Consider the following 113733-nt stretch of genomic DNA (forward strand, 5'->3'; position numbering starts at 1 on the left):
GCGCTAAGCGTCGCCTGATTGAAAAAATGGTTAGGTCGTCGTCGCCCTCGTTGGGCCTTTATCCCGGCCGGCCTCTTTCGCTGGCGCGAGTGTCGACAAGCGCTATTCATCTCGCCCGCCGCGCATGTGTCACGGCGACTGGCGAACGATCGCGCAACTGCAATGATTGAGAGCATTGGCAAAAAATGTGTACGATTTTCTGTCCGAAAGAGCGAAAATAATTGAAGCGAGACAAACTCTCCGATGGTAGTCCTTTCGAGCGAAGCGAGGGCGAAGCGGTTCCGATATGCGCTTCGGGCAATTGAAGGGGCGAGAGGATGAAGCGTCCGTTTGCACTTGTCCTGTTGTTCTTCATTCTGTTCACGCGCTCGGCTCTGGCGCAGGAAAACCTGCCTTCCTGGAATGATGGTCCCGTCAAGCGATCGATCATCGCTTTTGTCGACAAGGTGACGAATCCCGGCGGCCCCGATTTTGTGAAGAGCGAAGATCGTGTCGCGGTCTTCGACAGTGACGGGACGCTGTGGACGGAATGGCCGCTTTACTCGCCTGTGCTCTTTGCTGTCGATCGCGCGCGGGCGCTCGCGCCGAAACATCCCGAATGGCGCAGAAGCCGACTCTTCAACGCCGCCTTGAAGCGTGATCTGCCAGCGCTGGCGAAGGGCGGGGAGCCGGGCATGTTGACGCTTGTCGGCGAGAGCTATTCGGGGGACACGCCGGAGGCTTTCAAGGCGCTGGCCGGCGAATGGGTTGCGCATGCGCAGCATCCCTATTTCAAGCAGACCTATGACCGCCTCGTCTATCAGCCGATGCTGGAGCTTCTGGATTATCTGCGCGCAAACGGCTTCAGGACCTATATCGTGTCGGGCGCCGAGACAGAATTCATGCGCGCCTTTTCCGAGCGGGTTTACGGAATACCCCCGGAGCAGGTCATTGGCTCGCACATCAGGACGAGTTTCCTGATGTCGAACGGAAAGCCGATACTGCTGCGAAGGGCGAAGCTCGATTATCACGACGTGAAGTCGAAAAAGCCGGAGACCATCAGTCAGGTTATCGGCCGGCGGCCAATCCTGGCTTTCGGCAATTCGGACGGCGACGTGGAGATGCTGGAATGGACCACCGCCGGGGAGGGGCCGCGCCTGGGTCTTCTCGTTCATCACGACGACGCGGAGCGCGAGGCCTCCTATGATCGTAAATCACTGATCGGGAAGCTTGATCGCGGTCTCGACGAGGCCCCGAAGCAGGGGTGGTCGATCGTCAGCATGAAGAACGACTGGCGCCGGATTTTCAAGACGGATAAGTCACAGTCCGCGACGACCGATATGCAGGGCGCCGGCAACCGCTGAGCCCTCAACGCCATGGAGCCTGTCTCGATGAATGAACCCGCCGCCATCCGCTTTTTCCACGTGTGGGACACCTATGCGAAGGTTGTCGCCTCCAATTACATGTTCCACCAGGAACTCGGGGTGGCGGTAACGGCGGCGCTGCGCGAGCGCTTTGGCGATCGCCCCTTCTCAGTTCTCGATCTCGGCTGCGGGGACGCCGCGACCTTCGCGCCGCTGCTCCAAGGCTTCACGCTGAAAAGCTACAAGGGCGCGGACCTTTGCCAGGAGGCGCTGGACCTAGCGGCGCGCAATCTCGGTTACCTGTCCTGCCCCGTGGAACTGAAGCAGGCGGATATGCTCGGCGAGCTGGCGGCTTCCCGGCCTCAGGACGTCATCTACACCAGCTTCGCGCTGCATCACCTCCCGACGCCGCTCAAAGCGGAATTTTTCAAAGCCGCCGCGCAAAAGCTCAATCCGGGCGGCCTGCTGCTGCTTGTGGACGTGGTGCGGGAGGAGGACGAAAGTCTCGCGGAATATCATTCCGCTTATTGCGACTGGCTGCGCGGTCATATGGTCGAGCTTGATTCCGGCGAGCAGGACGCGATTTGCGAACATCTCGTCAACAACGATCTGCCCGAGCCCTGTTCCTTGCTGCAGGCGCAGGCGCAAGCCGCCGGACTTCAGCGGATTTCGCTCGCCATCCCGCACAGGCGCCATTCTCTTTCGGTCTTCACACTGGCATGAATTTCGCGCCGGGAAAACAGTTCACGCTGGTCGACGCCGACGCCACAATGCGGAAAGTGGCCTGGCGGTTGATACCGTTTCTCGTCGCCTGTTACTGCGCTTCTTACCTCGACAGGGTGAATCTCAGTTTCGCGGCCACGGAGATGAACCGGGATCTCGGTTTCTCTCCGACCGTCTACGGCTGGGGCGCCGGCATTTTCTTTATCGGATATGCGCTCTTCGAGACGCCGAGCAATTACATCCTGCATCGCGTCGGCGCGCGACTCTGGATCGCGCGCATCATGGTGAGCTGGGGCGTCGCTTCGGCGCTCATGGCGGTGGTCTGGAACGAGCACAGCTTTTTCGCGCTGCGCTTCCTGCTCGGCGCGACGGAAGCGGGCTTCATGCCGGGCGTCGTTCTCTATCTCACTTACTGGATCCCGCGCGAAAGACGCGCGCAAATCCTCGCTGCCTTTCTTTTCTCTATACCACTGTCGACAGTGGTCGGCGCCCCGGTGTCGGGCGTCCTGCTTTCTCTCACGGACGGTCTTGCGGGGCTGAGGGGCCGGCAGTGGCTCTTTCTCCTCGAGGCCATTCCGCCGCTCATTCTGGGCGTCGCGACCTATTTCTTTCTCACGGACAAGCCGAAAGGCGCGGATTGGCTTGCGCCGGCTGAGCGCGATTGGCTGACCGGGGCCATCGCAGCGGAGGAAAGCGCGCCTCCCGGCGCGGATGAGCACGAGGTTTGGCCGGCGCTGCGCGACCAGCGGACGCTCCTGCTCGGCGTCGCCTATTTCGGCGTCGTGCTGGCGTTGTACGGGCTGAGCATGTGGCTGCCGCAGATCGCCGCCGCCTTCGGTTTCGGTCCGGTTGGCGCGGGGCTGGTGACCGCCATTCCTTTCCTCTGCGGTTCGATCGCCATGTTCGTATGGAGCCGGCGCTCGGATCGTCTCCGCGAGCGCGCTCGCCATACGGTCGGGGCCGCGATCGTCGCCGCGCTGGGCCTCGCGGCGGCGGCGTGGACCAAGTCCCCGGCGACCTCGATTGCGATTCTATCGATTGCCGCCAGCGGCACGCTGGCTTCGCTCCCGACCTTCTGGGCCTTTTCCACAGCCTCGTTTTCGGGAACGCGAGCGGCGATCGCCATTGCGCTCGTCAATTCGATCGGCAATCTCGCGGGCTTCGCCGGCCCTTATCTCGTCGGCTGGATCAAGGAGGCGAGCGGAGGGTTTTCACTTGCGCTCCTTGCGCTCAGCGCCGGGCCGCTGGTCTGCGCCGCGCTGGTCGCGGTGCTGGAGCGCAAGGCGGCGCGACGCGCCTGACGCCCGACCGTATCCAACGGGGCGAACAGGCTGCGCAAAATCCGCGGGATATCCGCCACCTCGGCCGTTTTTGAGGTTGACAGCGGAGGCGCGAGGAACGCATATGCCGCTACCAACGGCGGCCGACGGCGCGCCAGGTCTTCGCAGCGGTCCTCGGGCCGGCAGGCGAGACCAATGGGGGAATGTCCCGAGCGGCAAAGGGGGCGGACTGTAAATCCGCTGGCTAAGCCTTCGTAGGTTCGAGTCCTACTTCCCCCACCATCATGAAATTATTGAACTTTTTGGAGCTAAGCAGGTCTGAAATGGCCCGTTTTGATGTTGCGTGCACTTGCATCAAATAACATTGATTTACAACGATTTCCAAAAAGACCCGGCGACTCCACGCAACATGGATGCAACATAGAAAAGAACAAAAGAGCATCTTTAGCGATCGGACCACGATTTGAGGCAGCCCCTCTTCGAGTAGGTGCGAGTCGCTCTTAAGCGGCCATGCGCATCTCGGCGGCGCGGGGCTGCTCCATGGCAAGCACGGCCTTGGCGATCGCATCAATGGAGGCCATTGATCGACGATTGAGCATTTCGCGCGGGAATTCGACCTTGAAGGCGCGCTCGACGGCGACGAGCAGACGGACGGCGTCGAAAGAGGTCAGCCCGAGATCGTAGAGGTTGGCGCGGGGCATCAGGTTGGCGGCCGGAATGGCGAGCTTGGCTTCCTGATCGATGAGGCGCTGGATGGTGGCGAACATTGCAATTTCCCCTGCCGCTTCTGAATTTCGATGTTCAGACGGTAGCGATAGGGCTCAGCAAAGTTCGTGCGCGGGCGCACATGGGAGTCAGGCGGCGCGGCTGCGCCTTGCTCTGCTTAGGCGACGCGGCGAGGAACTGGGAGCGGTGTCTAGGCCGATCCACTCCACTCCACGCCGAGACGTTGCTGCCGGAGGCGGCCGCCGATTAGGCCGTAGGAATGATCTTGAATCGCGGCTCTTCGAAAAGCCGTCAAACCGCCCGACTATGATCTCCGAATCGCGCTTAAAAAGGGACGGGGTTCCCGGGGGTAATGGTAGCGAGCCAAATGACGAAGCAGCTCAAATCCCGGCGGCGTCACCATCCGGATCTCGACGCCCCGCCGCCGCCGCCGATTGAAGAAATCCTCGCAACTTACGAAGCTTGGATCGGACAAAAACTGTCGCCGGACCGCGTCGAGAAGCTACGCGCGCGAAGGCGTCGCATGTTTCCACCGACGCCGGAAAAATGACCGGCCCGCGCCGCGGTGACGGGCATGGGGTTTGCTTTTTTAGATTAGATGGCGGCCATGCCTCTCGCCGTTCAACTGCGGCCCGCGTCCTCGCATGTAAAGGCTTCGACCTGTATCGCCCAGAACCATTGCCCATCGCGCGGGCCGCCCTTGACCTTGTCGATGCGCGCCAATGGCTGGCCCAGCCTCAGCAGAATGCTTTACACATTACGGCTCAGTTTTGCTTTATTTTGGGGGCTTTAACGATAGTGGGAAGCTGGGCGTGGATCGCGTCGACGATCCGGTCGATCGAGGCATTGGCCTCATCGGCCCGGCGCTCGGCCTCATCGGCCCGTCGCTCGGCTTCGTCCGCCCGCCACTCCGCGTCCTCTGCGCGATTTTGCGCCGCTGCAATCTGCGTGCGCAGCGTGTCAAGCTCGCCGCGCACCGCCGCAACCGTTGCATTGAATTCAGCGACCTCGGCCTCAGCCTTTCGCTGCGACCTATCGGCACGTTCGGCGCGCGCGTTAGCGGCTTCGGCAATGCTGTGAGCACGCGCCACCGCGTCAACAGCCTGCTCCTCAAGTTGCCTAATGGCTGCCGCCGCTTCTGAAATCAATACCAAGGCGGCTTCGACCTTGCTTTCTTCAGAGGACGGAACGATCTCGCTCTCCTCGTCGAGTCCGCTTTCGTCTAATCTCGGCCGGTTCATTAGGCCCCTCGTTGCTTAAGTCGGCGACGTTACGATTTGGAGCACATGGCCTCAGGGTCGTCTTGTTCGGAGAAGGAAAGGTTAACAAGCTCCTAACCGGAAACAAGGCTCATAGGGGATTTATCGTTAACCAGAGACCCAGAAGAATGCTGCGTCGCCACCGTGTAATGCCGGCCGCGCGATCATGCGCCGCAGCAACATGACATGGTGGGCGGCGCAGATCGCGCAGGTCCAGGGGAATGGCGGCGGGGAATGGCGGCGCAAGCCCCCAGTGACCTGGGCGGAACGAAAAAACCGCGATCCGGGTTATTTTATTTTGCAGGGTCGTGAGCTTCAGAGCATCAGATCTTAACGGGATGGCGGCATATCCGGCATACGCACCTCGCAGGCTTCGTACATGTCCTTCGTACACGTCCGCATCACGTAGACTATCACCACCTCACCAAACGGGGACGGAGCTAGAGGGTGTTATGCACCTTGGATCATGAAATCTGCTGCGCGCTTGAGCATGAGACATGCGAAGGCGACGACGTGGAGTCCTGCGAGGGTCTGAGCATAGCGCTCGTAGTCTTTGACGAGCCGCCTGCATCGCGTCGCCCAGGCGAATGAACGCTCGACCACCCATCGCTTGGGCAACAGCACGAAGCCCTTCTTCGCTTCGGCAAGTTTGACGACGCACAGTTCGGCGCCTTGCGCCTTCGCCGCCTCGGACGCCTTTTCGCCGGTGTAGCCCTGATCGACATAAACGAGTTCGACGCTTTCGCCTGTCACATCCTGCACGGCTGCGATGAGCTTGCCGACCTCGGCGCGGTCATCGACATTCGCCGGCGTGACATGCAACGCCAGCAAATGGCCCAATGTGTCGACTGCCATGTGCAGCTGTCAATGGCGGGGACAAAATGTGCATGAAGGCGGGGTAAAAGTGTACCGGTCTGGTTTCGAGAAAAGGGCCGCACGGCCCTTGTAGTTTAGTTGACGCGGGCGTTGAGGCGCGCGGAGCGTAGCGCAGCGCGGTTCAACGCGCGCGACGGCGATCAGTTCGTCGTGTCGGCGCCTCCTTTGTCGATTGCGGGCGCGTCGGGGAGATCGCGGTTTCGCCGTTGCGCTTTCTTTGCGGTCGCCAGCCGATAGCTCTCGCCGTTCATTTCCAGAATGTGGACATGATGGGTGAGCCGGTCGAGCAATGCGCCGGTGAGACGCTCGGAGCCAAACACCGACGTCCATTCATCAAAGGGCAGATTGCTGGTCACCAGCGTCGCACCGCGTTCATAGCGCTGGCTGAAGACCTCGAAGAGCAGCTCTGAGCCGACCGCCGTGAACGGCACATAGCCCAGTTCGTCGACGATCAGCAGTTTGACGGTGTTGAGATGCTTTTGCAGCGCGCGCAGGCGGCGCTCGTCGCGAGCCTCCATCAGTTCATGCACAAGAGCCGCGGCGGTCGTGAACGCGACGCTGAACCCCTTCTGGCAGGCGGCGAGCCCCAGGGCGAGCGCGACGTGGGTCTTCCCCGTTCCGCTTGGCCCAAGGGCGATGCAGTTCTGTCGCTTCTCGATCCATTCGCACCGCGCCAGCTCCAGCACGAGCGGCTTGTTGAGTGAAGGCTGGGCGGTAAAGTCAAATGTGTCGAGGCTTTTGACCTGCGTAAAGCGCGCCAGCCGGATGCGGCGCTCGACATTGCGCCGCTCGCGATCAATGCGCTCCAGTTCGCACAGGCGTAGCAGATAGCGCGGGTAATCGGCGCGGTCCTGCGCCGACTCCAGCGCCACCTTCTCATATTCGCGCGCGAAGGTGGGAAGCTTCAGCGCCTTGAGATGATTACCCAGCAGCACCTGCGGCGCGACGATCGTCTGCGAACCTGGCTCATGCGAGATGGTCATGCCGGCCCCCCCGCGTTCGAGTCCATGACGCCCGCGATGACGCTCGCGCCGGCGACGAGCCCGAGATAGGCGCGCGGATCCGTCGCGCCGACCGTAGCCGCCGGCAGGTAGGGGTAGAATGTCAGATCGAGCCGCGCGGGCCGGTTCTCCAGCCTGGCCAGCAGCAGCATCTTCACTGCGTCAAAGCTGATCGCGCCAAGACGCAGCGCCTCCGCGACCGCCTGTTCGACCTGATGCTGATGAAAGTCCTCCATCAGCCGCAGCACCTGGATGAACTCGCGGCGCCCGCTATTCCCCATGCGCGCCTCCATCAGCCGCCGCAGACGATGCACGCAGTCGGCAAGCCGCCAGTCGTCGAGCGGCGCGGCCTGATCGAGCGCGCGGCTCTTGTGTTCGAGCAGGGCGAGATAATGCAGCGGGTTGTAGATGAACTCGGCCTTGCCGTAGCTGCGCGCATGCACGGCGATGGTCTCCCCGCCGCAGACAATCTCGACCCGATCGACATAGCCCTTGGCCAGCGCCTCCCGATGGCCGAAGCGCGTCGGGACCGAGTAATCGTTGTTGCGGTAGCGCACCAGCGCCATCGACGACACGCGCGTCGCGACCTTGTGACAGGCGTCATAGGGAGCCGGCGGCGCCGGCAGGAATGCCGCCATATCCGCCTGCATGCGTTCGCCGATCGGCGTCGACTGGCCGCGCAGGATCGCCCGCCGTCGTTTCGTGCAGGCGTCCAGGAACCTCGCGTTCAGCGCCTCGAAACTCTCCGCCACGGGCAGTGGCGTCATGAAGTTGCGCCGGACATAGCCGACAAGCCCCTCGACCTTGCCCTTGTCATTCCCCTTGCCGGGCCGGCCAAAGCGATCAGCAAAAAGGTAATGGCTCTGGAGTTCCGCAAACATTTGCGAACGCAGACGCTCTCCACCCTTCACGATCCTGGCGACCGCGAGACGCGTATTGTCGTAAAGAATGGACTGGGGGACGCCGCCAAAGAAGGCGAAGGCCGCGACATGGCCGTCGCAGAAGGCTTCCGCCGTCTCCGCCGGATAGGCCTTGACGAAGCAGCCGTCCGAATGCGGCAGGTCCATGCAAAAATAATGAAAGCGGACCTTCCTGCCGGCGATATAGGCGTCCGCCTCGCCAAAATCCGCCTGCGCATTCCCCGGTCGATGGCTGAGTGGAATAAACATCTCGCGCGACCGCAACTGCGCCTGCGCGACATATTCCCGGACGATCGTGTAACCGCCGGAAAACCCTTCTTCGTCCCGCAGCCGTTCGAATATCCGCTGTGCCGTATGACGCTGCTTGGCGTGAACAAGCCGATCATCCGCCAGGACCTTGTCGATCCAGGCCATATACGGCCCCAGCTTCTTCGAGATCGGCCGCTCCCGACGCCGATACCCCGGCGGAACCGAATATTGAAGCATCTTCGTGATCGTATTGCGGTGCACGCCGAAGCGCCTGGCCGCTTCCCGCCGGCTCAGCCCTTCCGCCATCACCGCGCGTCTCACCCGGGCATAGAGTTCCACTGTGAACATCCTTTCGGCCTCTCCATGCCAGTCGATGACATCGAGTTCGGCCTATCAGGACCGGTACACTTTTGCGCCGCCGTCACAGCAGCCCCCAAAGCCGGTTCAGTGGTACACTTTGCCGCCGCTGTTCATAATCGGCTTCGCCGCTTCACAATGACCCGGGTCAGCCCTTGTCGGCTTCAACTTCCTCGCAGCGGAAGGGTCCGCGCCAGTGGGCATAGCGCCAGGGCGTGAGCGCGCTCGCGTCCGCGCGCAACTCCTCCGGCACCGGATCGAAACCCTCGCCCGCGCCCGGCCTGCAACGGCAGATGCGGGCGAAGCCCATCCAGCCGCCCGCCCACAAGCCATGTCTTGCGATGGCTTCATCCGTGTATTCCGAGCAGGTCGGCGCATAGCGGCAGGTTCGCCCCGCGAAGGCCGAGAAGGTGACGCGGTAGACGAGGATCAGCGCGCGCGCGGCGCGAGCGGGGAGGTCTTTCATCTCAGGCTTCATACCGTGAAAAAAGGCCGCCCCGATAAGGGCGGCCCTTTCGATTCTCGCGATGCGCGGCGGATTATTCCGCCGGGGGCAGGGCAGGAGCCGGCTCGGCGGCCTCGGCGCGCTGCTCGATGATGAGATCGTCGCGACCCGTGGCGATGCCGCGAAACTTGGCCATCGCCGCGCCCGTGCCAGCCGGGATGAGGCGGCCGACGATGACGTTCTCCTTGAGGCCGACCAGCGGATCGATCTTGCCGTTGACCGCAGCCTCGGTGAGGACGCGGGTGGTCTCCTGGAAGGAGGCGGCGGAGAAGAACGAACGCGTCTGCAGCGACGCCTTGGTGATGCCGAGCAGCACCGGCGTGCCGGAGGCGGGCTTGCCGCCGTTCTCGATCGCCTTGGCGTTCGCTTCGTCGAGTTCGACGTGATCCACCTGCTCGCCCTCGAGGAAGCCGGTGTCGCCCGGATCGACGATATCGACCTTCTGCAACATCTGACGCACGATCACTTCGATGTGCTTGTCGTTGATGTTGACGCCCTGCAGTCGGTAGACCTCCTGGATCTCGTTGACGAGGTAGGCCGCAAGCTCCTCCACGCCCTTGATCGCCAGAATGTCGTGCGGCGCCGGGTTGCCGTCGACGATATAGTCGCCCTTTTCGACGACGTCGCCGTCCTGAAGGTGAATGTGCTTGCCCTTCGGGATCAGATATTCGACGGGCTCGGCGCCTTCCTCGGCAGGAACGATGGTGATGCGCTGCTTGTTCTTGTAGTCGCGCCCGAACTGCACCGTGCCGGAGATCTCCGCGATGATCGCGTGATCCTTCGGACGGCGCGCCTCGAACAGTTCCGCGACGCGCGGCAGACCGCCGGTGATGTCGCGGGTCTTGGCGCTCTCCACCGAAATACGCGCGACGATGTCGCCCGCCTTCACGGTTCCGCCGGGCTCGACCGCGATGATCGAGTCGACGGGCAGCAGGTAACGCGCGTCGCCGCCGCGGGCGAGTTTCCCGACCTTGCCGTCCGGCCCCTTGATGACGATCGAGGGCTTTAGGCTCGCCGAGCGCAGGTTGAGGCGGTAGTCCATGACCATGCGCTTGGCGATGCCGGTCGACTCGTCAACCGTCTCCGACATCGACTGGCCCTCGACCAGATCCTCGAAGCCGATGACGCCGTCGATCTCGCTGATGATGGGACGCGTATAGGGGTCCCACTCGGCGATGCGCTGGCCGCGCTTGACCTTGTCGCCTTCATCGACCTTCAGGCGGGCGCCGTACTGGATACGGTTGACCGCGCGCTCGGCTCCGTCAGGGCCGAGGATCACGATGGCGACGTTGCGCGCCATGACGATCAGGTCGCCATCCGAGTTGCGGGCGACATGGCGGTTGCGCACATGCACCGTGCCCTCGAAGTTGGACTCGATGAACGACTGGTCCGCAAGCTGCGCGGCGCCGCCAATGTGGAACGTGCGCATGGTGAGCTGAGTGCCGGGCTCCCCGATCGACTGCGCCGCGATGACGCCGACGGCCTCGCCCATGTTGACGGGCGTGCCGCGCGCGAGGTCGCGGCCATAGCACTTGGCGCAGACGCCGTTCTTGGCCTCGCAGGTGAGGACCGAGCGGATCTTCACCTCCTGGATGCCGGCGGCGTTGATCGGCTCGATGTGCCACTCCTGGATCATCTCGCCCGCCGGAACGATCACGCCGCCATCCTGCGCCTTGAGATCCTCGGCCGCGGTGCGGCCGAGAATGCGCGAGGCGAGGGAGGCGACGATCTGGCCGGCGTCGATGATCGCGCGCATGCGGATGCCGTTCTGGGAACCGCAATCCGTCGACGAGATGATCGAATCCTGCGCGACGTCGACGAGACGGCGGGTAAGGTAGCCGGAGTTCGCGGTCTTCAACGCCGTGTCCGCGAGGCCCTTGCGGGCGCCGTGGGTGGAGTTGAAGTATTCGAGAACCGTCAGGCCTTCCTTGAAGTTCGAGATGATCGGGCTCTCGATGATCTCGCCTGAGGGCTTGGCCATCAGACCGCGCATTGCGGCGAGCTGCTTCATCTGCTGCGGCGAACCGCGAGCGCCGGAATGCGACATCATGTAGATCGAGTTGATCGGCATGTCGCGGCCGTGCTCGTCCTTCTTCACCGACGAGATGCGGATCATCATCTCCTCGGCGAGCTTGTCCGTGCACTTCATCCAGGCGTCGACGACCTTGTTGTATTTTTCACCCTGGGTGATGAGGCCGTCGTTGTACTGCTGCTCATATTCCTTCGCGGCGGCGCGCGTCTCGGAGACGATCCGCTCCTTCGTTTCCGGCACGACCATGTCGTCCTTGCCGAAGGAGATGCCGGCCTTGAAGGCCTCGCGGAAGCCGAGCGCCATGATGCGGTCGCAGAAGATGACCGTCTCCTTCTGACCGCAGTTGCGGTAGACGGTGTCGATCATGTTGGAGATTTCCTTCTTGGTCATCAGCTTGTTGACGACGTCGAAGGGAATCTTCACGTGTTTGGGCAGCAATTGTCCGAGCACCATGCGGCCCGGCGTGGTGTCGAAGATCTTCGACACGCGATTGCCGTTCTCGTCCCAGGTCCAGCCGCGGCCCTTGATCTTGGTGTGTAGCGTGATCGCCTTGGCGGCGAGCGCATGCTCGATCTCGCCCTGATTGGCGAAGCACATGCCCTGGCCGGGCTCGCCGTCGCGCTCGAGGGTGAGATAATAAAGGCCGAGAACGATGTCCTGCGACGGCACGATGATCGGCTGACCATTGGCCGGATGCAGGATGTTGTTTGTCGACATCATCAGCACGCGCGCCTCTAACTGCGCTTCGAGCGACAACGGGACGTGCACGGCCATCTGGTCGCCGTCGAAGTCGGCGTTGAAGGCCGCGCAGACGAGCGGATGCAACTGGATCGCCTTGCCCTCGATCAGCACCGGCTCGAAGGCCTGAATGCCGAGACGGTGGAGCGTCGGCGCGCGGTTCAGCAGCACCGGATGCTCGCGAATGACCTCGTCGAGGATGTCCCAGACCTCGGGCTTTTCCTTTTCGACGAGCTTCTTCGCCTGCTTCACGGTCGCGGAATAGCCCTTCGCGTCGAGGCGCGAATAGATGAAGGGCTTGAACAGCTCCAGCGCCATCTTCTTCGGCAGGCCGCACTGATGCAGCTTGAGTTCCGGGCCGACGACGATGACCGAACGACCGGAGTAGTCGACGCGCTTGCCGAGCAGGTTCTGGCGGAAGCGCCCCTGCTTGCCCTTCAGCATGTCGGCGAGCGACTTCAGCGGACGCTTGTTGGCGCCGGTGATGACGCGGCCGCGGCGGCCATTGTCGAACAGCGCGTCGACGGCCTCCTGAAGCATGCGCTTCTCGTTGCGGATGATGATGTCCGGCGCGCGCAGTTCGATGAGCCGCTTGAGACGATTGTTGCGGTTGATGACGCGGCGGTAGAGGTCGTTGAGGTCGGACGTCGCGAAACGGCCGCCGTCGAGCGGCACGAGCGGACGCAGGTCCGGCGGAATGACCGGAACCTCCTTCAGGATCATCCATTCCGGCTTGTTGCCGGACTGGATGAAGGCCTCGATGATCTTCAGGCGCTTGGCGAGCTTCTTGGGCTTGAGCTCCGTCTTGGCCTCGGCGATCTCCTGGCGAAGCGAGGCGGCGATGCCCTCGAGGTCCATGGACTCGAGCAGGCGGCGGATCGCCTCGGCGCCGATCATGGCCGTGAAGGTGTCCTGGCCATATTCGTCCTGCGCGTGGAGATATTCCTCCTCCGACAGGAGCTGGCGCTCCTTGAGCGGCGTCAGACCCGGATCGATGACGATATAGGACTCGAAGTAGAGGATGCGCTCTAGGTCCTTCAGCGTCATGTCGAGCAGAAGGCCGATGCGCGAGGGCAGCGACTTCAGAAACCAGATATGCGCGACGGGCGCCGCGAGCGAGATATGGCCCATGCGGTCGCGGCGGACGCGCGCCAGCGTGACTTCGACGCCGCACTTCTCGCAGATGACGCCCTTGTATTTCATGCGCTTGTATTTGCCGCACAAGCATTCGTAGTCCTTGATCGGACCGAAGATGCGCGCGCAGAACAGGCCGTCGCGCTCCGGCTTGAACGTGCGGTAGTTGATCGTTTCGGGCTTCTTGATTTCGCCGTAGGACCAGGAGAGGATTTTCTCCGGGCTCGCGATCGAAATCTGGATCTGGTCGAAGGCCTGCGTCGCCACGACCGGATTGAAGAGATTCATGACCTCTTGCTGATTCATGGTCTTCTCCTGGACACGGAGGGGCGCGCTCGTTGCGTCGCCCGCCGGTCGAAAATTCTTTCCCGCTTGGCCCCCTCCCGCTTGCGGGAGGGGAAGGCTCGACGATCGCGTCGAGCGGAGTGGGGCGCTACTCCGCCGCCTCGGCGGTCGGCGCCGACGGCTCTATCTCCTCGTGGCCTTCCGGCGGTTCGGCGTTGGTCAGCTCCACATTGAGCGCCAGGGACCGCATTTCCTTGATGAGAACGTTGAAGCTCTCCGGAATGCCGGACTCGAAGGTGTCGTCGCCGCGCACGATCGACTCGTAGACCTTGGTGCGGCCCGCGACGTCGTCCGACTTCACGGTCAGCATTTCCTGCAGCGTGTAGGCGGCGCCATAGGCTTCCAGCGCCCAGACCTCCATTTCGCCGAAACGCTGGCCGCCGAACTGCGCCTTGCCGCCCAGCGGCTGCTGGGTGACGAGCGAGTAGGGGCCGATCGAGCGGGCGTGGATCTTGTCGTCGACGAGGTGGTGGAGCTTCAGCATGTAGATGTAGCCCACCGTGACCTTGCGGTCGAAGGCCTCGCCCGTGCGGCCGTCGAACAGCGTCACCTGACCCGACGAGGAGAGCCCCGCCTTGGTCAGCATGTCGACAATGTCCTTCTCGCGCGCGCCGTCGAAGACCGGCGTGGCGATCGGAACGCCGCGCTTGAGATCCTTGCCGATCTCCACGAGCGTCGTTTCGTCGAGATTGTCGATCTCTTCGTCGGGCCCGTAGACGTCCTTCAACGCGGCGCGGATCGGCGTCGTGTCCCTTGACTTCATATAGGCGTCGACAGCCTTTCCGACCTGCTTGCCGAGGCCCGCGCAGGCCCAGCCAAGATGCGTCTCGAGAATCTGGCCGACGTTCATGCGGCTCGGCACGCCGAGCGGGTTCAGCACGATGTCGACCGGCGTGCCGTCCTCGAGGAAGGGCATGTCCTCCTGCGGAACGATGCGTGAGACGACGCCCTTGTTGCCGTGACGGCCGGCCATCTTGTCGCCGGGCTGAATCTTGCGCTTCACCGCGACGAAGACCTTGACCATCTTCATCACGCCGGGCGGCAGCTCGTCGCCGCGCTGCAGCTTCTCGACCTTGTCGAGGAAGCGGTTTTCCAGCCCCTTCTTCGACTCGTCGTACTGCTTGCGCACGGCCTCGATCGAGGACATCAGCGCGTCGTCCTCGATGACGAAGGTCCACCACTGCGAGCGGGGATATTCGTCGAGGATCGCCTGCGTCAGCACCTGCTCCTTCTTGAAGCTCTTGGGGCCGGCGATGGCCTTCTTGCCGATGAGGGTCTCGGAGAGACGCGCATAGACGTTGCGGTCGAGGATCGCGAGTTCGTCGTCGCGGTCCTTGGCGAGACGCTCGATCTCCTCGCGCTCGATCGCCTGCGCGCGCTCGTCCTTCTCCACGCCGTGGCGGTTGAAGACGCGCACTTCGACGATCGTGCCCTGAACGCCCGGCGGCACGCGCAGCGACGTGTCGCGCACGTCGGAGGCCTTCTCGCCGAAGATGGCGCGCAGAAGCTTTTCTTCCGGCGTCATCGGGCTTTCGCCCTTCGGCGTGATCTTGCCGACGAGAATGTCGCCCGCCTGCACCTCGGCGCCGATGTAGACGATGCCCGCCTCGTCGAGATTCTTCAGCGTCTCTTCCGAGACGTTCGGAATATCGCGCGTGATTTCTTCAGGGCCGAGCTTCGTGTCGCGCGCCATCACCTCGAATTCGTCGATATGGATCGACGTGAACACGTCCTCCTTCACGATGCGCTCGTTGAGAAGGATCGAGTCCTCGAAGTTGTAGCCGTTCCAGGGCATGAAGGCGACGAGCACGTTGCGGCCGAGCGCCAGATCGCCGAGGTCCGTCGACGGGCCGTCGGCGATGATGTCGCCCTTCTTGACGATGTCGCCGACGCGAACGAGCGGCTTCTGGTTGATGCAGGTCGACTGGTTCGAGCGCTGGAACTTCATCAGTCGGTAGATGTCGACGCCGGGCTTGGCCGGATCGAGCTCTTCCGTCGCGCGGATGACGATACGGGTCGCGTCGATCTGGTCGACGACGCCGGTGCGGCGCGCCGAGATGGCGGCGCCGGAGTCGGCGGCGACGACAGCCTCCATGCCCGTGCCGACGAGCGGCGCGTCCGCCTTCACCAGCGGCACGGCCTGACGCTGCATGTTCGAGCCCATGAGCGCGCGGTTGGCGTCGTCGTTCTCGAGGAACGGGATGAGCGCCGCGGCGACCGAGACGAGCTGCTTGGGCGACACGTCCATCGCGTCGACTTTTTCGCGCGGGACAAGCATGACGTCGCCGGCGTGACGGCAGAGCACGAGGTCTTCCGTCAGATTGCCGTCGGCGTCGATGGGCGCATTGGCCTGGGCGACGTGGTACTTCGCCTCTTCCATCGCGGAGAGATAGGCGACTTCATTCGTCACCTTGCCGTCGCGGACGCGGCGGTAGGGCGCTTCGATGAAGCCGTATTTATTGACGCGCGCGAAGGTCGCGAGCGAGTTGATCAGGCCGATGTTCGGACCTTCCGGCGTCTCGATCGGGCAGATGCGGCCATAATGCGTCGGGTGCACGTCGCGCACCTCGAAGCCGGCGCGCTCGCGCGTCAGACCGCCCGGACCCAGCGCCGAGAGACGACGCTTGTGCGTGATCTCGGACAGCGGATTGGTCTGGTCCATGAACTGCGAGAGCTGCGACGAGCCGAAGAACTCCCGCACCGCCGCGGCGGCGGGTTTCGCGTTGATGAGGTCCTGCGGCATGACCGTGTCGATGTCGACCGAGGACATGCGCTCCTTGATGGCGCGCTCCATGCGCAACAGGCCGAGGCGATACTGATTTTCCATCAGCTCGCCGACCGAGCGGACGCGGCGGTTGCCGAGATGGTCGATGTCGTCGATTTCGCCGCGGCCATCGCGCAGATCGACGAGCGCCTTCACGACCGCGAGAATATCCTCGCGGCGCAGCGTGCGCGTGGTGTCGGGCGCGTCGAGATCGAGGCGCATGTTCATCTTCACGCGGCCGACGGCCGAGAGGTCATAGCGTTCGGCGTCGAAGAACAGCGAATGGAACATGGCTTCCGCCGTGTCCATCGTCGGCGGCTCGCCCGGACGCATCACGCGATAGATGTCGAACAGCGCTTCCTCGCGGTTCGAGTTCTTGTCCACCGCGAGCGTGTTGCGGATATAGGGGCCGACGTTGATGTGGTCGATGTCGAGGATCGGCAGCTCGTCGAAGCCCTTTTCCAGCAGCAGCGGCAGCGTCTTCGCGGTGATCTCGTCGCCCGCCTCGGCGAAGATTTCGCCGGTTTTGGGGTCATAGAGGTCCTGCGCGAGATACTGACCGTAGAGGTCTTCCGCAGAGACGCGGATCGCCTTCACGCCCTTATCGGCGAGTTGGCGCGCGGCGCGCACGGCGAGCTTCTTGCCCGCTTCGAGGATGACGTCGCCCGTATCGGCGTCGATCATGTCGGCGACCGCCTTCAAGCCCTTAAGGCGCTCGGCGTCGAAGGGCATGCGCCAGTTCTCGCCGTCGGCCGTGTAGGTGATGGTCTTGTAAAAGGTCGTGAGGATTTCTTCGCCGTCGAGGCCGAGCGCGAAGAGCAGCGACGTCACCGGAATCTTGCGGCGGCGGTCGATGCGCGCATAGACGATGTCCTTGGCGTCGAACTCGATGTCGAGCCAGGAGCCGCGATAGGGAATGATGCGGGCGGCGAAGAGCAGCTTGCCGGAGGAATGGCTCTTGCCCTTGTCGTGATCGAAGAACACGCCCGGCGAGCGATGCATCTGCGAGACGATGACGCGCTCGGTGCCGTTGACGATAAAGGTGCCGTTCGACGTCATGAAGGGCATGTCGCCCATGTAGACGTCCTGCTCCTTGATGTCCTTTACCGACTTCGCCTGCGTGTCGGGATCGACGTCGAACACGATGAGGCGCAGCGTCACCTTCAGCGGCGCGGCGAAGGTCATGCCGCGCTGGCGGCATTCGTCAACGTCATATTTCGGTTGCTCGAATTCGTAGCGGACGAATTCCAGCAGCGCGACCTGCGAGAAGTCGGAGATCGGGAAAACGGACTTGAAAACGGACTGGAGCCCTTCGTCGGGGCGTCCGCCCTTGGGCTCGTCGACAAGAAGAAATTGATCGTAAGAGGCCTTCTGCACCTCGATCAGATTGGGCATCGCCGCAGCTTCGCGAATATGTCCGAAGAACTTGCGGGTGCGTTTGCGACCGGTGAACTTGCGGGCCGACGTCTGAGCCATGTCGCTTTTCGAGCCTCTTCTCGTAAGGGCCGGTCGGCTCGCTGCGAGCCGTCTCTCGCCCTGTCAGGCGCCGATCCGGCGGCATCGCCGTCGCGCCTCCCTTCAACCGCGCGCGGCCCCGGCGTGAGCCGGGACCGCGATTCTCGTCACGCGGCCGCCAGAAAGGCGGCCGGCGGAATTACTTGAGCTCGATCTTGGCGCCGACCTTCTCGAGGGTCGCCTTGATCTTCTCGGCCTCTTCCTTCGAAGCGCCTTCCTTCAGCGGCTTCGGGGCGCCTTCGACCAGGTCCTTGGCTTCCTTCAGGCCGAGGCCGGTGATCGCGCGGACCTCCTTGATGACCTCGATCTTCTTGTCGCCGGCCGAAGCCAGGATCACGTTGAACTCGGTCTTCTCTTCGGCGGCCGGAGCAGCGGCGCCGCCAGCGCCCGGAGCGGCGGCGACAGCCACCGCGGCGGCGGCGGAGACGCCCCACTTCTCTTCGAGCATCTTGGCGAGTTCAGCCGCCTCGAGCACGGTGAGAGCCGAGAGGTCTTCGACGATCTTTTCGAGATTAGCCATTTGTTACGTCCTTTGAATTTGGTTCTGTCTGTGTAGGCGCGCCTGGTCAGGCCGCATCTTGTTTGGCGTAAGCCCCGAACACGCGCGCGAGCTTGGCGGCCGGCGCGGTGGAGAGCTGCGCGATCTTCGTCGCGGGCGCCTGTACGAGGCCCACGAGCTTTGCGCGCAGTTCGTCGAGGGACGGCATGGTCGCGAGCGACTTCACGCTGTCCGGGTTCAGGGCAGTCTTGCCCATGGCGCCGCCGAGGATGACGAATTTGTCATGGTCCTTGGCGAAAGCCACGGCGACTTTCGGCGCCGCCACCGGATCGTCCGAATAGGCGATCAGGGTCGGCCCCTTCAGAAGGGGCGCGATGGAGGCGACGTCGGCGCCATCAAGAGCGATCTTGGCAAGGCGGTTCTTGGCGACCTGGACCGTCGCGCCCGCGTCGCGCGCCTGCTTGCGCAGGTTCTGCAACTGGGCCACGGTCAGGCCGGAGTAGTGGGCGACGACGACAACGCCTGTCTTCGTAAAGACTTCGCGCAACGCCGCGACCGCTTCCTTTTTCTCCGCTCTGTCCACGGTTGCTCTCTCTAACGGGCGGGAAATCCCGCCGGTTGCGACATGCCGCCTGCTTTCCGCGGGAGCGGGGCAAGCGGCGCCGTAGATCCTGTCCCCAAGACGATCGCCGCCTTGGTTGAAGGGGCGCGAACCAAATTCGAAGGACGCTTGCGGGAAACCCGCGCGCGGCCCTAAAAATTACGGTTTCCCCGTCTGTGCAGGCCGCCCTTCGAACGACGGATTTCTCCGCCGCCTTCGGGCCGATTGAGCCGCTACAGGGCTGTGAAACCCCTCGCGTGCGCCGGCAGTCTCGGACAGGACATGGCCGGACGGGACACGAGGGGAATCCCCGGGTCCGCCGGCCTATCCACCGCCTTCCCGCTAAGCCCTTGACAGCGCATTAGGTTCGGGCGGAAGCTCAAATCTGAAAACGGGGCTGCGGATCAGTTTGGCCAGCCCCGAAGTGGCTTATTTAATTGGCTCGGAACAGTTTGCCAAGAGGTAAATTCCGGGTTTATGCCGAACTCACCGCCGGCCCGGCGTAAACTCCATGCGCACGCGGCCGCCGCGGCCGTATGAGACGGCGGACCGATAGCCGAAACCTCCGCCGCGATGGGCCGAGGCGGCTTTGCGTTTGCCCGTCTGGCCCTCGCTGGCGACGCCCGGATAGGTTTTGCCGCGCTGGCCGCGCGTCGGGCCGAAAGAGGCGAGACACAGGTTGTAGGCGTCCGCCTCCTTGATCGCCTCGCAATCGTCTATCGTCCGCGGCGCCGCGCCCGCGGGCGCTGTTAGGAGAAAGGCGGCGAGGAGCGGAAGAAGCCTGCGCATGTCCTCACCTCAGCGTCGCGCCGGTCTTCCTGCCAGCCTCGGCGACGATCTTCTGCGCCACGGCCTCGATCTCCGCGTCGGTCAGCGTCTTCTCGCGGGGCTGAAGCGTCACGGCGACGCCGACCGATTTCTTGCCCTCCGGCACGCCGACGCCTTCGTAAATGTCGAAGACGCTGACGCTGGTGATGAGCGCCTTGTCGGCGCCCGCGACGGCCTTGACGAGATCGCCGGCCGGAGCCGCGCGATCGACGATGAAGGCGAAGTCGCGCGAGAGCGGCTGAAGGTCGGAGAGCTCGAGCTTCGGCTTGATCTTCGTGGGCTTCGTCTTGGGGGCGGGCAGCATGTCGAGAATGATCTCGAAGGCCGCGATCGGCCCCTCGACATCGAGCGCCTTCAACGCGCGCGGGTGCAATTCGCCGAAGTAGCCGATGACGGCCTTGGGCCCGAATTGCAGCGTCGCCGAGCGGCCGGGATGAAACCAGGCCGGACCTCCGGGAACGACCTGCAAGCCGCCGGTTACCACGCCGAGCGTTTGCAGCAGCGCGATGACGTCAGCCTTGGCGTCGAAAGCGCCAGCGCGCTGGGCCGCGCCCGACCAGTGACGGCCGGCGCCGGAAAGCCCGCGGCGAATGCCGGCGGCGGCGAGTCGCTGGCCTTTCTCGCTCGCATCGACGAAAATCTGACCGACTTCGAAGAGGTTCTGGTCGCCGAGCCCGCGCGCGGCGTTGCGATTGGCGGCGGCGACGAGGCCCGGCAGCAGGCTCGGGCGCATGTCGGAGAGGTCGCTCGCGATGGGGTTCGCGAGCTTCAGTCCCGCCGAACCGCCGCCGAAGGCCTCGGCCTGCTCACTCGAGATGAACGACCAGGTGACGGCCTCGACAAGGCCCTGCGCGGCGAGCGCGCGACGGGCGCTCCGGGCGCGCTTTTGCATCAGCGTCAGAACCGCGGGCGCGACGCCTTCCGCGCGCGGGAGCGGCGTCGATGGCACATTGTCGACGCCGAGAATGCGGACGATCTCCTCGACGATGTCGGCCTTGCCCTCGATGTCGGGCCGCCACGTGGGCGCGGTGACTTTCGCGCCCTCGGTTCCGGTCTTTTCGACCGTGAAGCCCAGGCGTTCGAGGATCGCGGTCGCGTCGGCCTGCGTCACGTCGACGCCAGCAAGCCGTTGCGTCTCGCTCCACGGAAACTGCACGACGCGCGCTTCGCGCGGCACGGCGCCGGCGATGACGAGTTCCGACGGCTCGCCGCCGCACATGTCGAGCACGAGCTGCGTCGCGAATTCGACGCCCGGAAGCGCGAAGGCCGGATCGACGCCGCGTTCGAAGCGATAGCGCGCGTCGGTGACGATCCCGAGCTTGCGGCCCGTATGCGCGATGTTCTGCGGGTCCCAAAGCGCCGTTTCGATCAGCACGTCGGTCGTGTCGTCGTTACAGCCCGAGACCTCGCCGCCCATCACGCCCGCGATGGATTCGACGCCATTGTCGTCGCAGATGACGACCATTGTTTCGTCGAGTTCATGCGTCTTGCCGTCGAGCGCGAGCAGCGTTTCGCCCTTCTTCGCGCGGCGAACGACGAGATTGCCCTTCACTTTCTTGGCGTCGAACACATGCAGCGGACGCGCGCGGTCGAAAGTGAGGAAATTGGTGATGTCGACGAGCGCGTTGATGGGGCGTAGGCCGATCTCGCGCAGGCGGCGTTGCAGCCAGGCGGGGCTCGGGCCGTTCTTGACGCCGCGCACGAGACGCAGGCCGAAGAAGGGCGCGAGATGTTTATCGTCCGCCGCGAAATCGAGCGTCACGCCGACAGGGCAGGGGAATTTGCCCTCGACGGGAAGAATGTCCCTCTGCTTCAGCACGCCGAGACCCGCCGCGGCGAGATCGCGCGCGACGCCATAGACGCCAGCGGCGTCGGGACGGTTCGGCGTGAGATTGATCTCGATCACCGGATCGTCGAGGCCCGCCCATTGCGCGTAAGTCTCGCCGACGGGCGCGTCCTCGGGAAGCTCGATGATGCCGTCGCTCTCCGTCGCAAGCTCCAGCTCCTCGAAGGAGCACATCATGCCCAGCGACTCGACGCCGCGGATGACGCCCTTGCCGAGAGTGATCTTCTTGCCGGGGATATAGGTTCCCGGCGCGGAAAACACGCTTTTCAGACCCGTGCGCGCATTGGGCGCCCCACAGACGACCTGCACGAGGTCGCCCGCGCCCGTATCGACCTTGCAGACGCGAAGGCGATCGGCGTTCGGGTGCTGCGTCGCTTCGACGATCTGCGCGATCTTGAAGTCTTTGAGCTGCGCGGCGGGATCGTGCACATGCTCGACTTCGAGGCCGATGCGCGTGAGCGTCTCGACGATCTCGGCGAGCGTGGCGGATGTATCGAGATGCTCTTTGAGCCAGGAGAGGGTGAGTTTCATTTGTATTCCGACTACGCCGACGCTGCTGCAATCTTGCTCGGGTCGACTTGGATTCCTGCTGCACCGAGTCTTTGGACAAGCTTGGGAACGATCTCTTGCACGCGGTCATTGAACTCTAAGCGAATTATCCCGTCGGCGTCCGACGGCATTTCAAGTGCACCTTTTTTTAATATCGCCATTTTGTCGCGTCCGAGAGCGGCCATAACCATCCCCATTTCCAAAATGACATTCTGACGGGCGCGTGGTTGTTTATCTGCGTCTTTGCCTTTTGGATAACCGAAATCGTCCGGAGTCATCAAAACGATTCCGAATGCCGATTCCTTGTAAATGTTCTGCTCAAGGGCCTCGATGATAGTCTTTGACCCGCCATCCGAGTTTTGGAGAATATAGGGCTGCAAGCCCAACCGCATCAGAACCAGCTCAAGTTGGTCTCGTGCTTCCCGATCATGGCCATGGACAATAAAGATCTGCGCGGCCCCCGTGCGTGCCGGTGTTTTTTTCAAAACTACCTCTTTGCCCAGTGACGCTTCTATCAGAGACTCAAAATCTGGGTTTCTTTGCCCCTGAAATTGGAGTGTGCCAGTTGAGGGGTACCAGTTCAGAATCTCGCCCGTCCTTGCTCTAAAACAATGCTTTTGCTCGTCGGATTTCCAAGTGCCTTGAGTGCCGTTGGTTTCGATAGCAGCCTGCAACTCTTCCAAAGACCCGTGATACTTCATCTTCGGCCTCTTAAGACTCTGCCATGCAATAGTATCGCCTAGCTGCTCAACCCGCCCGCAAGCGTCGGGAAGTCCAACGGCCGGAATCCGTAATGCTCCAGCCAGCGCGTGTCGGCGTCGAAGAAGGCGCGCAGGTCCGACATGCCGTATTTCAGCATGGCGAGGCGGTCGATGCCGACGCCGAAGGCGAAGCCCTGATAGACGTCCGGATCATGCCCGCAATTGCGCAGCACATTGGGATGCACCATGCCGCAGCCGAGAATCTCCATCCAGTCCTCGCCCTCGCCGAAGCGGATTTCGCCGCCCTGACGCCGGCACTGGACGTCGACTTCCATCGACGGTTCGGTGAAGGGAAAGAAGGATGGGCGCATGCGCAGCTTGACGCCCTTCACCTCGAAGAAGCTCTTGAGAAACTCCTCCAGCACCCATTTCAAATGGCCCATATGCGTCGACTGGTCGATGACCAGTCCCTCAATCTGATGGAACATCGGCGTATGGGTCTGGTCGAAGTCGCAACGATAGACGCGACCGGGGCAGATCACGCGAATGGGCGGCTTCTGACCGAGCATCGTGCGCACCTGCACGGGGCTCGTGTGGGTGCGCAACAGCTTCTTTTCGCCCGCTTCGGGGGAGAGGAAGAAAGTGTCCTGCATCTCGCGGGCCGGATGGCCCTCGGGGAAGTTCAGCCTGGTGAAATTATAGTCGTCGCTCTCGATGTCGGGCCCCTCGGCGACGGCGAAGCCCATGTCGGCGAAGATGACGGAGAGTTCGTCCATCACCTGTGAAATCGGATGAATGCGGCCGCGCTCCTGCGGGCTGGCCGCCGCGGGGAGCGTCACGTCGAGCGTCTCGGCCTTCAGCCGCGCCTCCAGCGCCGCTTCCGCCAGCGCCTCGCGCCTTGCGGCGAGCGCCTCGGTCGCCTTGTCCTTCAGCGCGTTGATCTTTGCGCCTTCGGTCTTGCGCTCCTCGGGCGACATTTTGCCCAGCGTGGCGAGAAGCGCGGAGATTGCGCCCTTCTTGCCGAGCGCGGCGAGGCGCACGGATTCGAGGGCGGCCTCGTCGGCGGCCTCGTTGATCTGGCGCAGCGTATCCTGTTCGAGTTGTGCGATGTCTGTCATTTCCGGCCGCTTTTTCGGGGTGTCGGCCGGGGTTCTGCCACGCGCGGGGCTTTCTGTCGAGAAGCGCCGCCGCGGGGCGCTATTCCGCGGCGGCCTCCCAGCCGTTGCGGGTCCGAATGAGGCTCGCGGCCATGATCCTCGGCGGTTTGCCGTCGCCAGCCCAGGCCTCGGTCATGCAATTGTTCGGGCCGGTCGCCGTCCGGCCCTTGCCGGCGAGAACGGCCTCGCGCCATGTCTTGTCCCGTGCTGGGGCCGTCAGGTCGTTGGCGCGTAAAAAATCCGCCTCGCCGAATTTCAGGAGCGTCAGAAAAAGCGCCTCCTGCCGCTGGCCGCGTCTTCGCTTCTTGCCGTCCAGCGGGTATCGCGCCTTCATCTCGGAGACGAGGTCTGCGTCGGCCGAGCCGATCCGGCAGAGGGCGAGAACGGGGAGGCCGTCATATGGTTCTTCGACCCGCCGCTCCAGAAATTCGGCCTTGTAAAAGGCCAGCGTCTGCGGCCCGGCGTCCGCGGCGCGAAGATAGAGCGCCGCGTGATCGGCCCAGAAGCGCGGGCGCTGCGCAAGCGCGAACATGCGCTCGGCGACGGCGGCGAAGCTTTCGGGGGAAAGCGCCGCGAGCGCCGCCGCGAGCGGCCGCGCCTCAGGGCTGCGGCGGAGGCGCCGGTCCCTGCTTCCCGGCGGCGGCTCGACGGCGGCGGACTCCAGTTCGACGAAACGCTGCGCCATCCGCTCGGCGTAGGGTTCGAGCCGCTTCGGGTTCTGCGCCAGCGCCCAGCCGAGATTGCCGGGCCGTTCGACCCTGCCGCCGGAAAGGATTGTCTCCAGCTCGGCGAAGTCCTGATTCTCGACGCTGGCGCGCTCGCGCTCGACCGCCTGCAATATATCGGCGTTTTGCAGGTAACCCCGAAAACCCTTCAGCGCGCCCGGCGGATATTTCCGGATCCCGAGCATGACGGCGACGGGCGTGTCGTAAACGGCTCGGTCGACGCCCTCGGGCGTTCGGTCGATCTCGAGACGCGCGCTCATGAACGCCGCATCGCATTGCCACTTAGGGACGGCCGAGTTGAGCGCGCAACCTGCGTATATCCACGGGAAGGCAGGAAGGCGCATGATTGATCCGGTGCGGAACGATCCGAGCGTCTTCCCATCCGCCATGATGGTCGTCGTGCGGATGTTGACTCCCGGCTTCATGCGCCCGTCGTTCGGTTCGGGCGAAACCGTGACGGAAATCACGCGACCCGGCGGCGCCTCGGGTAGAACGAGCTGGCAGGCGTCTTTCACGAAAACCCTGTAGGGTTGAACGCCCAATGTCTGAATTCGCCGTCGCGTGTCTTTTCGCACCGCGTCGCATTGGTCGCGCGGGATCAGGCGGGACGCCGCATAGCCCTGCGGCTCGAGATATTTGCTCTCCTCATAGGCTACTGGAATCTCATGCGTGCTGACGAAGGCGCCGGCGCCCGTCATGACGAGCGAGTCGACGTCGGGATCGAAGGAGAGGACGCGTCCGGGGTTGGTCGACGCAAGCTCCGTCGCCGCGTGGGCGATTTCGCGCTGTTGCATGAAACAGGCAAGGTAATAGCCGCCATAAAAGAGGGCGGGGACGAGCAGCAGCATGGGCGTCGCGCGCCGCAGAGCCACGTCCAGCGCCATGAAGACCAGGACAACGTGGACGACGACGCCGGTAATCAGCCCCCCGCCGGCTATCATAAGGAAAACGCCCGTGTAAGGGAAAAGCTGCAGCGCGATGAGCGCGAGCAGGACATAGAGTGGTTTGAGAAAGAGCACGCCGCGCACGTCCTGTCTGTAGACGGCGGCATTGCGACAGATTGCCGTTAAGGTCAGGTTTAGCGGGCGGAGCGGACGGCGATCGTCGTTAAAGCGGCTCACGCTTGCGATGCGTGAAAAGCTGCGCCAGCGCCGACGAGGCCACGCGCGAATCTACGTCGTCAGCGCGGCTCGTCAGAACGATCGGCACGCGGGCGCCGAGCACGAGACCGGCTGTGTCGGCGCCGGCGAGAAACACGAGCTGCTTCGCAAGAATGTTCCCGGCCTCGAGGTCAGGGGCGACGAGAATGTCGGGGTCGCCGGCCACCTCGGACTCGATGTGCTTCTGTTCGGCGGCGGCGCGCGAGATCGCATTGTCGAAGGCGAGTGGCCCGTCGAGAATGGCGCCGGCGATCTGGCCGCGGTCGGCCATCTTGCACAAAGCGGCGGCTTCGATCGTCGAAGGGATTTTGCCCTCCACCGTCTCCACCGCCGAGAGCAGCGCCACCTTGGGCCGGGCGATGCCGATGGCGCGGGCCAGGTCGATGGCGTTGCGCACGATGTCGCGTTTGATGTCGAGCGTCGGCGCAATGTTGATCGCGGCGTCGGTGACGAGCAGCAGCTTGTGATAGGTCGGCGCGTCGATGACGAAGACATGGCTGATGCGCCGGTCAGTGCGCAGGCCCGTGCCGTCGCGCACTACGGCGCTCATAAGCTCGTCCGTATGCAGCGCGCCCTTCATCAGCGCATGCAGCTTGCCGCGGCGCACGAGCTCTACGGCCTGATCGGCGGCGGCGTGGCTGTGCGGCGCCTCGACGATGTCGACTCCTTCGAGCGAGAGGCGGGCGGCCTGCGCCGTCGCCTCGATCCTGGCGCGCGGACCCACGAGGGTCGGAACCATCAGCCCCTTGTCCCGGGCGGCGAGCGCGCCTTCGAGCGAGGGCTGGTCGCACGGGTGAACGACGCCCATGCGGATCGGGGGCATGGATTGCGCACGCTGGATCAGCTGCTCCAGCAGCGCGCCGCGCTCCCGCGCCGGCGCCGCGCCGCTCCACGGCGGGTGTGGCGTTCCCAATGGATCGCAGCCGACTTTCTCGCTCATGGACGCCACCGGTTCAGATCGCGGGATCGCGCGCAATGCGCTCCACGAAAAATTTCGAAGCGCGGGCCCACGACTGATCCGTGTCGCCGCGGAAATCGAAGCCCTGATGGTAGATCAGCTCGCCCGTCGAAACGCGCGCGATCGAAACGCCCATGCTGAGAATGAGCGTGCTGACCTTGTTGAAGACGCCCGTCAGCACGAGGTCAGCGCCGGCCTTTTTCGCAAGCGTCAGCTCGCAGCCGTTGCAGGTGCGGATGTAGGTCTGATCGAGTATTTCGGCGAGATCCTTCTCGATGCTCGCGCGATCGACGACGACATAGGTCTGGTGCGCGGCGAGGCCGGCGGCGATTTCATCGCGCACGCTCGCCAGCCGCCGCGCATGGTCGGCGCGCTGGTCGACCGGTTCGTTCGATGTGTCGATGATCTCGAAGTCGAGCACGAGAAGGCGCTTGCCGGCCTTCGGTCCTGTCTGCGCATGCGCCGCGAGGGGAAACAGCGTTGCGCCCACGATGAATCGGCGACGATCGAGCGTCATTCCTTGGCTCCGTATTTGTGGAGATGCGCGCCATGCGCGGAGAGCCATGCTTCGGCGCGATCAGTCTCCGGGCAGAGTTTGCGGGCCAGCGCCCAGAAGCGCGACGAGTGATCGAGATGGACGAGATGCGCCACCTCATGCGCCGCCAGATAATCCAGCACGAAGGACGGCGCCATGATCAGGCGCCATGAAAAATTCAGCGACCCCGCAGCCGAGCAGGAACCCCAGCGGCTTACGGGATCGCGCAGACCAACGCCTCGCGGCGCGAGCCCCAACGATTGCGTGTGGCGGGCGACGGCGTCTTCGAGGTCGCGGCGCGCCTCACGCTTGAAATGATCCTGCACGCGGCGATGCATGTGTTCGGCGCGGCCGGCGACGCAGAGCGCGAAACGCGTCTCGACGTCGTCGCGTTCTTCGATCCAGACCGTGCCGCGCCGTTCGGGTAGATGAATAAGCGCGTGGTCGACGCCGCGCAGCGGAATGATGGAGCCATGCGCGAAGGGAATCCGCGCCGGCAGGCGATTTAGTCGCGCCGCGATCCATGCCGCGTGACGTTCGGCGAAGGCGCGCGCGTCGCGCAGCGAGGCGCGTTGCGGCATGGTGAGAACGGCGTCTCGAGCAGCGAATCGCACGCGCAGGGTAAAGCGCCGCGCCGTCGGCGCCCGGCGCAGGGCCACGACGATCGTCTCGCCGTCGTGTGTCAGTGTGATGAGGGACGAAGCGTCGCGCGCAGGTCCGTCACGCAGTAGTCGAAGCATGTTCCTATGCTAGCGAAAGCCGTCGCGAGTCGCGAGTTGTAAAAACCACACGGCGCCGAAAAACATGTTTCGCGGAACGGCGTCGGCCGCGATCGATCTCCCTTGATATATCATCGTGCGTTCCGGCACAAAACCGCATAGAATCTTCTGACCGCGGCCTATAGATATTTCGACAGATCGCGCGCGGCGTCCGCCGGCTTGCGCCCGACGTTGAAGGCGCTCACGAAGCGTCCTTCCTTGTCCATCAGATAGACAACTGTGGTATGGTCGACGGAGTAATCCTCGTCCTTGCCGGGCGCGCGCTTGGAATAGATCCGATATTCGCGCAGCATCGGATCGAGCTGGGCGTGCGGGCCGGTGAGGCCGATGATGCGAGGATCGAAATTCGACAGATAATCCTTGAGGACCTCCGGCGTGTCGCGTTCCGGATCGACGGTCACGAACAATGCGCCAACCTTGGCGTCCGGCCCCATCGCGCGCAGGATCTCGGACATCTCGAAGAGCGTGGTGTGGCAGATGTCCGGACAATGCGTGTAGCCGAAAAACACGAGGAAAGGCCGGCCGAGCAGGTCACGCTCGCTCACCTGCTGCCCATTGTGCGCGGTGAGCTGGAAGGGTCCGCCGATGGACGAAGGCGGCGGCGCGGCGGGCTTGTTGCTCGTGAAGGCCACGAAGGCGGCGAAGATCAACGCGAAGACCGCGCCGGCGCCGATCAGCAGATTTTTCGAGACGCTGGGACCGTTTGGCGCTCCCTTGCCGTTGCGCTTGCCAGCTTTCCCGTTGCTCTTCGACCCGACCTTGGACATTCGTGCGTTTCCTGCGTTTCCGGGCGGCGGCGTCTTGGGGCCGCTTCGCTGGTTTTCGTGTAGTTAGGAGATCAGTCGACGAGGACGATATGCGCGTCGTTGCATAGGTCAATGTCGCCGGAATCTTTCAGATCCTCGAACGCCCATCTTGCCTCGAACATGCAGCCTTTCGCTCCGTTGAGCGGAAAGGTGGCGCTGGCGCCGGCGGCAAGCGGCTTGTCGATCTTGCCGACAATCGTTTCGGGCGTCTTGTCCGCCGCGCGCATCACGATCTCGAAATTCAGCAGCGACACGGGACGCTTGTTCTCCAGATTGACCGATGTGGCGGGCCTGGGGGCGGCCGGCTTCGGTTTCGGCGTCGCGCTGGCGGGCGCGCCGCCGAGGGCCAAAGCGCCGGCCGCTCCGACGACCGCCCAACGTAAACTCATGACTGCATTCCCTCTCCTGGCGAACTTAGCCTGCCCCGGCGCGTTCGCCAAGCCGCGGCGCGACGCGCCGGCGGGCGGCATGGATGCGACGCGCGCACGAATAGTGTAGCTTTTCGCGTTCCCGTGATTCCTTTCAGGAAAGCGCCGACGCCATGAGCGACATTCCCAACGCCGTTCCCGGAAAGATCCTCGTCGGCGCCACGGCAGACGGGCCGAAGGACCGCGCCTACCGCTATCTCACCCTCGCGCTCGGCAACCGGCACGGACTGATTTCCGGCGCCACCGGCGGCGGCAAGACGGTTTCGCTGCAACTGCTCGCCGAAGGCTTTTCCAACGCGGGGACCTCGGTGTTCCTCGCGGACGTCAAGGGCGACCTCGCGGGCCTTTCTCAGCCCGGCGACGGCAAGCCGGCCTTCGTGAAGCGCGCGGAGGAGATCGGCCTTCCCTATGCGCCGGACCGCTTCCCCGTCGTCTTCTGGGACATTTTCGGCGAGCAGGGTCATACCGTGCGCGCCACGATTTCGGAGATGGGGCCGCTGCTGCTCGCGCGCCTGCTCAATCTCAACGATACGCAAGAGGGCGTGCTCAATATCGTCTTCAAGGTTGCGGACGAGCAGGGGCTGCTGCTGCTCGATCTGAAGGATTTGCGCGCGGCCCTGACTCATGTCGGCGACAACGCCGCCGAGATAAAGACGAAATACGGCAATGTCGCGCCGGCGACGATCGGCGCCATCCAGCGCCAGCTTCTCGTGCTGGAGACGCAGGGCGGCGACAAGTTTTTCGGCGAGCCGGCGCTGGAGATCGAAGATTTCATGCGCACCGATCGCGACGGGCGCGGGGCGGTCAACATTCTCGCCGCCGACAAGCTCATGCAGTCGCCGAGGTTATACGCGACCTTCCTGCTGTGGCTGTTGTCGGAGCTGTACGAGAAGCTCCCCGAGGTCGGCGATCTCGACAAGCCGAAGCTCGCCTTTTTCTTCGACGAGGCGCATCTCCTGTTCAATGACGCGCCGAAAGCCTTGCTGACGGCGATCGAGCAGGTCGTGCGGCTCATCCGTTCCAAGGGCGTCGGCGTCTATTTCGTCACGCAGAATCCGCTCGACGTGCCGGATACGGTGCTCGGCCAGCTCGGCAATCGAATCCAGCACGCGCTGCGCGCCTTCACGCCCCGGGACCAGAAGGCGGTGCGCGCAGCGGCGGAGACCTTCCGTCAAAATCCCGCTTTCGACACCGCGGACGCCATCATGCATCTGGGCGTCGGCGAGGCGCTGGTTTCCATGCTCGGCGCCAAGGGCGCGCCCGAGGTGGTGGACCGCGTGCTGATCGCGGCTCCGGCCGCCCGCGTCGGGCCGATCACGCCGCAGGAGCGCGCCGCAGTAATGTCGACGAGCTGGATCGCCGGCAAATATGACACGATGATCGACCGCGAGTCGGCCTTCGAGATGCTGCGGGCGCGCGCTGAAAAGGCCGCCGGCGGCGGTGGGGCGGCGGAAGGCGGCGGAGGACTGATCGGCGCGATCGGCGGCGTCCTTGGGACCATCTTCGGCAAGGCGGACAAGAAGCGCATGTCCCCGGCGGAACTCGCCGCCCGCGCCGCGATCCAGTCGGCGGCGCGCTCGGCCGGAACGCAGATCGCCAGGCAGATCCTGCGCGGCGTTCTCGGAGGGATCAGCAAATAGGGGGCGTTCAAAGGGCGCCCGGCGGTTCAGTTTACGTTTCCAGCGCCTCGTCGAGGCTATTCTTTATTACGGAATCTTAATCCAGACTTTAGCCTCCCGTCACGCAATGGTCATTTTCCCGCCAGTCCCAGTCGGCCTATAATACACTTGTTGCGGTCGGCGATCGTGCGACCGCCCATCGCGGGCTTGCCGGCCTCCGGGAGCCCGTCAGGAGGGACGAGATATGGCGAATTTGCCCGTTATCGCGGAAGGCGGCCTGGCCCGTTACCTCGCCGAGATTCGTCGTTTCCCAATGCTGGAGCCCCAGCAGGAATATATGCTCGCCAAGCGCTGGCGCGAGCACGAAGACCCCAAGGCCGCGCAGGAGTTGGTGACGTCGCATCTTCGCCTCGTCGCCAAGATAGCCATGGGCTATCGCGGCTACGGCCTGCCGATCGGCGAGATCATCTCCGAGGGCAACGTCGGCCTCATGCAGGCCGTCAAGCGCTTCGAGCCGGACCGCGGCTTTCGCCTCGCCACCTATGCGATGTGGTGGATCCGCGCGTCGATTCAAGAATATATCCTGCGCTCCTGGTCGCTCGTGAAAATGGGCACCACCGCGAGCCAGAAGAAGCTGTTCTTCAACCTGCGCAAGGCCAAGAGCCGCATCTCCGCCTTCGAGGAAGGCGACATGCGACCGGAGAATGTCGAAAAGATCGCGACCCGCCTCGGCGTTTCGCAGCAGGACGTGATCGAGATGAACCGCCGCATGGGCGGCGACGCCTCGCTCAACGCGCCGCTACGCGAGGAAGGCGAGGGCGAGTGGCAGGACTGGCTCGTCGACGACAGCGAGGATCAGGAGCGGATTCTCGTCGCGCAGGAGGAAAACAACAATCGTCTGAAGGCTCTTCGCGGCGCCCTCGACGTCCTCAACCCGCGCGAGCGCCGCATCTTCGAGGCGCGCCGCCTCGCTGACGATCCCGTGACGCTGGAGCAGCTCTCGGAGGAGTTTGGCGTTTCGCGCGAGCGCGTCCGGCAGATCGAGGTCCGCGCCTTCGAGAAGGTGCAGGCGGCGGTGCGCAGCGGCGTCGCCCGCATCGAGGCGGCGCATCACGCACCGGCGGCGTGAGCCTGCGTCAATCGCAGATGGACTGAAGCGCCTTCCACTCCTCGTCGCTCAAGAGCGGCGGGGACTTTGCACCTTTATCCGCCGCGACCAGCTTGGCGAGCCGGTCCTCGCTCATCGGGTGGTCATTGAGGACCGAGAGCAGATCGTCTTTCTCCTTGCCGGTGATGCGTAGCAGCAACTCGCCCATGGGCCTTGTCGGCCGCCCGAGCCGCGCCAGCGTCTGTGCGGCGAAGTCATCGGCCTGCGCCTCGGTTTCGCGCGAATGGGCGGCGTAGAGCAGCGTCCTGCTGATGACGATCATTGCTCCGCCGCCGGTGACGTCGCCGAAGATCATGCCAACGAGCAGCGCCGTCCCGCCCGTCGCGATGATTCGGCGCAGATGGTCGCGGTGCTCCAGATGGCCCAGCTCATGCGCGAGCACGCCGAGAACCTCGTCCTGTGACCGCGCTTTCGAGAGCAGGCCCGACAGCAGATAGACCTTGCCGCCCGGCAGCGCGAAGGCGTTGGGGATCTTCGAGGAGATCACCTCGATCGTCGCCGGCAGCCGCAGATGCGCGCCTTCCTGCAAACGCTGCGAGAATTTCTTCAGCGCCGCAGCGCGTTTCGGCCCGGCGCAGGTCTCGCCGGAAAATGTCGCCCGGACCTGTGCGTCCGCGCCTTCGCCGATCTTCTTTTCCCATTCGAGCGGGATGAGCGGGGCGATGACGCCCGCCATGCGCGGCACGCCGCCCCAAAGGAAGGCGCCGAACAGCGCCGTCGCGGCAAGCGCAATAACGAGACGTTTGCTGGCGTCGCGGGAAACACGCGGCTGTTCGCCAGCGAGCAGCAGGCAACGCCTCGCGATCTCGCTTTGCGTCCTGGCGTCGTCGGTTTCGAGCCAGGCGCCCTTCGGCGCGCCCACCGCGCGCAGCCGCATGAGCCCGCCCGGCGAGGGAATGCGCCTTATGTCTGCATAGGGCCAGGCGACGATGAAGACGCCGTTTTCGACGATCTCGAGCGCCGGGCCGAAGATGAGCGCGACCGCGCGCCGCTTATCGACATAGCCGTCGAAATAACAGGCTTTCGCCGGTTGAGCATCCTGCGGCGACATTCGGCTCCCCCCATTGCGGCTGCGGCGCCGCTTGCGCTTCTCACGCTATCATCGGACAAGGCAAACACAAGTCGCCGCGCTATATGGCGAAGGATGGCACCGGAGAAATTGCAATGTCCCATTGGCTTATCGCCGGCGCAAGCCGCGGCATCGGATTGGAGCTTGCGCGCCAGCTCGCGCAGCGCGGCGAACATGTGACCGCGAGTCTGCGCAGCGAGGCCGCGCGCGAGACGCTCGCCGCCGCGCTCGCTCCGGCCGGCAAAGCGCAAATCGTCAGTTTCGACACGCGCGATGAAGCCGCGTTGCGCGCCGCCGCAGCGTCGATCATCGAGCCAGTCGACGTGCTGATCGCCAACGCAGGCGCCTATGGGCCGCAACGCCAGTCGACGCTCGACACGGATTTCGACGGCGTGCTCGAACTTCTGTCCACCAATACGCTCGGGCCGCTGCGCGTCGCGCAGGCGTTTCTTCCGCTCCTGCGGCGAAGCAAGCATCCGCGCATCGTCATCATGTCGAGCGTGCTCGGCTCGATGGCCCTGCAGGGCACATTCAACATCGGCTATCGCGCGTCGAAGGCCGGGCTGAACAAGATAACGCAATGTCTCGCGGAGGATCTGAAGCCGGAGGGGATCGCCGTCATCTCGATGCATCCAGGCTGGGTGCGCACGGACATGGGCGGTCCAGACGCGCCGCTCGACGTGACCGAAAGCGCGGAGGGGATCATTGGCGTCGCGGCGGCGCTGACGCTCGTGGAAACGGGCCGTTTCGTCGATTATCGCGGCGAGGAAATCGAGTGGTGAGCGAAATTTTCCTGCCCGCAGGTCGCCGTCGCGGAAAAGCTGCGGCTGTCCGGGCAGGATAAACGGCCGCGATAATTTTCACTGGCTTTCGTGACGTTTACGAGACGCGATCAGCGCCGCATGGGCTTGCGCCTCCAGAGAATCCGCAATCTCTTTCGTGAGGCGCTTTCGCGGCGCGGCGACGTCGAGCGTCGCGACGACATGCGCGGGGCGCGGCGACAGCAGGAAAATCCGGTCAGCGAGAGCGATCGCTTCGCGCAGGTCGTGCGTGACGATCAATGTCGTGATGTGTTTCTCGTCTACGAGCGCGGCGATCTTGTCGCGCAGCTCGCGGGCGAGCGCGACGTCGAGCGAGACGAGCGGCTCGTCGAGCAACAGAAGGTCCGGCTTCACGGCAAGCGCGCGCGCCAGCGCCACGCGGCGCGCGAGACCGAGCGAGAGTTCGCCCGGAAAATGCGCCGCATGTTCCGACAGGGATAGTTCTTCGAGCAGCGTTGCAATCTCTTCCTCGCTCGCCTGCGGGGCGGCGATGCGAAGATTGTCGGCGACGCTGCGCCAGGGCAGGAGGCGCGGCTCCTGAAACGCCATGCCGAGGCGTCCATGCGCGGGGAGTTCGATATGTCCGGTGAAATCGCGATCCAATCCCGCGATCAGGCGCAGCAGGGTCGTCTTGCCGCAGCCCGAGGGGCCAACGACCGCGCCCGCCTGACCGATCGGCAGATTGAGCCGCAGGTCTTCGAGCGCTCGCACAGGCCGGCCATTCGCGGCGTGATGATCCTTATGCGCGATAGCGACGTCGAGCGACGCCGCGCCGCCATCGGGTGACGCGTCTTTCAAGGGGCTGCACCAGTAATGTTTCGACGCCGAGCATCAGCGCCACGAAAGGTAGGGCGTAAGCGAGCAGCAGCTTCATGTCGAAAAGCTGGAACGCCATGTTGATCTCGAAACCGACGCCATTGGAGCGGCCGAGAAGCTCGACGACCAGCACGACCTTCCAAACCAGCGAAAGGCCGGAGCGCGTCGCCGCCGCGAGATAGGGCGCGAGCTGCGGCAACACGAGATGGCGAAATCGCGTCGCGCGCGAGAAATGAAAGGCCTGCGCCATTTCCTCCAGTTGCGGATCGAGCGCGCGGGCGCCTTCCCGCACCACGACGACGGCGTTCGGCAGCTTGTTGAGCGCGACGGCGCCGATGGCCGCGACCTCCGTCAGCCCCGCCCACACATAGGCAAGCACGATGACGACGAGCGCGGGAAGATTGAGCAGCGCGACGAGCCAGGGATCGAGAAGCCGGTCGGCGAGCCTGTTACGGCCCATGAGATAGCCAATCGCCGCGCCCAGACTCATGGCGAGCGCAAATGATGCGATGACGCGCGCGAGCGTAATGGCGAGATTGGAGAAGAGCGCGCCGGAACGCGCCTCTTCGTAAATCGCCTCGAAAACGAGCGACGGCCCGGGCAGGCGGCGGGGATCGGACATCCAGGCGCCGATCTGCCAGACTCCGAGAAGCAGCGCCAGCGAAACGATGCGGATCAATGCGCGCTCTCGCCGCCCTTGTAGAAGACGCCGGCGTCGAGCGTCCTGGCGGGTCCGACGAGCTTCTCGCCGCCGATTTCAGCGAGCGCCTTGTAAAGCGCGGCCGCGTCTGCCTCTTCGTCTTTCACGGCGCGTTTCGGAACGCCGGCGACATAACGCTTGCGATACGCCTCGAGCGTCGCGGCGCCCCTGGGGCCGATGCGTTGCGCGGCGACGGCCCAGGCCTTGTCGTTCGTTGAAATCAGCTCCTTGGCTTTCTTCGTCATCGCAAAGAAGCGCGACAGCGCGTCCCTGTTTTTCGCGGCGAAGGCCTCGTCGAACACATAGCCGGTGATGACCACGTCGCCTTTGGCCCCTAACGCTTTCTCGACGTCGGCAAGTTCGATGGCGCGAGTAAAGCCCTTCGCTTCGAGATCGGCGGCGAAATTCCAGAACTCCAGCGCCGCGTCGATTTCGCCTTGCTGCGCCTTCTCCGCGATGAGCGGCGGCGCCCCGTAGAGAATGGTCGCGCTCCTGTCGAGATCGACGCCGCTCTTGAGCGCGAAGGCCTTCAGCATGAGCCAGCTTTTGTCGAGCGGTCCGCCCGCGACGCCCAGCTTCTTTCCGACGAGATCCTTCACGTTCCTGATCGTGGCGTCTTTCGTCATCACCGCGCCGATGGCGGAAGAATAGGGGTAGAAGGTGAGCTTCGCGCCCTGCGCGCGCTCGCGCGACACCCACAGCCAGTCGGAGACGATGACGTCGGCGCTTCCGCCCTGAATCGCGATCTTGCCGGCTTCGGGCGCCGCGAGTTCGGTCACGTCGAGTTCGAGCCCCGCCTCCTTGTCGAGATCGAAGGCCTTGACGACGGCGAGCTCCCAGCCGGTGGTGCCGGTCTTCTGCAGCGCGAGCCGAAGCTTCTCGGCGGCTTGCGTCGGGACCGCGAGGAACATCGTGACGGCGAGGCCGACGGCGGCGAGGGCGAAGGGGCGTCTCATGATCTTTTCCTGCGAAGCGAGAATTGAAGCTCATAGCGCAGGACGATTGCGGCGTCGATCAGGCCGCCGCGGCGCGGCGACTCAGCATCTCCTCATATATCGCGACGATGCGCTCGACATGCCGCGAGAGGGTCGGCGGATCGCGCCAGAAATCGTCGTAGGCGGCGCGGCTCATGCGGGCGACCGTCGCGTCGTCCTTGAGCCGACCGATGGCGCGGGCAAGCGCGAAGGCGTCGCCGTTGTTGAACCAGAGGCCCGTCTCCTCGTCTGCGACCTCCTCGCGGCCGGCGCAGCCATTGGAGACGATCACAGGCGTTCCCATCGCCTTCGCTTCCAGCACGGTCAGCGGCTGACCTTCATACCAGAGCGACGGGAAGACGAGCGCGCGGGCGTTGCGCAGCGCCTCCGCCGCTTCGTCGGGCGACTTCCAGCCCAGCAGGCGCGCGTCGGGAAAGCGCTGCGCGATCTCCGCCGCCATTGGCCCATCGCCCACGAAAGTCGCGACCTGGCCGATCCGCGCGGCGGCCTCCGCGAAGAGCAGCGGGCCTTTCTCGGGCGAGAGGCGCCCGAGAAAGATGAAGTCGCCCGAAGCCGGATTTTCCTTGGGCCCGCGATCTACGGCGTCGATCGGGTTCGAGACATGATGCAGCCGCGCGCTCTTCGGAATGAAGGGCGCGATGACGTCCCGCTGGAAATTCGAGATGCAGACATAGTCCGAAAAGACCTGCGGCAGCCGCGCGAAGTGCTTGGCGAGCAGCAGCCGCCCGCCGCGCCAGAGCTTCCTGACGTAATTGCGCTGGTCGCAATGCGTCGCGAAACAGGCGGGCGACAGCGGCTCGAGCGAACAGGCGACATTGGTCTGGTAATTGTAGAAACCGCCGTTGGGGCAGAACAGGAAATATTCGTGCACCGTATAGAGCGCCGGCAGCTTCGATTGCGCGATTGCGGGCGCGATGGACGGCGACAGCGCGCGCGCCCATCCATGCACATGAACGACCGTGCGATCCGCCGGCAGCTTCGCGAGAAGTTCGCGAAGCGCTTTGGCGGCGTCCGTGTTCCACGTTCCCTGAATCATCGCCGCCGCGCGCGAGGGATTGCCGAGGAGATCGGTCTGTCCGAGACAGGCGACCTCGACGCCTTCTTCCTGCAAACGCGGGTCAACCGGCGCCGCCGCGGCGAAGAAGATCACGCGCAGCCCTGCGCGCTTCATGCCGATTGCGCTTTCGATCGCGACCTTGGCCTGTCCGCCGGTGATGGAGCCATGGTCGACGCAGACGACGACCGTCAGAGGTTCAGACATCGTCATCCCTTTCGCGACAGCATCCGGTCATAGACCTTCAGCGTTTCCTCGATATGCCGGTCGAGCGTCGCCGGCGCGCGCCAATAGGCGTCATAGGCCTGCGCCGAAAGACGCGCGACGAGCGCGTCGTCCTTCAGACGCGTCATTGCGTCGGCGAGGCTCGCGGCGTCGCCGCTCTCGAACCAGAGGCCGGTGACGCCGTCCTCCACCGCCTCGCGGCCGGCGCAGGCGTCGGAGACGATGACGGGCGTTCCCATGGCCTTCGCCTCCAGCACGGTGAGCGGCTGGCCTTCATACCAGAGAGAAGGAAAAACCAGCGCGCGCACATTGCGCATTGCGGTTCGCACCTCCTGCGGCGCCTTCCAGCCGAGCATCCGCAATTGCGGGAAGCGCGCGCGAAGTTCCCCGGCGATATGGCCGTCGCCGACGATCACCGGCGTCACGCCCGCGCGCTCCGCGGCCTCCGCGAACAGAAAGGCGCCTTTCTCCGCCGACAGACGGCCGACGAAGAGAAAATCCCCGCTCGCCGGATTTTCCTTCCGGCCCAGCGGCTCCGCCTCGACAGGATTCGCCACGCGATGGATCGCCGCGGCGCGCGGGAGGTAGGGCGCCAGCGCCTCCTCCTGCAATTGCGAGATCAGCAATATGTCGGAGAAGGCGTCGGCCAGATGCGCGACATGCTGCGCGACCAACATGCGCGCGTTGCGCCACAGCTTGAAAGGATAGTTGCGCGAGTCGCAATTCGTGGCCCAGCAGGCGGCGGACATGGGCGAGAGGCGGCAGACGGCGTTTTCCTGATAGTTGTAGAAACCGCCATTGGGGCAATGCAGGAAATATTCGTGCATCGTATAGGCCGCAGGAAGTCCCGAGGCGCGGATCGGCTGTGCGATGGAAGGCGAGAGCGCCTTCGCCCAGCCATGCACATGGACGATCGTCTCGCGCGGAAGCGGCGCGAGGACTTCAGCGAGGGCGCGGGCGGCCTCGGCGTTCCAGACGCCCTGCCGCGCGGCGGCGAGGCGCGAGGGGTTGCCCAGAATGTCGTACTGGTCGAGACAGCGGGTCTCGATCCCCGCCGCCTGAAGGCGGGGATCGGCTGGCCCGCAGGCCGCGAAGAAGATCACGCGCGCCCCCGCCGCCCTGAGACCGAGGGCGCTTTCGATGGCGACCTTGGACTGCCCCCCGCTGACGAACGCGTGATCGACGCAAATGACGACGGTGGGGAGGGGCATGGCGGCTCCGGCGGGCGGGGAGGGCGCAGCCTATACCGGTCAAGCTTGCGGTGGAGTAAACAGGGGACCCGTTCGCGCCGCGCGCATCCCGTCTCGAATCGCGTTAATATCCCGCCATGGCCACTAAACCCGATCTTTTCGGCGGCGCGCCGCGCAAGGCGCCCGCGTCCAAACCCGCCGCGAAAAGCGGCCCGGTCGAATATTCCGCCGCCTCCATCGAGGTTCTCGAGGGGCTGGAGCCCGTGCGCCGGCGCCCCGGCATGTATATCGGCGGCACCGACGAGACGGCGATGCACCATCTCTTCGCCGAGGTGCTCGACAACGCCATGGACGAGGCCGTCGCCGGCCACGCCACCTTCATCGAGGTGACGCTGGAGCCCGGCGGCTGGCTGACCGTCACCGACAACGGCCGCGGCATCCCCGTCGGCCCGCACCCAAAAATGAAGGACAAGTCGGCGCTGGAGGTCGTGATGACCGTGCTGCACGCCGGCGGCAAGTTCGACTCGGGCGCCTATCAGACCTCGGGCGGTCTGCACGGCGTCGGCGTCTCGGTGGTGAACGCCCTGTCGGAGAAGGTCGAGGTCGAGGTCGCGATCGAGCAGCAGCTCTACCGCATGGAGTTCTCGCGCGGCCTGCCTCTCGGCAAGCTGGAGCGGCTTGGTAAGGTGCACAACCGCCGCGGCACGAAAGTGCGCTTCAAGCCCGACGCGCAGATTTTCGGCGAGAGCGCGCATTGGAAGCCCGCGCGCCTCTTCCGCATGTCGCGCTCCAAGGCCTATCTCTTCGGCGGCGTCGAAATCCGCTGGCGCTGCGATCCCTCGCTGATCGAGCCCGGCTCGGACACGCCCGCCGACGCGGTGCTGCGCTTCCCGGGCGGCCTGAAGGATTATCTGGCGCGCGAAGTCCACGGCAAGGAGGTCGTCACCGACCAGCCCTTCACCGGCAAGGTGACGCGCGAGGGCGGCCATGGCTCGCTCGAATGGGCGGTCTCATGGCTCCCGGAGGACGACGGCTTCGTTCACTCCTACTGCAACACCGTGCCGACGCCCGATGGCGGCACGCATGAGGCGGGCTTCCGCCTCGCGCTGCTGAAGGCGCTGAAGGACCATGCCGATCGCGTGGGCCAGACCAAGCGCGCCAAGGACGTCACCGGCGACGATCTGATGGGCCAGTCGGCGGCGATGATTTCGGTCTTCATCCGCGAGCCGGAGTTTCAGGGCCAGAACAAGAGCCGGCTGATGAGCGTCGAGGCGTCTCGCATCGTCGAGAGCACGGTGCGCGACGCCTTCGACCACTGGCTCGCCGCTGCGCCGACGCAGGCCAACAAGCTCCTGGATTTCGCGGTGGAGCGCGCCGAGGAGCGCCTGCGCCGCCGAGCCGAGAAGGACATCGCCCGCAAGACCGCGACCCGAAAGTTGCGATTGCCGGGCAAGCTCGTGGACTGCACCAATAACTCGGCTCAAGGCTCCGAGCTGTTCATCGTCGAAGGCGATTCCGCCGGCGGCTCGGCCAAGGAGGCCCGCAACCGCGCGACGCAGGCCGTGCTGCCCTTGCGCGGCAAGATCCTGAACGTCGCGTCGGCGACCAAGGACAAGCTGCTCGCCAATCAGCAGCTCGCCGATCTCACGCAGGCGCTCGGCTGCGGGCTCGGCGCGCATTATCGCGAGGAGGAGCTGCGCTACGACAAGGTGATCGTGATGACCGACGCCGACGTCGACGGCGCCCATATCGCGTCGCTGCTCATCACCTTCTTTTACCGCCAGATGCCCAAGCTCATCGAGAAGGGCCACCTCTATCTGGCGCAGCCGCCGCTCTACAAGCTCACGCAAGGGCCCAAGACGGTCTACGCCCGCGACAACGACCATCGCGACGAGCTCATCAGGACTGTGCTGACGGGCAAGGGCAAGATCGAGACGAGCCGCTTCAAGGGCCTCGGCGAAATGAGCGCCGCGCAATTGAAGGAAACGACGATGGACCCGACGAAGCGAACGCTGCTCAAGGTCGTCATCGAGGGCGAGGATCGCGAGGAGACCGCCGATTGCGTCGAGCGGCTGATGGGAAACAAGCCCGAGGCGCGCTTCGCCTTCATCCAGGAGAAGGCCGCCTTCGCTGTCGAGCTTCTGGACGTGTGACGCACCCGAGACGTCGTTCCGGCTCGAAGCGAGTCGGAACGGCGCCAGCGGCGAATGGCGACTTAGTGGAGCTGCCCCCGCACCGCGCCGTTCGGAAAGGCGCCGTTGTGAACATTGACGTAGAAGCTCGTCGGGTCCGCGCGAATGGCGTTGGCGGTCGCCGCCGGCACATTCGTGCAGCCCGACGAGGCGCCAGGATTGCCGCCGCCGGGCGCGTTGGGCGGGAGGAGATTCACGACAACGCCGCCGTTGACGCCGGACGGCCCGCGGTGGATGTGGGCCGCGGTCGCGCCGGCGAGATTGTCCACGGTGAGACCAAAGCAGATGGTGGTGGTCGTCGCGTTCAACGGGACCAGCAGCACCGTCGCCGAGCCAATGGCGTCGAGATCGCCCTTCCGGCAGACCGGCCCTGCGGGCGGCGCGGCGGAGTTGCACTCATTGCCGCCGTTGAGGACCGCGAACAGCGGCGCCCCCATTGCGGATTGCGCTCTTGCGCTGGTCGAACAGGCCAGAACCCCGACAGCGGCCAGCGCCGCGCATGCAAATGCACGAAACATAATCATTGGAGCATCCCCCTCTCCGACGCTCTTCCCGTCGGAACGGGCAAGCGTCGACAAACAAGATAGCGCAAGGGATCGGGAAGCACAGCTTCAACTTTGCAAAGACAGCCCGCAGTCGCGCAAAAGGCGGATTGCGGTTTTTCTCGCCTCGCGACGCATCCCGTACTATGCTTGTTTTCGATCAGTTACGTCATGACCCGACTATCTGAGGATCACTACTTGACCGACGCCGATTTAAGCCTCGACCCCCCGGCCGCATCGACAAAGCCGCACTCGGGATGCGACGTCATCAGCGATCAGGCCGACGCGCTGGAGCGCATGCAGCTCGCCCTCGACGCCGGGCGCACCGGCATATGGGACTGGAACCTCGTCACCGGCGAGGTGCATCTCGACGCCCGCGTGCGCCAGCTGTGGGGACTTCCCGAGGACACGCAGGCGAACTTCGAAATCTTTCGCAACGCGCTGCACCCGCAGGATCGACGCCGCACCAAGGAGGCGGTCGAAGTCGCGCTCGACCCAAATCATGACGGCGATTACGAGATCGAATATCGCGTCATCGGTCTGAAGGATCAGGTGGAGCGCTGGGTGTCGATCCGCGGCCGCACCTATTTCGAGGACGGCCGCGCCGTGCGCATTCTCGGCACGGCGCGCGACATCACAGGGCGCAAGCAGCGCGAGCAGCATGTCCGCGTGCTGCTGCGGGAGCTGGTGCATCGCTCGAAAAACCTGCTCGCCGTCGTGCAGGCGATGTCGCGTCAGACCGCCGCCGGATCGCCCTCGGTCGAGGACTTCCAGCGCAAGTTCAGCGCGCGGCTGCAGGCGCTCTCCATGGCGCACGACCTGCTCGTCTCGCAGGACTGGCGCGGCGCCTCGATGCGCGAGCTGGTCCGCGCGCAGCTCTCCTATTGCATGGACGTGCCCAAGGACGACATCGGCGAGCATGCGCGCATCGACGGCCCGAAGATCATGCTGAAGCCGGAGGCCGCGCAAAACATCGGCCTCGCGCTTCACGAGCTCGCGACGAATGCGCTGAGCTATGGCGCGCTGTCGCGCCCCGACGGCGCGGTTTCGCTGAGCTGGCGGTTCGAGGACGGGCGGCTGAACATCGAATGGCGCGAGAGCGGCGGCCCTTCGGTCACGGCGCCGCCGCGCGAAGGTTTTGGCCACAAGGTCGTCAAGCGGCTTGTCGCCCAGGCCCTCGACGGAACAGCGACGCTGAACTTTCCGCCCGACGGGCTGGTGTGGACGCTGTCGATCCCTGCGAGCTTTGCGATGTTGAAGGTCGAACAGACGTCGGCGTGATCAGCCCAGCAGGTCGATCAACGGCGCGATCAGAGGCGCGTCCGCGGGCGGCATGTCGTAATTGCGCAGATCGCGCGGGCGCACCCATTTGATCGCCTGGCCTTCGGCAGGCGCGACGAAGCCTTCCCATTTCCGGCACACGTAGAGCGGCATCAGCAGATGGAAGTCGTCATAGGCGTGGCTCGCGAAAGTCAGCGGCGCGAGGCAGGGCGCCTTGACGACGACGCCGAGCTCCTCCGCCAGCTCACGGATCAGCGCGTCCTCCGGCCGCTCGCCGGGGTCGAGCTTGCCGCCGGGAAACTCCCACAGGCCGGCAAGCTGCTTTCCCTCGGGGCGCTGCGCGATGAGAACGCGATTATCCGCGTCGACGAGCGCCGCCGCGACGACGAGAAGAAGTTTCATCGCGCTCAACTACGGTAGTCGCCGTTGATGGCGACATATTCCTTCGTGAGATCGCAGGTCCAGACCGTCGCGGTCCCGGCGCCGAGGCCGATGTCCACATTGATCACGATCTCCTGGCGCTTCATGATCTCGGAGACCTCCTCTTCATTGTAATTGGGATCGCGCAGGCCCTTCCAGGCGACGCGCACGCCGCCGAACCAGATGGCGAGCCTGTCGCGGTCCGCCTTTTCGCCGGCCTTGCCGACGGCCATGACGACGCGGCCCCAATTGGCGTCCTCGCCGGCAATCGCCGTTTTCACCAGCGGCGAATTTGCGATGGAGAGCGCGATGCGCTTGGCGGCTTTGGCGCTCTCGGCCCCCGTCACCGTCACTTCGACAAATTTGCGCGCGCCTTCGCCGTCCTTCACCACCTGATGCGCGAGATCGAGCAGCACGGCGTCGAGCGCGCGCCTGAAATCGGCGAGGCGCCGGTCGTTCGCCTTCTCGATCTTCGGCGCCCCGCGTTTCTTCGCCGCGCCGGTCGCGAAGAGCAGCAGCGTGTCGGAGGTCGAGGTGTCGCTGTCGACGGTGATCGAGTTGAAGGAGCCCTGCACCGATTTAGACAACATCGTCTGCAGCGCGTCGGCGGCGATCGGCGCGTCGGTGAAGACGAAGGCGAGCATGGTCGCCATGTCCGGCGCGATCATGCCGGCGCCCTTGGCGAAGCCGCTGATCGTCACTTCCACGCCGCCGATCGTGGCCGTGCGCGTCGCGAGCTTGGGGAAGGTGTCGGTCGTCATGATCGCGCGCGCGGCCTCCAGCCACGCGTCGGGCCGCGCCTGCTGCGCGAGCTTGTCGAGCACGCCGTCGAATTTCGAGGCGTCGAGCGGCTCACCAATAACGCCCGTAGAGGCAAGGAAAATCTGCCGCTCGCTCGCGCCGGTCGCGGCGGCGGCGAGTTTGGCGGAAAATTTCACCGCCTCTGCGCCGGTTTTGCCTGTGAAGGCGTTGGCGTTGCCCGAATTGACGAGCAATGCCCGCGCCTTGCCGCCCTTCAGCTTCGCGCGACACCAGTCGACGGGCGCTGAGGAGCATTTGGATTTCGTGAATACGCCGGCGACGGTCGCGCCTTCGTCCATGATCGCCAGCATGACGTCCGTGCGGCCCTTGTAGCGCACGCCGGCGGCGCCGGCTGCAAAGCGCACGCCGTCGAGCGGCGCGATTTCCGGCGTCGTTTTCGGCGCGAGGGGCGAAAGGGGAGCGTCATGGGCCATCGGAATCACCCTTGGTGGTGCAGTGCATCACAGGGGTTTGGCGGCGCGACGCGATGGCGTCAAGCCTTTCGATGGGCCAAAAAAATCAGCCGGCGCGCGCGAGGCGCGCCGGCGCTTTCAAACTACTTTTTCTTCTCTTCCGGCTTTGCCGCCGGGGCGGCGGCCGGCTTGGCGTCCTTCGCGGCGTCGGCCGGAGGCTGATCGGTGCGCTCGATCTTGGCGGCCTCGCGCAGCTTCACGACGAGATCGCTCTGGGCCTTCTGCACGACATAGCGGGCGACCTGATCCTTAACCTGGTCGAGCGGCGGGAACGCCTTCGGGCGCTTTTCGTCGAGCTTGATGATGTGCCAGCCGAACTGGGTCTTCACCGGATCGGAGATCTGGCCGGGCTCGAGCTTGGCGGCGGCGTCCGCGAATTCGGGCACCATGCGGTCCTTGGTGAACCAGCCGAGGTCGCCGTTCTTCGGGCCGCTGTCCTTCGACACCTCGGCGACGACCTTGGCGAAATCCTCGCCGCCCTTCACGCGCGCCAGCGCCTTCTTCGCATCCTCCTCGGATCCGACGAGGATATGGTGAGCGTGATATTCCGTCTCCGGCTTCTGGTTCTTCGCAGCCTCGTCATAGGTCTGCTTGATCGCGGCCTCGGTCGCCGCCTGCTTCGCGACATTGCCCAGCAGCGTCTCCATAAGCGCCTTGTCGCGCAGATAGGCGAGCTTCTTGGCGAACTCCGGCGTTTCAGCGAGCTTGTCCGCCTGCGCTTTCTGAACGACGAGCTGCTCGTCGACGAGGAAGTCGAGCACATAGGCGTCACGCGCCTTGCCTTCGAGCTGGCGTGGAATGCCCGGGCCGAGATCTTCCATCGCGAGCTTCAGGTCGTCGTCGGTAATTTCGACGCCATTGACCTTGGCGAGCACCTTGGCGTTCGCCGGCGCGCCGGCCGCCAGAAGGGCGGCGAGGCCGAACGCCCCGAGGGCGGCGCGGGTCGTGAAACGCGCATTCTTGCGGGCATGTGACATGATTTGCTCCAGAAAACAGGGCGAAAAGCCCCAAAAAGGCGGGCGCCGCAGTTGGCGTGAAAGGTTCCTGCGTGACGAATTTGGCGTATCTATGCCCGAGGCGGCGTCTCTGACAACTCCCTTCCGCCCGAAAGCTGCGCGCCCCGAACCGGCCCGACGATGTTGACAAATATCTCGCGCGTCTTTTTTTCCGTTTCGCCCAGCAGCGCCTCGAGATGCGAGAGGTTGGGCGAGTCCCCGACGCGAAGCAGGAGTTCGGCGAGGCCGCGCGGCGCGTCCGCGGGGCGGAAGGCGTCGTCGACGGCGAGGCGCAGCAGCTGCATGAGGCCCTGATAGAGGCGGTAGGCGGCGATCAGCGCCTCGGCCGCTCCTGCGTCGAGCAAGGCGGCGTCGCGGAGTTTCTGCAGGGCGTCGGGCGTCGTGGTCGAAAAGACTTCGGGGTGTTGGCGCCCGTGCAGCAGCATCAGATATTGCGCCAGAAATTCGATGTCGATAAGCCCGCCCGCAACCTGTTTCACCTCCCAGGGGCTCGTTGAACCCTTTTCCTTTTCGATCAACCGGCGCATCGCGAGCACGTCGGACTTGAGTTTTTCCGGGCTGCGCGGAAGCGTCAGCGCCGTGCGGATCGCCTCTTCGACACGGACGGAGAAATCCGCTGGTCCCGAGAGAGCGCGGGCGCGGGTGAGCGCCATGTGCTCCCATGTCCAGGCCTCGTTCTCCTGATAATCGGCGAAAGCCCTGAGGCTGACCGCGATCGGCCCCTTGTTGCCCGAGGGGCGCAGGCGGAAGTCGGTTTCGTAGAGCAGGCCCTCCGCGGTCGGCGCCGACAGCGCGGTGATGAGGCGCTGGGTGAGGCGGGCGTAATATTGCGGCGTGGAGACCGAGCGCTCGCCGCCGACGGACTCCGCGAGCGGATCGGCGTCGTAAAGCAGCATGAGGTCGAGGTCGGATGCGGCGGTCATCTCGCGGCCGCCGAGTTTCCCCATGGCGACGACCGCCGCCGCGCCGCCCTCGATGCGGCCATGCGCCTTTTCGAACTCCTCGCAGACGCGCTGGAAAAGACCCGAGATCAGCGTTTCCGCGAGCCGCGTGTAGGCCTGGCCGGCCTCCGCGACGGACACGGAGCCGGTGAGCACGCGGACGCCGATGAGGAATTTTTGCTCCTGTCCGAAAATGCGCGCGCGATCGAGCGCGTCTTCGTAAGAGCTGGCTTCGCCGAATTGCGCCGCGAGACGCTGCTCCAGTTCGGCCTGCGTCGGCACGGTCTCGAAGAAGGCGGGCTCCATCAGCGCGTCGAGCACGCGCGGACGGCGCGAAATGGTCTGCGAAAGCTTCGGCGCCGAACCGGTTATCGCGGCGAGGAGATTTAGCAGCCGCGGCTGAGAGACGAGCAGCGAAAAAAGCTGCACGCCCGCCGGCAATTTCGAGATCAGCTTGTCGAAAGCGAGAAAGGCCTGATCGGCGTTCTCCGTCGCCGCCAGCGCTTCGAGCAGTTTGGGCGTGAGTTCGGTGAGGCGCTCGCGCGCAACCGTCGAACGCGTTGCGGCATAGCGGCCGAAGTGCCAGCCGCGGATCGTCGCGGTGACGGTCTTCGGATTCGCGAAGCCCATATTGGCGAGCGTCTCGATCGTGCCCGGATCGTCGTCGTCTCCCGTGAAGACGAGATTGCCGGTCTCGGAAGTAAGCTCCGGCGCGCTTTCGAAGAGGCGCGCATAGTGTCCCTGCACGATGTCCAGCCGCTTCAGCAACGCCTCGGCGAAATCGGCGTAGCCGGCGAATCCCATCATGCGTCCGATGTTGGCGACGCCTTCTTCCGTGTCGGGAAGCGTATGCTTCTGCTCGTCCGCGACCATCTGGATGCGATGTTCGACGTCGCGCAGGAAGAGATAGGCCTCGCGCAATTCGTCACGCGCCCGCGCCTCCACCCAGCCGCTGTCGACAAGCTGATCGAGCATGGGAAGCGTCGCGCGCCCGCGCAGGCTCTTGTCGCGCCCGCCGGTGATGAGCTGCTGCGTCTGCGTGAAGAATTCGATCTCTCGAATGCCGCCGCGGCCGAGTTTTATGTTGTGGCCGACGACGGCGATCTTCCCATGGCCCTTGTGGGTGTGGATCTGCCGCTTGATCGAATGAACGTCGGCGATGGCCGCGAAGTCGAAATATTTGCGCCATACGAAAGGCGCGAGCTCCTTGAGAAACTCTTCGCCCGCGAAAATATCGCCCGCGACGGGCCGCGCCTTGATGAAAGCCGCGCGCTCCCAGTTCTGGCCCATGCTTTCGTAGTAACTGAGCGCCGCCTCCAACGGGATTGCGATTGGCGTCGCGCCGGGATCGGGGCGCAGGCGCAGATCGGTGCGGAACACGTAGCCGTCGCTCGTGCGCTCGCTCATGATCTTGACGATGCGCTTCGTCATTTTCACGAAGAAATCGACGTCCTCTGAGGGGTCGGCGAGCCGCGCGCGCGAGCGGTCGAAGAAGACGACGAGGTCGATGTCGGAGGAATAATTGAGTTCGTAGGCGCCGCCTTTGCCCATGCCCAGAAAGATCCAGCCGGAGCCGCGCTCCGGATCGCGTATGTCGGCGAGTTCGATCTTGCCGGCGAGAGAGGCTGCGCGCAGCGTGAAGCGGACGGCGGCGGAAAGCGTGGCGTCGGCGATGCGGGTGAGCGCCTCGGTCGCCTGCAGCGTCTCCCAGACCTTGGAGAGATCGGCGATGGCGATGACGAGCGCCGCCTCCTGCTTGACGAGCCGTAATTCGCGCATCAACGCCGCTTCATCGTCGGTCTCTATCGCCCGCGTCGCCTCGATGAGTTGCGCAACGCGCTGCGCCGGATCGCAGGTCAACGCGGCGGCGAGGCGAGCCGGATCGCGCGTTGCGAGATCGGTAAGATAGGGCGAGGAGCCAAACACGCCGAAAAGCAGGTCGCGCGCTTTCGGGCGCTCCGCCATGACCGCCGCCAGCGCGCCCCCAGCGACGGCGTCCTTCTCCAGCGCCCGTTCGAGCCCCTTCTGCGCCCTTTCGGGGTCGGCAGGGTCGATGATGACTTTCGCGCGGTCGATGAGGGAGGCGGCGTCGGGCGTCAAAAGGCGTTTCCTTGCTTGGCCGTCTAGGCGGCTGCTGCGCTACGGTATAATCCGGCTGGCCCGGTAAATCAGCCCCAGACGTCAGGGACCGTTCATGTCGAAGAAGGATGTCGCCGCTTGTCTCGCCCGTATCGCCGACGCCCTCGAGCGCCTCGCGCCGCCCGCGCCGCCGCCCCCGGATTTCTCCGCCGCGGAGGCTTTCGTCTGGCGCGCGGCGGGCGGGGCGTTTCATCCGGTGCCCCGCGTCAATCGCGTCGACATTGACCTTTTGGAGGGGATCGACCTCCAGCGCGACATTCTTTTCGTCAACACCAGCCGCTTCGCGAAAGGGTTGCCCGCCAACAATGCGTTGCTGTGGGGCGCGCGGGGCATGGGCAAGTCGTCGCTGGTGAAATCCGTGCATGGCGCTCTGGCCGGGGAGGGGCGCCTCAAGCTCGTCGAAATCCATCGCGAGGACATCGAGGCGCTGCCGGACCTCCTCGGCGCCTTGGCTGGCGCGCCGTTCCAGTTCATCGTCTTTTGCGACGATCTTTCCTTCGACGGGCCGGAGACGAGCTACAAGGCGCTGAAAACCGCGCTCGAGGGCGGCGTGGAGGGGCGGCCGAAAAACGTGCTCTTCTACGCCACCTCCAACCGCCGCCACCTCATGCCGCGCGACATGATGGAGAATGAGGCGGCGACGGCGATCAACCCCGGCGAGGTCATCGAGGAGAAGGTCTCGCTCTCCGATCGTTTCGGCCTTTGGATCGGCTTCCACAATTGCAGTCAGGACGATTATCTCGCCATGGTCTTCGGCTACGCCCGCCATTACGGGCTGGACGCGCCCGAGGCGACCATCCGCGCCGAGGCGCTCGAATGGTCCATGACGCGCGGCGCCCGCTCGGGGCGCGTGGCGTGGCAATATGTGCTCGATCTGGCCGGGCGATTGGGAAAGACGCTTTAGAGGGAGGCGCGCAATGATCAGGTGGGGCGTTCTGCTGGCCTTGGCCGCCGTCGCGACTCTCCTCATCTGGCTACTCGTCCCGAAAGACGAAAAAGAACGCCTGGCGCCGATCGAGGGCCGTGCCCGCGGCGATCTGCTGGAGGCCTGCAATCAGGCCGCCGCAGCTGCGGGCCGCCCCGAGCGCTTCTCGCCCGCAGACGTGACGACGCGGGTCGAAGAGGTTGGCGCGCAGGGCGGCGTCGTCGCGCTCGTGTCGGTTCTGGAGGCGCGACGCGGCGGCCTGATCTGCCGATGGAACGGCGCCGATGCGGCGACGATCAGATCGGCCGACTGAGCCGCGCCTTTCCCGCCCTTTATTGGGCCGGGTGCGAATGGTCCGCGTCATGCGGCGGCACGGGCATCAGCGATCCCTTGCCCTCGGGCAGCGAGGCCGGCAGCAGCTCGAAGTTCAGGAGCACGACGGGAACCGATCCCGCGTTGCTCGATTCATGTGTCATGGCGCCTGTCTCGGTGAAGCAGTCGCCGGGCTTGTAGACGGTCGTCTTGCCGCCGATCTCATAGGTCAGTTCGCCGGAGGTGATGCAACGCAGGCCCGGACCGATGTGATGATGCGCATGCATGTAGCCCGCAGGGTCCATGCTCACTTCCGTCACCCGGATGCGATATTTGCCGTTGAGTTCGGAGAGATGTCCGAGGTCGGCGAGTTCCGCTTTCACCTTGGCGTGAAAGCCCTTGAGGTCGACGCCATCGGCGCGGGCGGCCCCCGCCGCAAACAGGCAGGCGATGGCGATGGCGGATTTCTTCAGCATTGGGCGCTCCCTTGTTCGTTACCCATTGCGGTCGAGCTTATCTCGCCACGGGAGCGCGGCAAGAGAGGAAGTCACATGGCGTGGGTCAGACCGTCTTCCCCTTGAAGCGGCAAAGATCGTTGATCAGGCAACGCGGACATTCCGGCTTGCGCGCCTTGCACACATAGCGCCCGTGCAGGATCAGCCAATGATGGGCGTGCAGGAGATATTCCTCCGGCACGATGGACTCCAGGCCCGCCTCGACCGCCTCGGGCGTCGCGCCTTTCGCGAGCGGAAGGCGGTTGGAGACGCGAAAGATATGCGTGTCCACCGCGATCACCGGCTGGTGATAGGCGATGTTGAGCACGACATTCGCCGTCTTTCGGCCCACGCCGGGAAGCGCCGTCAGCTCCTCGCGCGTGCGCGGCACGTCGCCGCCATGGCGCTCGATGAGCAGCTGCGACAGGGCGACGACATTCTTCGCCTTGGAGCGAAACAGCCCGATCGTCTTGATCGCTTCGCGCACCCGGTCCTCGCCGAGCGCGACCATTTTTTCCGCAGTGTCGGCCATGGCGAAAAGCGCGGGCGTCGCCTTGTTGACGCCGGCGTCCGTCGCCTGCGCGGAGAGCACGACGGCGACGAGCAGGATGAACGGATTCGTATAGTAAAGCTCGCCCTTGGGCTCCGGATTGGCCTCGCGCAGCCGGGCAAAAATCGCCTCGACGCGCGCGGCCTCGGCCGCCGGTAGCCGCCGCCGCGCCGCGCGTTTTCGATTTTGGGTGGTTTTTACCGCCATTGGCGCGTTATATCTTTGTCTTCGCAGAGGCGAAAGCGCTGGGCAGCAGGGATGTCCGACCCGTTCGAGCGAAAAATCTATGAAGCGCGGCTTTCGCCGCATCGCTCGATGACGCCGCGCGCCTTCTATCTGTTCATCGTCGTCTATTGCGTCGCGCAACTCGTTTTCGCGCTGCCCTTTCTCTTCATGGGCGCCTGGCCGGTCGCGGGCTTCATGGGGCTCGACGCGCTGGCGCTCTATATCGCCTTCCGAATCAGCTTTCGCTCCGCCGGCGCCTATGAGACGCTCGACCTGACCGCGCTGGAGCTGGTTTTCGCGCGGGTGGACGTCGGCGGGCGGCGGCGCGAGTGGCGATTCAACCCATCGTGGGTGCGGCTGCAGCAGGATGTGCACGAGGAGTTCGGCACGCAGAGCGTGGCGCTGGTTTCGCGCGGGGAGATCGTCGAAATCGGCGCCTTTCTCGGCCCTGAGCAGAAAGCCGAACTCGCCCGCGATCTCGATCGCGCCCTGGCGACCGCGAGACGCGGACCCCTCTTCGAATAGTCACGGTTCGGCGCGCTGGCTCATCACGTCATCGGCCTGGCGCATCAGGCGCTGCTCATGTTGCTTGTAATAACGCCAAAGCAGGAATAGCCCGACGAGAAGCGCAATGCCCGCCGTCGTCGTGATCGAGCCTTCGACCTTCTGGAAGCTGGCGGTGAGAGAAAAGGCGCCGAAACCGAAGACCGCCGCCCACACGACGCCGCCCGTCGCATTGTAGAACATGAAGCGTCCCGGCGGCACGCGATTGGCGCCGGCCAGCAGCGCAGCCAGGATTCGCAGGATCGAGATGAAGCGGCCGAAGAAAACGATCGCCCCGCCCCATTTGTAGAAGAGATATTGGCCGAGCCGCAGCTTCTCCGGCCCGAGGCCGATGCGGCGTCCATGGCGCTCCAGCATCTTCACGCCGAAATTTCGCCCGATCCAGTAACCGACGTTGTCTCCGACGATGGCGCCCGCCGCGGCGGCGAAAACGATCGTCTCGATCGACATGGCGCCCGACAGGCGCGCATAGATCGCCGCGCCCACGAGCATGGTCTCGCCCGGTAACGGCAGGCCCGCGCTCTCCATCGCGACGATGACGAAAATCGCCCAATAGCCATAGGTGGAGAGAATTGCGGCGATCTGCGCCTGATCGAGAAGATGCGTCATGTTTTCCGGGTCGATGGAGCGTATCGCGAAGATATAGGCCCAAAAAAGGAAAAAGCGACATCGTTGACGACGCCGCTTTTGTTGGGTTCGCGGTTGCGCGCCCGTTCAGTGGAGCTGATGCATTCCTTTGCAGCTCACGCCGACGACATAGGGGCGCCCCATGGACGCCTCGTCATCGAAAAAAAGCGCGCTATCTTCCAATGCCGGTTCGAGAACAGCGCGCAGCCCATGGAGCAGGGGCTGATCAGCGCCAGAGATTTTTTCGCGAAGGGCTTCAAAAGCCGAATCGTCAGCTCGGCGCGCGAATTCGCGAACGACGATGACGACGAATCTGCCAACTTCCACACCCTTCTCATGGGCAGCGACGCGGACCCGTTCGGCGAAGCGGCCACCGATGCACGAAAGCGCCGCCTTGGCGACCATTTCGTTGGAACAGGAATGGATCAGATCCGCGATCACCATGGCGACCTCCGCTTTCCTTGTTGTTCCAGCCCTTCGTCTTTTATCTTCGTCCCGGCGCCGCCCTCGGCAGTCGTCGGGCGATTCCATTCTGGATTGTAAAACTTCAACATGAACCTTGCATGTATGGAGATCGTCAGATCTGCCAACGATCCCTCGAATTTCTATTATGGTGAACGACTCGCCGCGAGAATTCTTCACCGCGGCTTTGCCCTGACGCGCCGTCAAGGAGCGCATCATCACGGCCCGCTTTACGTCTCGCCTGTGACAGAAAGACGACCAGCGTTGACTCCCGTATCGACGCGCCTCGAACTCAACGCGCGCATCATTACAGAGCCGCTCATGGGTAAACGCGCGACTTCGATAGAAGTTTCCGCGCTTTCAAAAAATTCGTTGCTGCGCCCGCTCACATGCCTGTGCGACGCAAAAGCATGGTGCAGCGCGGCACCAACGCCGCGCGCAAATCTCACCACACGCCAATATTCGGCGCCGAGGCCCAGGGCTCAGCGGGCGATAGCGACTTTCCGTTTTGCAGAAGCTCGATGGAGATATTATCGGGCGTGCGCACAAAGGCCATGTGCCCGTCGCGCGGCGGCCGGTTGATTGTCACGCCGGCCGCTTGCAGTCTCGAGCAGACTTCGTAGATGTCGTCTACGGCAAAAGCGAGATGGCCGAAATTGCGCCCGCCGCCATATTCGTGCTCGTCCCAGTTATAGGTCAGTTCGATCAATGGCGCGTCGGTCTCGCGCGCGTGGTCGGCGTCGGCGGGCGCCGCGAGATAGACCAGAGTGTAGCGGCCCTTCTCGTTCTCCATGCGGCGGATTTCCTTCAGGCCGAGAATGTCGCAGAAAAAATGCAGCGAACGGTCAAGATCGCCGACCCGTATCATTGTATGCAGGAACTTCATCATGGGTCTCCGGTTGAAGCGGCGCATCATAGCATTTTCGCAGCGCTCCGCGCCGGGGTTCGCGCGGTTTGCGTCGGCGGGCCGGCCTTGCTAGGTCATGCGGCATGAGCCCCAGCCTGCGGCCAGATGAGGCCATTCCATGACAGATATCGCGACAGCGGAGGCGGCCGGGCAGAGCCGCAAGGTCGCCGCCGCCAAGGCCTCGATCGCGGCGAGCGCGCTGCTGGCGAGCGCCAAGCTTGCCGCCGGCCTGTGGTCGGGCTCGCTGGCGCTGCTCTCCGAGGCCGGCCACGCCTTCGTCGACACGGGCGCCACCGTGCTGACCTATTTTGCGGTGCGGGAGGCGGAGAAGCCCGCCGACGCCGAGCATCACTATGGACATGGCAAATACGAGGCGCTGGCCGCGCTCGTCGAGACCGGATTTCTCTTCGGCCTCGCCCTGCTCGTCGTCGGCGAGGCGATCCGCCGCCTGGGCGAAGCGCATGTCGAGATCGACGCCGGCTGGCCGGTATTTGGCGTGCTCGGCGTTTCCATCCTCGTCGATTTCGTTCGTTCGCGCCAACTGGGCGCGATTGCGCAAGAGGAGCGCAGCGACGCGCTCGCCGCCGATGCATTGCATTTCGCGAGCGACCTGCTGTCGTCGATCCTCGTGCTTCTCGGGATCGTCGCCACCCATTTCGGATTCATGCAGGGCGACGCGATCGCCTCCTTCGGCGTCGCGGCCTTCATTTCCGTCGCCGGTTATCGACTTGGCCGTCGCACCATCAGCACGCTACTGGACGCGGCGCCGGGCGAACTTGCGTCGGAGATCGAAAAGGCGATTTCCGAAGCGCCGGGCGTCATATCTCTGGACGAACTGCGACTGCGCACTGTCGGGGCCGATGTGATCGGCGAAGCGACGATCGGCGTCGCGCGCGGCTTGCGCGTCGAGCAGGCGGCGCGCATCAAGGAGGCGGTCGGCGCAGCAATCGCTTCCGTCGCGCCGCAGGCGCGCGTCACCCTTGCGCTCGAAGCGCGCGCGCTCGATGACGAAACGGTTGTGGAGCGCACAATGCTCGTCGCCGCGCGGCGGCATCTTTCCGCGCATCACATCATCGCGCAACAGATCGGCGACCGATTGTCGATCGGCCTCGACATCGAACTCGACGGCGCCATGCCGATCAGCCGCGCGCACGCGATCGCCACCGATTTCGAGCGCGCGATCCGTGACGAATTCGGCGCCGACGTCGAGATCGAGACTCACATCGATCCGCTCGCGCCGCATGTGCTGACCGGCCGCGACGTCGTCCCATCCGTCGTCGCGGAGATCGAGGCCGCGCTTGTGCGCAGCAGTGAGGCGGTCGGCTATATCGCCGACGTGCACGACGTGCGTGTGCGCGACACTTCCGGCGGATGGGTCGTCAAATATCATTGCCGCGTCGACCCGACCGAATCTGTCGAGACGGTTCACACGGCGGTCGATGAAATCGAGCGGCGCATGCGCGACGCATATCCGGCGATCCTGCGGATCGTCGGCCATGCGGAGCCCTACGACCACTAGGCGCGTTCAGGAAAAAGCGTATGCGGTTTTTTGTCCGAACGCGCCACACAACATGAAGCGAAAGCAAATTCGGGGAATTTGCTTCAAGCGCGTCTGCGCGAAGGAGGAGCCATGACCAGCAAAGCAGCGGACGCGAGCGCGGACATTGCGGCAATGCCGTTCGAGAAAGCCATGCAGGAACTCGAGCGCATCGTCGGCGAACTGGAAAAAGGTTCGGTTTCGCTCGATGATTCCGTTACGCTCTACGCGCGCGGCAAGGCGCTTCAGGAGCGCTGCGAGAAACTGCTCGCCGAGGCCGAAGCGCGCGTCGAAAAGATCACGCTCGGCGAGAACGGCGCGCCGAAGGGCGTCGCGCCGCTCGATGTGGAATAGGGCGCTGTCGCCGATTCCGCCGACTATTCGAGTTCGATCACGACGCCTTCGGCGCCAAGCGCCGTCTGCAGGCCTTCTCGTTTTCCCGCGAGACTCAGCATGACGCCCTTGGCGTTGCGCAGCCACATTCTGCCTTTGCCCATGTCGCCCAGCGCCCATCCGCTACGAATTGCGGCATAGGGGCCGGGGAAGTCGGAAATATTATCGAGTCCATAAACTTCGCCGGACGCATTGAGACGCGAAGCGCCGATGCCGCCGACGCCCAGCCCTCCCAGCTTGAAATTGTAAGTGCGGCCCTTGTAGGTCAGCTTGCCGCCGCCGACGGCGCCCGATGCGAGGAAGGCGACCTGCACCTGGTGAATGCTGATCTTGCCCGAGGGCGGCGTCGTGGGCCGTTCCTCTGCGCTTGCCGCAGCAACGGCGCCGAGCGCGAGCAGCCCCGCAATCGCGCCGCGCGACAGCCTCCGGCAAGTTTGCATTCGTCGACCGGAAATCCCTTCATTCATTGTTGTCATTACAGCCTCGAATTGCTCGCGCTTGGTTATCTCTACCCTCTGTTGCGCATCGCGGGGGCATAGTCCAGACAAAAGGCCAGGTCGAGGTTTGAAGTCACTGCGTGGTCACCGGGCGGTCGGGCAGGTACCAGAAGGGTCTTTCCACTTCCACCAGCGACCGTCCCGGATCGCCCGCCTTTTTGCCGTCGCGAATGAGCGCGACGAGATCCGCGCGAACAGCCGGATCGGACAGGAAATAGCTGTGCCCGATGAGACCGCCGCCGCCCTGTGAGGAAATGAAATCGGCGACGCCCGCCGCGTTAGTCATGAATTTCGTTTCACCCGGATCTGCATGCGCGTCGAGAAGGCCGAGGCGCAACTGGCTGCCGAACAGGAACTTCGACAGGCTCAACGCCCTGTCGCCAGTCGATGAGTAGACGGTGAAGTGCAACTGGCCGGGATTGAAGACGACGCTTCGCCGGGGCGCGCGGCCATAGGACAGGTCCGGATCCGACGGGACGCCGAACAATCTTGCGACGGCCACGTCGATGTCGATGTCGGGCGCGGCCAGGATGACGTTGGCGATCTTGAACCGCGATGACAGGGAACCCTGCGTCACATAGGCTTCGATCCCGAGATGCTGCAGGGCCGACGTCAGCACGTCCGTGCCGCGGCTGTGGGCGAGGAAATGCAGTCGCTTCAGCCCCGGCGTGCCGGCGATGACGCGAATGGCCTTGCGGATGTCGATCACGGCGAACTCGCCGGATTCGCGATCGACATTGTAGCCGAAGAGGATGCCCTTCGATCCGCCGGCCGGCCATGTCAGCGCGATGCAGACGAAATCCTGCGGCCCGAGATCGTTGCAAAGCTGCGCGGCGGATTTCGCCGCGTCGTCGAAACTGTTGTTGTACCCATGGACGAAGACAACGATCTCCTTGCGGCTCGTCGCGGCGAGCCGGCGCTGGATCTCGCTCTGCATGTCGGCCACCGAGCGTTCATGCGCCGCGACGGTCCCGGACTCACGCCGGATGCCGCCTTTCACGCGCTCCAACCCGTAGGGCGTCGCCGGGAAGCGGCCCATTTCGACTGGCGGCGCGACAAACGCTGCGTCGGCGTCTCGGCCAGACACCGCCACCTCGCCGAACGCCAGCGCATGTGAACGCCCCGAGTTGTATGAGACGGTCCCGTCTTCCCGCGCGATCGACGCGCGGTTGGTGACATAGAAAATGTCGAGCGCCGAGCCGCCGCCGCCGGACGCGCCGGGATTAATGACATTGGCCGCCGGAGAGACGGACTGGCAGCCGCAGACGGAAACCGCAGCGACCAGCAAAGCGATGGATCGGACCAGTCTCCACATGAGAGCGTCTCTCGAAAATCTGCCCAGGCATGGCTAACATGAAAGCTGTACCCATAAAAAATTGTCGAGAACAAGCAAAAGCTTGAGGTTTGGCGTCATTCGACCCGTTCTTCCTTCGCCGCGCGGCTCGACAGAAACCGCACGCGCGCCATGTAGGCCCAGGCGATAAGCAGCGACACCGGCAGCGCCAGCGCCGCCGCTTTTTCGGCGGACATTCCCGCGGGCAGCAGGCCCAATTCCTTCAAATCCTTGGCGAAATAAGCGAAAAGCCCGACGAGATAATAGGCGAGGCCCGCCATGGATATGCCCTGCACCATGCGGTTCAGGCGCATTTGCAGACGCGTGCGGCGAACCATGTCGTCGAGCAGCGCGCCGTTCTGGCGCTCCATGTCGAGCGTCGCGCCGGTGCGCATCAGATTGGTCACGCGTCCGACGTCGCTGGAAAAGCGGATTTGCCGCGCCTCGACCGCATTACAGGTTTCGATCGCCGGATCGAAGCGGGCGCTCAGGAAATTCGAGAAGGTCACATATTGGCCTTCCTTGGCCTCCTGAAGAAGCTCGAGCCGGTTCTTCACCAATGCGTTGTAGGCGCGGCTCGCCCCGAAGCGAAAACCGGTGCGCGTCGACAGCGCTTCGCTTCTGGCGAGAAGATCGGACAGACGCCTGAGCAGGTCCTGATTGGCGCGCGGGTCATGGCCCGCGCTGAGCGCCTGCGTTATCGCGGAAAGGTCCTGCTCCATGGCGCGCAGTTGCGGCGACACTTCCCGCGCGAGCGGCAGGCCGAGCAGCGCCATGGTGCGATAGGTCTCGACCTCCAGCACGCGCTGCGCAAGGCGGCCCGCCTCCAGCGTCGAGGCGTGCAGCGTGCGGATAGCGAAGCGTGTGAAGCCATAGGGATCGACGGCGAAATCGGTCAGCACATTGGCGCATTCCTTGCCGACGCCGATGACGCAGAGGCTCTGTGAATTGAAGACGCCCGCAAGCTCCTCGAGCGGCCGGTCGCGATCGACGACGCAAAGATGCGACTTGACGATGACCCGGCCCGGCGGGCGGAACGAAATCTCGCCCGTGGCGAGCGGATCGGGGTGGCTGAAAGGCGCCGCCGCGTCGAGGGCCGTCGACCAGGTGTAGGTGGTGAATTCGGTGTGCTGTTCCCAGCGCAGCCGCCACTGGCCGAATATGAAATAATGAAACTTCGCGTCCGGCGCCGGCCCGTTGGCGCCCTGGCTCCACGCCAGCTGCTCGACCGCCGCACGATCGGCGGCGGCCTCCTGGTGGTTGGTCGCGAAGGCGAAATGATAAATGCGGCGCGGAACCTTCAGCGGCAGGAAAGGGCGCGCATGCAGCTCCGCAAGCACCGCGTCGCGCCACTCATGATCGACCCACTGTGCGCCGTCGTCCGCTCCGACCATATTTGTCCCTCCAACGCCGCTCAGCTTATAGCCGCGGGCCGCGCCGGATGGCGAGTGTAAAGGGCGCCCGGATCGTGGCGCTGTTTCGCGGCGAGAACGCTCCGCAAGAAGTCTGGGGAGCGGGCGGAAGGAGGGCCGTCCCCCGAAATTCGACCCCCGAAGCCCTGCGAGCTTTGAATCCAGGTCCGCGGCGCATATATGAGATGCTCAACCTTGAGGCGACGTATCGTAATGTCCGACGACACCAGCGACGAAATGAACGGATTGGCTGATCCTTTCAGCTACGAGGATCTCGTTTCCCAGCGCGCCATGGCCTTCTATCATGTCGCCAGACTCACGGACACGATCAAGGACGAGGCCGTCAAAGAGCTCTGCCTGACGATGCTGCGCAAGCTCAATTCGAGCATCAGGGCGCCATCGACGGCCGACGTGCGCTCGATCGAGGGCGGCAAGAGCGCGGGCTGAGCCGCGGTATCAGCTCTCGCGGGACTTGTTCGGATCCGTCTTCGAGGCGCGGATGTTGAAGATCTCCCCACGGTATATCTTCTTGCCGTCCGGGTAGGCGGCCAGCGTCTGCTTGCCGGAATGGGTGCGGTTGTCGACCGGCGAGACATAGTCGTAATCGACCGTAACCTTGTATTTCACCGTGAAGTCCTGCCAACTCGGGTGATTCTTCGCGAGATATTGCGCCTTGTCGCAGGCGAGCGTGTCCGACGTCGTCCTCGTGCGTCCGGCGCGCTTTTCAAGATAGCAGACTTCCTGCACATTGGTGACGCGCGCCTGGACCGGCAGGTAATTGGCGTTCTTGTCATAGCGGTCGTAAATGTAGAAACCGCCGACGCCCAGAGCGACGAGCCCGAAGCTCATCACGCGATTTGCGCCGTAATTCAGCAATCCGTTAATCATGACGATGATCCATTGCCCGAAATTTCGGAGCATCGTCGCGCGCAAAGTGTTGCGGCCAGGCTAAAGCTCTGGCCGCAGTTGAGACTATCCTTAAGCGTCGCTTGCCGCAGGCGTCAGGTGATCACGCTCGGCGTTTCGCGCTGCGTGAAGCGCTCGATCTGCGCGATCTCCCGCGAGAGCGCGATGAGGTCGCCGAGCGCCTCCTGGGTTTCGATGAATTGCCGCGCCATATCGGGCTCATAGCGCTCGATATAGACTCGCAGCGTCGCCCCCGCCGTGCCAGTGCCGGAAAGGCGATAGACGATGCGCGAACCGTCCGTAAACATCACGCGCAGGCCCTGATTGGCCGAATCCGATCCGTCGACCGGATCGTGATAGGCGAAATCGTCGGCGTCTCTCACTTCCAGTGCGCCGAACTTCCTGCCCTTCAGCGTCGGCAGACTGTCGCGCAACGTCTTGATCAGCGCATTGGCGCCGTCGCTGTCGACCTCCTCATAATCGTGACGGGAATAATAGTTGCGGCCATAGGTCGCCCAATGTTCGCGCACGATGGCGTCGACGCTCTGCTTGCGCGCCGCAAGCACGTCGAGCCAGAGAAGGACGGCCCAGAGCCCGTCCTTTTCGCGCACATGGCTGGAGCCCGTGCCGGCGCTCTCCTCTCCGCAAATCGTCACGAGGCCGGCGTCGAGCAGATTGCCGAAGAATTTCCAGCCGGTCGGCGTCTCGTAGATGTTCACGCCCAGCTTCTCCGCGACACGGTCGGCGGCGCCGCTTGTCGGCATGGAGCGCGCGATGCCTGCGATCCCGTTCTTGTAGCCCGGCGCGAGATGGGCGTTCGCCGCCAGAATGGCGAGGCTGTCCGAGGGCGTCACGAAACGGGAGCGGCCGATGATCAGATTGCGGTCGCCGTCGCCGTCGGACGCCGCGCAGAGGTCGGGCGAAGCGTCAGACATGGCGAGATCGTAAAGATGTTTGGCGTGAACGAGATTGGGGTCCGGGTGGTGGCCGCCGAAGTCGGGGAGGGGCTCGCCGTTCAGCACGCTCCCGGCCGCCGCGCCGAGCGCGCCTTCGAGGATTGCGCGCGCATAGGGGCCGGTCACCGCCGACATGGCGTCGAACCTGATGGTGAAGCCGGAGCGGAAGGCCGCGCGAATCCGGTCGAAATCGAACAGCGTCTGCATCAGCGCGCTGTAGTTTTCGACGCTGTCGACGATTTCGACGCGCATGTCGCCAAGCTGCGTCGCGCCGAGGCGGTCGAGGTCGACGTCGGGGGCCTCGATGATCCTGAACGAAGTTATCTCCTTCGTGCGCGCGAAGATGGCTTCGGTGACCTTCTCCGGCGCCGGGCCGCCGTTCGCCACATTGTATTTGACGCCGAAATCGCCATCCGGTCCGCCGGGGTTGTGGCTCGCGGAAAGCACGACGCCGCCGAAAGCCTTCAGCGACCGAATGAGCGCCGATACGGCGGGCGTCGAGAGAATTCCGCCGCGTCCGACCACTGCGCGGCCGAAGCCATTGGCGGCGGCGATCTTCAGAATGGTCTGGATGGCCTCGCGATTGTAGTAGCGGCCGTCCCCGCCCACGACGAGCGTCTGGCCCTCGAAGCCCTCGAGGCAATCGAAGATCGACTGCACGAAATTCTCGACGTAATGGCGCTGCTGGAAGACCGGGACCTTCTTGCGCAGGCCCGAGGTTCCGGGCCGCTGATCCTTGTACGGGGTCGTCGCGATCACTTTCGCCATTCCTTGCGCCTCTTGAGAGCGGAAGCCCGGCCGAATCGGCGCCGGGCAGGAGCGTCGCAGTCTATATTCGCGACCGAGCAAACAGAAACGGCGGCGCATCGCCGCGCCGCCGTCTCGAACCGCTGACGTGGGAGGAGCTTACCAGCCCCAGCCGCCGCCCCATCCGCCCCAGCCGCCATAGGCCGGATAGGCGTAGCCATAGCCGTACGACGGATAATAGTATCCGCCGCCGTAGTAGGGGTAGTAGCCGCCATAATAGCTGTTGCTCGAGGCCGCCGCGAGGCCAGCGCCGAGAAGGCCGAGGCCCACGCCCGCCGCCACGGCGGCGCCGGGGTTGTATCCGCGGCGGTAGTAGCCGCCATAATAGCCCCGGCGGTAATAGCCTCCGCCCCAGCCACGGCGATACCAGACCTTGTCGACAGGCGCCGACAGCGAGACGGTCGAGGGAGGCGCCGCCCCCATGGGACCCGCCAGAACCTCCTCGGGAACGGCGGTCGCCAGCACGGCGCCGCACAGGGCGCCGGAGAGCGCGGTCTTGAAAACATTACGCATAATCTGCCTCCATCTTGCGGCCACAGAGCATGGTGACGCCCCCGCCTCGCCAAGCTCACGCACCAATATGCGCTATGTAAACCGCTTTTGAACACCGTCGAGGGGCGATAGGGCGTCTTTTCGCCCCGTAACGTAAACGGAGACTCAGCCGTTGGCGCCGACGCTGGCCGCGACGCCGCGCGTGAAATCGACGAGACGTTCGCGGAAAAAATCCCGGGTGCGCGCGGCCGTCACCGGATGCTGTTCGAGAATCTGGTGAAAAAGCGCGCGGCTGATCCTGAGCACGGTCGCCGGCTCGCGCGCGACGGCGGTGACGGGCCGCAACGACGGGGCGACGAGCGCGGTCTCCCCGATCAGCGCCCAGGGCCGCACGAACCGCGCCGCCGGACGGCCGTCGTCATAGGGATCCAGGGCGATCGTGCCCATGGTCAGGATAAAGCCGCCGTCCGACGGTTCGCCCCGGCGAAAAAGCGTGTCCCCGGCGCGCATCAGCCGCGTTTCGGAGGAGAAGGCGAGCATGCGCAGGGCGCCGGCCTCGAAGATCGCGAAAAGCGGAATACGCGTGAGATTGCTGATGTCGTCGTCGAGCGTCATGGTCGTTCCGCTGGCCTGCGAGAAAGTCTTATAGATTTTTCACGCCAAGGGAACCACTGCTCCGCTCTCGCTATTGTCGACAGGCGCGGCGAGACGGTAGCCGCCATATTCGGTCAGAAGACGGCGCGGGCGCGCGGGGTCCGCCTCGATCTTGCGCCGCAGCCGGTGAATGTGAGTTTCGAGCGTCCGGGTCGAAACATTGGGTCCATATCCCCAGACCTCGCTGAGCAGCGTAGCCTTGGAGACGACGGCGCCATCGGCCTGCATGAGCCGGGCGAAGATCGCCGTCTCCTTTTCCGTCAGCCGAGCCGCTGGCGCCGGATCCGCGCGGGCTGCGGCTGGAGAATGCGCCGCCGCGATGCAGGCGGCGAGGTCCGCGAAACGGAAGGGTCGCTTCAAAGTCGCAGCGGCGCCCGGACAACGCCTGTCGTCACTGGAAATGACGATGGCGGCGCCGGTAAAGCCCGCCTGACGAAACCGGGCGATCGAGGCGGCCGGATCATTTCCGCAAGCCTTGTCGTCTAGGACCAGCACGTCCGGCCAGGGCGGCGCGAGCGCCGAGAGACGTGCGGGCGCCTCGTATAGCTCTACACCCCCCAGCGTCCCGAATTGCTCGGCGAGGCTCGCTGTCAAAGCGTCGTCGGCGGCGATGAGAATTTTGCGCGGCGAGGTCATGTCGGGGCGTTTTTTGCGATCTTTCGACTTGACGGTAAAAGCCTTGCTACGGACCGAACGATGCAATCCCGGCGATCTTCCATCATGTCCATCGCGCGCGCAACGACAGGGGTGACGCTTTTGCGCGTCGCCCGCCGCATCGGCGGCAAGCCGCATGAGGGGCGGCTTGCCGCGGGATCGCTCGTGCTGCCTTGCGCCATCGGCCGTTCGGGCGTCGCGCGCGACAAGCGCGAGGGCGACGGGGCGACTCCGGCGGGGCGCTGGCGTCTCCTGTATTTTTATTTGCGTCGTCCCTGTCCCATGCGCCTGCCGTGGCGACTCGCGCGGCCCGACGACATCTGGTGCGACGACGCCGGCTCGTTTCTCTACAACAGGCCGCTTCGTGCGCCGTCGCGCCTCGGGCACGAGGAAATCTGGCGCGGGGACGGTCTCTATCACGTCGTCGGCGTGATGGATTACAATATCGTTCCCCGCGTGCGCGGACGGGGCAGCGCGATCTTCTTTCATATCGCGACGGACGATCTCGGCCCTACCGCGGGATGCGTGGCGCTGCGCGCGCGCGACATGGCCCGCCTGCTGCCGCGACTGGCGCGGGGCGCGACGATTTATGTCGAATAATCCCGCGCGCCCATGATTGCCGAGCCGACGCGCACATAGGTCGCGCCGAGCTGGATCGCGAGTTCGTAATCCGAACTCATGCCCATGGAGAGTTCGCGCAGCCCGTTGCGCGCGGCGATGTCAGCCAGAAGCGCGAAATGCGGCGACGCCTGTTCGCCGACCGGCGGCACGCACATCAGGCCCGCGATCTCGAGCCCGTATTTTTCGCGGCAGGCGGCGATGAAGGCGTCAGCCTCCTCGGGGAGCACGCCCGCCTTTTGGGGCTCGGCGCCGGTGTTGACCTGCACGAAAAGGCGCGGGCGCCTGCCGGTCTTCGCCATTTCTTCCGAGAGCGCTTTGGCGATCTTCTCGCGGTCGACGCTCTGGATCACGTCGAAGGTCTCGACAGCCTCCTGCGTCTTGTTGGACTGCAGCGGGCCAATGAGATGCAGCTCGATGTCCGGGTATTTTTCGCGGAGCGCGGGCCATTTGCCCATGGCCTCCTGCACGCGGTTCTCGCCGAAGACGCGATGGCCGGCGTCGAGCAGCGGAACTACGTCCTCGGCCGGAAAGGTCTTGGTGACGCAGACCAGGGTGACTTCGGCGGGGTCGCGCCCGCAGTCCGTCGCGGCGCGGGCGATTGACGCTTTGGTTTCGTTCAGACGGTCGATGATGGTCATGGGGTCTGGTTAAGGCGCAATCGGGCCGCCCGCAACCATCGAAAAGAAAGGACAGAGGGGCTTTGACATCCCCCCTCCCGACCGGCATTTAGGAGCAAATTTCCCGCCTCCAGACCGGACCGCCGACATCCATGAGACCAGAACGCTACAATTTTGCTGAGGCCGAGCCGCGCTGGCAGAAGATTTGGGAGGAAAAACAGGTCTTTAAGGCGGGCGTCAACGCCTCGGCGCCGAAATATTACGTGCTGGAGATGTTCCCGTATCCGTCGGGGCGCCTGCACATGGGCCATGTGCGCAATTATTCGATGGGCGACGTCATCGCCCGCTACATGCGCGCGAAGGGCTATGACGTTCTGCATCCCATGGGGTGGGACGCCTTCGGCCTGCCGGCGGAGAACGCGGCGGCGCAGACCGGCGCGCATCCGGCGACATGGACCTACGCCAATATCGCCGCCATGCGCGCGCAACTGAAGACGCTGGGCCTCTCGCTCGACTGGTCGCGCGAGATCGCGACCTGCGATCCGGAATATTACAGGCATCAGCAGAAGCTGTTTCTCGATTTCCTGAAGGCCGGCATCGTCGACCGCAAGAAATCCAAGGTGAACTGGGACCCGGTGGACCATACGGTTCTCGCCAACGAGCAGGTGATCGACGGGCGCGGCTGGCGCTCCGGCGCGCTGGTCGAGCAGCGCGAACTCACCCAATGGTTCCTGAAGATCACGAGCTACTCGCTGGAGCTTCTGGAGGCGCTCGACACCCTCGACCGCTGGCCCGACAAGGTGCGCCTCATGCAGCGCAACTGGATCGGCCGCTCAGAGGGCATGCTGGTGCGCTTCGCGCTCGATCAGCCGCTGGGCGAGGCGAAGGAGGTCGAGGTCTTCACCACCCGCGCAGACACGCTCTTCGGCGCCAAATTCGTCGCGCTCGCCGCCGACCATCCGCTGGCTAAGGCGGCGGCAGAGCAGAACCCCGAACTCGCCGCCTTCTGCGAGGAGTGCCGTCGCGGCGGCACATCGGCCGAGGCGATCGAGACCGCCGAGAAACAGGGCTTCGACACGGGCCTGCGCGTTGCGCATCCATTCGATCCCGACTGGAAGCTCCCGGTCTATGTCGCGAACTTCATCCTGATGGATTACGGCACGGGCGCCATCTTCGGCTGCCCGGCGCATGATCAACGCGATCTGGATTTCGCGACGAAATACGGGCTCGGCTTCAAGGTCGTCGTTTGCCCGGAAGGCGCCGATCCCGCGACGCTCGAAGCGCAGATCGCAAAGAGCGGTGAAGCCTTCGACGGCGACGGGAAGCTCGTGAACTCGTCCTTCCTCGACGGCCTCACCGTGCCTGAGGCCAAGGAGCACGTCGCGAACCGTCTCGAGACCACGGCGCTGTTCAACGCCCCGCAGGGCGCCCGCAAGGTGAACTACAAGCTGCGCGACTGGGGCGTCTCTCGCCAGCGCTACTGGGGCTGCCCGATCCCCATCATCCATTGCGAGACATGCGGCCCCGTCCCCGTGCCGGACGCGGACCTGCCGGTGAGACTGCCCGAGGACGTCACCTTCGACCAGCCCGGCAATCCGCTCGACCGCCATCCGACCTGGAAGAACGTCCCCTGTCCGTCCTGCGGCAGGCCCGCGCGCCGCGAGACCGACACGATGGACACTTTCGTCGATTCGTCCTGGTATTACGCGCGCTTCACGGACCCGCACAACGCCGACGCGCCCGCCGCGGCCGACGCCCTCGCGCGCTGGCTGCCGGTCGATCAATATATCGGCGGCATCGAGCACGCGATCCTGCATCTTCTCTATTCGCGCTTCTTCGCCCGCGCCATGCGCGACTCGGGTCACGCGGCGGCGGCCGAGCCCTTCGCCGGCCTCTTCACGCAGGGCATGGTCGTGCATGAGACCTACAAGGGCCCCGACGGCTGGGTTTCGCCCGCCGCCATCCGCATCGAATCTGGCGAGGGGGGCCGCCGCGCCTTCCTTCTCGACAGCGGCGCCGAGGTCGAAATCGGCCCGATCGAGAAGATGTCGAAGTCCAAGAAGAACACCGTCGACCCGGACGACATCGTCGCGAGCTACGGCGCCGACACGGCGCGCCTCTTCGTGCTCTCCGACAGTCCGCCCGATCGCGACGTGATCTGGTCGGACGAGGGCGCGCAGGGCGCGTGGCGCTTCGTGCAGCGCGTCTGGCGCACGGTCGGCGAACTTGGCCGGGTCGCGGCGCCGGCCGGAGCCGCGGCTCCGGGCGAGTTCGGTCCCGAGGCGCTGAAGCTTCGCAAGGCTACCCACAAGACCGTCGCGCAGGTCAGCGAGAACATCGAGCGACTGCGCTTCAACAGCGCCATCGCCCGCATCCGCGAATTCGGCAATGAGCTCACCGCCGCGCTCGACGCCGTGACCGAAACGCCCGTCGGCGCCGATCTCGCTTACGCTTTCCGCGAGGCGGCGGACGCGTTCGTACGGCTCGTCGCGCCGATGACGCCCCATGTCGCGGAGGAATGCTGGACCGACCTCGGCCATGAGGGCCTCGTCTCCGAGGCGCCGTGGCCCGTGGCCGATCCTGTCCTTGTGGCGCAGGAGATGATAAGCCTGCCCGTGCAGGTGAACGGCAAGAAGCGCGCCGAGATTCTCGTCGCGCATGACGCCGACGAGGAAACGATTCGCAAAGAGGCCTTGTCGCAAGATGGCGTTCTGCGCGCCATGGAAGGCAAGCCGCTCAGGAAGTTCATTCTCGTGCCGAAGAGGATCGTCAATGTGGTCGTGTGAGAAAGCCTTCGGCCGACTTTTGGCGGCGGCCTTGACGCTCTCCGCCGCGCTGCCGCTCGCGGGCTGCATCGAGCCCATGTATGGCGCGACCGGCGGCTTCGATTCCTCGCCGCTCGCCGCCGAGCTTCAGGCGATCGAGGTCGACGAGATCCCGAACCGCATGGGGCATTATGTCCGCAACGAGCTGATCTTCGGTTTCAACGGCACGGGCTCGACCGTTCAGCCGCGCTATCGGCTCAGCGTGAATCTGCGCGAGCGCGTCCAGACGCCGATTCTCGATACGGTGACCGGCCGCGCCACCTCGGCGACCGTCATCGTCGACGCCGAATATCGTCTCGTCACCGTGCCGGGCGGCGCCGAAGTGCTCAAGGGGGTCGCCAACGGCGTTGCGAGCTACGACCGTTTCTCGAACCGCTTCTCCAACGTCCGCGCCGCGCGCGACGCTGAAATCCGCGACGCCAAGGTCATCGCCGAGCTGATCCGCACGCGCGTTTCGACCGAGCTGGCGACGCGGCGCTAGAGCCGCCCGTGGTCGCGGTAAAAAGCGGCGCCGCCGAAAAATTCGTCTCCGCCCCGCCGGACGGGGTCTTTCTGTTTCTGGTCTTCGGCTCCGACGCCGGCATGGTGCGCGAGCGCGCGCTCACGATCGTGAGCAAGCGCGTCGACGACCGGCGCGATCCGTTCCAGTTCGTCGAGATGAGCGGCGACGCCGTGTCTGCCGATCCGCTCGCGCTGCTCGACGAAGCCAACACCACGCCGCTGTTCGGCGGACGTCGCGCCATCCTCGTCGAGACTGGCGCCAAGTCGGTCATTCCCGCCGTCACCTCGCTGATTTCCGCGCCGCCCGCCGCCTGCACGGTGGTGCTGACGGCCGGCGCGCTGAAGCGGGACGCCCCGCTGCGCAAGCTTGTCGAGGGCGCGAAACAGGGCGCCGGGATCGAATGTCAGCCCGACACCGAGCATGATCTCCACGCGCTGATCGACCGCACGCTGCGTGAGGCGGGGCTCGTCGCTGGTCCGGAGGCGCGCGGCCTTCTGCTCGCCGCGCTTGGCGAAGACCGGCTGATGAGCCGCGGCGAACTCACGAAGCTCGCGCTTTACATGCACGGGCGCGAACATGTCGAGGCGGCGGATGTGGAGGCCATTGTGGCGCATGCGTCCGGCGTCGCCTCGGACCGCGTGGTGACGGCGGCTTTTGGCGGCGAAGTCGGCGCGACGCTCGAATCCTATTTCGCGCAGGGCGGCGATCCGGGAGCGATCCTGTTCGGCGCCATGCGCTACGCCGTGGCGCTGCATCGCGCGCGCCTCGCCATGGAGCGCGAGGGCGGGCGCACCGACGCCGGCGTGACGGTCTTGATGCGCGCGGGCTTCGGCTTCATGCATCGCGCGCTGCTGGAGGAGCATTTGAAGCGCTGGACGTCGGCGCGACTCGGCGCGCTCGTCGAGCCCCTGCGCGTGGCGCAAACGCGCGCCCGCGCCAATGCGGGCGTCGCGCTGATGGAGGCTGAAAACGCGCTATGGGAGGTGGCGAAGGCGGCGCGACGTTGACTATTCGGCGCCGGAGTCGAGCAAGACGCTGAAGCCGCCGAAGATCATGCGCTTGCCGTCGAAGGGCATTGGCATGTCCTTCATGCGCGGGTCCTCGCGCATCTTCTTGCCAGCGGCGTCGCGCGCTTCTTTGGACGGCCATACGACCCAGGAAAAAACGACGTTCTCTCCAGCTTGCGCCGCGACCGCGCGCCTGAAGTCCGTCACCTTGCCGTCCGGGACGTCATCGCCCCAGCATTCGACCACGCGCAATGCGCCATATTCCTTGAGAAGCGGCCAGAAGCTTGCGGCGGCTGTCTTGTAAGCCTCCTTGTTTCCGGAGGGCACGGGAATGACGAATCCGTCAATATAGCTCATTGACAGGCTCCTTCCCTCTGCGGGCATCCGGCCTTGGCGGCCTCGACGTCCATCCACATGATTTCCCAGATGTGGCCGTCAGGATCCTCGAAGCTGCGGCCATACATGAAGCCGAAATCCTGGGCCGGGCAGGGGTCGATCCTGCCTCCGGCGCGCTGCGCCTTTGCGACAAGTTCGTCGACGGCGGCCCGGTTTTCCGCCGTGAGGCAGAACAGCGCCTGCGCGCTGTTCCGTGCGTCCGCTATCTTCTTCGTGGTGAACTGGCTGAATTTGTCATGGGTCAGCAGCATCGCGTAGATCGTGTCGGAGAAAACGATGCAGCTTGCAGTTCCGTCGCAGAACTGCGGGTTCCTGCGGGCGCCGATCGCCTCGTAGAAAGCGGTGGACTTGGGCAAATCGGCAACGGGCAAATTCACGAAGATGAGCTGGGGCATGAGGGTCTCCTTGCGCAATGCCTGTGACTGTAGACAATCGGGTTATAACAAGCAATAATGAAGTTAGAAAAAGTAACTAAAATGCCGGAGACTCCGTCCGTCCGCAGCTATGACGACGCCTGCGGCGCCGCCCACGCGCTCGATCTCGTCGGCGAGCGCTGGGCGCTGCTCGTCATCCGCGAACTCATGTTCGGGCCGAAGCGCTTCAGCGATCTGCGGTCAGATTTGCCCGGCGTGAGCGCCAATGTGCTGACCCAGCGGCTGGAAAAACTGCGGGAGATCGGCGTGCTCACCCGCCGCAAGCTGCCGCCGCCGGCGGCCAGCCAGGTTTACGAGCTGACGCCCTGGGGTTACGAAATCGAGCCGGTGTTTTCCGTTCTCGGCCGCTGGGCGGCGCGCTCGCCCCTTCATGATCCGACGCTGCCGCTGAGCGCCGCGTCTCTGATGCTGTCGTTCAAGACGATGTTCGACCCCGACCGCGCGAACTCGCTGGAGACGCGCGTCGGTTTTCGCATCGGCGAAGAGACGTTCCTCGTCCGCATCGAGGGCGGGAAGTGCGACGCCGCGCGCGCCGCGCTCGACGGGGCTGAGGTGATTTTCACCGGCGCGGCGCAGGTGATCGCCGCAGCCGTCTATGGTGGCGTTCCGCTCGAGACGCTGGAGGCCGATGGCGCATTGAGCGTGGCAGGCGACCACGCCCTTGCGGAGAAATTCGTGACCTATTTCCCCCTTCCGCCAAAGGTCGGCGGATAGAACGTCACGCCGCGCTGGCGAGACTCTCGAACAGGGCGCGGCCGTCGATCCCGCCGACCAGCGGGTCGATGAGATTTTCGGGATGCGGCATCAGGCCGAGCACGTTACGCTTCTCGGAATAAATCCCGGCTATGTCGTTGCGCGAGCCGTTCGGATTGGCGTCGCCGCCGAGCTTCCCGGCCGCGTCGCAATAGCGGAAGGCGACAAGCCCCTCGCCCTCAAGCCGCTCGATCGTCGCGTCGTCGCCCTCGTAATTGCCCTCGCCATGAGCGATGGCGACCTCGATCACCTGGTTCCGGGCGTATTGGCGCGTAAAGGCCGTGTCGTTCCGCTCGACGCGCAAATGCTGCATCTTGCAGATGAAGCGCAGATTGGCGTTGCGCATCAGCACGCCGGGCAGCAGACCGCTCTCGCAGAGAATCTGGAAGCCGTTGCAGACGCCGAGAACGAGGCCGCCGCGCGCGGCGTGCGCCCGCACCGCGTCCATGATGGCGGCGCGGCCGGCGATGGCGCCGCAGCGCAGATAATCGCCATAGGAGAAGCCGCCCGGCAGCACGACGAGATCGGTGCCCGCCGGAAGCTCATGGTCGGCGTGCCAGAGCATGGCGGGCTTATGGCCCGTAGCCTGCTCGAGCGCGCGCGCCATGTCGCCTTCGCGATTGGACCCGGGAAAGACGATGACGGCGGCTTTCATGGGCGTCTCTCAGATGTCGATCTGGAAGTTTTCGATGACGGTGTTGGCGAGCAGCTTCTCGCAAGCCGCCTGCAATTGCGCCCTGGCGGCTGTCGCGTCGTCGCCCGCCATTTCGACGTCGAACACCTTGCCCTGACGCACGCTCGCGACGCCCTCGACGCCGAGCGACTTCAGCGCGCCTTCGATCGCCTTGCCTTGCGGATCGAGGACGCCGTTTTTCAGTGTGACGACGACACGTGCTTTCATGAGCGATTTTTCCGTAGTGGGATTGGCCACACGGTTAGCCGCCTTGCGCTCAAAGGGCAAGACGTCGCGGTCAAGTGGTTGCCGAAAGGCCATGAGGCGAGCGCGCGCGGCCGCTGTTTGGCAAGAAAGATCAGACGATTAATGAAAAAGGGCGGCTCGCAGGGCCGCCCTCCACACTCGAATGCGCTCGTCGCTCGATCATTGACCCGGAGCGTTCGGGTCGCGGGTGGTCGGCGCTGACGGCGCAGCAGGTTTCCGCACCGTAGCCGGCACAGTTGGCGGCGTTGGGTTGGCGCAGTTTGGATTCGTTGAATTATATCGCCCATAGGCTAACCAAAAATTGTGACTGGGGGTCGAGGCTCCATTAAATCGGGCGATGGTAACATAGTACCAGCCGTTATTTGGCGCGACGAACGCGACTCTAGGCCGACGACCAAAGAAATCGTCGTTTCTCCAAACAGTCCCGTTGGGGCCAACCGCGACGATCTCATCGTCGACCCCCGTTCCGAAGGCTGCGGTTTGCTCGATCCGGATGCAGTCGTTCTGTGCGGCGAAAAATGCTCCTTCCCACTTAGCGGTCGACGGACCATAGCCAAAGATGCTCCCTCCGAACACGATGGAACTGCAATTCGTCCCAGTGCATGTCGATACGCTCGGGTCATAAATCTCGTAGCCTGCCTGGCTCGGCATTGGCGCAAAAACGGACATTGCGACGGCCGCACTGGCCATGATCAGCATCTTTTTCATAATCTCCCCCTCGCGGTGAACCACGAAAAATGTTGCAAACCGCATCGAAATTGCGCGCTCGCATCAGGACAACAATTTAAATCCCAGCATTGTTCCACATTGTATGTAATTTTGGCTGCGAGATGAATGCGTGAAATCGCGAAAGGGGGCGGCGCTGGTCATTCGCCTTTCAGCGGCGGAGCCTTGGCCAGAAAAAACCCGCCCTGCAAGGGGCGGGTCGATGACGGGTTCGAAAACGAATGAGCGCGGTTACTGCACCAGCTTCGGGGCGCCGACGCGGACGGTCTCGCCCTCCTGCATCACGCCGAGCCGGCGGGCGACCTCGGTATAGGCCTCCACAAGCCCGCCCATGTCGCGGCGGAACCGGTCCTTGTCGAGCTTGTCGTTGGACTTGATGTCCCACAGACGGCAGCTGTCGGGCGAAATCTCGTCGGCGACGACGATTCGCATCATGTCGCCCTCCCAGAGACGTCCGCACTCCATCTTGAAGTCGACCAGGCGAATGCCGACGCCGAGGAACAGGCCGGACAGGAAGTCGTTGACGCGGATGGCGAGCGCCATGATGTCGTCGATCTCCTGCGGCGTGGCCCAGCCGAAGGCGGTGATGTGCTCTTCCGACACCATCGGGTCGTCGAGCGCGTCGTTCTTGTAATAGAACTCGATGATCGAGCGCGGCAGCTGCGTGCCTTCCTCGAGCCCAAGGCGCTTGGCGAGCGAACCCGCGGCGACATTGCGCACGACGACTTCGAGCGGAATGATCTCCACCTCGCGAATCAGCTGCTCGCGCATGTTCAGCCGACGGATGAAATGCGTCGGCACGCCGATGTTGTTGAGGTGCTGGAAGATATATTCCGAGATTCGGTTGTTCAGCACGCCCTTGCCGTCGATAACTTCATGTTTCTTAGCGTTGAAGGCGGTGGCGTCGTCTTTGAAGTGCTGAATCAGCGTGCCGGGTTCAGGGCCCTCGTAGAGGACCTTGGCCTTGCCTTCATATATGCGGCGGCGGCGGTTCATGGGGGTCAACCGGGGCTTGAGAAAGTCCATTTATTCGGCCGAAGCTCCTTCCGAAATGGGTCCCGGGCCGGGCCTTCGTCAAGGGCGCGTAGCCCTCAAGGAGCGGCAAAAGGCTTTCGCCCGGCCGCGTATCGAATCGGTCCTAGCGTCTTTGGGGGCCAGTGACAAGTCGACGAGCCACTCTAGCCGAATCGCCAGGGTCGCACAATGCGTCGGCTTCCCGACGCTTTCGCCGTCCTGTCCTGGCGAAGTTCGCGCCGGCGGAACGAAATCTTCCGAGGGTCCGCCCGCGCGTTCGGCCCGGCATTGGCTTTGCACGCGAATACGCCTATATGCGTGCGGCGCGTCGCGGCGATGACCGCGCGCCGCCCGGCGGCGAGGCCGCACGAATTTTCGGAAAGAAGAACAACCCGGCTGAGGATGGACATGAGCACTTTCGACCAACGTGAGGATTCGTTCGAGAAACGCTTCGTCCATGATGAAGAGTTGCAGTTTCGCGCCGAGGCGCGCCGCAACAAGCTGCTCGGCCTGTGGGCGGCGGAGAAAATCGGCAAATCCGGCGCCGACGCGCAGGCCTACGCCGAAACGCTCGTCGCGGCGGAAGTCTCCGCTGACGCCGACGAGCGCGTTCTCGCGCAGGTGAAGAAGGACTTCGAGGCCGCCGGCGTCGACCAGTCCGAGCACCAGATTCGCCGCACGATGGACGAGTTCCTCGCCCAGGCGAAAGCCGAGATCAAGGCCGGCAAGTAATACCGCCGGACGGGGCAGGGGCAGGGGCGGAAAGCGGTTTTTTCTTTACGCTTTCCGCGCAAAGCTCCGCTCCATGCGCGATTCGCATCTCCATACCGGGCGCAAGGCGCCGCGGCCTGCGACGGAAGCGCGGCCGCTTCCCGGCCCGGCGTTTTTCAGCGCCGCGCCGCAGATCGCCGAAGAGGCCGCCCTTTGGCTGCAGGCGCTCTCTGGCGAAAGACGCGCCTCGCGACACACGATCGACGCCTATGCGCGCGACGTTGGCGTTTTTCTCCGCTTTCTCACAGAGCATCTCGGCGCGAAACCGGACGCCGCCGCTTTGTCTGCGATGCAGCCTGCCGATCTGCGCGCCTTTCTCGCCCGCCGGCGCAATGACGGCCTCGAGAGCCGCTCGCTGCTCCGGGCGCTGGCGGCGGTGCGCAACTTCCTGCGATTTCTGGAGAAAAAAGGGCTGGCCAGAACGGATGTCTTCGGCGCCGTTCGCGCGCCCAAGCGCCCGCACAGCCTGCCCAAGGCGCTCACTGTCGGCGACGCCCGCGACCTGATCGATCCCGAGCAGCGGGCGGGGGAGGCGCGGGAGCCATGGGTTCTGGCGCGCGACGCCGCCGTCATGGCGCTGCTCTATGGCGTCGGACTTCGTATTTCGGAGGCGCTGTCGATTCAGAGGGCGGATGCGCCAATTGGCCGCACCGACCGGGTCACGATCACCGGCAAGGGCGGCAAGACCCGCACATTGCCCGTCATCGAGCCGGTGCGTCGGGCGATCGAGGCCTATCTCGCAATCTGCCCCTATGATCTGGCGGGAGGGCCGTTGTTCGTCGGCGCGAGGGGCGGGCCGCTTTCGCCGCGAATCGTGCAACTCGCCATTCAGCGTCTGCGCGGCGCGCTCGGCCTGCCCGACAGCGCGACCCCGCACGCCCTGCGCCACTCCTTCGCGACCCATCTTCTGGGGCGCGGCGGCGATCTGCGCACGATTCAGGAACTGCTCGGCCACGCTTCGCTCTCGACAACGCAGATTTACACGGCGGTCGACAAGAAGCGCCTGCTCGACGCCTATCGCTCCGCCCATCCGCGCGCGGATTGAGCTTCTCGGCCACAGGATTATCTGACTCTGACAAGTTCAGGCCGGGGAACGCGCATGCCGGGCAGATTGTCGATCGCCATCCTTGTCGCCGCGGTTTACATGGGCGCCGCCCTTGCCGAGACCGCCGCGCCGGGCCTTTTCAGCCTCGGCCCCTATCGCTTCAGCTTCTCGGCCACTCAGAAAGGCTCCGACCGGCCGGCGGAAAAATACCGGCGTGAAATCCCCGGCGTCGGGCCGACGACTCTGACGATTGAGCCCGCCGACGCTTCGGAAGCAAAAAGTCCGGCTGGCGAGGTTCGGCTTCTGCGCGAGAAAAACCAGTTCGACCCGCCGGAAGTTCTCGCGACATTCGCATGGCCGCAGGGCGGGCCGCTGAGCTTCGATTACAATTTTGCAGTCGAAGGGAAATACATCGTCGCGGTCAACGCCATGGACGAAACCGGCGACGCCTATCGCGCGCAGTATCCCTTCTTCGTCATCCAGATGGAGGAATCGCATCCGCTGCTGGTCGGCGTCTTCTCATTGGCCTGCGTCGGCGCTGTCATCGCGATATGGCGCGGCATGTCGAAGACGACCTCCGGAGCGCCCCGCCGGATGTGAGTGCGAATTAGAATTGGCGCCGGGGGCGCTACTCCACCGGCTCCACCGCCGTGATCTCGATTCCAAATCCCGAAAGCCCCACGAAAGCCCGCGGCTTGGCGGACGACGAGCGCAGCCGGATCGAGGAGACGCCGAGATCCTTCAGGATCTGCGCGCCAAGCCCCACATCCAGCCATTGTCGCTTGCGCGTCTCCTCGGCGTTTTCCGCCTGCTTGCCCACGACATTGGTCGGCACGCCCGCCGCGCCGTCGCGCAGATAGACCAGCACGCCGCGTCCCTCGCGGGCGAAGCGCGCGAGCGTCTTCTTGATCGTCTGCGCGCCGCCCATCACATCGGCGAGAATATCGGCGCGATGCAGACGCGTCGGCACGTCGCGGCCGTCGCCGATCGAGCCGTGCACGAACGCGAAATGCTGCACGCTGTCGAAGGGCGTGACATAGGCGTGGCCGATCATGTCGCCGGCTTCCGTCTCGACATGGAAGGTCGCGACGCGCTCGATGAGCTTCTCGCGCGCCTGGCGGTAGGCGATGAGATCGGCGACAGAAACGAGCTTGAGATTGTGCTTTTCCGCGAATTCCACGATCTGTGCGCCGGTCATCACCGTGCCGTCGTCGTTCGCCAGTTCGCAGATGACGCCGACCGGCGGAAGCCCCGCGAGGCGGCAAAGATCGACGGCCGCCTCCGTATGGCCGGAGCGCATCAGCACGCCGCCGTCCTTCGCGATCAGCGGAAAGACATGGCCGGGCCGCACGAAATCGGCGGCGCCCATATTTCCATTGGCGAGCGCCCGCACCGTATTGCAGCGCTGCTCGGCGGAGATGCCGGTGGTGAGGCCGTGCTTGACGTCGACGGAAACGGTGAAGGCCGTGCCGAGCGGCGCGTCATTCTCCGCCACCATGGGCGCGAGATGCAGGCGCCGGGCGTCCTCCAGCGTCAGCGGCGCGCAGACGATGCCGCAACAGTGGCGGATGATGAACGCCATTTTTTCCGGCGTGCAGAGGGAAGCGGCGATGATGAGATCGCCTTCGTTCTCGCGGTCGTCGTCGTCGGTGACAACAACGATTTCGCCGCGCGCGATGGCCTCGATGGCCTCTGTGATGGAATGCGACAAACCCGTCTCCAGGAGGCGCCGAACGGCGCTCGTCCTGCATATCTAGCTGTCCGGCCGCGCGGTTTCAAATCCGCGCGCGGCGGCCCTATTCGGGGCGGCGGGTCGTGTCATGCAGGCGGGGCGAGCCGCAGACCGTGCAGGGCACGAAACGCAGGCCCGCCGCGGCGCTGATCAGCCCGTTGGTCGGTTCGCGGCGGATCGGCGTGTCGACGTCCTGCGTCGAGACGAGCCTGATCTGAATGTCGTCGCCGAGCCGCAAGGCGTTGTCCTCGATCCATTCGACGCTCTGCTCGCCGGCAGGGTCGGACGAATCGATGCCGCCGACGCGAAGATCGAGACCGTCGATCTCGACGCCGCCCGTGGCGCGCGACGACGCTCCCGCGTCCTTGCCCACCCAGGTCAGCATGAACGACATAGCGCCACGGTCCGTGAGCCCGGCCACCGCGAGCTTCTTGCCGTTCTTCCAGATTTCGAATCCGAGCAACCTAGCCTCCTGCGAAAAGACGCCGCACGACGCCCCTTTGCAACGGATTACGCCGAATATGTTGCCAATTCGAACCGCCATTTAGTTTTAATTTTATCGATCGCCCGATAAAATTCAGCGCGCTGCACGAGACAGGAGCCGGGTCGAATGGAGCCGGACGCGGCGGGCGCCTCGGCGATACGGTCAAGTTATATGTGTTACACTAACAGAAAGATAATGCCCGCTCTCGCTGCGCTCGCAATGGTTGCCGTGACGCCGCTCGCCGTACGCGCGGCGCCGGCCGTGCCTTGCGCGGAGCTGACAGAGGCGGGGGCCTCTTACGCTGTCTGTGATTTCGATGCGCGCAAGACGTCGATTCGCCTGTTCCTGCGCGATGAGAAGGGCGAAATCTACGGTGGTTTCTCTCGCCTCGCGGATGCGCTGGCGGCGAAACGCGAGACGCTCGCCTTCGCCATGAACGCCGGCATGTATGGAGAGGATTTTTCGCCCGTCGGCCTGTTTGTCGAAAGCGGCAAGACGCTGCGTGACGCCAATACGAATGGCGGCGCCGGCAATTTCCACATGAAGCCCAATGGCGTCTTCTGGATCGACGGCGTCCGCGTCGGCGTGACGGAGACCGGCCGATTTCTGAAGTCCCGCGCGCGGCCGGCCTACGCCACGCAGTCGGGGCCGATGCTGCTTGTCAACGGGCGCGTCAATCCACACATTCACGACAGCGGAACGTCCGAGAAAATGCGCAATGGCGTTTGCGTCTCGCAAGGACATGTCGCGCGCTTTGCGATTTCAAACCAGCCGGTGACCTTTCACCAGTTTGCGAAGCTGTTTCGCGACAGGTTGAAATGCTCCGACGCGCTGTTTCTGGACGGCGGATCGGCGTCCGCGATCTACGCGCCGTCCCTCTCGCGCCATGACCGTTTTCATCCAATGGGGCCGCTGGTGGGCGTGGTGGAGAGAAAATAACCGCGCTACGCCTCCATCAGCGCGCCGACATGCGCCGCGACGCTGTTTGCAAGGTCGATCGGCGTATATCCGCCTTCCAGCAACGATACGATACGGCCGCCGCAACGTCGCGCTGCAATCTCCATCACGCGCAGCGTCACGTCCCGAAAATCTTCCCGCACGAAGCGCAGGCCGCCGAGCGGATCGTGAACATGGGCGTCGAAGCCCGCGCAGAGAATGACGACGTCAGGCGCAAACGCGTCCAGGCGGGGGAGGATGCGGGCTTTCAACGCCTCGCGAAATTCTCCGCCGCCGTCGCCCTTTCGCAATGGCGCATTGACGATATTGTCATGCGCGCCGGTCTCGCTGACTGAGCCCGTGCCCGGATAATGCGGCGTCTGGTGCGTCGAGCAGTAAAGGACGTTTTTCTCGCTCCAGAAAATCTCCTGCACGCCATTGCCGTGATGCACGTCGAAATCGACGATGGCGACGCGTCCGGCGCCATGCGCCGCGATGGCGTGACGCGCGGCGATCGCCGCGTTGTTGAAAAAGCAGAAGCCCATCGGCGCATTCTCGCGCGCATGATGTCCCGGAGGGCGCGTTGCGACGAACGCGTTGCGCGCGCTGTCGCCCATCACTGCGTCGACAGCGAATACAGCGCCGCCGGCCGCGCGCATCGCGGCGTCGAGCGTGGCTGCGTTCATAACAACATCGGCGTCGATTTGCGTGTGACCCTCTTTCGGTGCCAATTGTTCGAGGCGCGCGAGATGCGCGGCTGCGTGAACGCGCAGCAACGCGTCGCGTGAAGCAATCGGCGCCTCGGCGCGCGCGAGCGAAGCGAAACGCGCATCGCTCAAGGCAGAGAACACGGCCTGCAGCCGCGCCGGACGATCCGGATGGCCGGGGCCGGGATCGTGATCGAGCATTGCGGGGTGGGAGACATAGAGCGTTTTCGGCCCCGCTGCGCGGGCGCCAAAGGCGACGAGGCTTGCAGCGCCAGCAATGGCGGCGCGGCGGGTGAATGAGACGTGACACAGTTCGCGCGCCGCCGGACGGTCGCTGCTATCCCTGACGTAGAGAAAATCCGTTTCGTCGCTCATCGCCACTCGATCTCTGCGATAGGGGGCGCATATTGCGCAACGCGACCAGTTGAGGGAAGGGGAGACGTTCGGCCACACTCGATATATTGTCAGCAGCGCGGCGCGTTCGTTGAAACGAATGGCGAATTTGCGTTTCCCGGCAAGGGACGAAACCGGAAGATCGAAATGCTCAAGCGCTTGTTTCTGACTTCATTGGCGCTTCTCGCAGGTTGCCTCGACATCGACGCGGCGCCTGCGGCCAAAAAAGCGCCTGAAACCATCACGGGCAGGATCAGGAAATTCGAGTGCGGTGACAACTGCTATCTGACGATCGAGACGAGCAGCGGCGCGCGAACCACCGGGCTGTGCGAGGCGAAGCAATGCGTCCCATGGTTCGAGAACCAGAGCATGCCCAAAAAATTCATCGGGAAGCGGATCAGGGTCACTACTGGCGTCGGCAAGCAGTTCGATGGCAATTACGACGTCGTCGGGCATACGCTGTCGTTCAAGTCGATGACCTTCATCAAATAGTCTGAAGTGTTTGGCCTCGCTGGCCGCGTGGGAAGCAGATCGCGAGCCGTGGGGCCGCCGTCAGCCGCACTGCCCCCTGTGGCGCAGGAAATGATCCGCCAGCACGCAGGCCATCATCGCCTCGCCGACCGGCACGGCGCGAATGCCGACGCAGGGGTCGTGCCGGCCCTTGGTGACGATCTCGGTCTCGTTCCCGTCGCGGTCGATCGTGCGGCGGGGAGTGAGGATCGACGAGGTCGGCTTTACGGTGAAACGCACCACGATCGGCTGGCCCGTCGAAAGACCGCCGAGCACGCCGCCGGCGTGGTTCGACAGAAACGTCGGGCCAGAGCGCATCTCGTCGGCGTTTTCTTCGCCGGACAGCGCGGCGGCTGCGAAACCGTCGCCGATCTCGACGCCCTTTACGGCGTTGATCGACATCATCGCGCTCGCCAGATCGGCGTCGAGCTTGCCATACAACGGCGCGCCCCAGCCGACGGGAACGCCCTCGGCGACCACTTCGACGACGGCGCCGATGGAGGAGCCATTCTTGCGCACCTCGTCGAGATAGTCGGCCCATTGCGCGGCGGCGACGGCGTCGGGGCAAAACAGCGGATTGCGATCGACTTCCGCCCAATCGAAACGCGCGCGGTCGATCTTGTGCGGACCAACCTGCACCAGCGCGCCGCGTATGGTCACGCCGGGAATGACCTTGCGCGCGACGGCGCCGGCGGCGACGCGCGCGGCCGTCTCGCGGGCCGAAGAGCGTCCGCCGCCGCGATAGTCGCGCACGCCATATTTGGCGTCGTAGACATAATCGGCGTGGCCGGGCCGGTATTTGCCGGCGATCTCGCCATAGTCCTTCGAGCGCTGGTCGGTGTTCTCGATCATTAGCGCGACGGGCGTGCCGGTCGTCACCTGCCGGCCGTCGGGGCCGGTGAAGACGCCGGAGAGAATCCGCACCTCATCCGCTTCGCGCCGCTGCGTGGTGAAGCGCGACTGGCCGGGTTTGCGCTTGTCGAGGAAGCCCTGGATGTCGGGCTCGGTCAGTTCGATGCGCGGCGGGCAGCCGTCGACGATCGCGCCGAGCGCAATGCCGTGGCTTTCGCCGAAAGTCGTGACGCGGAAGAGATGGCCGAATGTGTTGTGGGACATTGTTTCCTGATCGCAGCGCTCGAGACGCGGCTTTTGTAGGGCGCGCGGGAATGTGGGTCAAACACCGGCGTCGAGCGGGCGCCGGGCCGGCGGATTCCCGTCTGGCGGCGAGAGAGGGGTCCTGCTTTCGCGAGCGCTCGAAGTGTCGTAACAAAGTGGGACGAAATTCTTCAGTGAGAAACGAGGATCTGCATGTCGAAGAAAGCGATGATGATCGCGGCGTTCGGGGCCGTGCTGGTTTGCGCGCCCGCGACGGCGCGGGATCGCTTCGACCTCGAGCATGGTCGCGGCGTCGATCACCACCGCAGCCGACATAACCGCACCGGCGCCTGGGTCGGCGACGGCCGCAGCGACTGGCGAGGCCGCCACGGCGGGCATCACGGGCACTTCAGCCCGCGCGGTCAGGGTGGGCATCACTGGGGCTGGTGAGGCCCGCGACAGAATGATCCTGCTGAAATGAAAGAAGGCGGATGCGTGGTTCGCGTCCGCCCCTGTTTGCAGCCGTGCCGCCCGATGTCGGGCGAAGGCTCAATCCTTCTTCTTCGCGCCCAGAACCTTTTCGGCGGCGGTGCCCAATCCGAGGTCGGGGTTGGCGGCGCAGAATTTGCCAAGCTTGCCGGCGTTCTTTTTCATCTTTTCGAAGTCCATGACCGGCGGATCGTCATCACCCATGTAATAGGCGTCGAGCCACGCCACCGTCAGCCCGATGTCCTCGGCGCTGCTTTCCATCCACTCCTTGCACTTTACCGTGTTGAGATCGATTCTCTCCGCAAGCGCGGCGGAGGGCAGAAAAATAAAAGCCGCGATGAGAAATGCGCTGGACGTTTTCATGATTGCTCCACGACGGGAATTGACGATCAGAGCTTCCGGGGAGGGGTGATTATTGTCAAGTTCAAGAACGCCGGGGCTTTCCAAAAAATCTAGCAGTATTAAGAATTTACTTCATTTGCGCGGATGTCGGCCCGTCTTTTTCGAGCGTCGCTCCGCGAAGCGGGGACGCCAGCGCGGTCGCGTTGCGCAAGCGTGAACGGCGCCGTTCGATCGGCTATGCGGACGGTTCCGCCGGCGCGCCGATCCACTCGCTGTGCGCGGGAATGCTCTCGCCCTTCATCACCACAGTGAGGGGTCCGAGCCGCGCGTAATCGCCGATATGGGTGTCGTAGAGCACGGTGGAGCCGGCGCCGACCGTGACGCCCTTGCCGAGTTCGACGCGGCCGACCTTCATCACGCGGTCTTCGTAAAGATGCGTCTGCAGCGCCGCGACCATGTTGAGCGCGCAATAGTCGCCGACCTTCACGCAATCGAACTCCGTAATGTCGGTCATGTCCATGAAGACGCCGCGCCCGAATTTCGCGCCGAACAGCCGCAGCATCCATGGCAGGAACGGCGTGCCGCGCAGATGTTCGAGCAGCACCTTGCCGGCGAGGCCCCAGTAGAGCACGGCGCAGGCTTCCGTGCGCATCGCCCAGAAGGACCACATCGGCTTCACCTGCGGCTCATAGCGCCCCATGGTGATCCATTTCACGGCGACGACGGCGAGCGTCATGCCGATCGAGATCAGCACCGAATCCAGGATGAAGAGCGCGGCGACGGCCCCATATTCGCCGTCCACAAGCTTCTGGCCGAAACTTTCCACCGCCCATGTGCCGAACGTCATGAACAGCATGGTCGGCAGCGAAACATTCACGGCTTCGTAGACTGCGCGCAGCGCCTTCTTCCAGAGAGGCGGCTGGTAGGTCCAGCTTGCGCCGCCCGCATCGAACGTCTGGCGGACGGGGAGCTTGATCGGCGGCGCGCCGAACCAAGTGTCTCCCTCCGACATCTCCCGGTTTTCTGGCGGTTTCGACTTTATGCCGATGAGCGCATTGGCGGGAATTTCCGCGCCGGGCGGCACGACCGCGTCATTGCCGATGAAGACGCGGTCGCCGGTCTTCACATGTCTCAGATACATCCAGCCGCGGCGCACGTCCTCGTCGCCGAGCACCACCTCGTCGGCGATGAAGCATTTCTCGCCGATGTCGACGATGTCGTAGCGGCCGGAGAGATTGGTCGAGATCTCGGAATCCTTGCCGATCTTCGCGCCCATCAGCCGGTACCATGTGCGCATGTAAAGCGTGGCGAAAAGCGAGGACAGCGTTTCGAGCGTCACTTCCGTCGCCAGAGCCACCGCCCATTTGCGCAGGTAAAACCAGGACCAGACCGAATAACGGCCTTCGCTCACGCGCGGCAGTACGATCCAGCGGAAGGCGACGATGAAGGCGACCGTCACCAGCACGAGCACGAAAGCCGTCGGCCAGGCGAAGACCGGGATCAGGGCAAGGTAAAGCGTCTGCTGCGACTCTGTGAGCTGCAGCATGCTTTCGAGCTTGTCGAAGGCCCAGAACGCGGGGAAAATCGGCAGAAGCCCGAGCGGCGGAATCGCCAGCACGAGGAGAGTGAAGAGGAAGGTCATCACGAGCCGCCGCCCCGGCTCCGCCCGGGCGGGCGCGTCGAGCGCGGATTCATCCACCATGCCGCTATGGCGCGCGGGCGAACCGTTCCAGATTTCATGCGCGCCGATCCGCGCGCCGGCGGGAACGGAGGTCAGATCCTCCAGCGCGGCGCCGTCGCCAATCACCACGTCGTTCTCGATCACGCATGACGTGCCGATATAGGCGTCGGCGCCGATGTCGATCGTTCCGATTACGAGTTCGTCGCCTTCGACTCGCGCGTTGGAGAGTTTCAGCTTGGAGCCGAGCGACGCGCCGGCTCCGATCGAGACGAGATCGATTGCGCCCATGTCGAGTTCGCTGATCAGCGCGTCCTCGCCGATCTTCGCGCCGAGGGCCGAGAGATAAAGGCGCATCAACGGCGACACCTGGAACCACTTGGCGTGGGTGAGGCCGATCAGCCGCTGTGAAAGCCACCAACGGTAATAATAGACGCCCCACAAGGGATAACGACCCGGTTTCGTGCGGCCGATGACGAGCCACTTGCCGCCGATCGAGACGAGAAGCGTCGCGACATTGACGCACATGTAGACGCCGAGCAGCGCCACCATTTCATCGAGCAGCGTCGCGTCGGGCGTGGTGATGAGCTGATAGGAAACGAAGACGCCGAGCCATTGCGCGGTGACGATGGCGAGAATGAAGGGCAGCGCCGCCGCCTGCGCAAGGCCGCAGAGGAAGCGTCGGAGCAGTGGCGTGGGTCTGAAGGAGAGATCGCGCGACCGGGCTTGCGCGTGAGTCTTGCCTTCGAGGTGTCCGGCCAGCGCGCGCAGCGTGCGCAGCGCATAAAGATCCTGCAATGTGATCGAGGCGAGTCGCGGCGTTTCGCGCACGACGGAGACGAAGCGCGCGGCAAGCAGCGAATGGCCGCCGAGCTCGGTGAAGAAATCGGCGTCGAAGGGAATGGCGCCGGGCGGCAGCACGCGCTTTGCTGCGGCGAGGAGCGCCGCCTCCGTCTCGTCGCGCGGCTCTTCCTGTTCCTCGTTGCTCGGGGCGGGCTGCGTCAGAGTGATCTGCTTCAGCGCCTTGCGATCGACCTTGCCGGAGGAGAGTCGCGGCAGAGCCTCGACGACCTCGAAACGCGACGGAACCATGTAGGAGGGGAGAACCTCCCGCAGATTGCCGCGCAATTCGCGCGGGTCGGGCAATTCGCTGTTCGTCACGACGAAGGCGACGAGTTCGTCGACGCCGGTCTCGTTGCGCAGCGCCACGGCCGCCTGAAGGATGTTGCGTTGATGACCCAGCACGGACTCGATTTCGCCGAGTTCGACGCGAAAGCCCCTGATCTTGATCTGATCGTCGATGCGGCCGCGAAAGACGATGTCGCCTTTCTCGTCGAGAAGAACGGCGTCGCCGGAGCGATAAAGGATTGGATCGCCGCCATCCGATAGGAACGGATTTGCGATGAATTTTTCCGCCGTCAGCTTGTCGCGTTTGAGATAGCCTTTCGCGACGCCGGGTCCTCCAATCAGCAATTCGCCCTCGACGCCGGGCGGCAAAAGCTCCATCGCGTCATTGACAACGTAGCAAGTGTAATTCGGGATCGGCTTGCCGATGGTGACGGGCTCGTTCGGCCACACCTGCGCGACCGTCGCCACGACTGTCGCCTCGGTCGGGCCGTAGCTGTTGAAAATCACCCGCCCCGGCCGCGACCACCGTTCCGCGATGGCCGGCGGGCAGGCCTCGCCGCCGAGAATGATGACGCGCAGCGTCTTCACGTCGCGCGGCATGACGCCGAGAAGGGTGGGCACCGTGTCGAGCACGGTGACGCCAGCTTCCTCGAGAAGGTCTGGCAGGGCCTCCGTCTCGCCGATGATCTGTGGCGTCGCGACGAAAAGCGTCGCGCCGACGAGATAGGGAATCCAGATTTCCTCCATCGACAGATCGAAGGCGGCGGAGGCGCCCTGGAACACGACGTCCAACTGCGTCACGCCGTAGATTTCATTGGCCGAGCGCAGATAGTGGCAGATGTTGCACCCCGAAACGACGATGCCCTTCGGCGTTCCCGTCGAGCCCGAAGTGTAGATGAGATAGGCCGGGTGGTCCGGCGTCGCGCCGAGTTCGCGCGCGGTGGGGATAGGGTCGTCGCCGGGAAGCGCGATTTCTTCGTCGACGAGCGTTTTCGCCTCGACTGACGGCGCCGCTTTCGGCGCGAAGGCGGCCGAGGTCACGAGAAGGCGCGACTCCGCGTCCTTCAGGCAAACCGCGATGCGGTCCGCCGGCGCATCGGCGTCGAAGGGCAGCCATGCGGCGCCGGTCTTCGCTATGGCGAGCTGGGCGATCAGCAGCTCCGGTCCGCGCGCCATCCACAGGCCGATCACGTCGCCGGGGCCCGCGCCATGCGCCAGCAGGCCGCGCGCGATGGCCGTCGCCCGCGCGTCGACTTCAGCGTAAGTGAAACGGCGTTCCAGCGTCGTCATGCAAAGCGCGTTGGGGGTCGCCGCAACCGTTGCAGCGAAGATCTCGCACAGCAGCTCATCACGCTGGAGATGCGGCGCATGCGGGCCGCGCAGCGCGGCGAGGGGCGTCGCCGCGTCGGCCGGGCGTCCGGGCTGCGGGTCGCGCGTCTCGACCGCCGACATGGGCGCGAGGTCGCTGCGGTTGTCTTTCATCTTTTTGACGAACCTGGAAAATTACTGATGCCCGAGGGGAGGGAGGGGCGTCTCGGGGGACCGTCTAGCACATGCGCCGGAGGGCTCCTATCCCGCGGCCGCGGCTAGCGAAATCCGTCTCAGCGCGCGGCGGCCGCAGGAGGCAGCTCGGGCGTCGTGGACGCTTCGGCCGCCGCAGGCGCGGTCGTCTCGGGCGATTCGGGCGGCGCTGGCTGAAGCGTCGCCGGATTTTCGAGCATCCGGCGCAGTTGCGCAACGGCGGCGACGATCAAGCCGGCGCGCGGGCGGGACGGGCCGATTTCCACCGTCGCCATATTTGCCATGACCTTGGCGAGATTGCCGGTCGGCTGGCCTGCGGCCGTGAACAGCATCAGATCCTCGTTGGGGCCGGAGACGACCCCCTCGGCGACATAGGCGGCGTAATTTGCGATGCGCGCAAGCTCGCCAGAGCAGTCGCCGAGCGAGCGGATCGGCGGCAAGGGCGGCAGGGACGCTGTCGCCATCGCGCTCGGGGTTTCGACGTCGGGAGTGATGGTTTTGGGGTCGACCCGCTCGCGCTTTCGGCTGCGGATTTCCGACACGCCCTCCATGATCGAGGGGGCGGGCAAAAGGTCGAGTGCGGCGGAGCTTCCGCGCCGGCTGGCCACGCCGCCGCCAACGCCGCCGCGTCCATGCGCCGCGAGCCAGCGCGCGCGAAGCGTGTTCTGGATGCCGCGCGGGGCGAGGCCCATGGGCACGACGCGCTGCGGCAGCATCCGCGCCATGCCGGCGCGCGAGGCTGGCGGGCCCGGCACGGCGTGGCCGATCATCGGCGTGCATTGCGCCGGCGCCCAGCGCTCGACGATGGCCCGCGCGGTGCGGCGTTTGTAATCGACGTAATAGCGGCGCAGAAGCAGCGCTGCGACGGCGGCTCCTTCCTCGGCCGTGGCGAAGGCGACGTGGCCGTCGGCGTCGGCGGCGATCTCGCCCGTCCAGCCTGCGCGCTTGATGCACCAGTAATTGTTGAGCTTCACGCAACGGGCGGGATCATTGTCCTCGGCGCCGGTCGCCCGCCGCGCCGCCGCGAGCGGAGACAGCTCGAGCGACAGCGCGCTTTCGAAGCGCCAATTATCCACGGCGCGCTTCTCGGGCTGATACGCCGGGGCGGAGGCGAATGAAAACAGCGCCGCCGGAGCGATCACGGCCGTCGGCGGCTTTTGCGGCGTCGCCGCCGCAAGCATTGTCACAAGCGCTTCAACCAGCATTGCGTTGAACGCCTTCCGGCGTCAGTCCGGATCGTCGTCTTCGTCGCCGCGCAGACGTGCGGGCGTCACGAATCGATGAAGCCGCGCCGCGCCGCGACGGACCTCGGACCAATGATCGGTCTCGAAGTCGAGAATTGCCAGTGCGGCCGTTGGATATTTGGAGCGCATCAGGTCGATGTCGGCGGGCTCTCCACTTCCGGCCAGATAATAGGCGAGTTCGGCGAAGCCCGGATTGTGGCCGACGGCGAGCAGCGTCGTCACCTTGTCGGGCGTCTGTCGCAGCACTTCCACGAGATGGTCGACCGTCGCGAGATAGATCGTGTTTTCAATCAAGTGCGTAACGTGAGCGGGAAACGCCTCGAGCGCCCGCTCCAGCGTCTGCTTCGCGCGCCGGGCGTTGGAGGCGACGGCGAGATCGGGAGTCATGCCCTCGTCGTGCAGAAATTCGCCGATCCGGCGGGCGTCTTCCTCGCCGCGCCTCGTGAGCGGGCGTTCACGGTCGCCGCCGGCGGAGTGACGGTCGGCCTTGCCGTGGCGAAGGAGAAGGAGTCGTCGCATGAGCTCTCTCTAGCACGTGAAATGGAAAAATCGCATCTGGCCGGAGGGGGTATCTGGCTGCGACTAAACAACACGGGTCTTTACCCGGCCGGCGCGCCCGTGCAAGCTCCGCGCCGCCGCCGAAGCCCTGTTGGAACAACTCATATGCACAGGAAATTCCCCGGGACAGTCTTGTCGCTGCACATTATGGAGCGGAAAGCGCGCCTGGCCGCCGGGGCGGCCGCGATTTTTTTTCCCCTCGCCGTTCTTCACGCTGCAGAGAACGGGGTTGGCGTCGACAATCTTGCGTTCACGGTCGGAGCGACGACCTATCGCATCCCGCATCTCGACATTCAGGGCGCGGCCCTCTCCGCGGCCGAGCTGACGCATCTTTTCGATGGCGACAACAAGGCGATCGACGCCCACCTCGCCAATTTCTCGGCGAAAAAAATCGTCATTCCATCGCTCGCGACTGAAACGCGCAGCGGCGGAACGATCCAGCGCAGCGCCTATCGCGATGTCACGCTCGAAAATGTCGTCGCCGGTCGAATCGGCGCCGCGCGGGCGGCGGGCGCCGAACAGACCGTCGAAAAGCCGGATGGCGGGGCCGAGCGCTATGTCTGGAGCGTCCTTGCGTCGAAGGGTGTGGATCTGCGGCAGCTGGCGCGTCTCGCGCTCGCGACCCGAACCGATCCGAACGAGGCGCTGAAGCCGGTCGTCGACGAAGAGACCGTCGAATCCTCGACGTTCGAGGACAAGCGCGAAAATCTCGTGGTGAAGACGGGGCGACTGACGCTTGCGGGCGTGAAAGGCCGGGCCCTGCCGACGCCGCCCGCGCAGCTGTTCGAGCGGCTGGAGGCGTTCGATCCGGAAAAGACGGGAACCGACGCCGCATTGTTGCGCGAACTGGTCGACGCCTTTGCCTCCTTCCAGCTCGCCTCGCTCGAGGCTCGCGACATCGTGGCGACCGGCAAAGGCCAGCCGGCCGAGAAGCCTTACACGGTGAAGATCGGCCGGGTTTCCGCAAACAGGATTGCCTCGGCCACGGTGGGCGATTTCACGATCGAGGATTTCGCGCTCGCGTCCTCGGACGGCGGCAAGGTCTCGCTAAAGCATTTCCTCATGCGCGACGCGCGGGTGGGCGCGTTCATCCAGGGGCCTTATCCGGGTTTCACCCATATCGAGGCGAAGGGGCTCGACGCGGATCTTCCCGATCCCAGGGCGGGCGACAATTCCCGAATGAAATTCCGTCTCGAAGGCGCCGCGGCGGATTTCACGAACTTTCGCGAGATCGCGCCCACGAAAATCGCCGGCCGAATGGATCGGCTCGTGATCGATCTCGCCGCGCGCGGCGAGGCGCTCTCGACGGCCCAGTTCGTCGCGCTCGGCTATCGTGACCTCGACCTCTCGGCGGCGGTCGCCGGCGAGTGGATCGAGAAGTCGCAGGAGGCGATCTTCGCGCCCGTCCGGCTGGAGGGCAAAGAGATGGGCGCAGCGACGCTGAAGGTGACCTTCGGCGATGTTTCGAGCGCCGTTTTCTCGTCGATGACCATCGTCTCCAGGGCGGCGGCGCTGGCGGCCTCGGTGAAATCGGTGGATTTCACCGCGGAGGGCGGGGGACTCGTCGACCGTGTTCTGGCGCTGGAGGCGAAGGAGCAGAAGACCTCGATCGAGAAGGCGCGGGCCGATTACGCGAAAACGGCCTCGATGGCGATCGTCCAGCTTGCCGGGGGCGGGGAGAAAGCGAAGCGGATCGGCGACGCGGTCGCCGCCTATATCCAGAAGCCGAAACGCCTCCACCTGCGGCTCGCGTCCGAGAGAGGCGTCAATGCGCTCGACGCGCTGGCGAGGAAGCCGGGAGAGATAATCGAGAGCATGGAGGTCGAGGCGTCCGCGGAGCGGTAAGGCGCGCGTCCCGCCTCCTCCCCCGCGAGGGGGAGGCGAAGCGTCGGTCAGCTCGCGAGGCTCTTGGCCAGCTCGTCGGTGTGCGCGTGCATGCGGCGGGCCATCTGGTCGATCTCCCGGGCCATGGAAACCATCGCTTCCACCCCCGCGCCGGTTTGCGCCATGGCGCTCGCCACCTGCTCTGCGTGGGCCGACATGGCGCCGGCGCTATTCGCGGCCGAGCGCACGCTGCGGGCGATTTCCTTGGTGGCGGCGTCCTGTTCGTGCACGGCCGAGGTGATGATCGCGGAGATGTGCTCCACCTCCGCAATCTTGGCCTTGATCTTCTCGATGGAGGTCACCGACATGTCCGTCGCGGCCTGAATTTCCGCGATCTGGTCGGCGATGTCCTGCGTCGCTTTGCCGGTCTGGGTGGCGAGGCTCTTTACCTCCTGCGCCACGACCGCGAAGCCGCGGCCCGCCTCGCCCGCGCGCGCCGCCTCGATGGTGGCGTTGAGCGCCAGCAGATTGGTCTGGGCGGCGATGCGGGAGATGAGATTCACCACGTCGCCCACCCGGTTGGCGGCCGCGGCCAGCCGCAACATTTCTGCGGCGGAGCCATTGGTCTCGACGACGGCCTGACGCACGACGGCGGTCGATTCGACAGCCTGACGGCTGATCTCGCCGATTGCGGCGAGCAACTGCTCGGAGGCCGTGGCGACGGAGGCCACGTCGGCGGCCGCCTGCGTCGACGCGGTGCGGGCGAAATCGCTATCGGCGCGGGCGCGGCGCTCCTGCACGATCATTTCCTCCGAGGACTGGGCCATGCGTTTGGTCATGTCGCCGAGCTTGGCGGTGGTGGCGGAGAGCTCCACGGAGTAATGCTCCACCTTGTCGCGGATGGCGGCCTCGCGGCGCAGCCTCTCCTCTCGGTCGTCGCGCGCCTTGATCTCGGCGGCCATTTCGTTGTTGGCCCGCACAGCGTCGCGCAGCACGACCAGGGCGCGGGAAATGTCGCCGATCTCGTCCTGGCGATCCGTGTCCTTGACCTCGATGCGGGTGTCGCCGGCGGCGAGGTCGGTCATCTGCTTGGCGATGGTCTTGATCGGGATGGCGATGGTCTGGTGCATTGTCGGCACCGACACGCCCACGACGAGAAAGCCCGCGACCAGTGTGCCCACGAAAAGCTCAATGGAGAGCGAACTCGCCGCCTCATAGGCCGCCCGGGCCAGATTCGCCGTCTGGGCGGCGTTGGCGGGATCGGCGGCCGCGGCGGTGAGGTCGCGAACGTTCATCGTGCCGAAATAAGCGGCGGCGCCCATCATGAGCAGCAGGGTCAGAAACAGGAATTGGCGAAAGACGAGGCCGGCGCCGATGGATAGATTGCGCATGTGCTCGATTGTCCTGCTATTGGGATTCGGCACAGTCTAGGTCGCCATCCTTTCACGGCGGGTTAACAGTCACGTTCGAGCCTGAAACGACGTAGAATCAAGGCGGGAGGCGAAATGTTAGAGGTCGCGGTCCAGATGGACCCATTGGAGCGGATCAATTTCGCGGGCGATTCGACCTTCGCCCTGATGCTGGAGGCGAAGCGCCGGGGCCATCGCCTGTGGTTCTACACCCCCGACCAGCTCTCGCTGGAGGGCGGGCGGCTGACCGCGCGCGCCCATCACATCGACGTCTTCGACGATCCCGACCGTTATTACACGCTGGGGGAGGCGCGCGAGATCGACCTGATCGAGATGGACGTGGCGCTCCTGCGGCAGGACCCGCCCTTCGACCTCGCCTATATCACCTCGACGCATTTCCTCGAGCGCATCCAGTCGCGCGTGCTCGTGGTCAACGACCCGGCCCATGTGCGCAACGCGCCCGAAAAAGTCTTCGTGATGGAGTTCGCGGACCTCATGCCGCCGACCGTCATCACCCGGGACCGCGCCGCTATCGAACGTTTCCGCGCGACATATGGCGACATCGTCATGAAGCCGCTCTACGGCCATGGCGGCGCGGCCGTCTTCAAGGTCACGCCGCGCGATCCGAATTTCGGCTCGCTCTTCGACATGTTCCACACGACCTTCCGCGAGCCCTGGGTGGTGCAGCAATTCCTGCCCGAGGTCGCCAGGGGCGACAAGCGCATCCTGCTCATCGACGGCGTGGCGATGGGCGCGATCAACCGCGTGCCGGCGCAGGACGACATCCGCTCAAACATGGTGCGCGGCGGCGCTGCGGCGGCGACCGAACTCGACGCCCGCGAGCAGGAAATTTGCGCGCGCCTCGGGCCGGAGCTGAAAAGGCGCGGCCTGCTTTTCGTCGGCATCGACGTGATCGACGGGCATCTGACAGAGATCAACGTCACCTCGCCGACAGGTCTGCGCGCGCTAAAACGGGTGGGCGGGCCGGATCTTGCCGTGCCGCTCTTCGACGCAATCGAGGCGCGGCTCAAAGCGCTGCGCGCGGGATGACCGCCATGGATCAGAGTGTGACGCGCGCGAGCGTCTTCGACGGCCTCGACCCGACGACCGGTTTTCAAGGTCTGCGCGCGGCGCTCGCGCCGCCCGTCGCGGAACTTTGCAGGACCGAGCGCGGACATGCGCGCCGCACCGCGGTCGTGGAGCTGTTTCGCGCGGCGCTCGACGAGGGACGCGCCCGCGCCCGCGCCCGTCTCGAAGCGCGCGGCTCGGGCATGGAATGCGGGCGGCTTCTTTCGCAGCTCGAAGACGAGCTGATCGGCGCGATTTACGATTACGTCGTGCGTTACGTCTATACGGTCGACAACCCTACCTTCGCCGAGCGCCTGACGATTGTCGCGGTCGGCGGCTATGGGCGCGGTCTGCTGGCGCCGGGCTCCGACATCGATCTTCTCTTCCTGCTCCCCTACAAGCAAACGCCCTGGGGCGAGAGCGTCATCGAGGCGATCCTCTACATTCTGTGGGATTTGCGCCAGAAGGTCGGCCACGCCTCGCGCTCCGTCGCGGAGTGCATGCGGCAGGCGCGCGACGACATGACGATCCGCACGACGCTGCTCGAGGCGCGCTTCATTCTCGGCAATGTCGAATTGTTCACCGAACTGCAGGAGACCTTCAACCGCGAAATCGCGCGTTGGGACACGAGCGAATTCGTGGCGGCGAAAATCGCCGAGCGCGACGCGCGCCTGCGCCGCGCCGGCGCCTCGCGTTATCTCGTCGAGCCGAACGTGAAGGAAGGCAAGGGCGGCCTTCGCGATCTCAATACGCTGTTCTGGATCGCGAAATATGTGTTTCGCGTGCGGGAGACGAAGGAGCTCGTCGCGGCAGGACTGTTTACTTCCGCCGAGCTCAGCCTTTTCGAGCGCTGCGAGGAGTTTCTGTGGCGCGTGCGCTGTCATCTTCATTTCGCGACCGGACGCGCCGAGGAGCGCCTTACTTTCGACATCCAGCCGACCATGGCGGCGCGTCTCGGTTATCACGACCGCGCGGGCCTTTCGCGCGTCGAGCGCTTCATGAAACATTACTTCCTCGTCGCAAAGGAAGTCGGCGATCTCACCGCGATCGTCTGGGCGGCGCTGGAGGCGAAGCAGGCGAAGCCTCGCGCGATTTTCGATCGCTTCCTGCAGCCCTTCCGCCGCCGCCGCAGCAAGGCGCCGCAGGGCGACTTCATCATCGATCACGATCGCATCAGCATCGCGGATGAAAATGTCTTCCACCGAGATCCGGTGAACATCATCCGTCTGTTCTGGATGGCGGACCACCACGGCTTGCCGTTGCATCCGGACGCGATGCGCGCGGTGACATTGTCGCTGCGCGAGATCGACGCCGACCTGCGCAACGACAAGGAGGCGAACCGGCTGTTTCTCGAAATCCTGATGTCGCGCAACATGACGGAGATCATGCTGCGGCGGATGAACGAGACAGGCGTGCTCGGCCGCTTCATTCCCGATTTTGGGCGCGTCGTCGCGATGATGCAATTCAACATGTATCATCACTATACGGTCGACGAGCATCTGTTGCGCGCCGTCGGCGCGCTGTCCGATCTCGAGGCCGGGCGCCGGCCGGAGCATCAGGCGTTGGTGGGCGAAATCCTGCCCACGATCGTCAATCGCAAGGTGCTTTATCTCGGGCTATTCCTTCACGACATAGCCAAGGGCCGCAAGGAGGATCACTCCATCGCCGGCATGGAGGTGGCGCGCACGCTCTGTCCGCGCCTCGGTTTCACGCCCGGCGAAACGGAAAGCGTCGCCTGGCTGGTCGAGCACCATCTCACAATGTCGAGCTATGCGCAGAGCCGCGATCTTTCCGACCGCGTCACGATCGAGAATTTCGCGGCGATCGTGCAGACGATGGAGCGGCTGAAGATGCTCTTCGTGCTGACGGTCTGCGACATCAGCGCGGTTGGCCCGAATGTTCTCGACGCATGGAAATCGCAGCTTTTGCGCGTTCTCTATTGGGAAACCGAAGTCGTGCTCGGCGGCGGCCATTCCGCCGTGGACCGCAAGAGCCGCGTCGCCGCGGCCGTGGCCGAGTTGCGCGCGGCGCTGCCGGAATGGAGCGACGAGGATTTCGATGCTTACGCGAAACGTCACTATCCCGCCTATTGGCTCAAGGTCGATGTGGCGAGAAAGGCGCGTCACGCGGAGATGCTGCGCGCCCTCAACGGCGCGACGGCGCCGCTTGCGACCGCGGTCGATCTCGACAGGACGCGCGGCGCTGTCGAACTGACAGTCATTGCGCCGGACAACACACGGCTCCTGTCGATCATCGCGGGCGGCTGCGCGGCGAGCGGCGCCAATATCGTCGACGCGCATATTTTCACGACCGTGGACGGGCTCGCGCTCGACACGATCTTCTTCTCGCGCGCGTTCGATTACGACGAGGACGAACTTCGCCGTGCGCGCCGCATAGCGGAGTTCATCGCGAGGGCGCTGCGCGGCGAGGTCATCGTCTCCGACGCCGTCAAGGCGCGGGCGACAACGATCAAGCCCATCGCCGCCTTCACCATCGCGCCCGAGGTCGTGGTGGATAACAGCCTGTCGAATGTGTACACGGTGATCGAAGTGTCGGGTCTCGACCGGGAGGGGCTGCTTTTCGACCTCACCAACGCGATCTCGAAGCTCAATCTCAACATCGCCTCGGCGCATATCGTCACCTTCGGCGAGCGGGCGGTCGACGCCTTTTATGTCACCGACCTCACGGGGGCGAAAATCATCGCGCCGCAACGTCAGGCGACGATCAAGCGGCAACTTCTGGAGGTCTTTCAGCCGTCCGCCGAAAAGCGGCCGGCGAGGGGACAGGGGGGCGGAGCGACTTGATTTTGGCGGCCGCAGCGCAGATATCGGGGCCTTTGAAGCGCGGCCTTTCTGGAAAAGATGGATGAAAACATGAGCGATCAGAGCAACGAGGGTAAGAACGCGGGGACGCCGCGGCCGGAGCAGGCGGGCGCATCATCGCTGTCTCAGCCCTCGGCGGAATCGAATATCAACGAGCCGGAGCCCTTCACGGAACTAGAGAATCTCTACGCCGAGAACGCCGGGCTCAAGGACAAGCTGCTGCGCGCGCTCGCCGACGCGGAGAACGTGCGCCGCCGCGCCGAGAAGGAAGTTTCCGACGCCAAGCTCTACGGCGCCGCCAATTTCGCGCGGGAGATGCTGTCCTTCGTGGATAATCTCCGCCGCGCAGTAGAAAGCGTGCCGCAGGACAAGCGCGGCGGGCTTGATCCCGTAGCCGCCTCGCTGCTCGAAGGCGTGGAACTGATGGAGCGCGATTTCCTTTCGCGTCTCGGCCGCTTCGGCGTCAAGAAGATCGAGGCGCAGGGCGCGCGTTTCGATCCAAACCAGCATGAGGCGCTTTTCGAGATCCCCGACGAGAGCCAGCCGGCCGGCACGGTCGCGCAGGTCGTCGAGCAGGGTTACATGATTGGCGAACGCGTGCTGCGCCCGGCCAAGGTGGGCGTGACGCGCGGCGGCCCGAAGGCCTGATGGGGACGACGCCCATGGACGATCTGGCGCAGGATTTGGCGAAGACCGCCGTCGCCAGACATGCGCCGGGCGTCGTCAACGCCGCCGTCTACCGGGACGGCGTGAAGGTCGCCGACATCGACATCGACGAGGCCGGCGCGTGGTCGAAACGCGAAGGCCATGTCGTCTGGATCGGCCTCTACGAGCCGCCGCTCGATCTCCTCGAACGTGTCGGACGGCAGTTTTCGTTGCATCCTCTCGCGATCGAGGACGCAGCCAAGGCGCATCAGTTCCCAAAGCTCGAGGAGTTCGACGACAGCATCTTCATCGTCGCGCGCACCTCGCAGATGGAGGACGGCCGTGTGGCCTTCGGGGAGACGCATCTTTTCGTCGGGCGCGGCTATGTCGTCAGCGTGCGTCACGGCGCGTCGAAGACCTATGCGCATGTGCGCGAACGCGCCGAGGCGCGCGCGCAAAGCCTGTCGGAAGGCGAGGATTTCATCGCCTATGCGATCCTCGATTTCATCGTCGATAACTACTTTCCTGTCCTCGAAACCATAAATTCCGAGGTCGAGGACATCGAGGACCATGTCCTTTCGACGACGATGGGCGCGGCGGAGATCGAGCAGCTTTACACCTTGCGCCGCGACCTGCTGCGTCTGCGCAACGCCGCCGTGCCGCTGTCGGACGTCTGCCGGCGTCTGGAGCACACGGACATCGTCATCATCGACAAGGTGATGCGCCCGCATTTCCGCGACGTGCGCGACCATCTTCGCCGTGTGCAGGAAAGCATCGACACGATGCGCGAGACGCTGGAATTCGCGTTCGAGGCGAGCCTGATGAACGCGCAGATGCAGCAGACGAACATCTCCCGCCGTCTGGCCGCCTGGGCGGCGATTCTCGCGGTGCCGACGGCCATCGCCGGCATCTATGGAATGAATTTCGAGCACATGCCCGAGCTCAAGTGGGAATATGGCTATTTCGCTGTGCTCGGTTTCACGATCGCAATTTGCGTCGTGCTCTACTGGCGCTTCCGCCGCTCCGGCTGGCTCTAGTCTTTCCCTTACGAAAGTTTCATTCCGCGGCCATTGGCCTGCAAGGGGCGCAACTCCATCTTGTGACTGCAGGCGGCGACGAGGTCTCCCAGCCTTCGCCGCGACAGATGGAGAGTTTTTCCAATGGTTCTTCAGATTTCCCAGCGCGACTCCCGTGTGTTGACCGCCTCCTCCCGGCGTCCGCGCGCGTCGCGCTTCGCCTTGATGGGCGCCGCGGCGGCGCTCGCCTTCGGCGTGGCGATGGGCGTTCCAGCGTCCTCCGCCTATGCCGAGGCTCCGCAGACGCTCGCGACCGTGACCGGCCCCTCCTCCTTCGCCGATGTCGTGGATCGCGTGAAGCCCGCCGTGGTGGCCATCAAGGTGAAGGCGACCGAGGAAGACCACGATCACTTCGACGTGCCGGGGCTTTCGCCGGATGACCCGATGTACCGCTTCTTCAAGCGTTTCGGCGAGGATGGCGGCCGTGGACAGAAACATGTGACCATGTCGCAGGGCTCGGGCTTCATCGTCAGCCCCGACGGCTATGTCGTGACCAACAACCATGTCGTGGAGCATGCGAGCGAAGTCGAGGTTGCGCTCGACAGCGGCAAGACTCTGCCGGCGAAGGTCATCGGCACGGACAAGCGCACGGATCTCGCGCTGCTCAAGATCAGCGACGGCGACAAGCTGCCTTATGTGGAATGGTCGAGCGCCAATCCGCGCGTCGGCGACTGGGTGATTGCGGTCGGCAATCCCTTCGGCCTCGGCGGCAGCGTGACGGCGGGCATCGTCTCGGCGCGCGGCCGCGACATCGGCGCCGGTCCCTATGACGACTTCCTGCAGATCGACGCGCCCGTGAACCGCGGCAACTCCGGCGGCCCGGCCTTCGACACGCGCGGCGCAGTCATCGGCGTCAACACCGCGATCTATTCGCCTTCGGGCGGCTCGGTCGGCATCGGCTTCGCCATTCCGGCGGAGGTCGCAAAGGATGTCGTCGCCGCGCTCAAGGAGAAGGGCGCTGTTTCGCGCGGCTGGATCGGCGTGAAGATCCAGAACGTGACGCAGGAAATCGCCGACAGCATGGGCCTCAAATCCACCAAGGGCGCTCTGATCGCGCAGCCGCAGAAGGGCGCTCCGGCGGAAGAGGCGGGCCTGAAGGCGGGAGACGTGATCACCGCCGTCAATGGCGAGAAGATCGAGACGCCGCGCGAGCTGGCGCGCAAGATCGCCGCCATGGGGCCGAAAAAGTCGGTCGACATAACCTTCCTGCGCAACGGCGCAGAGAAGACCGTGAAACTCACCCTCGGCGTGTTGCCCGAGGAAAAGGAGGCGCGCGCCGACAATGACTTCGGCGGCGGCGACGGCGGCGAGATCACCGGGCTCGGCATCGAGGTTGCGCCGGCTTCCGAGGTTCGCGGCGCCGGCCGGGAAGGCGTGATTGTCACGGACATCGATCCGAGCGGCGCGGCCGCGCAGAAAGGCGTGCGGCGCGGCGACGTGATCGTCGAGGCGGGCGGCCAGACCGTGAATTCGCGCGCCGATCTTGCAAGCGCCTTCGACGCCGCGCGCAAGGAGGGCCGTCGCTCGGTCCTGCTGCGGGTGAAGTCGGCGGATGGCATGAAATTTGTTGCCGTGCCCGTGAAGGCGGGCTGACGACGAGGAGAGCTTCTAGCGACGTGGACCCGGAGACTGCACCCGCCCGCAGACAGTCCACGCATAGAAGAGCGACGGGATAGGCCAGCCCCCTCCTGGCCCCCGTCCGTGCGGCAGGCTGGCGCGATGCGCCGCCTGCCGTTTTTTTCAAAGGTCAGCTATCATGGCCGCCATGCGCATATTGATCATCGAAGACGACCGCGAGGCGAGCGACTATCTCGTCAAGGCTTTCCGCGAGCAGGGCCATGTCGCCGACCATGCGGCCGACGGGCTCTCGGGCTACGCGAGCGCGAGCGAAGGCGACTACGACGTGCTGATCGTCGACCGCATGTTGCCCAAGATGGACGGGCTATCGCTCATTTCCAGCCTGCGCGAGCAGAAGGTCGAGACGCCGGCGCTCATACTCTCGGCGCTGGGACAGGTGGACGATCGCGTGAAGGGCCTGCGCGCGGGCGGCGACGACTATCTGCCCAAACCCTATTCCTTTTCGGAGCTGCTGGCCCGCGTCGAGGCTCTGGCGCGTCGTCGCGTCGGGCCGCGCGGCGAGGAGACCCATTATCGCGTCGGCGATCTCGAGCTCGATCGCCTCTCGCACAAGGTGACGGTCGGCGGACAGGAGATCGCCTTGCAGCCGCGCGAGTTCCGGCTGCTGGAATATCTGATGAAAAACGCCGGGCAGGTTGTGACGCGCACCATGCTGCTCGAAAACGTCTGGGATTATCACTTCGACCCGCAGACCAACGTCATCGACGTGCATATCTCCCGGCTGCGCGCAAAGATCGACAAGGGACGGGAAAATCCCTTGCTGCACACGATACGCGGAGCCGGTTACATGATCCGCGAGGGGACGAGATAGTCTGGCGGCTTCACCACCACCAGCCGGGACCGCCCCATCCCCAGCCCCAACCGGGGCCCCAACCGCCTCCCCATCCCCAGCCGGGGCCCCATCCCCAGCCGCCGTAACCCCAGCCGCCATAACCCCAACCCCAGCGGGGCGCGGTGGCGGCGGCGATGCCCGCGCCCATGATGCCGAGCGCGGCGCCGGCGAACATGGCGCCGGCGGGGTCATAGCCATAGCGGTAGTAACGCGGGTAACGGTAGCGGTAGTAGTGCCGGCGCGGATAGTAATAACCAACACGGTACCCGCGGTGATATCGGCGGTAGTGCACTGTCGACGTTGGCGCCGACAGGGCGACGGTCGAGGGCGAGGCGACGCTCAAAGGCCCGGCGAGGGCTTCGAACGGCAACGCGCCGATGGCGGTTGCGCCGCAAAGGGTTCCGGCAATCACGGAATTGATACGCTTACGCATGATATTTCACCCTTTTCTGGGTTTTACGCGAAGAAAACGTCAATCGGCTCCCGATTGTTCCCTTTCTCTGCGGGGCCGTCGCAAAAGAGTGGGGACAGTTGGCGCGACAGCGCCCATATCTCGACAGTAACCACTTCCGGTCGGTGAAAGGCCGGATCAGCAGGGAGCGCGGCGGCAGGTGATGGGCAAGGTCGGCAAACTCTTCCGTACAACGGCGTTCAAGCTGTCGATCGCCTATCTGCTGCTGTTCTCGATCGGCGCGGGTCTCGTGCTGACGCGCGTTGGCGCGCGGGTGAAGGAAGTGCTCGACGAACAGATTGAGCAGACGGTGGAAGCGGAGATCCGCGCGCTCTCCGAGCAATACGCGCAAGGGGGGTTGCGACAGCTCACGACAGCCGTGGAGCGGCGCGTGCGCGCGCCGGGCGGCTCACTCTATCTGCTGATGACGCATGCCGGAGACGTCATTGTCGGCAATATCGAGCCGCCGAAAATCGCGCCCGGCGGCGGCCGGGAGCTGGTCGAGATGACCTATCAGCGGCGCGGCGAACCCGGCGAGGTTCATCCCGCGCTGATGCGGCTCTTTCTCATTCCGGGCGGCTTTCGCCTGCTGATCGGCCACGACATCGAGGACCATCAGGTGCTGCGCGACATTCTCCGCCGCGCGCTCGGCATTTCCCTTTTCTGGCTCGTGCTCGTGGGCGCTTTCGGCGGATTGTTCGTCGCGCATCGCATGCTCGAGCGCGTCGACGTGATGTCGGACTCGGCGCGGCGCATCATGGCGGGCGACATGAACGAACGGCTCGCGGTCAGCGGCGCCGGCGATGAGCTCGATCGCCTCGCGGAGAATTTCAACGCGATGCTGGAGCGCATCTCGGAACTCATGACGGGGCTTCGCGAAGTCTCCGACAATATCGCGCATGACCTCAAGACCCCGCTGACGAGGTTGCGCAATCGCGCCGAGGCCGCCCTGCGCGGGAGCGCGCAGAACGGCGAGCATCGCGAGGCGCTGGCGGCGGTGATCGACGAATCGGACAGTCTCATTCGCGTCTTCAACGCGCTGTTGATGATCGCGCGCGCCGAGGCCGGCTATTCGAGCGACAATCTCGGCGCCTATGACGCCGACGCCGTGGTGAACGATATCGTCGAAATGTACGAGCCGGTCGCGGAAGAGCAGGGCGTGCGGCTGGAGGCCGTGACGCAGCCGGGCCTCACTGTGACAGGAAGCCGCGAGCTGCTCGGACAGGCGGTCGTCAATCTCGTGGACAACGCCTTGAAATACGGCTCGCGAGGCGAAAAGCCCGGCATCGACGTCAGCGCGAAGCGCGTCGGCGACCGCATCGAAATCATCGTCGCGGATCATGGGCCGGGCATTGCGCCCGCCGATCGCGACCGGGTGGTGGGGCGTTTCGTGCGGCTCGAAAACTCACGCTCGCGGCCGGGCTCGGGACTTGGCCTGTCGATGGCCTCGGCCGTCGCCCGCCTGCATCACGGCGTATTGCGCATCGAGGACAATGAACCGGGATTGCGCGTGGTGTTGTCGCTGCCGGCCATGCGCGCGGCGGTCTCACGCAGCGAGCGCGCATAGAGCTGGTTCTTGGCCAGACGCGGGGCGGTCTGTTCGAGCGGCCGTTGCTTTGGAGCGCCGATCGTCATTGCACGGTCGGCGCGGACGCAGGGCAGGCGCATCATCGCGATGGTGCCGAGCCCGAGTCGCGAGCGAATGCGCAACGCGCCGCCATGCAAATCGACCAGCGCGCGGGCGATGGCGAGGCCGAGCCCCGAGCCCTTCATGCCGTTCTCCATGAGGTCGGCGCTCTGCTCGAATGGCCGGCCGAGTCTCGAAATTGCGCGCGGATCTATGCCGCGGCCGGTGTCCTCGACAAAGATTGCGATCGCGGCGCCGTGGCGGCGCGCGCGAAGGCGTATGAAGCCGCCCGCATCCGTGAATTTGATGCTGTTGGAGAGCAGGACGCCGAGCGCCTTGACGATGGCCGATTCGTCTCCGATGCAGCGCAGGCGGTCATCCGCCTCGGCCACGATCTGGATGTTTTTGGCGTCCGCGCGGGAACGCCAGGAGGCGATGGCGCGGCGGGTCGCGTCGGCGACATTCACTTCGCGTTCGGCCAGGCGCACCAGTCCCGCCTCCAGTCGCGACATGTCGAGAATGTCGGACAGCACCTCGTTGAGGTAAGCGCCGCCCTGACGAATGTTGTTGCAATATTCGACATATTTCGGCGAGCCGAGGGAGCCGAAGGGCTCCGCCTGCATCATTTCGGAAAAGCCGATGATCGCGTTGAGCGGGGTGCGCAGCTCGTGGCTCATGTTGGCGAGGAATTCGGACTTGGCCAGATAGGCCGCTTCGGCCTCCGCTTTCTGGTGGTGATATTGCTCCGCGAGAGTCGCAAGCTGCTGGGCCTGCATCTCGAGCGTCTGACGCGAGCGCGTGAGGTCCGTGACGCTCGCGGTGAGGCGGCGCTCCGACTCGAGCAGCTTCTCCTCGTTGCGCTTCAGCGCGGTGATGTCGGCGCCGACGGAGACGTAACCGCCGTCCTTCGTACGCCTCTCGTTGATCTGCAGCCAGCGGCCGTCGGCGAGCCGCGCTTCATATGTGCGCGCGTCGGCGGCGCGCTGCTCGGCGGATGAAATTTCGGTCTGGATGAGCGGCGCCGTGGCGCGCATCATGATCTGCGCATAGGTCGCTCCGGCGATCGCCGCGTCGGCGGAGAGGCCATGGAGATCGAGAAACTTGGAATTGCAGGTGACGAGCCGGTTCTGCGCGTCCCACAGCACGAAGGCTTCCGAAATCGCGTCGATGGCGTCGCGCAGGCGCATGTTGGCGGTGGCCGTATGTTCGGCGAGGGCGCGCTGTTCGGAGACATCCACGGCGATGCCGACGAGATGCTTGCCCGGGTCGTTCGCCTCGTCCACGAGTTGCGCGCGCGCGCGCACCCAGATCCATCGGCCGTCCGCGTGCTTTGCGCGAAATTCGTGATCGACGCTTTTGGTTCTGGAGGCCGAGACCATTTCGGCGATCACCGTGAGGTCGCCATCCTCAGGATGAATGAGCGCGTTGAGTTCGCCAAAGGAGAGACAGCGCCGCTCGGCGGGAAGGCCGAGCATCTCGTACATTGAATCGGACCAGTAGATGCGCCCGCGCGCGATGTCCCAGTCCCATAATCCGCAGCGCCCGCGCGACAGCGCCGTCTCGAGCCGCTTGCGAATGAGCGCGTTCACATGCTCCACCGCCTGCCGGCGCCGCGTCTGCCGGAAATAGCCGTAAACGATGACGAGCAGCATCAGCGTCGTGAAGGCGAAGAGCAGCGCATAACGCGCCGCGATGGCGCGCCATTCTCCGAGCACATTGTCCAGCGGATAGATCATCGCCACCTGCCCGAAGGGCGTGGGCAGCTTATGCACCGTGGCGAGCGCCGGCGTGCCGTCGGCGAGCGTCACGCGCATCACGCCCGCCTTGTCGGCGAATTCGGTGAGCACCTGCCCGGCGCCGAGAACGTCGGCGAGCGTGACGTTCTTTGACTCGATCGGCGGAAACGCGGCGGCGACCCGGCCGTGGCCGTCCGTGACGAGAACGCGGCGGCCCCGCGCGAAGGCGCGATGCGGAACGATCTGGTTGAGGGGCTGGCCGAGCGACTGCGCGTCCGCCCGGATCTTTTCGTGCAGTTCGTGAGAAACAACGCGCGCGAAAAGCTCGAGGTCGGCGGTTGCGTCGTCGACAAGCTGGTCCTGCATCGTCGTCGCCATGGAGACGACAAAAGCCATCAACGACATCAGGCAGATAGATGAGGCGACGAAGGCCAGGCGCCGTAGCCAGGCGCCGTCGTTCGGATCCTTCTCGCCATTGTCGTCAAAGCGATACGCGCCCCACACCGTTTCGGCATGACTCATCGCACGAGCTGCGGAGGCGCGCGCCATCAAATAGATCTCCGAAATTTTGGCGAACTCGCGAGCGAACCGAACGCCGCCCGAATCACCTTCATTCGAATCTCTCAGGCCGTGATTGTCCAGACCTTAATTCGGCGTTAACGGCGCGTCTCGGCGCTGGAATCCATGGCGTGTTGACCCATATATAGGGGCTTGTGACCGGGGCTCGACAGGGCCGGCTCCGCCGCCCGGCGCGCGTCCGTGAGTAAGGCTTTGCCGGGCAACAGAAGTTTCCCGAACGCGCACATTCCGCGCGGCGTCGCTCCGGCGCTGTCCGGCCGCCGGCCCCGAGATGTGGGGTCGTCGAAACAGTCCCGAGCCGGCTTTTGGGCGGCGAGTCGTTTTGTCGCATGGTCAGACGCCCCTCGGCGCCGCTCACTCACCCCTCCGTCCTTCACTCCCTGCGAGTGTAGTGGGGCGCCCACAACGTCCGGTTGACGACGGCGGTCAAATCAAGTGCGACGCGGCGTCGGCCAGAATTTCGAGACGTCCAGATGATGACCAGAATTCTCGCGGTTTTCCTGTCGGGCCTTTTGCTCTGCGCGCCCGCATTGGCGATCACGAAACAGGAGCGTCGCCGCGTCGACGCCTTCGCCGGGATGGCGCTCGAAAAGAGCCGGCGCATTGGCGGCTATCCCGTCAATCAGGACACCGCTCTGGAAGGCTTCTATAATTGGTACACAAAGCACAGGCTGTATCGCGCGTCTTTGAACAATGTAGGCAATCCGTGGTCGACGAGTCCCTACAGCCTCAACACCCACGCGTTTGAAAAAGAGGTCGTGTCCTATTTCGCAAAGCTCTATGGCTTTCCCGACGACAAGTTCTGGGGCTTCGTGACCGCGAGCGGCACGGACGGCAACAATCACGGGCTCTATTTTGGCCGGAAATATCTTCTGTCGAAATCATCGGCTCCGCCGATCGTCTATGTTTCGGAGGAGGCGCATTATTCGATCAAGAAACTCGCCGACGTGCAGAATCTCGAACTGCGTCTGATAAAGGCGAAGGAGATGGGCGAGATGGATCTGAAGGATTTCGAGGCGAAGCTCGATCCGTCCCGTCCCGTGCTGGTGGTCATCGCATTAGGCACGACATTCAAGGGCGCGATCGACGATCAGGCGGCGATAAGGGATATACTGAAAGCGAAGCACAAGGGCCCGCAATACATCCATCTGGATGCTGCGCTTTTCGGCGGTTACCTGCCTTACGTGGACGGTGACGCGGCGAGCCTCGTCAATCATCAGCTTCAGAATTTCGATTCCATCGCCGTGTCGGGGCACAAGTTCTTTGGCTCTGATGAACCGATGGGCATTTTCATTTCCACCAGGGAAGCGTTCGACAATCTGAACCCGTTTCGGGTCGCCTATCTCAACGACGCCGTCCCGACGATCTCCTGTTCGCGAAGCGCGTTGGCGCCATTGAAATTCTGGTGGAAGATACGCTCGACGCCGATGGACAAATTCAGGGCCGCCGCCAATGGCATGATGCGCAACACGGACTATCTCGTCGAAGGGCTGAAGGCCACGGGCGTCAGGAGCTGGCGTAATCCTTTCTCGAGCACTGTGTTTTTCGAGCGGCCCGACGAAACGATCCTCGCGAAATATGATCTTGCGTCGGAGGAGAGCCCGACGCTCGGCAAGCTCGCGCATTTCATCGTCATGCCGCATGTCCACAACAAATTGATCGACGGTTTCATTCGGGACATGCGGAAATGGAAGATGCGGTCATCGCAGGCGTCGCCGCGATAACGGGCGATGATGCGGCTCCCGTTCGGCAAAGAGCGTTTTTGCCGAACGGGCTTTTTATCCGGCTTCCGTTCAGGACAGCGCGCGTGTCGCAATATCCTTCACGTCGGCGGAGAGCGTCTCGCGCGCAAGCACTTCCCGCAGCTTCGCTTCGACGAGCGCGCGGCGGCGCGGCTCTAGCGTGCGCCATGAACGCAGCGCCGAGAGCAGCCGCGCCGCGACCTGCGGATTCTTCGAATCGAGGTCGAGAACGATGCGCGTCAGGAGATCGTAGCCGGAACCGTCCAGCGCATGGAAGCGCGTGAGATTGCCGTTCGCGAAGGCGCCGATGAGCGAGCGCACGCGGTTCGGATTGGAGAGCGAGAAATCCGGATGCGCCATGAGATCGAGGACGCGCTGCGTCGTGGCCTCTTCCGGAATTGTCGCATGCAAGGCGAACCATTTGTCGATCACGAGCGCGTCGCCCGCGAATTGCTTGTAGAAAGCCGCGAAAGCGTCTTCGCGCGCCTGTCCGCCGATCAGCGCGAGCGCTGACAGCGCCGCCAGGCGGTCCGTCATGTTGCCGGCGGCGGCGAACTGACGCTGCGCGAGCGCGCGGCCCTTCTCTATATCGCCGGCGGCGATGAGATCGAGCGCGACGGCGCGCAACGAGCGCCGCCCGGCGCCGGCCGCGTCGGGCTTGAAGGGGCCGTTGTCAGCCATTCGCGCATAGAGCGCGTCGAGCTGCGGGAGAAGGGCGCGGCCGATTTCCTCGCGCAGCCCCATGCGCGCCGAAAAGAGGATGTCGGGATCGACATTCTCCCCCGCCTCGCGCGCGAGGTCGATTTCAGAGGGGAGCGACAGCGCCTGCGCGGCGAAGGCGGGATCGGCGTCGGCCTTTGCGAGGAGCGTGCGCAATGCGCCGACGAAACCCTGCGCATCTGGCGCCGGGGCGTTGTTCCGCGAAGCGTCCACACGCGCGAAGATTGCGCGCAGCGCGAGGCTTTGCGCCGCCTGCCATCGATTGAAGGGATCGTCGTCGCAGGCGAGGAGCCGCTCCAGGTCCGCGCTCGCCGGGGCGGGCTCGAGCCGCACGGGCGCCGAGAATCCGCGCAGCAGCGACGCCACCGGGCGCGAAGGCACGTCGCGAAAGGTGATGACGCGCGCGGGCTCCGAAAGTTCGATCACTCCGCGGCGCAACTCGTCCTCGCGCGCGTCGTCGCTCAGGAGATCGAGCTTCTCGCCATTCTCGCCGAAGAGCGCGAAAGCGACGGGGATCACCACTGGTTTCTTCGTGTCCTGCCCCGGCGTGGGACGTGTCTGCTGGCGCAGCGTCAGCGCAAAGGTCCGGGCGTCGGGGTCATAGGCGCCCTCGCTCGACAGCGCCGGCGTGCCGGCCTGGCTGTACCACAGCGCGAAATGCGACAGGTTGCGGCCGGAGGCTTCGGCGAAACAGGAGAGGAAGTCCTCCACCGTCGCCGCCGTGCCGTCGAAGCGCTCGAAATAGATGTCCATGCCGCGACGGAAATCGGCGTCGCCGATCAGCGTACGCAGCATGCGGATGATCTCGGCGCCTTTCTCATAGACCGTCGACGTGTAGAAGTTGTTGATCTCGTGATAGACCTCGGGCCGTACCGGATGCGCGAGCGGCCCCGCGTCCTCGGGGAATTGCACGAGTCGAAGTCCGCGAACGTCGCTTATGCGCTCCACCGCGCGCGAGCGCATGTCGGCGGAAAACTCCTGATCGCGAAAGACGGTGAGCCCTTCCTTCAGGCACAGCTGGAACCAGTCGCGACAGGTGATGCGGTTTCCCGTCCAGTTGTGGAAATATTCATGCGCGATGACGGCCTCGATGCCGGCGTAATCGGAGTCCGTCGCCGTCTCTGGCGAGGCCAGCACATATTTGTCGTTGAAGATGTTGAGGCCCTTGTTCTCCATCGCGCCCATGTTGAAGTCGGAGACGGCGACGATGTTGAACACGTCGAGATCATATTCGCGACCGAACTTCTCCTCGTCCCACCGCATGGAGCGCTTCAGCGCGTCCATGGCGTAGTCGGCCCGCGCCTCCTTGCCGTGCTCTACATAGATTGCAAGGTCGATCCTGCGGCCGGACATCGTGGTGAAAGTGTCGCGCACCACGCCGAGGTCGCCGCCGACGAGCGCGAAGAGATAGGAGGGCTTCGGGAAGGGATCGCGCCAGACGGCGTAATGGCGCGTCGTGCCGGGAATATCTCCCGACTCCGCCGGATTGCCGTTGGAGAGGAGGATCGGCGCGTCGGTCTTCTCCGCCTCGATCCGGGTCGTATAGACGCTCAGCACGTCGGGGCGGTCGAGGAAGTAGGAGATGCGGCGGAAACCTTCGGCCTCGCATTGCGTGCAATAGGCGGAGCCTGAACGGTAGAGTCCGGAAAGCTGCGTATTGGCGCTCGGGTTCACCTCGGTCTCGATTTCGAGGGTGAAGGGCGCGTCGGGGACGCTGAGCACCGTGAGGCTGTCGGGCGTCGCCGTATATTCCGCCGGCCCCAGCGCGCGGCCGTCGAGCTTGACGCCGAGCAGCGCCAGATCGTCGCCGTCGAGCGTGAGCGGAGCGCCGGCGGCGCCTTTCGGGTTGCGGCGCAGCGACAGACGCGCGACGACCTTCGTGGCCGTTCGATGCAGCGCAATGTCCAGATCGACGGCGTCGATCAGAAAGTCGGCGGGGCGATAATCGACGAGGCGGACGGCGACATTGGATGGGTGGCGCATGAATACCTCGAAAAGTGGAGAATCAGCTGAGCTTGTCTGGAATATAGGCGGATCGCGGCCGTTGGCGACGGCGCCGAGAGCGGCGTTGGAGGGGATTGTTACCGATTTTTCATTGGATAGCCCCTTCAGCGGGGCGAAATGGCTTGAGCCGGGCTCCTCCGACGGGCAAGATCGCTCCCGGCGCAGCTGAAATGCGGCGGCGCCATAATGACGCGCCCTTTCCGCGCAATGTCTGCCGCGCGCGCAAGCGGGGCGCACTCTCTCGGGGCTTTCCTGATTCTCACATGCGGCGAACGATCCTCCACACCCTTCTTCTCCTTCTCGTTTGCGGCGCGGCTGCGGCCCTCGGCGCTCCGGCGGGGAATCAGCCGCCCCGTCGGGAGATTGTTGTCCCGCTGACCGACGATCAGGCGCGCGCCGCGGGGGTCGAGACGCAGCCCATCGAACCGGAAACGGGCATGGGCGAAATCGTCGTCCCCGGCGTGGTGACCGTCCCGCCGCAGCAGTTGCGCATCGTCGCCGCGCCCGCCGCCGGACTTATCGAGACCCTGCTCGTCGCCCCTGACGAGGACGTCAAGGACGGCGACGCGATCGCGACGCTCAGATCCTCCGAGCTGGTCGAGGCGCAGCGCGCCTTCTTGCACGCCCTTTCGGACGCCAATCTCGCTTCCGAGAAACTGCGCAGGGACGAGCAGCTCTTCAAGGAGCGCATCATCGCCGAACGCCGGTTGATCGTCACTCGGGCCGAGGCGGGGCAGGCGCGTTCGTCGCTCGAGGAGCGACGGCAGATTCTCACGCTCGCCGGCATGACCGAAGCCGAGGTGTCGGCCCTGCAGCGTGACCGCAAGCTCGCCAGCACGCTCCTGGTTCGCGCGCCGCTCTCCGGCACGGTCCTCCAGCGGCACGGCACCACGGGCGAGCGCGTTCAGGCCTCCGCGCCGCTCGTCACCATCGCGCGGCTCGATCCGATCTGGGTCAATCTGCAGGTGCCGCTTAGTCGCGCCGTCGCGCTCGAAAGCGTCGAGCGCGTCCATCTGCCCAGCGCGGGTCTCGACGGCCGGCTCATCCGCATCGGCCATACCGTCGACATGGCGACCCAGTCCGTCACCGCGGTGGCGGAGTTTCGCTCCGGCAGAAGCCCCTTGCGGCCGGGGCAAGCCGTGCAGGCGATCCTGAAGGTGACGGGCGGCGGCGCTTCGCAATGGCGCGTTCCGGCGGACGCCGTCGTCAGCCACAAGAACCACAGCTGGGTTTTCGTCCGCGTCCCGGACGGATTCCGCGCGACGCCGGTCACGCTGATCTCGGAGACGCCGCATTTCGCCTCGGTGCAGGGCGGCCTGGCGGCCGGCGAGCGGGTGGCGACCCATGGTCTGCTCACATTGCTAGCCGAACTCGCCGAGGCGGAGAAATGACAGAGCGCGATGCTTGAACGGCTGATCCACTTCGCGCTTCGACAGCGTCTCCTGACATTCCTCGCCGCGATCGCCATCGCGGGGTGGGGAGCGTTCAGCTACACGAAATTGCCGATCGACGCTTTTCCCGACGTGGCGCCGATTCAGGTTCTCGTCGCGATGCGCGCGCCGGGCCTTACTCCCGAGGAGTTGGAGAGCCGCGTCACCGCCCCGATCGAAATCGCCGCGCGCGGCATTCCCCGTCTCGTCCGCATGCGCTCGACGACCCGTTACTCGGTCGCGCTGCTCACCTTCGAGTTCGAGGAAGGAACGGACATCTACTGGGCGCGCGCGCAGGTCAACGAGCGGCTCGCTCAGGTGCAGGACCAGCTGCCGAGCGGCGTTTCCGGCGGCCTTGCGCCGATCGTCACGCCGCTCGGCGAAATGCTCATGTTCACCATTGTCGGCGGCGATCTGACTCCGACGGAGCAGCGCAGCCTGCTCGACTGGACGATACGTCCGGCCATCCGCGGCCTGCCCGGGGTCGCCGACCTCAACGTGCTGGGCGGCTTCGTGCGCACCTTCGAGGTCGCGCCGTCGCCCTCCGCCATGGCCGCGCGCGGCGTCACCGTCGCGATGCTGGAAACGGCGCTCTCGCAAAACAACAAGAACGACGGCGCCGGCCGCGTCCGCGACGGCGAGGAGGCGCTGCTGGTGCGCGCCGAGGGGCGGCTGCAGTCGCTCGAAGATATCCGCTCGGTGGTCATCGCCGCGCGCGCCACCGGCATCGTGCGCGTCGGCGACGTCGCCGAGGTGCGTTTCGGCTCCCTGCCGCGTAACGGCGTCGTGAGCCGTAACGGCGAAGCCGAGGCTGTCTGGGGACTGGTGCTCGGCCTGCGCGGCGCCGACGCGCGCATGGTGGTCACCGGCGTGAAGGCCCGTCTCGCCGAACTCGAGGCGAGCCTGCCGAAGGGCGCGAAGATCGAGATTTTCTACGACCGCAGCGAGCTGATCGGCAAGGCGGTGTGGACGGTCCAGAAGGTGCTGATCGAGGCGATCGTTCTCGTCGTCATACTGCTGGCGCTGTTCCTGGGCGACCTGCGCGCGGCGCTCGTCGTCTCGGTCATCCTGCCGCTCGCGGCGCTCGCCACCTTCGGGATCATGCGATGGTGGGGGCTTTCCGCCAACATCATGTCGCTCGGCGGCCTGGCCATCGCCATCGGCCTGCTCGTGGACTGCGCCGTCGTCGTGGTGGAGAATGTCGAGCATCGCATGGCGAGCGCCCATGAGGCGAGCCTCGCCGACCGTATCTTCATGACGCTGGAGGCGACGCGCGAAGTCGCGGCGCCGCTGACCTCCGGCGTGGTCATCATCGTGACCGTGTTCCTGCCGCTGCTTTCGCTGGAAGGTCTCGAGGGGCGTCTCTTCGCGCCGGTGGCGCTGACCATCGCCTTCGCGCTCGGCTCCGCCCTCATCCTGTCGCTCACGGTCGTGCCGGCGCTGAGCGCGACGCTGCTGAAGCCTGGCCATTCCGAAGAGCCCTGGCTTGTGCGCAGGATCGCGGCGATCTACGAGCCGCTGCTCGACCGCGCGCTGGCGCGCCCGCTGATCGTTGCGGCGATCGCCGGCGGCGGACTGCTCGTCGCAGCTCTCGCCTACAGCGGGATCGGCCAGACCTTCATGCCCGTGATGGATGAGGGCACGCCCGTCATCACCGTGCGCAAGCATCCGACGATCAGCGTCAACATCGCCGCCGAGACCGACCGTCGCATCCAGCGCGAGATCATGGAGAAGGTGCCCGAGGTCAAGGGGATGATGGCGCGCGCGGGCGCCGACGAACTCGGCATTGATCCGGTGGGCCTCAACGAGACCGACAATTTCCTCACGCTCGCGCCGACGAGCGAATGGCGCAGCCATGGCATGGATTGGCTGATGGGCGAAATCCGCAAGGTGCTCGACTCGATACCGGGGATTTCCTACGCCTTCTCCCAGCCGATCGACATGCGCGTTCAGGAGATGATCATCGGCGCGCGCGGCGACGTCGTGATCAAGATTTTCGGCGACGACATCGGGGAACTCAACCGGCTGACCCGCGAAGTGGCCGCGACGCTGCGCAAGATTCCCGGCGCGCGGGACGTCTTCGGCCTGCAGAACGACGGTCTGCGCTATCTCACCGCACGCGTCGATCGTCTCGCCGCTGGACGCTTCGGCCTCAACGCCGGCGAGATCCAGGACGCCCTGCGCGTCTGGGTTGACGGTCAGCAGGTCGGCATCGTGCTGGAGGGGCCGATCCGCACGCCGCTCGTCGTGCGCGGCGCCGAGACCTCGCGCCGCTCCGCCGTGGATTTCGCGCGCCTGCCGATGGTGTCCAACGACGGAAAGGTCGTGGAGTTGTCCCAGCTTGCGGAAGTGAAGGCGGAGGACGGGCCTATTCAGGTCATTCGCGAGGAGGGCAGGCGTTTCGCCACCGTGCTCGCCAATGTCACCGGTCGGGACCTCGTCGGCTTCGTCGACGAGGCGAAGAAGGCTGTCGCGCAAAACGTGAAGACGCCGAAGGGTTACACCTACCAGTGGGGCGGCCAGTTCGAGAATCAGCAGCGCGCTTCGGCGCGGCTCGCGGTCGTTGTCCCGATCGCGCTCGCGCTGATCTTCCTCCTGCTGTATCTGACCTTCAATTCGGCGCTGCAGGCGACGCTCGTGTTCTGCAACGTGCCCTTCGCGGCGATCGGCGGCGTGCTCGGCCTGTGGCTGTCGGGCGAATTCATCTCCGTTCCGGCCTCGGTCGGCTTCATCGCGCTCGTCGGCATAGCGGTGCTCAATGGCGTGGTTCTGATCTCCTACATCAACAAGCTCGTGGCCGAAGGCACGCGCTCGACGCGCGAGGCGGTGGTCGAGGGCGCGCGCCGGCGCATGCGCCCCGTCATGCTGACGGCGACGATCGCCGCCTTTGGCCTCATCCCTTTCCTTTTCGCGACAGGGCCGGGCGCAGAGATCCAGCGGCCGCTCGCCATCGTCGTCATCGGCGGGCTGATTTCCGCGACCGTGCTCACCCTCGTCCTGCTGCCGATCCTTTACGATCGTTCGGCCAACTGGGGCGCGCAGCTGCGGACGCGCATCCGATCCCTCCGGCGAGAGGAGTCGCGCGCATGACGATCCGGGCGGCCTTTCTGCCGGTACTGCTCTTCATCGGGCTTTACGCGACCGCCTCGCGCGCCGGGCCTGATGAGCAGCCGAGCGGCGAAGTGACAGTGAAGGCCGCCAAGGACCCGGCTGCGAGCGGCGGCAAGGGCGCCAAGGCCCGGGCCGGAAAAAGCTCCAAAGTCACTGTCAATCGCGCGAAGAAGACGCCGCTCGGCCATGTTCTCGTGCGTCACCTCGACATGGCCGTCGCCATCGACGCGCAGAGCAAGGCGCTGGAGGCGCAATTCGGCGCCGTGTCCGCGCGGTACGCCACCGCGAATTCGATAACGCCGGGCTCGCCCTATTTCGGCGGCTCGCAGCGCAACGCCGCCGCCGGCAATCTGCGTCACTACAACGAGACCGAAATCGAGGCGGGCATGCCGCTGTGGCTTCCCGGCCAGCGCGACGCCTATGCGGCCACGGTGTCGAGCGGGGTCGTGGAGGTCGAGGAGAGGCTGTCGCAACGCCGGCTCGAGGTCGCGGGACTGTTGCGCGACGCATGGTGGAACGCGAAGCGCGCCGAGCGCGACGTGTCCGTGGCGCGCACGCGTGTGGCGACGGCCCGCGAGATCGGCGCCGACATGACCCGTCGCGTCGAACTTGGAGACGCTGCGGAAGCCGACGCCTTGCTGGCGAGGAACGAAACGCTCGCCGCCGAGACGGAACTCGCGCAGGCGGAAGGCGCGGCAAAAGTCGCGCGGGTGAATTACGCCGCGCTCACCGGCGGGACGCCGCCGGACGGCACGCTCGAAGCCGTGCGTCGCGACGGCGATCTGGAAGACCATCCGGCGCTGCGGGCGCCGCTGGCGGCGCTTGCGCGGGCTGAGTCCCAGGCGCGGCTGATCGATGCGACGCCCATAGACAATCCGGAGATCGGCGTCTTCGGACGTCAGGAGCACAACGACCAATATTCGACGGACCCCTCGCAGGAAGTCACCAACCAGCGCACCGACGCGACGACGGTGGGCGTGCGCTTTCGCATTCCGTTGCCGACGCCGGGCCGCAACGAGCCGCGCCAGGCCGAGGCGGCAGCA

101 protein-coding genes, 1 tRNA gene and 1 pseudogene (2 of these 103 running past the window's edge) are annotated in these 113733 nt (G+C 64.8%); 41 read left to right on the forward strand and 62 right to left on the reverse strand.

The genetic code is table 11. From position 1 onward, the window contains the following. The 5 genes from MET49242_RS22260 to MET49242_RS22280 all read left to right on the forward strand — a co-directional run. Nucleotides 1-7, forward strand: partial view of an alpha-keto acid decarboxylase family protein gene (locus MET49242_RS22260; protein WP_144259769.1) — the final stretch only. 1631 nt of this gene lie to the left of the window's left edge; the window shows 7 of its 1638 coding nt (coding positions 1632-1638); its start codon lies beyond the left edge, outside the window; its stop codon occupies nucleotides 5-7. 310 nt (nucleotides 8-317) lie between these two features. Further along, nucleotides 318-1343, forward strand: a complete 1026-nt coding sequence (locus tag MET49242_RS22265) for an HAD family phosphatase (RefSeq protein ID WP_051134418.1) — start codon at nucleotides 318-320, stop codon at nucleotides 1341-1343. A 27-nt stretch (nucleotides 1344-1370) separates the two neighbouring features. Then, a complete protein-coding gene (locus tag MET49242_RS22270) occupies nucleotides 1371-2066 on the forward strand; it encodes a trans-aconitate 2-methyltransferase (protein WP_036289244.1) in 696 nt (231 codons plus the stop codon). Continuing rightward, nucleotides 2063-3367, forward strand: coding sequence for an MFS transporter (locus MET49242_RS22275; protein ID WP_036286166.1), 1305 nt, complete (start codon nucleotides 2063-2065; stop codon nucleotides 3365-3367). The genes MET49242_RS22270 and MET49242_RS22275 overlap by 4 nt, the downstream gene beginning before the upstream one ends. 176 nt (nucleotides 3368-3543) lie before the next feature. Beyond that, nucleotides 3544-3628: transfer RNA gene (locus tag MET49242_RS22280), tRNA-Tyr, on the forward strand. Nucleotides 3629-3846: 218 nt separating this feature from the next. On the opposite strand, the gene MET49242_RS22285 is transcribed toward MET49242_RS22280, so the two are convergent. Continuing rightward, on the reverse strand, nucleotides 3847-4113 hold the full coding sequence (locus tag MET49242_RS22285; RefSeq protein ID WP_036286169.1) for an acyl carrier protein: 267 nt from the start codon (nucleotides 4111-4113) through the stop codon (nucleotides 3847-3849). 326 nt (nucleotides 4114-4439) lie between these two features. On the opposite strand from MET49242_RS22285, the gene MET49242_RS22290 reads away from it, so the two are divergent. After that, nucleotides 4440-4622: a hypothetical protein gene (locus MET49242_RS22290; RefSeq protein ID WP_144259770.1), complete on the forward strand. Its 183-nt coding sequence runs from the start codon at nucleotides 4440-4442 to the stop codon at nucleotides 4620-4622. A gap of 214 nt (nucleotides 4623-4836) precedes the next feature. Here MET49242_RS22290 and MET49242_RS25350 read toward each other — a convergent pair whose 3' ends face one another. From MET49242_RS25350 to MET49242_RS22385, 19 genes and pseudogenes are all read right to left on the reverse strand, one after another. Then, nucleotides 4837-5313: an alanine-zipper protein gene (locus MET49242_RS25350; protein ID WP_144259771.1), complete on the reverse strand. Its 477-nt coding sequence runs from the start codon at nucleotides 5311-5313 to the stop codon at nucleotides 4837-4839. 468 nt (nucleotides 5314-5781) lie between these two features. Further along, nucleotides 5782-6195 (reverse strand): annotated as a pseudogene (locus tag MET49242_RS22300) (transposase); the annotation flags it as partial. Between the two features lie 152 nt (nucleotides 6196-6347). Next, on the reverse strand, nucleotides 6348-7190 hold the full coding sequence (gene istB / locus MET49242_RS22305) for an IS21-like element helper ATPase IstB (RefSeq protein ID WP_036282401.1): 843 nt from the start codon (nucleotides 7188-7190) through the stop codon (nucleotides 6348-6350). Beyond that, nucleotides 7187-8725, reverse strand: a complete 1539-nt coding sequence (gene istA / locus MET49242_RS22310; protein ID WP_051134237.1) for an IS21 family transposase — start codon at nucleotides 8723-8725, stop codon at nucleotides 7187-7189. The genes istB and istA overlap by 4 nt, the downstream gene beginning before the upstream one ends. A 157-nt stretch (nucleotides 8726-8882) precedes the next feature. Beyond that, on the reverse strand, nucleotides 8883-9200 hold the full coding sequence (gene yidD / locus MET49242_RS22315) for a membrane protein insertion efficiency factor YidD (protein ID WP_144259772.1): 318 nt from the start codon (nucleotides 9198-9200) through the stop codon (nucleotides 8883-8885). 73 nt (nucleotides 9201-9273) lie between these two features. Further along, nucleotides 9274-13449, reverse strand: coding sequence for a DNA-directed RNA polymerase subunit beta' (rpoC, locus tag MET49242_RS22320; protein ID WP_036286180.1), 4176 nt, complete (start codon nucleotides 13447-13449; stop codon nucleotides 9274-9276). Between the two features lie 127 nt (nucleotides 13450-13576). Then, on the reverse strand, nucleotides 13577-17728 hold the full coding sequence (gene rpoB, locus MET49242_RS22325) for a DNA-directed RNA polymerase subunit beta (protein WP_036286182.1): 4152 nt from the start codon (nucleotides 17726-17728) through the stop codon (nucleotides 13577-13579). Nucleotides 17729-17906: 178 nt separating this feature from the next. After that, nucleotides 17907-18287 (reverse strand): 50S ribosomal protein L7/L12, encoded by a 381-nt coding sequence (gene rplL / locus MET49242_RS22330; RefSeq protein WP_036286184.1) that lies wholly within the window; start codon nucleotides 18285-18287, stop codon nucleotides 17907-17909. A 46-nt stretch (nucleotides 18288-18333) separates the two neighbouring features. Beyond that, a complete protein-coding gene (gene rplJ, locus MET49242_RS22335; RefSeq protein WP_036286187.1) occupies nucleotides 18334-18849 on the reverse strand; it encodes a 50S ribosomal protein L10 in 516 nt (171 codons plus the stop codon). 504 nt (nucleotides 18850-19353) lie between these two features. Next, nucleotides 19354-19656: a hypothetical protein gene (locus MET49242_RS22340; protein WP_051134420.1), complete on the reverse strand. Its 303-nt coding sequence runs from the start codon at nucleotides 19654-19656 to the stop codon at nucleotides 19354-19356. A gap of 4 nt (nucleotides 19657-19660) precedes the next feature. Next, a complete protein-coding gene (gene pheT / locus MET49242_RS22345; protein WP_036286189.1) occupies nucleotides 19661-22072 on the reverse strand; it encodes a phenylalanine--tRNA ligase subunit beta in 2412 nt (803 codons plus the stop codon). A gap of 11 nt (nucleotides 22073-22083) precedes the next feature. Continuing rightward, nucleotides 22084-22791, reverse strand: coding sequence for a TIR domain-containing protein (locus MET49242_RS22350; RefSeq protein WP_036286191.1), 708 nt, complete (start codon nucleotides 22789-22791; stop codon nucleotides 22084-22086). A gap of 38 nt (nucleotides 22792-22829) precedes the next feature. Beyond that, entirely contained in the window at nucleotides 22830-23909 is a 1080-nt protein-coding gene (pheS, locus tag MET49242_RS22355; protein WP_036286200.1) for a phenylalanine--tRNA ligase subunit alpha, read from the reverse strand. A 79-nt stretch (nucleotides 23910-23988) separates the two neighbouring features. Beyond that, complete coding sequence (locus tag MET49242_RS22360) at nucleotides 23989-25692, reverse strand: hypothetical protein (RefSeq protein ID WP_144259773.1); 1704 nt, start codon at nucleotides 25690-25692, stop codon at nucleotides 23989-23991. A gap of 88 nt (nucleotides 25693-25780) precedes the next feature. Then, nucleotides 25781-26773 carry a bifunctional enoyl-CoA hydratase/phosphate acetyltransferase gene (locus MET49242_RS22365; protein ID WP_036286215.1) on the reverse strand — a complete coding sequence of 331 codons (993 nt, stop codon included), beginning with the start codon at nucleotides 26771-26773 and terminating at the stop codon, nucleotides 25781-25783. Nucleotides 26774-26786: 13 nt separating this feature from the next. Beyond that, the gene (locus MET49242_RS22370; protein WP_036286218.1) at nucleotides 26787-27308 is read right to left on the reverse strand and encodes a DUF3280 domain-containing protein; all 522 of its coding nucleotides are present in this window, start codon (nucleotides 27306-27308) and stop codon (nucleotides 26787-26789) included. Further along, nucleotides 27305-28066: a M48 family metallopeptidase gene (locus MET49242_RS22375; protein WP_036286221.1), complete on the reverse strand. Its 762-nt coding sequence runs from the start codon at nucleotides 28064-28066 to the stop codon at nucleotides 27305-27307. The genes MET49242_RS22370 and MET49242_RS22375 overlap by 4 nt, the downstream gene beginning before the upstream one ends. Nucleotides 28067-28224: 158 nt before the next feature. Then, nucleotides 28225-28872, reverse strand: coding sequence for an SCO family protein (locus MET49242_RS22380; RefSeq protein WP_036286223.1), 648 nt, complete (start codon nucleotides 28870-28872; stop codon nucleotides 28225-28227). A gap of 71 nt (nucleotides 28873-28943) precedes the next feature. Continuing rightward, nucleotides 28944-29300, reverse strand: a complete 357-nt coding sequence (locus MET49242_RS22385) for a hypothetical protein (protein ID WP_036289252.1) — start codon at nucleotides 29298-29300, stop codon at nucleotides 28944-28946. Nucleotides 29301-29452: 152 nt separating this feature from the next. Here MET49242_RS22385 and MET49242_RS22390 point away from each other — a divergent pair, with 152 nt between their 5' ends. Both MET49242_RS22390 and rpoH read left to right on the forward strand, forming a co-directional pair. Next, a complete protein-coding gene (locus MET49242_RS22390; RefSeq protein WP_036286227.1) occupies nucleotides 29453-30979 on the forward strand; it encodes a helicase HerA-like domain-containing protein in 1527 nt (508 codons plus the stop codon). A gap of 223 nt (nucleotides 30980-31202) precedes the next feature. Further along, nucleotides 31203-32087: an RNA polymerase sigma factor RpoH gene (gene rpoH / locus MET49242_RS22395; protein ID WP_036286230.1), complete on the forward strand. Its 885-nt coding sequence runs from the start codon at nucleotides 31203-31205 to the stop codon at nucleotides 32085-32087. A gap of 7 nt (nucleotides 32088-32094) precedes the next feature. Here rpoH and MET49242_RS22400 read toward each other — a convergent pair whose 3' ends face one another. After that, nucleotides 32095-33177: a M48 family metallopeptidase gene (locus MET49242_RS22400; RefSeq protein ID WP_036286233.1), complete on the reverse strand. Its 1083-nt coding sequence runs from the start codon at nucleotides 33175-33177 to the stop codon at nucleotides 32095-32097. A gap of 113 nt (nucleotides 33178-33290) precedes the next feature. Here MET49242_RS22400 and MET49242_RS22405 point away from each other — a divergent pair, with 113 nt between their 5' ends. Then, nucleotides 33291-33977 (forward strand): SDR family oxidoreductase, encoded by a 687-nt coding sequence (locus MET49242_RS22405; RefSeq protein ID WP_036286234.1) that lies wholly within the window; start codon nucleotides 33291-33293, stop codon nucleotides 33975-33977. A 78-nt stretch (nucleotides 33978-34055) separates the two neighbouring features. Here MET49242_RS22405 and MET49242_RS22410 read toward each other — a convergent pair whose 3' ends face one another. Genes MET49242_RS22410 through MET49242_RS22430 form a run of 5 tightly spaced genes read right to left on the reverse strand, consistent with a single transcriptional unit; the run spans nucleotide 34056 to nucleotide 39017 of the window. After that, the gene (locus MET49242_RS22410) at nucleotides 34056-34814 is read right to left on the reverse strand and encodes an ABC transporter ATP-binding protein (protein WP_036286235.1); all 759 of its coding nucleotides are present in this window, start codon (nucleotides 34812-34814) and stop codon (nucleotides 34056-34058) included. Continuing rightward, the gene (locus MET49242_RS22415) at nucleotides 34756-35511 is read right to left on the reverse strand and encodes an ABC transporter permease (RefSeq protein ID WP_036286236.1); all 756 of its coding nucleotides are present in this window, start codon (nucleotides 35509-35511) and stop codon (nucleotides 34756-34758) included. Before MET49242_RS22415 ends, MET49242_RS22410 begins: the two co-directional genes overlap by 59 nt. Continuing rightward, the gene (locus MET49242_RS22420; protein ID WP_036286242.1) at nucleotides 35508-36488 is read right to left on the reverse strand and encodes an ABC transporter substrate-binding protein; all 981 of its coding nucleotides are present in this window, start codon (nucleotides 36486-36488) and stop codon (nucleotides 35508-35510) included. Before MET49242_RS22420 ends, MET49242_RS22415 begins: the two co-directional genes overlap by 4 nt. Before the next feature lie 58 nt (nucleotides 36489-36546). Beyond that, the gene (locus MET49242_RS22425) at nucleotides 36547-37788 is read right to left on the reverse strand and encodes a glycosyltransferase family 4 protein (protein ID WP_051134575.1); all 1242 of its coding nucleotides are present in this window, start codon (nucleotides 37786-37788) and stop codon (nucleotides 36547-36549) included. Nucleotides 37789-37790: 2 nt separating this feature from the next. Then, nucleotides 37791-39017, reverse strand: a complete 1227-nt coding sequence (locus MET49242_RS22430; RefSeq protein ID WP_036286244.1) for a glycosyltransferase family 4 protein — start codon at nucleotides 39015-39017, stop codon at nucleotides 37791-37793. A 116-nt stretch (nucleotides 39018-39133) separates the two neighbouring features. On the opposite strand from MET49242_RS22430, the gene parE reads away from it, so the two are divergent. After that, nucleotides 39134-41149, forward strand: a complete 2016-nt coding sequence (gene parE, locus MET49242_RS22435) for a DNA topoisomerase IV subunit B (RefSeq protein WP_036286271.1) — start codon at nucleotides 39134-39136, stop codon at nucleotides 41147-41149. Nucleotides 41150-41211: 62 nt separating this feature from the next. Here parE and MET49242_RS23670 read toward each other — a convergent pair whose 3' ends face one another. After that, nucleotides 41212-41625 carry a CHRD domain-containing protein gene (locus tag MET49242_RS23670; protein ID WP_051134421.1) on the reverse strand — a complete coding sequence of 138 codons (414 nt, stop codon included), beginning with the start codon at nucleotides 41623-41625 and terminating at the stop codon, nucleotides 41212-41214. A gap of 276 nt (nucleotides 41626-41901) precedes the next feature. On the opposite strand from MET49242_RS23670, the gene MET49242_RS22445 reads away from it, so the two are divergent. Next, complete coding sequence (locus MET49242_RS22445) at nucleotides 41902-43011, forward strand: sensor histidine kinase (RefSeq protein ID WP_084679349.1); 1110 nt, start codon at nucleotides 41902-41904, stop codon at nucleotides 43009-43011. Here MET49242_RS22445 and MET49242_RS22450 read toward each other — a convergent pair whose 3' ends face one another. From MET49242_RS22450 to MET49242_RS22465, 4 genes are all read right to left on the reverse strand, one after another. After that, nucleotides 43012-43413: a (deoxy)nucleoside triphosphate pyrophosphohydrolase gene (locus MET49242_RS22450; protein ID WP_036286274.1), complete on the reverse strand. Its 402-nt coding sequence runs from the start codon at nucleotides 43411-43413 to the stop codon at nucleotides 43012-43014. 5 nt (nucleotides 43414-43418) lie between these two features. Next, the gene (gene argJ / locus MET49242_RS22455; RefSeq protein ID WP_036286276.1) at nucleotides 43419-44666 is read right to left on the reverse strand and encodes a bifunctional glutamate N-acetyltransferase/amino-acid acetyltransferase ArgJ; all 1248 of its coding nucleotides are present in this window, start codon (nucleotides 44664-44666) and stop codon (nucleotides 43419-43421) included. A gap of 122 nt (nucleotides 44667-44788) precedes the next feature. Next, nucleotides 44789-45682 carry a peptidyl-prolyl cis-trans isomerase gene (locus MET49242_RS22460; RefSeq protein ID WP_036286279.1) on the reverse strand — a complete coding sequence of 298 codons (894 nt, stop codon included), beginning with the start codon at nucleotides 45680-45682 and terminating at the stop codon, nucleotides 44789-44791. Nucleotides 45683-45771: 89 nt separating this feature from the next. Beyond that, nucleotides 45772-48762, reverse strand: coding sequence for a bifunctional [glutamine synthetase] adenylyltransferase/[glutamine synthetase]-adenylyl-L-tyrosine phosphorylase (locus tag MET49242_RS22465; RefSeq protein ID WP_036286281.1), 2991 nt, complete (start codon nucleotides 48760-48762; stop codon nucleotides 45772-45774). A 94-nt stretch (nucleotides 48763-48856) separates the two neighbouring features. On the opposite strand from MET49242_RS22465, the gene MET49242_RS22470 reads away from it, so the two are divergent. After that, nucleotides 48857-49705 (forward strand): ATP-binding protein, encoded by an 849-nt coding sequence (locus MET49242_RS22470; protein ID WP_036286283.1) that lies wholly within the window; start codon nucleotides 48857-48859, stop codon nucleotides 49703-49705. Nucleotides 49706-49718: 13 nt separating this feature from the next. Beyond that, nucleotides 49719-50039, forward strand: coding sequence for a hypothetical protein (locus tag MET49242_RS22475; protein ID WP_036286285.1), 321 nt, complete (start codon nucleotides 49719-49721; stop codon nucleotides 50037-50039). A 19-nt stretch (nucleotides 50040-50058) separates the two neighbouring features. Here MET49242_RS22475 and MET49242_RS22480 read toward each other — a convergent pair whose 3' ends face one another. Both MET49242_RS22480 and nth read right to left on the reverse strand, forming a co-directional pair. Then, on the reverse strand, nucleotides 50059-50514 hold the full coding sequence (locus MET49242_RS22480; protein WP_051134422.1) for a cupin domain-containing protein: 456 nt from the start codon (nucleotides 50512-50514) through the stop codon (nucleotides 50059-50061). A gap of 85 nt (nucleotides 50515-50599) precedes the next feature. Next, nucleotides 50600-51289, reverse strand: a complete 690-nt coding sequence (gene nth / locus MET49242_RS22485) for an endonuclease III (RefSeq protein WP_036286288.1) — start codon at nucleotides 51287-51289, stop codon at nucleotides 50600-50602. A 51-nt stretch (nucleotides 51290-51340) separates the two neighbouring features. Here nth and MET49242_RS22490 point away from each other — a divergent pair, with 51 nt between their 5' ends. Further along, nucleotides 51341-51832, forward strand: a complete 492-nt coding sequence (locus MET49242_RS22490; protein WP_036286290.1) for a DUF2244 domain-containing protein — start codon at nucleotides 51341-51343, stop codon at nucleotides 51830-51832. Here the strand turns inward: MET49242_RS22490 and MET49242_RS22495 are convergent, their stop codons facing one another. Then, the gene (locus MET49242_RS22495) at nucleotides 51833-52480 is read right to left on the reverse strand and encodes a DedA family protein (RefSeq protein ID WP_036286292.1); all 648 of its coding nucleotides are present in this window, start codon (nucleotides 52478-52480) and stop codon (nucleotides 51833-51835) included. It lies immediately after the preceding gene. On the opposite strand from MET49242_RS22495, the gene MET49242_RS25670 reads away from it, so the two are divergent. Beyond that, the gene (locus MET49242_RS25670; protein WP_158497356.1) at nucleotides 52472-53041 is read left to right on the forward strand and encodes a hypothetical protein; all 570 of its coding nucleotides are present in this window, start codon (nucleotides 52472-52474) and stop codon (nucleotides 53039-53041) included. The two genes, MET49242_RS22495 and MET49242_RS25670, sit on opposite strands and share 9 nt — an antisense overlap. 364 nt (nucleotides 53042-53405) lie before the next feature. Here MET49242_RS25670 and gloA read toward each other — a convergent pair whose 3' ends face one another. Then, nucleotides 53406-53846 carry a lactoylglutathione lyase gene (gene gloA / locus MET49242_RS22505; RefSeq protein ID WP_036289264.1) on the reverse strand — a complete coding sequence of 147 codons (441 nt, stop codon included), beginning with the start codon at nucleotides 53844-53846 and terminating at the stop codon, nucleotides 53406-53408. 139 nt (nucleotides 53847-53985) lie between these two features. Here gloA and MET49242_RS22510 point away from each other — a divergent pair, with 139 nt between their 5' ends. Next, the gene (locus tag MET49242_RS22510) at nucleotides 53986-55386 is read left to right on the forward strand and encodes a cation diffusion facilitator family transporter (protein ID WP_036286295.1); all 1401 of its coding nucleotides are present in this window, start codon (nucleotides 53986-53988) and stop codon (nucleotides 55384-55386) included. Nucleotides 55387-55497: 111 nt separating this feature from the next. Continuing rightward, nucleotides 55498-55758, forward strand: a complete 261-nt coding sequence (locus tag MET49242_RS22515; protein ID WP_036286296.1) for an exodeoxyribonuclease VII small subunit — start codon at nucleotides 55498-55500, stop codon at nucleotides 55756-55758. A 23-nt stretch (nucleotides 55759-55781) separates the two neighbouring features. On the opposite strand, the gene MET49242_RS22520 is transcribed toward MET49242_RS22515, so the two are convergent. From MET49242_RS22520 to MET49242_RS22530, 3 genes are all read right to left on the reverse strand, one after another. Beyond that, nucleotides 55782-56273, reverse strand: coding sequence for a hypothetical protein (locus MET49242_RS22520; protein WP_144259774.1), 492 nt, complete (start codon nucleotides 56271-56273; stop codon nucleotides 55782-55784). Nucleotides 56274-56367: 94 nt separating this feature from the next. Next, nucleotides 56368-57609 carry an alpha/beta hydrolase gene (locus tag MET49242_RS22525; RefSeq protein WP_051134423.1) on the reverse strand — a complete coding sequence of 414 codons (1242 nt, stop codon included), beginning with the start codon at nucleotides 57607-57609 and terminating at the stop codon, nucleotides 56368-56370. Between the two features lie 95 nt (nucleotides 57610-57704). Beyond that, complete coding sequence (locus MET49242_RS22530; RefSeq protein WP_036286300.1) at nucleotides 57705-59021, reverse strand: DUF3422 family protein; 1317 nt, start codon at nucleotides 59019-59021, stop codon at nucleotides 57705-57707. Nucleotides 59022-59252: 231 nt separating this feature from the next. Here MET49242_RS22530 and MET49242_RS22535 point away from each other — a divergent pair, with 231 nt between their 5' ends. Further along, nucleotides 59253-59486: a hypothetical protein gene (locus tag MET49242_RS22535; RefSeq protein WP_036286301.1), complete on the forward strand. Its 234-nt coding sequence runs from the start codon at nucleotides 59253-59255 to the stop codon at nucleotides 59484-59486. Between the two features lie 9 nt (nucleotides 59487-59495). On the opposite strand, the gene MET49242_RS22540 is transcribed toward MET49242_RS22535, so the two are convergent. The 5 genes from MET49242_RS22540 to MET49242_RS22560 form a co-directional block, all read right to left on the reverse strand. After that, on the reverse strand, nucleotides 59496-59927 hold the full coding sequence (locus MET49242_RS22540) for a hypothetical protein (RefSeq protein ID WP_144259775.1): 432 nt from the start codon (nucleotides 59925-59927) through the stop codon (nucleotides 59496-59498). A 113-nt stretch (nucleotides 59928-60040) separates the two neighbouring features. After that, nucleotides 60041-61669, reverse strand: coding sequence for an alpha-D-glucose phosphate-specific phosphoglucomutase (locus tag MET49242_RS22545; protein WP_036289273.1), 1629 nt, complete (start codon nucleotides 61667-61669; stop codon nucleotides 60041-60043). A 138-nt stretch (nucleotides 61670-61807) separates the two neighbouring features. After that, on the reverse strand, nucleotides 61808-62221 hold the full coding sequence (locus MET49242_RS22550) for a hypothetical protein (protein WP_036286302.1): 414 nt from the start codon (nucleotides 62219-62221) through the stop codon (nucleotides 61808-61810). 144 nt (nucleotides 62222-62365) lie between these two features. Beyond that, a complete protein-coding gene (locus MET49242_RS22555; RefSeq protein ID WP_036286304.1) occupies nucleotides 62366-62815 on the reverse strand; it encodes a cyclic nucleotide-binding domain-containing protein in 450 nt (149 codons plus the stop codon). Nucleotides 62816-62854: 39 nt separating this feature from the next. After that, the gene (locus MET49242_RS22560) at nucleotides 62855-63490 is read right to left on the reverse strand and encodes a helix-turn-helix domain-containing protein (protein ID WP_036289277.1); all 636 of its coding nucleotides are present in this window, start codon (nucleotides 63488-63490) and stop codon (nucleotides 62855-62857) included. Nucleotides 63491-63574: 84 nt separating this feature from the next. On the opposite strand from MET49242_RS22560, the gene MET49242_RS22565 reads away from it, so the two are divergent. Then, a complete protein-coding gene (locus tag MET49242_RS22565; protein ID WP_036286307.1) occupies nucleotides 63575-64108 on the forward strand; it encodes a L,D-transpeptidase in 534 nt (177 codons plus the stop codon). Here the strand turns inward: MET49242_RS22565 and MET49242_RS22570 are convergent. Continuing rightward, complete coding sequence (locus MET49242_RS22570) at nucleotides 64096-64767, reverse strand: YggS family pyridoxal phosphate-dependent enzyme (protein ID WP_036286310.1); 672 nt, start codon at nucleotides 64765-64767, stop codon at nucleotides 64096-64098. The two genes, MET49242_RS22565 and MET49242_RS22570, sit on opposite strands and share 13 nt — an antisense overlap. A gap of 131 nt (nucleotides 64768-64898) precedes the next feature. On the opposite strand from MET49242_RS22570, the gene leuS reads away from it, so the two are divergent. The 3 genes from leuS to holA are packed head-to-tail and all read left to right on the forward strand — an operon-like array spanning nucleotide 64899 to nucleotide 69080. Beyond that, on the forward strand, nucleotides 64899-67532 hold the full coding sequence (leuS, locus tag MET49242_RS22575) for a leucine--tRNA ligase (protein ID WP_036286313.1): 2634 nt from the start codon (nucleotides 64899-64901) through the stop codon (nucleotides 67530-67532). Nucleotides 67533-67563: 31 nt separating this feature from the next. Further along, nucleotides 67564-68052: an LPS assembly lipoprotein LptE gene (locus tag MET49242_RS22580; RefSeq protein WP_244430877.1), complete on the forward strand. Its 489-nt coding sequence runs from the start codon at nucleotides 67564-67566 to the stop codon at nucleotides 68050-68052. An 8-nt stretch (nucleotides 68053-68060) separates the two neighbouring features. Beyond that, on the forward strand, nucleotides 68061-69080 hold the full coding sequence (gene holA / locus MET49242_RS22585) for a DNA polymerase III subunit delta (RefSeq protein WP_036286319.1): 1020 nt from the start codon (nucleotides 68061-68063) through the stop codon (nucleotides 69078-69080). Here holA and MET49242_RS22590 read toward each other — a convergent pair whose 3' ends face one another. Together MET49242_RS22590 and MET49242_RS22595 are read right to left on the reverse strand one after the other, a co-directional pair. Next, nucleotides 69081-69437, reverse strand: coding sequence for a DUF1428 domain-containing protein (locus MET49242_RS22590; RefSeq protein ID WP_036286322.1), 357 nt, complete (start codon nucleotides 69435-69437; stop codon nucleotides 69081-69083). Beyond that, the gene (locus MET49242_RS22595; RefSeq protein WP_036289280.1) at nucleotides 69434-69871 is read right to left on the reverse strand and encodes a VOC family protein; all 438 of its coding nucleotides are present in this window, start codon (nucleotides 69869-69871) and stop codon (nucleotides 69434-69436) included. The genes MET49242_RS22590 and MET49242_RS22595 overlap by 4 nt, the downstream gene beginning before the upstream one ends. A gap of 57 nt (nucleotides 69872-69928) precedes the next feature. Here MET49242_RS22595 and MET49242_RS22600 point away from each other — a divergent pair, with 57 nt between their 5' ends. Beyond that, nucleotides 69929-70624, forward strand: coding sequence for a helix-turn-helix domain-containing protein (locus MET49242_RS22600; protein WP_036286325.1), 696 nt, complete (start codon nucleotides 69929-69931; stop codon nucleotides 70622-70624). A 4-nt stretch (nucleotides 70625-70628) separates the two neighbouring features. On the opposite strand, the gene purQ is transcribed toward MET49242_RS22600, so the two are convergent. The 4 genes from purQ to purC all read right to left on the reverse strand — a co-directional run bounded on the left by purQ (nucleotide 70629) and on the right by purC (nucleotide 73355). Continuing rightward, nucleotides 70629-71318: a phosphoribosylformylglycinamidine synthase subunit PurQ gene (gene purQ / locus MET49242_RS22605; protein ID WP_036286328.1), complete on the reverse strand. Its 690-nt coding sequence runs from the start codon at nucleotides 71316-71318 to the stop codon at nucleotides 70629-70631. Nucleotides 71319-71327: 9 nt separating this feature from the next. Then, nucleotides 71328-71564, reverse strand: a complete 237-nt coding sequence (gene purS, locus MET49242_RS22610; RefSeq protein WP_036289283.1) for a phosphoribosylformylglycinamidine synthase subunit PurS — start codon at nucleotides 71562-71564, stop codon at nucleotides 71328-71330. A gap of 198 nt (nucleotides 71565-71762) precedes the next feature. Further along, nucleotides 71763-72311, reverse strand: a complete 549-nt coding sequence (locus MET49242_RS22615; protein ID WP_144259776.1) for a hypothetical protein — start codon at nucleotides 72309-72311, stop codon at nucleotides 71763-71765. Nucleotides 72312-72560: 249 nt separating this feature from the next. Continuing rightward, nucleotides 72561-73355, reverse strand: a complete 795-nt coding sequence (purC, locus tag MET49242_RS22620; RefSeq protein WP_036286333.1) for a phosphoribosylaminoimidazolesuccinocarboxamide synthase — start codon at nucleotides 73353-73355, stop codon at nucleotides 72561-72563. Nucleotides 73356-73751: 396 nt separating this feature from the next. Between purC and MET49242_RS22630 the strand changes: the two genes are divergently transcribed. From MET49242_RS22630 to MET49242_RS22640, 3 genes are all read left to right on the forward strand, one after another. Next, a complete protein-coding gene (locus MET49242_RS22630) occupies nucleotides 73752-74075 on the forward strand; it encodes a DUF1476 domain-containing protein (protein WP_036286339.1) in 324 nt (107 codons plus the stop codon). 73 nt (nucleotides 74076-74148) lie between these two features. Beyond that, nucleotides 74149-75159, forward strand: a complete 1011-nt coding sequence (locus MET49242_RS22635) for a tyrosine recombinase XerC (protein ID WP_036286342.1) — start codon at nucleotides 74149-74151, stop codon at nucleotides 75157-75159. Between the two features lie 54 nt (nucleotides 75160-75213). Beyond that, on the forward strand, nucleotides 75214-75759 hold the full coding sequence (locus tag MET49242_RS22640; protein WP_036286346.1) for a hypothetical protein: 546 nt from the start codon (nucleotides 75214-75216) through the stop codon (nucleotides 75757-75759). 28 nt (nucleotides 75760-75787) lie between these two features. Here the strand turns inward: MET49242_RS22640 and ribB are convergent, their stop codons facing one another. Both ribB and MET49242_RS22650 read right to left on the reverse strand, forming a co-directional pair. Then, a complete protein-coding gene (gene ribB, locus MET49242_RS22645; RefSeq protein WP_036286349.1) occupies nucleotides 75788-76870 on the reverse strand; it encodes a 3,4-dihydroxy-2-butanone-4-phosphate synthase in 1083 nt (360 codons plus the stop codon). A gap of 85 nt (nucleotides 76871-76955) precedes the next feature. After that, on the reverse strand, nucleotides 76956-77354 hold the full coding sequence (locus tag MET49242_RS22650) for a hypothetical protein (RefSeq protein WP_036286352.1): 399 nt from the start codon (nucleotides 77352-77354) through the stop codon (nucleotides 76956-76958). A gap of 216 nt (nucleotides 77355-77570) precedes the next feature. Here MET49242_RS22650 and MET49242_RS22655 point away from each other — a divergent pair, with 216 nt between their 5' ends. Continuing rightward, a complete protein-coding gene (locus MET49242_RS22655) occupies nucleotides 77571-78314 on the forward strand; it encodes a phosphodiester glycosidase family protein (protein ID WP_051134427.1) in 744 nt (247 codons plus the stop codon). A 5-nt stretch (nucleotides 78315-78319) separates the two neighbouring features. Here MET49242_RS22655 and MET49242_RS22660 read toward each other — a convergent pair whose 3' ends face one another. Continuing rightward, nucleotides 78320-79393: a histone deacetylase family protein gene (locus MET49242_RS22660; protein ID WP_084679280.1), complete on the reverse strand. Its 1074-nt coding sequence runs from the start codon at nucleotides 79391-79393 to the stop codon at nucleotides 78320-78322. Between the two features lie 165 nt (nucleotides 79394-79558). Between MET49242_RS22660 and MET49242_RS22665 the strand changes: the two genes are divergently transcribed. Beyond that, complete coding sequence (locus tag MET49242_RS22665) at nucleotides 79559-79903, forward strand: hypothetical protein (RefSeq protein ID WP_051134428.1); 345 nt, start codon at nucleotides 79559-79561, stop codon at nucleotides 79901-79903. Between the two features lie 60 nt (nucleotides 79904-79963). Here the strand turns inward: MET49242_RS22665 and aroC are convergent, their stop codons facing one another. After that, nucleotides 79964-81037 (reverse strand): chorismate synthase, encoded by a 1074-nt coding sequence (aroC, locus tag MET49242_RS22670; protein ID WP_036286358.1) that lies wholly within the window; start codon nucleotides 81035-81037, stop codon nucleotides 79964-79966. A gap of 192 nt (nucleotides 81038-81229) precedes the next feature. On the opposite strand from aroC, the gene MET49242_RS22675 reads away from it, so the two are divergent. Next, the gene (locus MET49242_RS22675) at nucleotides 81230-81466 is read left to right on the forward strand and encodes a hypothetical protein (protein ID WP_036286361.1); all 237 of its coding nucleotides are present in this window, start codon (nucleotides 81230-81232) and stop codon (nucleotides 81464-81466) included. Between the two features lie 99 nt (nucleotides 81467-81565). Here the strand turns inward: MET49242_RS22675 and MET49242_RS22680 are convergent, their stop codons facing one another. From MET49242_RS22680 to MET49242_RS22695, 4 genes are all read right to left on the reverse strand, one after another. Next, complete coding sequence (locus tag MET49242_RS22680; protein WP_036286364.1) at nucleotides 81566-81868, reverse strand: HdeA/HdeB family chaperone; 303 nt, start codon at nucleotides 81866-81868, stop codon at nucleotides 81566-81568. A gap of 214 nt (nucleotides 81869-82082) precedes the next feature. Next, complete coding sequence (locus MET49242_RS22685; protein ID WP_036286381.1) at nucleotides 82083-86135, reverse strand: Pls/PosA family non-ribosomal peptide synthetase; 4053 nt, start codon at nucleotides 86133-86135, stop codon at nucleotides 82083-82085. A 119-nt stretch (nucleotides 86136-86254) separates the two neighbouring features. Next, nucleotides 86255-87379: a hypothetical protein gene (locus MET49242_RS22690; RefSeq protein WP_036286383.1), complete on the reverse strand. Its 1125-nt coding sequence runs from the start codon at nucleotides 87377-87379 to the stop codon at nucleotides 86255-86257. A 21-nt stretch (nucleotides 87380-87400) separates the two neighbouring features. After that, a complete protein-coding gene (locus tag MET49242_RS22695; protein ID WP_036286385.1) occupies nucleotides 87401-87937 on the reverse strand; it encodes a histidine phosphatase family protein in 537 nt (178 codons plus the stop codon). Nucleotides 87938-88108: 171 nt separating this feature from the next. On the opposite strand from MET49242_RS22695, the gene MET49242_RS22700 reads away from it, so the two are divergent. Next, nucleotides 88109-89821, forward strand: coding sequence for a hypothetical protein (locus MET49242_RS22700; RefSeq protein WP_144259777.1), 1713 nt, complete (start codon nucleotides 88109-88111; stop codon nucleotides 89819-89821). A 47-nt stretch (nucleotides 89822-89868) separates the two neighbouring features. Here the strand turns inward: MET49242_RS22700 and MET49242_RS22705 are convergent, their stop codons facing one another. Further along, nucleotides 89869-91191, reverse strand: a complete 1323-nt coding sequence (locus tag MET49242_RS22705) for a methyl-accepting chemotaxis protein (RefSeq protein WP_036286388.1) — start codon at nucleotides 91189-91191, stop codon at nucleotides 89869-89871. Nucleotides 91192-91305: 114 nt separating this feature from the next. On the opposite strand from MET49242_RS22705, the gene gshB reads away from it, so the two are divergent. From gshB to MET49242_RS22735, 6 genes are all read left to right on the forward strand, one after another. After that, on the forward strand, nucleotides 91306-92259 hold the full coding sequence (gene gshB / locus MET49242_RS22710; protein WP_036286389.1) for a glutathione synthase: 954 nt from the start codon (nucleotides 91306-91308) through the stop codon (nucleotides 92257-92259). A gap of 5 nt (nucleotides 92260-92264) precedes the next feature. After that, a complete protein-coding gene (locus MET49242_RS22715) occupies nucleotides 92265-95081 on the forward strand; it encodes a [protein-PII] uridylyltransferase (RefSeq protein ID WP_036289290.1) in 2817 nt (938 codons plus the stop codon). A 69-nt stretch (nucleotides 95082-95150) separates the two neighbouring features. Continuing rightward, the gene (gene grpE, locus MET49242_RS22720) at nucleotides 95151-95747 is read left to right on the forward strand and encodes a nucleotide exchange factor GrpE (protein ID WP_036289293.1); all 597 of its coding nucleotides are present in this window, start codon (nucleotides 95151-95153) and stop codon (nucleotides 95745-95747) included. Between the two features lie 14 nt (nucleotides 95748-95761). Beyond that, entirely contained in the window at nucleotides 95762-96781 is a 1020-nt protein-coding gene (corA, locus tag MET49242_RS22725) for a magnesium/cobalt transporter CorA (protein WP_036289296.1), read from the forward strand. Nucleotides 96782-96904: 123 nt separating this feature from the next. After that, nucleotides 96905-98413: a Do family serine endopeptidase gene (locus MET49242_RS22730; RefSeq protein ID WP_144259778.1), complete on the forward strand. Its 1509-nt coding sequence runs from the start codon at nucleotides 96905-96907 to the stop codon at nucleotides 98411-98413. 172 nt (nucleotides 98414-98585) lie between these two features. Continuing rightward, entirely contained in the window at nucleotides 98586-99269 is a 684-nt protein-coding gene (locus MET49242_RS22735; RefSeq protein WP_036289302.1) for a response regulator transcription factor, read from the forward strand. A 10-nt stretch (nucleotides 99270-99279) separates the two neighbouring features. On the opposite strand, the gene MET49242_RS22740 is transcribed toward MET49242_RS22735, so the two are convergent. Continuing rightward, the gene (locus MET49242_RS22740) at nucleotides 99280-99723 is read right to left on the reverse strand and encodes a hypothetical protein (protein WP_051134429.1); all 444 of its coding nucleotides are present in this window, start codon (nucleotides 99721-99723) and stop codon (nucleotides 99280-99282) included. Between the two features lie 181 nt (nucleotides 99724-99904). Here MET49242_RS22740 and MET49242_RS22745 point away from each other — a divergent pair, with 181 nt between their 5' ends. Next, entirely contained in the window at nucleotides 99905-101308 is a 1404-nt protein-coding gene (locus tag MET49242_RS22745; protein ID WP_036286392.1) for a HAMP domain-containing sensor histidine kinase, read from the forward strand. On the opposite strand, the gene MET49242_RS22750 is transcribed toward MET49242_RS22745, so the two are convergent. Then, on the reverse strand, nucleotides 101209-103653 hold the full coding sequence (locus MET49242_RS22750) for a PAS domain-containing sensor histidine kinase (RefSeq protein WP_036286395.1): 2445 nt from the start codon (nucleotides 103651-103653) through the stop codon (nucleotides 101209-101211). The genes MET49242_RS22745 and MET49242_RS22750 overlap by 100 nt on opposite strands. A 506-nt stretch (nucleotides 103654-104159) precedes the next feature. Between MET49242_RS22750 and MET49242_RS22755 the strand changes: the two genes are divergently transcribed. Then, the gene (locus tag MET49242_RS22755; protein ID WP_210162340.1) at nucleotides 104160-105407 is read left to right on the forward strand and encodes an aminotransferase class V-fold PLP-dependent enzyme; all 1248 of its coding nucleotides are present in this window, start codon (nucleotides 104160-104162) and stop codon (nucleotides 105405-105407) included. A 69-nt stretch (nucleotides 105408-105476) separates the two neighbouring features. Here the strand turns inward: MET49242_RS22755 and pepN are convergent, their stop codons facing one another. Next, entirely contained in the window at nucleotides 105477-108128 is a 2652-nt protein-coding gene (gene pepN, locus MET49242_RS22760; RefSeq protein ID WP_036286398.1) for an aminopeptidase N, read from the reverse strand. A gap of 284 nt (nucleotides 108129-108412) precedes the next feature. Here pepN and MET49242_RS22765 point away from each other — a divergent pair, with 284 nt between their 5' ends. The 3 genes in view from MET49242_RS22765 to MET49242_RS22775 are tightly spaced (at most 9 nt apart) and all read left to right on the forward strand, a layout consistent with a single transcriptional unit that may run on beyond the window. Then, nucleotides 108413-109540, forward strand: coding sequence for an efflux RND transporter periplasmic adaptor subunit (locus MET49242_RS22765; protein ID WP_036289312.1), 1128 nt, complete (start codon nucleotides 108413-108415; stop codon nucleotides 109538-109540). Between the two features lie 9 nt (nucleotides 109541-109549). After that, nucleotides 109550-112669, forward strand: coding sequence for an efflux RND transporter permease subunit (locus MET49242_RS22770; RefSeq protein WP_036286401.1), 3120 nt, complete (start codon nucleotides 109550-109552; stop codon nucleotides 112667-112669). Next, a protein-coding gene (locus tag MET49242_RS22775) for a TolC family protein (RefSeq protein WP_036286404.1) crosses the window boundary here: on the forward strand, nucleotides 112666-113733 show its 5' portion. It continues 306 nt past the right edge of the window; the window shows 1068 of its 1374 coding nt (coding positions 1-1068); the start codon lies at nucleotides 112666-112668; its stop codon lies off the right edge, out of view. Before MET49242_RS22770 ends, MET49242_RS22775 begins: the two co-directional genes overlap by 4 nt.

The sequence above is a fragment of the Methylocystis sp. ATCC 49242 genome (assembly GCF_000188155.2).
Lineage (GTDB): Bacteria > Pseudomonadota > Alphaproteobacteria > Rhizobiales > Beijerinckiaceae > Methylocystis.

Bases quoted from the DNA above. Each gene is read 5' to 3' on its own strand.
- MET49242_RS22265 (WP_051134418.1), top strand. From the start codon at position 318: ATGAAGCGTCCGTTTGCACTTGTCCTGTTGTTCTTCATTCTGTTCACG.
- MET49242_RS22270 (WP_036289244.1), top strand. From the start codon at position 1,371: ATGAATGAACCCGCCGCCATCCGCTTTTTCCACGTGTGGGACACCTAT.
- MET49242_RS22275 (WP_036286166.1), top strand. From the start codon at position 2,063: ATGAATTTCGCGCCGGGAAAACAGTTCACGCTGGTCGACGCCGACGCC.
- MET49242_RS22285 (WP_036286169.1), bottom strand. From the start codon at position 4,113: ATGTTCGCCACCATCCAGCGCCTCATCGATCAGGAAGCCAAGCTCGCC.
- MET49242_RS22290 (WP_144259770.1), top strand. From the start codon at position 4,440: ATGACGAAGCAGCTCAAATCCCGGCGGCGTCACCATCCGGATCTCGAC.
- MET49242_RS25350 (WP_144259771.1), bottom strand. From the start codon at position 5,313: ATGAACCGGCCGAGATTAGACGAAAGCGGACTCGACGAGGAGAGCGAG.
- istB (WP_036282401.1), bottom strand. From the start codon at position 7,190: ATGACCATCTCGCATGAGCCAGGTTCGCAGACGATCGTCGCGCCGCAG.
- istA (WP_051134237.1), bottom strand. From the start codon at position 8,725: ATGTTCACAGTGGAACTCTATGCCCGGGTGAGACGCGCGGTGATGGCG.
- yidD (WP_144259772.1), bottom strand. From the start codon at position 9,200: ATGAAAGACCTCCCCGCTCGCGCCGCGCGCGCGCTGATCCTCGTCTAC.
- rpoC (WP_036286180.1), bottom strand. From the start codon at position 13,449: ATGAATCAGCAAGAGGTCATGAATCTCTTCAATCCGGTCGTGGCGACG.
- rpoB (WP_036286182.1), bottom strand. From the start codon at position 17,728: ATGGCTCAGACGTCGGCCCGCAAGTTCACCGGTCGCAAACGCACCCGC.
- rplL (WP_036286184.1), bottom strand. From the start codon at position 18,287: ATGGCTAATCTCGAAAAGATCGTCGAAGACCTCTCGGCTCTCACCGTG.
- MET49242_RS22340 (WP_051134420.1), bottom strand. From the start codon at position 19,656: ATGCGCAGGCTTCTTCCGCTCCTCGCCGCCTTTCTCCTAACAGCGCCC.
- pheT (WP_036286189.1), bottom strand. From the start codon at position 22,072: ATGAAACTCACCCTCTCCTGGCTCAAAGAGCATCTCGATACATCCGCC.
- MET49242_RS22350 (WP_036286191.1), bottom strand. From the start codon at position 22,791: ATGAAGTATCACGGGTCTTTGGAAGAGTTGCAGGCTGCTATCGAAACC.
- pheS (WP_036286200.1), bottom strand. From the start codon at position 23,909: ATGACAGACATCGCACAACTCGAACAGGATACGCTGCGCCAGATCAAC.
- MET49242_RS22365 (WP_036286215.1), bottom strand. From the start codon at position 26,773: ATGAGCGAGAAAGTCGGCTGCGATCCATTGGGAACGCCACACCCGCCG.
- MET49242_RS22370 (WP_036286218.1), bottom strand. From the start codon at position 27,308: ATGACGCTCGATCGTCGCCGATTCATCGTGGGCGCAACGCTGTTTCCC.
- MET49242_RS22375 (WP_036286221.1), bottom strand. From the start codon at position 28,066: ATGCTTCGACTACTGCGTGACGGACCTGCGCGCGACGCTTCGTCCCTC.
- MET49242_RS22380 (WP_036286223.1), bottom strand. From the start codon at position 28,872: ATGTCCAAGGTCGGGTCGAAGAGCAACGGGAAAGCTGGCAAGCGCAAC.
- MET49242_RS22385 (WP_036289252.1), bottom strand. From the start codon at position 29,300: ATGAGTTTACGTTGGGCGGTCGTCGGAGCGGCCGGCGCTTTGGCCCTC.
- MET49242_RS22390 (WP_036286227.1), top strand. From the start codon at position 29,453: ATGAGCGACATTCCCAACGCCGTTCCCGGAAAGATCCTCGTCGGCGCC.
- rpoH (WP_036286230.1), top strand. From the start codon at position 31,203: ATGGCGAATTTGCCCGTTATCGCGGAAGGCGGCCTGGCCCGTTACCTC.
- MET49242_RS22400 (WP_036286233.1), bottom strand. From the start codon at position 33,177: ATGTCGCCGCAGGATGCTCAACCGGCGAAAGCCTGTTATTTCGACGGC.
- MET49242_RS22405 (WP_036286234.1), top strand. From the start codon at position 33,291: ATGTCCCATTGGCTTATCGCCGGCGCAAGCCGCGGCATCGGATTGGAG.
- MET49242_RS22420 (WP_036286242.1), bottom strand. From the start codon at position 36,488: ATGAGACGCCCCTTCGCCCTCGCCGCCGTCGGCCTCGCCGTCACGATG.
- MET49242_RS22425 (WP_051134575.1), bottom strand. From the start codon at position 37,788: ATGTCTGAACCTCTGACGGTCGTCGTCTGCGTCGACCATGGCTCCATC.
- MET49242_RS22430 (WP_036286244.1), bottom strand. From the start codon at position 39,017: ATGCCCCTCCCCACCGTCGTCATTTGCGTCGATCACGCGTTCGTCAGC.
- parE (WP_036286271.1), top strand. From the start codon at position 39,134: ATGGCCACTAAACCCGATCTTTTCGGCGGCGCGCCGCGCAAGGCGCCC.
- MET49242_RS23670 (WP_051134421.1), bottom strand. From the start codon at position 41,625: ATGGGGGCGCCGCTGTTCGCGGTCCTCAACGGCGGCAATGAGTGCAAC.
- MET49242_RS22445 (WP_084679349.1), top strand. From the start codon at position 41,902: ATGACCCGACTATCTGAGGATCACTACTTGACCGACGCCGATTTAAGC.
- MET49242_RS22450 (WP_036286274.1), bottom strand. From the start codon at position 43,413: ATGAAACTTCTTCTCGTCGTCGCGGCGGCGCTCGTCGACGCGGATAAT.
- argJ (WP_036286276.1), bottom strand. From the start codon at position 44,666: ATGGCCCATGACGCTCCCCTTTCGCCCCTCGCGCCGAAAACGACGCCG.
- MET49242_RS22460 (WP_036286279.1), bottom strand. From the start codon at position 45,682: ATGTCACATGCCCGCAAGAATGCGCGTTTCACGACCCGCGCCGCCCTC.
- MET49242_RS22470 (WP_036286283.1), top strand. From the start codon at position 48,857: ATGTCGAAGAAGGATGTCGCCGCTTGTCTCGCCCGTATCGCCGACGCC.
- MET49242_RS22475 (WP_036286285.1), top strand. From the start codon at position 49,719: ATGATCAGGTGGGGCGTTCTGCTGGCCTTGGCCGCCGTCGCGACTCTC.
- MET49242_RS22480 (WP_051134422.1), bottom strand. From the start codon at position 50,514: ATGCTGAAGAAATCCGCCATCGCCATCGCCTGCCTGTTTGCGGCGGGG.
- nth (WP_036286288.1), bottom strand. From the start codon at position 51,289: ATGGCGGTAAAAACCACCCAAAATCGAAAACGCGCGGCGCGGCGGCGG.
- MET49242_RS22490 (WP_036286290.1), top strand. From the start codon at position 51,341: ATGTCCGACCCGTTCGAGCGAAAAATCTATGAAGCGCGGCTTTCGCCG.
- MET49242_RS25670 (WP_158497356.1), top strand. From the start codon at position 52,472: ATGCGTCATGTTTTCCGGGTCGATGGAGCGTATCGCGAAGATATAGGC.
- MET49242_RS22495 (WP_036286292.1), bottom strand. From the start codon at position 52,480: ATGACGCATCTTCTCGATCAGGCGCAGATCGCCGCAATTCTCTCCACC.
- gloA (WP_036289264.1), bottom strand. From the start codon at position 53,846: ATGAAGTTCCTGCATACAATGATACGGGTCGGCGATCTTGACCGTTCG.
- MET49242_RS22510 (WP_036286295.1), top strand. From the start codon at position 53,986: ATGACAGATATCGCGACAGCGGAGGCGGCCGGGCAGAGCCGCAAGGTC.
- MET49242_RS22515 (WP_036286296.1), top strand. From the start codon at position 55,498: ATGACCAGCAAAGCAGCGGACGCGAGCGCGGACATTGCGGCAATGCCG.
- MET49242_RS22520 (WP_144259774.1), bottom strand. From the start codon at position 56,273: ATGACAACAATGAATGAAGGGATTTCCGGTCGACGAATGCAAACTTGC.
- MET49242_RS22525 (WP_051134423.1), bottom strand. From the start codon at position 57,609: ATGTGGAGACTGGTCCGATCCATCGCTTTGCTGGTCGCTGCGGTTTCC.
- MET49242_RS22530 (WP_036286300.1), bottom strand. From the start codon at position 59,021: ATGGTCGGAGCGGACGACGGCGCACAGTGGGTCGATCATGAGTGGCGC.
- MET49242_RS22535 (WP_036286301.1), top strand. From the start codon at position 59,253: ATGTCCGACGACACCAGCGACGAAATGAACGGATTGGCTGATCCTTTC.
- MET49242_RS22540 (WP_144259775.1), bottom strand. From the start codon at position 59,927: ATGATTAACGGATTGCTGAATTACGGCGCAAATCGCGTGATGAGCTTC.
- MET49242_RS22545 (WP_036289273.1), bottom strand. From the start codon at position 61,669: ATGGCGAAAGTGATCGCGACGACCCCGTACAAGGATCAGCGGCCCGGA.
- MET49242_RS22550 (WP_036286302.1), bottom strand. From the start codon at position 62,221: ATGCGTAATGTTTTCAAGACCGCGCTCTCCGGCGCCCTGTGCGGCGCC.
- MET49242_RS22555 (WP_036286304.1), bottom strand. From the start codon at position 62,815: ATGACGCTCGACGACGACATCAGCAATCTCACGCGTATTCCGCTTTTC.
- MET49242_RS22560 (WP_036289277.1), bottom strand. From the start codon at position 63,490: ATGACCTCGCCGCGCAAAATTCTCATCGCCGCCGACGACGCTTTGACA.
- MET49242_RS22565 (WP_036286307.1), top strand. From the start codon at position 63,575: ATGTCCATCGCGCGCGCAACGACAGGGGTGACGCTTTTGCGCGTCGCC.
- MET49242_RS22570 (WP_036286310.1), bottom strand. From the start codon at position 64,767: ATGACCATCATCGACCGTCTGAACGAAACCAAAGCGTCAATCGCCCGC.
- leuS (WP_036286313.1), top strand. From the start codon at position 64,899: ATGAGACCAGAACGCTACAATTTTGCTGAGGCCGAGCCGCGCTGGCAG.
- MET49242_RS22590 (WP_036286322.1), bottom strand. From the start codon at position 69,437: ATGAGCTATATTGACGGATTCGTCATTCCCGTGCCCTCCGGAAACAAG.
- MET49242_RS22595 (WP_036289280.1), bottom strand. From the start codon at position 69,871: ATGCCCCAGCTCATCTTCGTGAATTTGCCCGTTGCCGATTTGCCCAAG.
- MET49242_RS22600 (WP_036286325.1), top strand. From the start codon at position 69,929: ATGAAGTTAGAAAAAGTAACTAAAATGCCGGAGACTCCGTCCGTCCGC.
- purQ (WP_036286328.1), bottom strand. From the start codon at position 71,318: ATGAAAGCCGCCGTCATCGTCTTTCCCGGGTCCAATCGCGAAGGCGAC.
- purS (WP_036289283.1), bottom strand. From the start codon at position 71,564: ATGAAAGCACGTGTCGTCGTCACACTGAAAAACGGCGTCCTCGATCCG.
- MET49242_RS22615 (WP_144259776.1), bottom strand. From the start codon at position 72,311: ATGAAAAAGATGCTGATCATGGCCAGTGCGGCCGTCGCAATGTCCGTT.
- purC (WP_036286333.1), bottom strand. From the start codon at position 73,355: ATGGACTTTCTCAAGCCCCGGTTGACCCCCATGAACCGCCGCCGCCGC.
- MET49242_RS22630 (WP_036286339.1), top strand. From the start codon at position 73,752: ATGAGCACTTTCGACCAACGTGAGGATTCGTTCGAGAAACGCTTCGTC.
- MET49242_RS22635 (WP_036286342.1), top strand. From the start codon at position 74,149: ATGCGCGATTCGCATCTCCATACCGGGCGCAAGGCGCCGCGGCCTGCG.
- MET49242_RS22640 (WP_036286346.1), top strand. From the start codon at position 75,214: ATGCCGGGCAGATTGTCGATCGCCATCCTTGTCGCCGCGGTTTACATG.
- MET49242_RS22655 (WP_051134427.1), top strand. From the start codon at position 77,571: ATGCCCGCTCTCGCTGCGCTCGCAATGGTTGCCGTGACGCCGCTCGCC.
- MET49242_RS22660 (WP_084679280.1), bottom strand. From the start codon at position 79,393: ATGAGCGACGAAACGGATTTTCTCTACGTCAGGGATAGCAGCGACCGT.
- MET49242_RS22665 (WP_051134428.1), top strand. From the start codon at position 79,559: ATGCTCAAGCGCTTGTTTCTGACTTCATTGGCGCTTCTCGCAGGTTGC.
- aroC (WP_036286358.1), bottom strand. From the start codon at position 81,037: ATGTCCCACAACACATTCGGCCATCTCTTCCGCGTCACGACTTTCGGC.
- MET49242_RS22675 (WP_036286361.1), top strand. From the start codon at position 81,230: ATGTCGAAGAAAGCGATGATGATCGCGGCGTTCGGGGCCGTGCTGGTT.
- MET49242_RS22680 (WP_036286364.1), bottom strand. From the start codon at position 81,868: ATGAAAACGTCCAGCGCATTTCTCATCGCGGCTTTTATTTTTCTGCCC.
- MET49242_RS22685 (WP_036286381.1), bottom strand. From the start codon at position 86,135: ATGAAAGACAACCGCAGCGACCTCGCGCCCATGTCGGCGGTCGAGACG.
- MET49242_RS22690 (WP_036286383.1), bottom strand. From the start codon at position 87,379: ATGCTGGTTGAAGCGCTTGTGACAATGCTTGCGGCGGCGACGCCGCAA.
- MET49242_RS22695 (WP_036286385.1), bottom strand. From the start codon at position 87,937: ATGCGACGACTCCTTCTCCTTCGCCACGGCAAGGCCGACCGTCACTCC.
- MET49242_RS22705 (WP_036286388.1), bottom strand. From the start codon at position 91,191: ATGCGCAATCTATCCATCGGCGCCGGCCTCGTCTTTCGCCAATTCCTG.
- gshB (WP_036286389.1), top strand. From the start codon at position 91,306: ATGTTAGAGGTCGCGGTCCAGATGGACCCATTGGAGCGGATCAATTTC.
- MET49242_RS22715 (WP_036289290.1), top strand. From the start codon at position 92,265: ATGGATCAGAGTGTGACGCGCGCGAGCGTCTTCGACGGCCTCGACCCG.
- grpE (WP_036289293.1), top strand. From the start codon at position 95,151: ATGAGCGATCAGAGCAACGAGGGTAAGAACGCGGGGACGCCGCGGCCG.
- corA (WP_036289296.1), top strand. From the start codon at position 95,762: ATGGACGATCTGGCGCAGGATTTGGCGAAGACCGCCGTCGCCAGACAT.
- MET49242_RS22730 (WP_144259778.1), top strand. From the start codon at position 96,905: ATGGTTCTTCAGATTTCCCAGCGCGACTCCCGTGTGTTGACCGCCTCC.
- MET49242_RS22735 (WP_036289302.1), top strand. From the start codon at position 98,586: ATGCGCATATTGATCATCGAAGACGACCGCGAGGCGAGCGACTATCTC.
- MET49242_RS22740 (WP_051134429.1), bottom strand. From the start codon at position 99,723: ATGCGTAAGCGTATCAATTCCGTGATTGCCGGAACCCTTTGCGGCGCA.
- MET49242_RS22745 (WP_036286392.1), top strand. From the start codon at position 99,905: ATGGGCAAGGTCGGCAAACTCTTCCGTACAACGGCGTTCAAGCTGTCG.
- MET49242_RS22750 (WP_036286395.1), bottom strand. From the start codon at position 103,653: ATGGCGCGCGCCTCCGCAGCTCGTGCGATGAGTCATGCCGAAACGGTG.
- MET49242_RS22755 (WP_210162340.1), top strand. From the start codon at position 104,160: ATGACCAGAATTCTCGCGGTTTTCCTGTCGGGCCTTTTGCTCTGCGCG.
- pepN (WP_036286398.1), bottom strand. From the start codon at position 108,128: ATGCGCCACCCATCCAATGTCGCCGTCCGCCTCGTCGATTATCGCCCC.
- MET49242_RS22765 (WP_036289312.1), top strand. From the start codon at position 108,413: ATGCGGCGAACGATCCTCCACACCCTTCTTCTCCTTCTCGTTTGCGGC.
- MET49242_RS22770 (WP_036286401.1), top strand. From the start codon at position 109,550: ATGCTTGAACGGCTGATCCACTTCGCGCTTCGACAGCGTCTCCTGACA.